Annotated in this window: 108 protein-coding genes, 1 other RNA gene and 1 pseudogene (2 of these 110 cut by a window edge); 32 read left to right on the top strand and 78 right to left on the bottom strand. The window is 55.6% G+C overall.

What is annotated here, in order from left to right; all coding sequences use genetic code 11:
- A protein-coding gene (locus QP109_RS00805; protein ID WP_285022682.1) for a zinc-dependent metalloprotease crosses the window boundary here: on the top strand, positions 1-747 show its 3' portion. Its footprint begins 795 nt before the window's first position; 747 of the gene's 1,542 nt are visible here — the last part of the coding sequence; its start codon lies off the left edge, out of view; the stop codon is at positions 745-747.
- A gap of 140 nt (positions 748-887) precedes the next feature.
- Positions 888-1,796, top strand: a complete 909-nt coding sequence (locus QP109_RS00800) for a hypothetical protein (RefSeq protein ID WP_285022681.1) — start codon at positions 888-890, stop codon at positions 1,794-1,796.
- Between the two features lie 15 nt (positions 1,797-1,811).
- On the opposite strand, the gene QP109_RS00795 is transcribed toward QP109_RS00800, so the two are convergent.
- Both QP109_RS00795 and nudC read right to left on the bottom strand, forming a co-directional pair.
- The gene (locus QP109_RS00795) at positions 1,812-3,848 is read right to left on the bottom strand and encodes an ATP-dependent DNA helicase UvrD2 (protein ID WP_285022680.1); all 2,037 of its coding nucleotides are present in this window, start codon (positions 3,846-3,848) and stop codon (positions 1,812-1,814) included.
- 40 nt (positions 3,849-3,888) lie between these two features.
- Positions 3,889-4,896: an NAD(+) diphosphatase gene (gene nudC, locus QP109_RS00790; RefSeq protein WP_285022679.1), complete on the bottom strand. Its 1,008-nt coding sequence runs from the start codon at positions 4,894-4,896 to the stop codon at positions 3,889-3,891.
- 55 nt (positions 4,897-4,951) lie between these two features.
- On the opposite strand from nudC, the gene rph reads away from it, so the two are divergent.
- Together rph and rdgB are read left to right on the top strand one after the other, a co-directional pair.
- The gene (gene rph, locus QP109_RS00785; protein ID WP_285022678.1) at positions 4,952-5,719 is read left to right on the top strand and encodes a ribonuclease PH; all 768 of its coding nucleotides are present in this window, start codon (positions 4,952-4,954) and stop codon (positions 5,717-5,719) included.
- The gene (gene rdgB / locus QP109_RS00780) at positions 5,719-6,342 is read left to right on the top strand and encodes an RdgB/HAM1 family non-canonical purine NTP pyrophosphatase (protein WP_285022677.1); all 624 of its coding nucleotides are present in this window, start codon (positions 5,719-5,721) and stop codon (positions 6,340-6,342) included. The genes rph and rdgB overlap by 1 nt, the downstream gene beginning before the upstream one ends.
- Before the next feature lie 141 nt (positions 6,343-6,483).
- On the opposite strand, the gene QP109_RS00775 is transcribed toward rdgB, so the two are convergent.
- Positions 6,484-6,612, bottom strand: a complete 129-nt coding sequence (locus QP109_RS00775; RefSeq protein ID WP_101627932.1) for a histidine kinase — start codon at positions 6,610-6,612, stop codon at positions 6,484-6,486.
- 140 nt (positions 6,613-6,752) lie between these two features.
- Here QP109_RS00775 and QP109_RS00770 point away from each other — a divergent pair, with 140 nt between their 5' ends.
- Complete coding sequence (locus QP109_RS00770; RefSeq protein ID WP_285022676.1) at positions 6,753-7,685, top strand: LysR family transcriptional regulator; 933 nt, start codon at positions 6,753-6,755, stop codon at positions 7,683-7,685.
- A gap of 18 nt (positions 7,686-7,703) precedes the next feature.
- Here the strand turns inward: QP109_RS00770 and QP109_RS00765 are convergent, their stop codons facing one another.
- From QP109_RS00765 to clpS, 4 genes are read right to left on the bottom strand one after another with little or no spacing between them, the layout of a single operon-like run.
- Positions 7,704-8,510, bottom strand: coding sequence for an MBL fold metallo-hydrolase (locus tag QP109_RS00765; RefSeq protein WP_285022674.1), 807 nt, complete (start codon positions 8,508-8,510; stop codon positions 7,704-7,706).
- Positions 8,507-9,343, bottom strand: coding sequence for a glutamate racemase (murI, locus tag QP109_RS00760; protein WP_285022672.1), 837 nt, complete (start codon positions 9,341-9,343; stop codon positions 8,507-8,509). Before murI ends, QP109_RS00765 begins: the two co-directional genes overlap by 4 nt.
- Before the next feature lie 9 nt (positions 9,344-9,352).
- The gene (locus tag QP109_RS00755; protein ID WP_195225884.1) at positions 9,353-9,928 is read right to left on the bottom strand and encodes a DUF2017 family protein; all 576 of its coding nucleotides are present in this window, start codon (positions 9,926-9,928) and stop codon (positions 9,353-9,355) included.
- Positions 9,925-10,212 carry an ATP-dependent Clp protease adapter ClpS gene (clpS, locus tag QP109_RS00750; protein ID WP_101627937.1) on the bottom strand — a complete coding sequence of 96 codons (288 nt, stop codon included), beginning with the start codon at positions 10,210-10,212 and terminating at the stop codon, positions 9,925-9,927. The genes QP109_RS00755 and clpS overlap by 4 nt, the downstream gene beginning before the upstream one ends.
- Before the next feature lie 81 nt (positions 10,213-10,293).
- Between clpS and QP109_RS00745 the strand changes: the two genes are divergently transcribed.
- Positions 10,294-11,634: a nicotinate phosphoribosyltransferase gene (locus tag QP109_RS00745; protein ID WP_285022669.1), complete on the top strand. Its 1,341-nt coding sequence runs from the start codon at positions 10,294-10,296 to the stop codon at positions 11,632-11,634.
- A 90-nt stretch (positions 11,635-11,724) separates the two neighbouring features.
- Here QP109_RS00745 and QP109_RS00740 read toward each other — a convergent pair whose 3' ends face one another.
- From QP109_RS00740 to QP109_RS00730, 3 genes are all read right to left on the bottom strand, one after another.
- Positions 11,725-13,476: a DEAD/DEAH box helicase gene (locus QP109_RS00740; protein ID WP_285022812.1), complete on the bottom strand. Its 1,752-nt coding sequence runs from the start codon at positions 13,474-13,476 to the stop codon at positions 11,725-11,727.
- A gap of 59 nt (positions 13,477-13,535) precedes the next feature.
- Positions 13,536-13,868, bottom strand: a complete 333-nt coding sequence (locus tag QP109_RS00735; RefSeq protein WP_101627939.1) for a DUF3039 domain-containing protein — start codon at positions 13,866-13,868, stop codon at positions 13,536-13,538.
- A 194-nt stretch (positions 13,869-14,062) separates the two neighbouring features.
- On the bottom strand, positions 14,063-14,344 hold the full coding sequence (locus QP109_RS00730; protein ID WP_101627940.1) for an HU family DNA-binding protein: 282 nt from the start codon (positions 14,342-14,344) through the stop codon (positions 14,063-14,065).
- 461 nt (positions 14,345-14,805) lie between these two features.
- Here QP109_RS00730 and QP109_RS00725 point away from each other — a divergent pair, with 461 nt between their 5' ends.
- The 4 genes from QP109_RS00725 to QP109_RS00710 all read left to right on the top strand — a co-directional run bounded on the left by QP109_RS00725 (position 14,806) and on the right by QP109_RS00710 (position 20,259).
- Entirely contained in the window at positions 14,806-16,770 is a 1,965-nt protein-coding gene (locus tag QP109_RS00725) for a solute carrier family 23 protein (RefSeq protein ID WP_285022666.1), read from the top strand.
- A gap of 590 nt (positions 16,771-17,360) precedes the next feature.
- On the top strand, positions 17,361-18,218 hold the full coding sequence (locus tag QP109_RS00720) for a PRD domain-containing protein (protein ID WP_285022665.1): 858 nt from the start codon (positions 17,361-17,363) through the stop codon (positions 18,216-18,218).
- The gene (gene nagE / locus QP109_RS00715) at positions 18,215-19,792 is read left to right on the top strand and encodes an N-acetylglucosamine-specific PTS transporter subunit IIBC (protein WP_101627943.1); all 1,578 of its coding nucleotides are present in this window, start codon (positions 18,215-18,217) and stop codon (positions 19,790-19,792) included. Before QP109_RS00720 ends, nagE begins: the two co-directional genes overlap by 4 nt.
- Positions 19,792-20,259 (top strand): PTS sugar transporter subunit IIA, encoded by a 468-nt coding sequence (locus QP109_RS00710; protein ID WP_101627944.1) that lies wholly within the window; start codon positions 19,792-19,794, stop codon positions 20,257-20,259. Before nagE ends, QP109_RS00710 begins: the two co-directional genes overlap by 1 nt.
- Before the next feature lie 269 nt (positions 20,260-20,528).
- On the opposite strand, the gene QP109_RS00705 is transcribed toward QP109_RS00710, so the two are convergent.
- A complete protein-coding gene (locus QP109_RS00705) occupies positions 20,529-21,509 on the bottom strand; it encodes a bile acid:sodium symporter family protein (RefSeq protein ID WP_243381175.1) in 981 nt (326 codons plus the stop codon).
- A gap of 209 nt (positions 21,510-21,718) precedes the next feature.
- On the opposite strand from QP109_RS00705, the gene QP109_RS00700 reads away from it, so the two are divergent.
- Together QP109_RS00700 and QP109_RS00695 are read left to right on the top strand one after the other, a co-directional pair.
- The gene (locus QP109_RS00700; protein WP_285022658.1) at positions 21,719-22,528 is read left to right on the top strand and encodes a YwiC-like family protein; all 810 of its coding nucleotides are present in this window, start codon (positions 21,719-21,721) and stop codon (positions 22,526-22,528) included.
- A gap of 110 nt (positions 22,529-22,638) precedes the next feature.
- Positions 22,639-23,385 (top strand): protein-ADP-ribose hydrolase, encoded by a 747-nt coding sequence (locus QP109_RS00695; RefSeq protein ID WP_285022656.1) that lies wholly within the window; start codon positions 22,639-22,641, stop codon positions 23,383-23,385.
- Between the two features lie 236 nt (positions 23,386-23,621).
- Here QP109_RS00695 and QP109_RS00690 read toward each other — a convergent pair whose 3' ends face one another.
- The 6 genes and pseudogenes from QP109_RS00690 to QP109_RS00665 all read right to left on the bottom strand — a co-directional run bounded on the left by QP109_RS00690 (position 23,622) and on the right by QP109_RS00665 (position 33,948).
- Positions 23,622-24,212, bottom strand: a complete 591-nt coding sequence (locus tag QP109_RS00690; RefSeq protein ID WP_285022653.1) for a sortase family protein — start codon at positions 24,210-24,212, stop codon at positions 23,622-23,624.
- 8 nt (positions 24,213-24,220) lie between these two features.
- The gene (locus QP109_RS00685) at positions 24,221-29,761 is read right to left on the bottom strand and encodes an LPXTG cell wall anchor domain-containing protein (protein ID WP_285022651.1); all 5,541 of its coding nucleotides are present in this window, start codon (positions 29,759-29,761) and stop codon (positions 24,221-24,223) included.
- A 50-nt stretch (positions 29,762-29,811) separates the two neighbouring features.
- Positions 29,812-30,786, bottom strand: coding sequence for a Cna B-type domain-containing protein (locus tag QP109_RS00680; protein WP_165778209.1), 975 nt, complete (start codon positions 30,784-30,786; stop codon positions 29,812-29,814).
- Positions 30,770-31,690 carry a class C sortase gene (locus tag QP109_RS00675; protein ID WP_285022648.1) on the bottom strand — a complete coding sequence of 307 codons (921 nt, stop codon included), beginning with the start codon at positions 31,688-31,690 and terminating at the stop codon, positions 30,770-30,772. The genes QP109_RS00680 and QP109_RS00675 overlap by 17 nt, the downstream gene beginning before the upstream one ends.
- A 25-nt stretch (positions 31,691-31,715) precedes the next feature.
- Positions 31,716-33,299, bottom strand: a pseudogene (locus tag QP109_RS00670) (isopeptide-forming domain-containing fimbrial protein); the annotation flags it as partial.
- A gap of 142 nt (positions 33,300-33,441) precedes the next feature.
- Positions 33,442-33,948, bottom strand: coding sequence for a S26 family signal peptidase (locus tag QP109_RS00665; RefSeq protein ID WP_350224200.1), 507 nt, complete (start codon positions 33,946-33,948; stop codon positions 33,442-33,444).
- Positions 33,949-35,316: 1,368 nt separating this feature from the next.
- Between QP109_RS00665 and QP109_RS00660 the strand changes: the two genes are divergently transcribed.
- From QP109_RS00660 to QP109_RS00630, 8 genes are all read left to right on the top strand, one after another.
- A complete protein-coding gene (locus QP109_RS00660) occupies positions 35,317-39,162 on the top strand; it encodes a Rib/alpha-like domain-containing protein (RefSeq protein ID WP_285022643.1) in 3,846 nt (1,281 codons plus the stop codon).
- Positions 39,163-39,409: 247 nt separating this feature from the next.
- Positions 39,410-39,586 carry an ADP-ribosyltransferase gene (locus tag QP109_RS09240; RefSeq protein WP_350224201.1) on the top strand — a complete coding sequence of 59 codons (177 nt, stop codon included), beginning with the start codon at positions 39,410-39,412 and terminating at the stop codon, positions 39,584-39,586.
- Complete coding sequence (locus QP109_RS00655) at positions 39,586-39,828, top strand: hypothetical protein (protein ID WP_285022642.1); 243 nt, start codon at positions 39,586-39,588, stop codon at positions 39,826-39,828. Before QP109_RS09240 ends, QP109_RS00655 begins: the two co-directional genes overlap by 1 nt.
- 151 nt (positions 39,829-39,979) lie before the next feature.
- Complete coding sequence (locus QP109_RS00650) at positions 39,980-40,261, top strand: hypothetical protein (RefSeq protein WP_285022641.1); 282 nt, start codon at positions 39,980-39,982, stop codon at positions 40,259-40,261.
- A 401-nt stretch (positions 40,262-40,662) separates the two neighbouring features.
- A complete protein-coding gene (locus QP109_RS00645) occupies positions 40,663-41,046 on the top strand; it encodes a hypothetical protein (RefSeq protein WP_285022639.1) in 384 nt (127 codons plus the stop codon).
- Between the two features lie 15 nt (positions 41,047-41,061).
- Positions 41,062-41,607, top strand: a complete 546-nt coding sequence (locus QP109_RS00640; protein ID WP_285022637.1) for a helix-turn-helix domain-containing protein — start codon at positions 41,062-41,064, stop codon at positions 41,605-41,607.
- Positions 41,608-41,903: 296 nt separating this feature from the next.
- A complete protein-coding gene (locus tag QP109_RS00635) occupies positions 41,904-42,068 on the top strand; it encodes a hypothetical protein (protein WP_285022636.1) in 165 nt (54 codons plus the stop codon).
- A complete protein-coding gene (locus tag QP109_RS00630) occupies positions 42,065-42,277 on the top strand; it encodes a helix-turn-helix transcriptional regulator (RefSeq protein WP_195225692.1) in 213 nt (70 codons plus the stop codon). The genes QP109_RS00635 and QP109_RS00630 overlap by 4 nt, the downstream gene beginning before the upstream one ends.
- A gap of 263 nt (positions 42,278-42,540) precedes the next feature.
- Here QP109_RS00630 and QP109_RS00625 read toward each other — a convergent pair whose 3' ends face one another.
- The 38 genes from QP109_RS00625 to QP109_RS00445 form a co-directional block, all read right to left on the bottom strand.
- Entirely contained in the window at positions 42,541-43,014 is a 474-nt protein-coding gene (locus QP109_RS00625) for a hypothetical protein (RefSeq protein ID WP_285022635.1), read from the bottom strand.
- Positions 43,011-43,367 (bottom strand): hypothetical protein, encoded by a 357-nt coding sequence (locus tag QP109_RS00620; RefSeq protein ID WP_285022634.1) that lies wholly within the window; start codon positions 43,365-43,367, stop codon positions 43,011-43,013. The genes QP109_RS00625 and QP109_RS00620 overlap by 4 nt, the downstream gene beginning before the upstream one ends.
- Before the next feature lie 13 nt (positions 43,368-43,380).
- On the bottom strand, positions 43,381-44,241 hold the full coding sequence (locus tag QP109_RS00615; protein ID WP_285022633.1) for a CHAP domain-containing protein: 861 nt from the start codon (positions 44,239-44,241) through the stop codon (positions 43,381-43,383).
- Positions 44,242-44,440: 199 nt separating this feature from the next.
- Positions 44,441-45,097, bottom strand: a complete 657-nt coding sequence (locus QP109_RS00610; RefSeq protein WP_285022632.1) for a hypothetical protein — start codon at positions 45,095-45,097, stop codon at positions 44,441-44,443.
- 16 nt (positions 45,098-45,113) lie between these two features.
- On the bottom strand, positions 45,114-45,599 hold the full coding sequence (locus QP109_RS00605; protein ID WP_285022631.1) for a carbohydrate-binding protein: 486 nt from the start codon (positions 45,597-45,599) through the stop codon (positions 45,114-45,116).
- 11 nt (positions 45,600-45,610) lie between these two features.
- On the bottom strand, positions 45,611-47,689 hold the full coding sequence (locus tag QP109_RS00600; RefSeq protein WP_285022629.1) for a hypothetical protein: 2,079 nt from the start codon (positions 47,687-47,689) through the stop codon (positions 45,611-45,613).
- Positions 47,683-48,669: a hypothetical protein gene (locus QP109_RS00595; protein ID WP_285022628.1), complete on the bottom strand. Its 987-nt coding sequence runs from the start codon at positions 48,667-48,669 to the stop codon at positions 47,683-47,685. Before QP109_RS00595 ends, QP109_RS00600 begins: the two co-directional genes overlap by 7 nt.
- 50 nt (positions 48,670-48,719) lie before the next feature.
- On the bottom strand, positions 48,720-49,403 hold the full coding sequence (locus QP109_RS00590) for a hypothetical protein (protein ID WP_285022627.1): 684 nt from the start codon (positions 49,401-49,403) through the stop codon (positions 48,720-48,722).
- Positions 49,404-49,424: 21 nt separating this feature from the next.
- The gene (locus tag QP109_RS00585) at positions 49,425-52,571 is read right to left on the bottom strand and encodes a tape measure protein (protein WP_285022626.1); all 3,147 of its coding nucleotides are present in this window, start codon (positions 52,569-52,571) and stop codon (positions 49,425-49,427) included.
- A 29-nt stretch (positions 52,572-52,600) separates the two neighbouring features.
- Positions 52,601-52,921, bottom strand: a complete 321-nt coding sequence (locus tag QP109_RS00580; RefSeq protein WP_285022625.1) for a hypothetical protein — start codon at positions 52,919-52,921, stop codon at positions 52,601-52,603.
- Positions 52,922-52,950: 29 nt separating this feature from the next.
- Positions 52,951-53,346 carry a hypothetical protein gene (locus QP109_RS00575; RefSeq protein ID WP_285022624.1) on the bottom strand — a complete coding sequence of 132 codons (396 nt, stop codon included), beginning with the start codon at positions 53,344-53,346 and terminating at the stop codon, positions 52,951-52,953.
- A 128-nt stretch (positions 53,347-53,474) separates the two neighbouring features.
- Positions 53,475-54,284 (bottom strand): Ig-like domain-containing protein, encoded by an 810-nt coding sequence (locus QP109_RS00570; protein WP_285022616.1) that lies wholly within the window; start codon positions 54,282-54,284, stop codon positions 53,475-53,477.
- Positions 54,285-54,388: 104 nt separating this feature from the next.
- Complete coding sequence (locus QP109_RS00565) at positions 54,389-54,808, bottom strand: hypothetical protein (RefSeq protein ID WP_285022615.1); 420 nt, start codon at positions 54,806-54,808, stop codon at positions 54,389-54,391.
- A complete protein-coding gene (locus tag QP109_RS00560; RefSeq protein WP_195225706.1) occupies positions 54,805-55,086 on the bottom strand; it encodes a response regulator in 282 nt (93 codons plus the stop codon). Before QP109_RS00560 ends, QP109_RS00565 begins: the two co-directional genes overlap by 4 nt.
- 1 nt (position 55,087) lies before the next feature.
- Positions 55,088-55,429 (bottom strand): hypothetical protein, encoded by a 342-nt coding sequence (locus QP109_RS00555; protein WP_195225707.1) that lies wholly within the window; start codon positions 55,427-55,429, stop codon positions 55,088-55,090.
- 1 nt (position 55,430) lies between these two features.
- Positions 55,431-55,799, bottom strand: a complete 369-nt coding sequence (locus tag QP109_RS00550; RefSeq protein ID WP_195225708.1) for a hypothetical protein — start codon at positions 55,797-55,799, stop codon at positions 55,431-55,433.
- Positions 55,800-55,826: 27 nt separating this feature from the next.
- Complete coding sequence (locus tag QP109_RS00545; RefSeq protein WP_195225709.1) at positions 55,827-56,084, bottom strand: hypothetical protein; 258 nt, start codon at positions 56,082-56,084, stop codon at positions 55,827-55,829.
- Between the two features lie 14 nt (positions 56,085-56,098).
- Positions 56,099-57,010, bottom strand: coding sequence for a phage major capsid protein (locus QP109_RS00540; RefSeq protein ID WP_195225710.1), 912 nt, complete (start codon positions 57,008-57,010; stop codon positions 56,099-56,101).
- Between the two features lie 13 nt (positions 57,011-57,023).
- Positions 57,024-57,374 carry a DUF2190 family protein gene (locus tag QP109_RS00535; RefSeq protein ID WP_195225711.1) on the bottom strand — a complete coding sequence of 117 codons (351 nt, stop codon included), beginning with the start codon at positions 57,372-57,374 and terminating at the stop codon, positions 57,024-57,026.
- A 3-nt stretch (positions 57,375-57,377) separates the two neighbouring features.
- Positions 57,378-58,535 carry a head maturation protease, ClpP-related gene (locus QP109_RS00530; RefSeq protein ID WP_285022614.1) on the bottom strand — a complete coding sequence of 386 codons (1,158 nt, stop codon included), beginning with the start codon at positions 58,533-58,535 and terminating at the stop codon, positions 57,378-57,380.
- Positions 58,532-59,800 (bottom strand): phage portal protein family protein, encoded by a 1,269-nt coding sequence (locus QP109_RS00525; RefSeq protein WP_285022612.1) that lies wholly within the window; start codon positions 59,798-59,800, stop codon positions 58,532-58,534. Before QP109_RS00525 ends, QP109_RS00530 begins: the two co-directional genes overlap by 4 nt.
- Before the next feature lie 28 nt (positions 59,801-59,828).
- Positions 59,829-61,478: a terminase large subunit domain-containing protein gene (locus QP109_RS00520; protein WP_285022610.1), complete on the bottom strand. Its 1,650-nt coding sequence runs from the start codon at positions 61,476-61,478 to the stop codon at positions 59,829-59,831.
- Positions 61,479-61,484: 6 nt separating this feature from the next.
- Positions 61,485-62,123, bottom strand: a complete 639-nt coding sequence (locus QP109_RS00515; RefSeq protein ID WP_285022608.1) for a P27 family phage terminase small subunit — start codon at positions 62,121-62,123, stop codon at positions 61,485-61,487.
- A gap of 53 nt (positions 62,124-62,176) precedes the next feature.
- Positions 62,177-63,235 (bottom strand): hypothetical protein, encoded by a 1,059-nt coding sequence (locus QP109_RS00510; RefSeq protein ID WP_195225716.1) that lies wholly within the window; start codon positions 63,233-63,235, stop codon positions 62,177-62,179.
- A 34-nt stretch (positions 63,236-63,269) separates the two neighbouring features.
- Positions 63,270-64,556: a DNA methyltransferase gene (locus tag QP109_RS00505; protein WP_285022606.1), complete on the bottom strand. Its 1,287-nt coding sequence runs from the start codon at positions 64,554-64,556 to the stop codon at positions 63,270-63,272.
- Positions 64,557-65,051: 495 nt separating this feature from the next.
- Positions 65,052-65,369 carry an HNH endonuclease gene (locus QP109_RS00500; protein WP_229037994.1) on the bottom strand — a complete coding sequence of 106 codons (318 nt, stop codon included), beginning with the start codon at positions 65,367-65,369 and terminating at the stop codon, positions 65,052-65,054.
- A gap of 76 nt (positions 65,370-65,445) precedes the next feature.
- A complete protein-coding gene (locus QP109_RS00495) occupies positions 65,446-66,204 on the bottom strand; it encodes a MerR family transcriptional regulator (protein WP_285022603.1) in 759 nt (252 codons plus the stop codon).
- A gap of 11 nt (positions 66,205-66,215) precedes the next feature.
- A complete protein-coding gene (locus tag QP109_RS00490; RefSeq protein WP_285022602.1) occupies positions 66,216-67,451 on the bottom strand; it encodes an HNH endonuclease in 1,236 nt (411 codons plus the stop codon).
- Between the two features lie 285 nt (positions 67,452-67,736).
- Entirely contained in the window at positions 67,737-68,249 is a 513-nt protein-coding gene (locus QP109_RS00485) for a hypothetical protein (protein WP_285022601.1), read from the bottom strand.
- Positions 68,222-68,638: a WhiB family transcriptional regulator gene (locus tag QP109_RS09235; RefSeq protein WP_350224310.1), complete on the bottom strand. Its 417-nt coding sequence runs from the start codon at positions 68,636-68,638 to the stop codon at positions 68,222-68,224. Before QP109_RS09235 ends, QP109_RS00485 begins: the two co-directional genes overlap by 28 nt.
- 283 nt (positions 68,639-68,921) lie before the next feature.
- Positions 68,922-69,194: a hypothetical protein gene (locus tag QP109_RS00480; RefSeq protein ID WP_285022600.1), complete on the bottom strand. Its 273-nt coding sequence runs from the start codon at positions 69,192-69,194 to the stop codon at positions 68,922-68,924.
- Positions 69,195-69,205: 11 nt separating this feature from the next.
- Positions 69,206-69,757, bottom strand: coding sequence for a DUF4406 domain-containing protein (locus QP109_RS00475; RefSeq protein ID WP_285022811.1), 552 nt, complete (start codon positions 69,755-69,757; stop codon positions 69,206-69,208).
- A 121-nt stretch (positions 69,758-69,878) separates the two neighbouring features.
- Positions 69,879-70,880, bottom strand: a complete 1,002-nt coding sequence (locus tag QP109_RS00470; protein WP_285022598.1) for a DUF7666 domain-containing protein — start codon at positions 70,878-70,880, stop codon at positions 69,879-69,881.
- 14 nt (positions 70,881-70,894) lie between these two features.
- On the bottom strand, positions 70,895-72,274 hold the full coding sequence (locus QP109_RS00465) for a DNA cytosine methyltransferase (RefSeq protein ID WP_285022597.1): 1,380 nt from the start codon (positions 72,272-72,274) through the stop codon (positions 70,895-70,897).
- Positions 72,271-72,612: a hypothetical protein gene (locus QP109_RS00460; RefSeq protein WP_270771608.1), complete on the bottom strand. Its 342-nt coding sequence runs from the start codon at positions 72,610-72,612 to the stop codon at positions 72,271-72,273. Before QP109_RS00460 ends, QP109_RS00465 begins: the two co-directional genes overlap by 4 nt.
- Positions 72,605-72,943: a hypothetical protein gene (locus QP109_RS00455; RefSeq protein WP_270771607.1), complete on the bottom strand. Its 339-nt coding sequence runs from the start codon at positions 72,941-72,943 to the stop codon at positions 72,605-72,607. The genes QP109_RS00460 and QP109_RS00455 overlap by 8 nt, the downstream gene beginning before the upstream one ends.
- A gap of 253 nt (positions 72,944-73,196) precedes the next feature.
- Positions 73,197-73,409 (bottom strand): helix-turn-helix domain-containing protein, encoded by a 213-nt coding sequence (locus QP109_RS00450; RefSeq protein ID WP_195225730.1) that lies wholly within the window; start codon positions 73,407-73,409, stop codon positions 73,197-73,199.
- Positions 73,409-73,675 carry a helix-turn-helix domain-containing protein gene (locus tag QP109_RS00445; RefSeq protein ID WP_284911863.1) on the bottom strand — a complete coding sequence of 89 codons (267 nt, stop codon included), beginning with the start codon at positions 73,673-73,675 and terminating at the stop codon, positions 73,409-73,411. Before QP109_RS00445 ends, QP109_RS00450 begins: the two co-directional genes overlap by 1 nt.
- A gap of 134 nt (positions 73,676-73,809) precedes the next feature.
- Here QP109_RS00445 and QP109_RS00440 point away from each other — a divergent pair, with 134 nt between their 5' ends.
- Together QP109_RS00440 and QP109_RS00435 are read left to right on the top strand one after the other, a co-directional pair.
- Positions 73,810-74,292 carry a hypothetical protein gene (locus tag QP109_RS00440; protein WP_285022594.1) on the top strand — a complete coding sequence of 161 codons (483 nt, stop codon included), beginning with the start codon at positions 73,810-73,812 and terminating at the stop codon, positions 74,290-74,292.
- Positions 74,293-74,326: 34 nt separating this feature from the next.
- A complete protein-coding gene (locus tag QP109_RS00435) occupies positions 74,327-74,728 on the top strand; it encodes an ImmA/IrrE family metallo-endopeptidase (protein WP_350224309.1) in 402 nt (133 codons plus the stop codon).
- Positions 74,729-74,756: 28 nt separating this feature from the next.
- On the opposite strand, the gene QP109_RS00430 is transcribed toward QP109_RS00435, so the two are convergent.
- The 10 genes from QP109_RS00430 to gdhA all read right to left on the bottom strand — a co-directional run bounded on the left by QP109_RS00430 (position 74,757) and on the right by gdhA (position 85,101).
- Entirely contained in the window at positions 74,757-75,512 is a 756-nt protein-coding gene (locus QP109_RS00430; RefSeq protein ID WP_285022591.1) for a hypothetical protein, read from the bottom strand.
- Positions 75,513-75,556: 44 nt separating this feature from the next.
- The gene (locus tag QP109_RS00425; protein WP_285022590.1) at positions 75,557-76,465 is read right to left on the bottom strand and encodes an exonuclease domain-containing protein; all 909 of its coding nucleotides are present in this window, start codon (positions 76,463-76,465) and stop codon (positions 75,557-75,559) included.
- 210 nt (positions 76,466-76,675) lie between these two features.
- On the bottom strand, positions 76,676-77,863 hold the full coding sequence (locus tag QP109_RS00420; protein ID WP_285022589.1) for a site-specific integrase: 1,188 nt from the start codon (positions 77,861-77,863) through the stop codon (positions 76,676-76,678).
- Between the two features lie 200 nt (positions 77,864-78,063).
- Positions 78,064-78,440, bottom strand: a transfer-messenger RNA (tmRNA) gene (gene ssrA, locus QP109_RS00415).
- Positions 78,441-78,641: 201 nt separating this feature from the next.
- Positions 78,642-79,172, bottom strand: a complete 531-nt coding sequence (gene smpB, locus QP109_RS00410; RefSeq protein WP_285022588.1) for an SsrA-binding protein SmpB — start codon at positions 79,170-79,172, stop codon at positions 78,642-78,644.
- A gap of 187 nt (positions 79,173-79,359) precedes the next feature.
- A complete protein-coding gene (locus QP109_RS00405) occupies positions 79,360-80,628 on the bottom strand; it encodes a peptidoglycan DD-metalloendopeptidase family protein (RefSeq protein ID WP_285022587.1) in 1,269 nt (422 codons plus the stop codon).
- A gap of 2 nt (positions 80,629-80,630) precedes the next feature.
- Positions 80,631-81,545, bottom strand: a complete 915-nt coding sequence (ftsX, locus tag QP109_RS00400) for a permease-like cell division protein FtsX (RefSeq protein ID WP_101627959.1) — start codon at positions 81,543-81,545, stop codon at positions 80,631-80,633.
- 2 nt (positions 81,546-81,547) lie between these two features.
- Positions 81,548-82,237, bottom strand: a complete 690-nt coding sequence (gene ftsE, locus QP109_RS00395) for a cell division ATP-binding protein FtsE (protein WP_195225739.1) — start codon at positions 82,235-82,237, stop codon at positions 81,548-81,550.
- A gap of 252 nt (positions 82,238-82,489) precedes the next feature.
- Positions 82,490-83,614 carry a peptide chain release factor 2 gene (prfB, locus tag QP109_RS00390; protein ID WP_285022586.1) on the bottom strand — a complete coding sequence of 375 codons (1,125 nt, stop codon included), beginning with the start codon at positions 83,612-83,614 and terminating at the stop codon, positions 82,490-82,492.
- Between the two features lie 125 nt (positions 83,615-83,739).
- The gene (gene gdhA, locus QP109_RS00385; RefSeq protein WP_285022585.1) at positions 83,740-85,101 is read right to left on the bottom strand and encodes an NADP-specific glutamate dehydrogenase; all 1,362 of its coding nucleotides are present in this window, start codon (positions 85,099-85,101) and stop codon (positions 83,740-83,742) included.
- A gap of 220 nt (positions 85,102-85,321) precedes the next feature.
- Here gdhA and QP109_RS09230 point away from each other — a divergent pair, with 220 nt between their 5' ends.
- Complete coding sequence (locus tag QP109_RS09230; RefSeq protein WP_350224203.1) at positions 85,322-86,908, top strand: phosphotransferase; 1,587 nt, start codon at positions 85,322-85,324, stop codon at positions 86,906-86,908.
- Positions 86,909-87,000: 92 nt separating this feature from the next.
- Here the strand turns inward: QP109_RS09230 and QP109_RS00375 are convergent, their stop codons facing one another.
- Entirely contained in the window at positions 87,001-90,468 is a 3,468-nt protein-coding gene (locus tag QP109_RS00375; protein ID WP_285022584.1) for an ATP-dependent helicase, read from the bottom strand.
- A 3-nt stretch (positions 90,469-90,471) separates the two neighbouring features.
- Positions 90,472-93,621, bottom strand: a complete 3,150-nt coding sequence (locus tag QP109_RS00370) for a PD-(D/E)XK nuclease family protein (protein WP_101627965.1) — start codon at positions 93,619-93,621, stop codon at positions 90,472-90,474.
- Between the two features lie 94 nt (positions 93,622-93,715).
- Here QP109_RS00370 and QP109_RS00365 point away from each other — a divergent pair, with 94 nt between their 5' ends.
- The gene (locus tag QP109_RS00365) at positions 93,716-93,937 is read left to right on the top strand and encodes a DUF3107 domain-containing protein (RefSeq protein WP_101627966.1); all 222 of its coding nucleotides are present in this window, start codon (positions 93,716-93,718) and stop codon (positions 93,935-93,937) included.
- Positions 93,938-94,017: 80 nt separating this feature from the next.
- On the opposite strand, the gene QP109_RS00360 is transcribed toward QP109_RS00365, so the two are convergent.
- Positions 94,018-94,647 carry a ferritin-like fold-containing protein gene (locus QP109_RS00360; protein WP_101627967.1) on the bottom strand — a complete coding sequence of 210 codons (630 nt, stop codon included), beginning with the start codon at positions 94,645-94,647 and terminating at the stop codon, positions 94,018-94,020.
- Between the two features lie 305 nt (positions 94,648-94,952).
- Here QP109_RS00360 and QP109_RS00355 point away from each other — a divergent pair, with 305 nt between their 5' ends.
- Positions 94,953-96,746 carry a DEAD/DEAH box helicase gene (locus QP109_RS00355; RefSeq protein ID WP_285022583.1) on the top strand — a complete coding sequence of 598 codons (1,794 nt, stop codon included), beginning with the start codon at positions 94,953-94,955 and terminating at the stop codon, positions 96,744-96,746.
- Between the two features lie 262 nt (positions 96,747-97,008).
- Here the strand turns inward: QP109_RS00355 and QP109_RS00350 are convergent, their stop codons facing one another.
- The 6 genes from QP109_RS00350 to QP109_RS00325 all read right to left on the bottom strand — a co-directional run bounded on the left by QP109_RS00350 (position 97,009) and on the right by QP109_RS00325 (position 103,526).
- Positions 97,009-97,821 (bottom strand): hypothetical protein, encoded by an 813-nt coding sequence (locus QP109_RS00350; RefSeq protein WP_101627969.1) that lies wholly within the window; start codon positions 97,819-97,821, stop codon positions 97,009-97,011.
- A complete protein-coding gene (locus QP109_RS00345) occupies positions 97,821-98,528 on the bottom strand; it encodes an ABC transporter ATP-binding protein (RefSeq protein ID WP_285022582.1) in 708 nt (235 codons plus the stop codon). Before QP109_RS00345 ends, QP109_RS00350 begins: the two co-directional genes overlap by 1 nt.
- Entirely contained in the window at positions 98,525-98,914 is a 390-nt protein-coding gene (locus tag QP109_RS00340; RefSeq protein WP_101627971.1) for a GntR family transcriptional regulator, read from the bottom strand. The genes QP109_RS00345 and QP109_RS00340 overlap by 4 nt, the downstream gene beginning before the upstream one ends.
- A 510-nt stretch (positions 98,915-99,424) precedes the next feature.
- The gene (locus tag QP109_RS00335; RefSeq protein WP_285022581.1) at positions 99,425-101,791 is read right to left on the bottom strand and encodes a glycogen/starch/alpha-glucan phosphorylase; all 2,367 of its coding nucleotides are present in this window, start codon (positions 101,789-101,791) and stop codon (positions 99,425-99,427) included.
- 257 nt (positions 101,792-102,048) lie between these two features.
- Positions 102,049-102,684 (bottom strand): MarC family protein, encoded by a 636-nt coding sequence (locus tag QP109_RS00330; RefSeq protein ID WP_285022580.1) that lies wholly within the window; start codon positions 102,682-102,684, stop codon positions 102,049-102,051.
- Positions 102,681-103,526: a PHP domain-containing protein gene (locus QP109_RS00325; RefSeq protein ID WP_285022579.1), complete on the bottom strand. Its 846-nt coding sequence runs from the start codon at positions 103,524-103,526 to the stop codon at positions 102,681-102,683. Before QP109_RS00325 ends, QP109_RS00330 begins: the two co-directional genes overlap by 4 nt.
- A gap of 47 nt (positions 103,527-103,573) precedes the next feature.
- Here QP109_RS00325 and QP109_RS00320 point away from each other — a divergent pair, with 47 nt between their 5' ends.
- Entirely contained in the window at positions 103,574-105,121 is a 1,548-nt protein-coding gene (locus tag QP109_RS00320) for an aminopeptidase P family protein (protein WP_502929259.1), read from the top strand.
- Between the two features lie 193 nt (positions 105,122-105,314).
- Positions 105,315-107,123: a hypothetical protein gene (locus QP109_RS00315; RefSeq protein WP_285022577.1), complete on the top strand. Its 1,809-nt coding sequence runs from the start codon at positions 105,315-105,317 to the stop codon at positions 107,121-107,123.
- Between the two features lie 88 nt (positions 107,124-107,211).
- Here the strand turns inward: QP109_RS00315 and QP109_RS00310 are convergent, their stop codons facing one another.
- Positions 107,212-107,991, bottom strand: coding sequence for a YflT domain-containing protein (locus tag QP109_RS00310; RefSeq protein WP_270771571.1), 780 nt, complete (start codon positions 107,989-107,991; stop codon positions 107,212-107,214).
- 95 nt (positions 107,992-108,086) lie between these two features.
- Between QP109_RS00310 and QP109_RS00305 the strand changes: the two genes are divergently transcribed.
- From QP109_RS00305 to QP109_RS00290, 4 genes are all read left to right on the top strand, one after another.
- Positions 108,087-109,376, top strand: a complete 1,290-nt coding sequence (locus QP109_RS00305; protein WP_101627978.1) for a magnesium transporter MgtE N-terminal domain-containing protein — start codon at positions 108,087-108,089, stop codon at positions 109,374-109,376.
- Positions 109,369-109,968: a DUF1003 domain-containing protein gene (locus QP109_RS00300; RefSeq protein ID WP_285022576.1), complete on the top strand. Its 600-nt coding sequence runs from the start codon at positions 109,369-109,371 to the stop codon at positions 109,966-109,968. The genes QP109_RS00305 and QP109_RS00300 overlap by 8 nt, the downstream gene beginning before the upstream one ends.
- A gap of 189 nt (positions 109,969-110,157) precedes the next feature.
- Entirely contained in the window at positions 110,158-111,288 is a 1,131-nt protein-coding gene (locus QP109_RS00295; RefSeq protein ID WP_285022575.1) for an Mrp/NBP35 family ATP-binding protein, read from the top strand.
- A 190-nt stretch (positions 111,289-111,478) separates the two neighbouring features.
- Complete coding sequence (locus QP109_RS00290) at positions 111,479-112,108, top strand: O-methyltransferase (RefSeq protein WP_270771568.1); 630 nt, start codon at positions 111,479-111,481, stop codon at positions 112,106-112,108.
- 65 nt (positions 112,109-112,173) lie between these two features.
- Here QP109_RS00290 and QP109_RS00285 read toward each other — a convergent pair whose 3' ends face one another.
- The 3 genes from QP109_RS00285 to dapE all read right to left on the bottom strand — a co-directional run bounded on the left by QP109_RS00285 (position 112,174) and on the right by dapE (position 114,343).
- Entirely contained in the window at positions 112,174-112,338 is a 165-nt protein-coding gene (locus tag QP109_RS00285; protein ID WP_006680905.1) for a DUF3117 domain-containing protein, read from the bottom strand.
- Between the two features lie 99 nt (positions 112,339-112,437).
- Positions 112,438-113,166 carry an LOG family protein gene (locus QP109_RS00280; RefSeq protein WP_285022574.1) on the bottom strand — a complete coding sequence of 243 codons (729 nt, stop codon included), beginning with the start codon at positions 113,164-113,166 and terminating at the stop codon, positions 112,438-112,440.
- A 46-nt stretch (positions 113,167-113,212) separates the two neighbouring features.
- Complete coding sequence (dapE, locus tag QP109_RS00275; protein WP_285022573.1) at positions 113,213-114,343, bottom strand: succinyl-diaminopimelate desuccinylase; 1,131 nt, start codon at positions 114,341-114,343, stop codon at positions 113,213-113,215.
- 274 nt (positions 114,344-114,617) lie between these two features.
- On the opposite strand from dapE, the gene QP109_RS00270 reads away from it, so the two are divergent.
- A protein-coding gene (locus QP109_RS00270) for a phosphohexomutase domain-containing protein (protein ID WP_285022572.1) crosses the window boundary here: on the top strand, positions 114,618-115,343 show its 5' portion. It continues 384 nt past the right edge of the window; only the first 726 of its 1,110 coding nucleotides appear in the window; its start codon is at positions 114,618-114,620; its stop codon lies off the right edge, out of view.

Raw genomic sequence — 115,343 nt, 5'->3', positions numbered from 1 at the left:
GTTCCGTGGCTTGAGGGCGATCTGATGCGAGCTGTCGAAAAATACGCGACTCATATCGAGATCGACATGGAAGCTCTTTCTGACGTTGCCCGCACGTTGGATCTAACGAATCAGCAGTCGATCGAGGAAGCCTTGTCGGGTGGCGTGTTTGCGATGAATATTTCGCCCGAGCAGAAGCGTAGTTTGGAGCGTCTTGAAACGATGCTTGCGCTGATCGAAGGCTGGGTTGAAGTTGTGACGGCTCAAGCGACTGCCCCGTATCTTCCTCACGCCGATCAGTTGCGCGAGATGATCCGTCGTCGTCGCGCTACCGGTGGCCCAGCCGAGCAGGTGCTGGGTCAGTTGATCGGGTTGCAGATGCGTCCGCGTCGCGGGCGAGGCGCTGCATCGATCTTCAGTCTTGTCGCAGCCGATGGTGGGAGGGAAGCTCGCGACAACCTCTGGTCGCATCCTGATATGGTGCCGACGCAGGCAGAGCTTGATTCTCCCGACACCTTCTTGACGATCCGCCAGGCGGCTCGTGAGCAGGACGCGGATATCGATGCTGCTCTCAATGCCCTGTTGGACGGCACGATGGGGTGGGCTGAAGGGCTTTCTCCGGAGAGTGATCCCGAGAGTGAAACGTTGGCGCGGGCAGGATTTGCTCCAGATGCTCCGGACAATCAGGCCGGGGATCAGTTCAATGATTCTGCTGACGGTTCTGAAGACAAGGATTCTGATCCTTCTTCGGGGGATACTCAGGCCTAACGATGAAGCTCATCGTCACCTCCGCGCCGATGCTTGTGGATAACTTTTTCGCGCGAGCACGCTCGTCCTGTGGATAAATGCTGGGCCGGGTTGAAGGCTGGCATACTCATCGCCATCGAGTTTTCACGAAGAGGTGTGCGATGAAGTTGAAGCCCGGCGTCACGGTGTTGAGGGTTGGGGATCATTCGGTCCAGGTTGGAACAGATCACGGTCACCAAATGGTGCTTCGTGGCCTGCATGATCGTCAGATCAATGCCTTGATCGCTTGCAGTCATCATTCTGTGTCTTTGGATGCCGATCAGGATGATCCTTTGCCGAGCACTTTGCCGATTCGTCTTCGAATGCGCCTGCAACACGCTGGGTTCTTAGAAGATGTCACTCTGCCCCAGCACCTCGCGTTGACGTTCACCGTCTTCGATGACGTATCTGTGCGAGTTTTGGATCTGGTGAAAAATGACTTCTATCTTGAGGTCATTCCCCTGCAACCACGTCGGGTTGATGACCGGCTTGCCAGGGTGATTGGTGAAGGCTTTCTAGGGTTGCCACTGAAGCGGTCACTATCACATCGCTATGACTTACTCCCCCGGTACGTGCCTCATTCTCATGGTCAAAGTGAGGCTTTAACGATTGTGTCCTCTCAGCGTTTCCCCGCGTTCGAAGACTCCTGGATGCTCGTGAAAGAAGATATCCCCCACCTTCTGGTCACTGAACTGGAAGACGGCTATGACGTCGGGCCTCTTGTCATCCCAGGACTCAGTGCGTGTGGAGCATGTTTACTCTCCCAAGAAAGCGCTAGGGATCCTGATTTTCTTGATCACCGTAAGACGGCGATGAGGACACCATTGGTTGCTCCCACACCTCTTGCCGCCCATGGCGCAGCCTGGTCGATTGCTAGGTTTATCCAGACTTTTATGGGGAATGATCACCTGATGACATCGGGTATTCACCATATTGATGCTCGCGGTGGCTTTTCGATACGACAAGCTGTACCTCAAGCGAATTGCGGGTGTAAGGAGAGCAGTCTAAGCGACCGTACTTCCGATCGATAGTACGAAGAGAACGTATTAAAGAAGATCGTCCTTAGTCACTTCAACTGTTTCGCCGTCCAGGATCGCTAAAACGGATGATCCGAACGCATCTGCTTTGATCTCGCCGATGCCGGAAATCTCAAGAAGCTCACGATGGTTCTTCGGGCGCTGTGTCGCAAGCTTACGGAGCGTGAGATCCGAAAAAACCGTATAGGGGGGCTTACCAGCGAGCTTTGCAACAGCACTTCGCCACGAGCGGAGGGCTTCGAAAAGATCGAGGGTCTCTTTCGACGCTGTTGCTTGGAACTCGCGTATCGCCTGCTTCGATGATGATGCGTGAGCGTGAGCGGGCTTCTTCGTCTTTGCCGAGGGGTTCTGCGGCCACACGCTGTTCAGCAGGCGACTACGTTTACGCTTCGAACGATCCCCGTCACGCCGGCTTCGCGCCCACGAGAGCTCAAGAATGTCCCTCGCACGAGTGATACCAACGTAGAGAAGGCGACGTTCTTCTTCGATTGCTTCGGGGGTCTTAGCGTAGGAAATAGGGAGCAGACCTTCGCTGAGCCCCGGCATAAAAACGGCTGACCATTCCAGCCCCTTCGCCGAGTGAAGAGTCATTACTTCCACGCCTTCTTTATTTGGCTCTTCTGCAGCCTTGCGCTTGTGCGTGAGCTCTTCAATGAACCCAGCAAGATCCGGAGCAGATGAATCAGTAGCCAATGCGATCAGCGTATTGAGGTTATTCCAGCGTTCAAGCGCATTTGCTCCATTGGGAGCTTGAGGCGTCCAGCCGATGGCTCCCAAGTGTTCTTCTATTTGGTCGCGCAGGGAGTCAGAGGCATCCTGGCCAGACTTCGACACCGCGATCAGATGGCTGACTGCACGGCGAACTGATTCTCGATCAAAGAATGGGGTCTCGTCTTGAAGAGCAATCGGAATCTGACGCGCTGAAAATACTTCTTCGTAGAGTTCGGATTGAGCGTTGATACGAAGGAGAACAGCGATATCGTGGGCAGGTGTTCCACGATGTATGAGCTCTTGAATCTTCGACGCGATGGCTTCAGCTTCTTCCCTATCCGACGAATAGCTTGCGAATTCAACATGCGCGCCCGAAGGTCGTTGAGAGCTGAGCGTGACAGCGCCACTGGTTTTCCCTGCCCCCAGCATAACCGAGTTAGCGACATCAACAATTTGAGGCGTCGACCGATAATCTCTGGTCAGTTCAAGGACGTGCGCCCCCTTGAATTTCTTTGGGAAATCGACAAGAAATGATGATTGAGCACCTGCAAATGAATAAATTGTCTGGGCAACATCGCCAACGACACACACGTCGTAACGATCACCGATCCATAGATCCAACAACGAGTGTTGCAAGCGTGACACATCTTGGAATTCATCAACCACGAAGTTCTGGTACTGGTTACGCACTTGCCTGGCGATGTCAGGGCGATCCTGCATGATGGCGGCCATCAAAATAAGGACGTCTTCAAAATCGATCGCACCACGTTCACGCTTAGCGTCCTCATACAGGCGAAGAATCGTTGCCATCTCATCAGCGCTTAAGCCATCTGGAACAGGGTGTCCGTCGCGCACTATTTCGCCGTAGCGCTCTGCGTCAACCATCGACACTTTCGCCCATTCAATTTCGGCGACAACGTCACGGAATTCAATATTTCCCTGCGCTATTCCAAGGCGGGACATCACGGGATAAACAAGCGATGACTTACTGGGGATGATCTCTGGAATCTGACCACCAATTGCTGTTGGCCAGAAGAATTTCAGCTGACTGAGTGCAGCCGAATGGAAGGTGCGAGCAGAAACTCCGGGAACGCCAAGCTGAGTAAGTCTTTGCCCCATTTCAAAAGCAGCGCGACGCGTGAACGTCACTGCAAGAACCGAATGTGGCGTGAACGCACCCGTTGCCACACCGTACGCAATGCGATAGGTGATCGCACGTGTTTTCCCTGTCCCTGCGCCGGCAAGAACAGCCAATGGCCCTTTCACTTGCAGGGCAACAGCGCGCTGATCCGGGTCAAGCGCGTCAAGAAGAGCATTCGGGTCTGGCACATTCATAGAACGATTGTCCCACTGACCATGGAGAAACCAATGTGCATCATGGGCGCCGAAGCGGGTCAAGCGAGCTTGGGCTCTCAGGCAAGTCGCTTCCATACCAGTCCACAAGCAGGGCATACGCAATGGATGTTGGGCCCGGTGCACTCACTTCACCGCTGTGAAGAGCATCGCGCAATTCACTCCGGCTAAAGAACCGCGCCCATTCGATCTCTTCCCCATCGGGAATCGGCACAATCGGTGTTCCAACAGCTACTCGCGCGGTGTACCCGATCATCTGCGAACGAGGGAACGGCCACGGTTGCGTCGCCTGATATTCAACGCTGGCCACATCCAGACCAACTTCTTCTTTAACTTCGCGAATAACTGCATGTTCAGGCGATTCTCCGGCCTCGACGAAGCCTGCAATCAGAGAACACATTGTGGTGCGCCACGCCGTATTGTGCGCAAGCAACACACGATCCTCATCATCGTGGATGCGCACGATGACTGCCGGGTCCTGTCGCGGATATTCCACGTGCCCACACCCGGAACACTCCGTCGCCCAGCCACTCAGAATCGAGCGAACAGGCTTCCCACAACGAGCGCAGAAACGGTAGGAGGCATGCCAAGTAGCAAGAGACACACCCGCCAGTGCAACCCCACAATCCGAAGCACCCAACATATGCCCGCCCCATCGCAGGTGAACCCACTGCACGCCCGGAAGCTCAGCGTCATTGTCAAGGCAGAGCACGATCTGCCCCACCCCATCATCAGTGGCACCGACGAAATAGGCGGGGGTGGCCTCGTCGATCAGAGAGAGGGCGACCGGGGTGGAAATCGGTGCCAACTTAATCTCTGCACAGGCATCGCGAACTGGAATAACGCCGATCGCACCGTTTGGCTTTACTGCAACTGCGCGGACGGACGACACCCCTGCGCGATCCTCTTGGCTCACCCCTGCATCCAAAGCCTTTACGCCGCGTTCAAGGAGCGCGCGTGGGCTGACATTCTCACGCACGGAAACCAGGGCGCGAGGAGTTAGCCGGACAAGGGGAAGGTGAAGTGTCATACCTCAACGCTAGCCCTCCTGGGGTCCGCTTCGCGAAGTGAACTAGGCTGGAGGCATGACTCATGATGCATCTCGCGCCGATGGGCGCTCATTCGACCAGCTCCGTCCCGTTTCCATGACCCGCGGTTGGGCGGGCGTCGGCGAAGGCTCCGTCCTTGTCGAGTTCGGAAATACTCGTGTCCTCTGCGTTGCCTCGCTGACAGAGGGTGTTCCGCGCTGGCGTAAAGGGAGCGGAGAAGGTTGGGTCACCGCCGAATACTCGATGTTGCCACGCGCAACCGCTGAACGCTCACAGCGCGAATCCATCAAGGGCAAGGTTGGTGGACGCACGCAAGAAATCTCACGCCTCATTGGTCGAAGCCTGCGCGCAATCATTGACGTGACAGCTCTAGGCGAAAACACGATCGTCCTCGACTGCGACGTTCTGCGCGCAGACGGTGGCACTCGCACCGCGTCCGTGACCGGCGCCTACGTTGCACTGGCTGAAGCGGTCCGCTGGGGCACCGAAAAGGGTCTCATCACACCAAAGGCTGGCATGTCCGTGCTGACCGACTCCGTGTCGGCAATCTCCGTTGGCATTATCGACGCCACCCCGATGCTCGACCTCCCCTACGTTGAAGACGTCCGTGCAGAAACTGACATGAACATCGTTCAGACCGGCAACGGTAACTTCATCGAGATTCAGGGCACTGCCGAGCACGCACCCTTCACCCGTGATGAACTGGGCGATCTGCTTGACCTGGCAGCGATCGGCAACGCGCAGCTGGCCGATCTGCAACGTCGTTGTTTGACCGCTGGCGAACTTGAGACGGTCACCCTCTGATGACGACCCCCAAATTGGTTTTCGCCACCGGCAACGCCCACAAAATTGCGGAGTTGGAAGCAATTCTGGCTCCCGCATACGCAGGGTACGAGGCCGGGATCATTGCCAAGATGAGTGACTTTGATGCGCCCGAACCGGTAGAAGACGGTGCATCTTTCGAAGAGAACTCTCTGATCAAAGCTCGTTCTTTGGTGAAGCTGACCGGGTTGCCGGCGATCGCGGACGATTCCGGTTTGTGCGTTGACATTCTGGGTGGAGCGCCCGGTATTTTCTCTGCTCGCTGGTGTGGCCACCATGGTGACGATGCGGCAAACCTGGATTTGCTCCTTGCTCAGTTGACCGATGTGCCAGATGCACTACGAGGCGCCGCATTCGTCTCTGCTGCTGTATTGGTTCTGCCTGACGGGCGCGAGTTCGTTCAGCGCGGAGAGGTCCGTGGCACTTTGCTTCGCGAGCGCCGTGGTACCGGCGGATTTGGCTACGACCCGATCTTCGTCGCCGACGGCTTTAACGTGACGACAGCGGAAATGACGCCCAAGCAGAAGAATGCGATCAGCCATCGAGGCATTGCATTCCGCGCCCTCACTCCCGCGGTTGTCGATGCGCTCCAACAGAGCCAGTGATATCAATTCGGGCATTAGCCCTTAATTCATCCTTGTTTCAGTAAGCAGGCATGACAGGAGAGGCGATGCCACCGGTGGCATCGCCTCTCCTGTCTATTGAGTTGTCACGCTAGAGAGAGCGCTGTTATCACCAAGCCGGTTTCAGCGGGCGACCAGATTGCCGTAAATCGGGCGATCCATGCAGAACTGCAGTTCATCACGCTGCTGTTTGCGATAGCGAGTGACATAGGAACGGAAGCAGTCGAGCTGACGACGGACCAATGACATCATGACGTTTCTCCATTCAACTCTGTGTCGCAAGCCTCACTGTTCACGACTTGATACATATAAGTATGTACGCCACTCACATACAGTTCAATTGAACTATTCTTTTTTGTAATTTAAGTTTTGCTTAAGAAGTAGGAGCTCCGATGCATATCGATCCAAAACGACTCCAAGTTCTTCTTGAGGTTCACCGCGAAGGCGGAATCGTCGCCGCGTCAGACTACCTCGGGGTCTCTGCATCAGCGGTGTCACAACAAATCAAAAAACTCGAGGAAGAAGTCGGTCTGGACCTCGTCGATCGCAACCCAGCCGGCGCTCTTCTTACCCCCGCCGGGCGCATTCTTGTCAACGGCGCCGAACGCATCGAAAACGACCTTAACGACATTGCCCGAGATCTTCGCCCCATCGCCGGGCACCTGACCGGTATCGTACGCATCGGTGCTTTTCACACGGTCATTCGTAACGTTCTCCTCCCCCTCACCTCCCAGCTGGAACAAGACCTTCCCGGCGTCGAAATCCACATCGATGAATCCGACGAAGGCCCCGGCATGACGAAGATGCGTTCAGGCGAGTTCGACCTGCTCATGCTGGAACGCGACACCGCCCCCGGCAACGCGCCACGTGGCTTCACCGATGTCCAATTCATCGACGAACCCTGGGTACTGGTCAGCCCCTCCAACGCCCCGCTAGTGGGATCCGAACGCGACCTTGCCGACGTCCAATGGCTCCGGGTCGCACCAGACACGATCGGCGCACTCCCCATGCAGCGTGTGGTAGCTGCAACATCGCACATCCACTGGGTGCCCTACTCGTACATCAACTACGAAGCCGCACACGCCCTTATTCGCGCCGGTAAAGGCTCAACGATCATGCCCTACATGGCTATCCGAGGAATCGTGCTGGGAGGTATGCGTGTCACAACTCTGCCAGCACTGGGCTTCAGGCGCATTTTGGCGCGTCACCGCAACGGAGAAGACTCACCGAACACTGCAACCGGCCAGGTCCTTGCTGCCCTATTCCAGTGGGTTGCAACCCACCACAATGACTGGCGTGGCAACATATACGAGACCACTCAGTAGCAGTCCCAGCGATGAGCGCTACTTGCCACCCACCACGAACGAAGAATCAAGACAGGCGAAATCAACGGGACCAGACCAGGTCTGACGCAGTTCAGCAAGCACCTGTTCAGTTTCTGTCCACGGCTGAATGTGCGTCGCAACCAGTCGACCAACATTGGCTCGCGTCGCAAAGCTACCTGCGCGCACCCCATCCATGTGGATTCCACGAACTGAATCTTCACAAGTGAAACCGACTTCGGTCAGAAGAAGATCCACGTTCATAGCTCCAGCATCGATACGAGGGCTTTCATCCGTATCGCCGGTGAAGAACATCGACACCGCGGTCGACGGATCTGACTGGCTCGGCCCCTCAATACGCGTTCCGAACGAGGGAATTGTGTGGATCCCCTTGAACGATGTCAGAGTCATCGGACCAATCTGATAGGACTGGCCATCTTCAACGGTTCGAATATCGAATTCATTCGCGTACAGCTCCTCTTCGACAACACCGTCGATCTGGCGGATACGTTCCAACAGACCTTCGGGACCGACAACCATCAACGGAGGCAAATCAGAGCCGGGGCCCCACTTGCGATACACCTGTAGCGAGATGATGTCAGCCATATGGTCAGCGTGGCAGTGCGAAAGGACCACCGCATCAATATCGCGGGGGCTAATCCGACGCCAGAGAGCACCGAAAGAACCGGGGCCCATCTCGAGAACCACGTTCCACACGCGATCCTCACCGGTGCTCGGATCAACGCCGTTCGCTTGAACCAAGTAGCACGAGGCCGGAGACTTCGGACCGGACATGGAACCGGTGCACCCGATCGTTGTCAGTATCATTGGGCACTGGCTCCTGACGCAATCGAGATTTCTTGCACGTTTCCAACTTCGGGGCCAAGGAAACGTCGGGCCAGACGTGGGAACGTATCGCCGGAGTCGGTTGTCATGAACCGGTGATGGGGGCCGTCCCCTTCCGCCCATGGTTCATGCAAGAGATCGCGGTCGGTCAGTTCGTTGTACGTCACGTTGGCAGTCGCTTCTGACGAGGTCACAAGGGACACTCCTTCGCCCATGACACGGCCGATAACGCCGGTCAACAACGGGTAGTGCGTGCATCCTAGGATAAGAGTGTCGACGCCATCGTCCTTGAGTGGCTGAAGATACTCGCGCGCGACAGCTTCCAGTTCAGCTCCGGTTGTCACACCACGCTCTACGAAAGGAACAAAATCAGGACACGCCTGCTGTGAAACATGGAGACCCGGAACGGCCGCAAGTGCGTTTCGATACGCTTCCGACTGGATGGTTGCCTGCGTACCAATCACGCCAATACGACGATTCCTCGTGGTCGCGACAGCCTGCCTGGCGGCCGGAGTGATGACCTCAATGACAGGGATATGCGCGTCAATCCAGTAGCGTTCGCGCGCATCTGAAAGGGCTGCAGCCGTTGCCGTATTACAGGCGATCACCAGCGCTTTCACACCGCGGGAAGCGAGTTCATCCAAGCATTCCAATGTGAAGCGACGCGCTTCTGCAATTGCACGAGGCCCATAGGGGGTGTGGGCAGTGTCACCGAGGTAGAGGATTTCCTCGTCCGGCAATTTATCGATGACAGCACGCGCGACGGTCAGGCCACCGAGGCCAGAATCAAAAATACCGATAGGCGCGTTATCCATGCTTTGACCCTAGTTGCTACCACCTTGGGAATTCAGGGCGAACACCAGTGAGTCTTGCCACCAGGTAAGGACCATGTAGATAGCGCTTGCCGACTGCTGACGGGTCCCATTCGGTTTTTCGCTTGCAATCTTCGCGATTTGCTCCACGTCATCATCGGAAGCGATTTGAAGTTCACCGGCAAGTCCGAGACGAACATCATTAAGCGCACCAAGCCAATCCCAGACCTCGTCAGCATCGAAACTGACTTCGTGAATACCGAGGGCTTCAGTGCGCTCAATATGCGCGCACACTTTACGTAGTCGAGCAGACTTTTCTGCCCGCAAAAAGTCTTCCGTCAGCGCACGCAAACCCGTTGCGTCCTGAGGGTCAGAGCTCATCGCTGGAAGTAAATAGTCCAGGGAGCGTTCTTCTGGAGCCTCGCGATGATTCTCCAACGAGGTTGCCGCAGCAACGAATGCTGGCATATCCCCTGGATCGTCAAGGACAACGAGAATCTCACGCATCAGCTGCGCAATCAATGTCGAATACGGGGGTTGTAATTCGGCGCTGAAAGCGCCGGCCTCGTATACAAAAGGACCGATCACGAGTCGAGTTCCAACGTCGCGCGCAAACCGTACCCGTGCATCGCCACAACATCGGCTTCCATGCGTTCGCGAAGTCCCGTAGATACGGTTGCTTTGCCGAGCAAGTGGACCTCACGCATCAGGGAATCAGCGCGATCGTGCGAATAGCCGAAATGACGGACAAACACATTGGTCACATACGACATCAGGTTAACCGGATCGTCCCACACGACAGTACGCCACTGCGCGAGCCCAGCTAAGGTGGGGGCAACGCGTTCAAGTGGCGTCGATGAAGTCGTTGGCATGTTTCAAGCCTAAGCAACGATTTCGTACCATGCTGCGGTTTCAACACGCGAACTTGTGGTATATCGCGCTAGGTTTGCCATATGCCCTCATCAATTTCAACGTCGCTGCTGACGGACATGTATGAACTGACCATGTTTGATGCTGCTTTGAAAGCCGGTACCGCATGGCGCACATCCACTTTCGAGGTTTTCGGGCGTCGTCTTCCCGCAACCCGACGCTTCGGTGTTGTCGCAGGTATTGGTCGCATTCTCGAAGCGCTCGAACGCTTCGAATTCGAGCCCGCTCAGATCGATTGGCTTCACGCCGAGAAGATCGTCTCCGATGACGCACTCGATTATCTGAAGAGTTTCCACTTCACCGGTTCGATTCGCGGCTATGCCGAAGGCGAATGCTATTTCCCAGGCTCCCCTCTGCTGACCGTCGAGGGAACCTTCGCCGAGTGCACGATGCTCGAGACGCTTCTTCTGTCGATCCTGAACCATGACTGTGCGATCGCATCGGCCGCGTCGCGTATGACGATCGCCGCCCACGGTCGCCCGTGCATGGATATGGGAGCTCGACGAGGCCACGAACGAGCCGCGGTTTCCGCAGCGCGCGCAGCAATCATCGGAGGATTTGCTGGAACCAGCGATCTGGAAGCGGCCAAGCGCTATGGAATCCGCGCGATTGGCACCGCAGCCCACTCTTTCACTCTCCTGCACGATTCGGAACGCGAAGCATTCGATGCTCAGATTGCACTGCTTGGCCCATCGACGACGCTGCTCGTTGACACCTACGACGTCGAACGGGGCGTCATCAACGCTGTTGAGGCTGCACGCGCTGCCGGCGGTGAACTAGGCGCCGTTCGTTTGGACTCTGGCGACCTTGTTGCCACCGCCTTCAAGGTTCGCGGTCAGCTTGATGCTCTTGGCGCAACGACCACAAAGATCACAGTCACCAACGATCTGGATGAGTACGCTATCGCTGCCCTGGGCGCCGCGCCTATCGACTCCTACGGGGTTGGAACGAAGCTGGTCACCGGTTCGGGCGTGCCCACGGCGGCTCTCGTGTACAAACTCGTGTCCCGCGAAGACGAGAACGGCAATCCGAAGCCTGTCGCGAAGAAGTCGGAATCCAAGTCAACGGTCGGTGGCAAGAAGTTCGCTGGTCGTGTCATTGACGAAGACGGATACGCAGCCGAAGAGGTCCTCGTTGTCACCGATTCTGAAGCCGATGCGAAGGCTGAACTTGCCAAGCTGGGCGCGCGCAAACTTCAAATTCCGCTGATCACTGACGGCACAATCGATTCTTCCCTCTGGGGAGACGACGCATTAGAGAAAGCGCAAGCAACGCACGTGCGCTCGCGTAACGAACTTCCCTATCAGGCCTGGCGCCTGTCCGAGGGCGAGGTCGCGATCCCGACACGCTATGTGAAGCTCTGAATCGCTGATAGACGCGACGGTGCTCCTGCACCTTGGGTGCAGGAGCACCGCGTTGTATCAGCTCGTCATTCACATTCAGCTGCGCTAGGCCTAGTGTTTTCCAACGAACCACTGACGAAGCAAAGCAATGCGCGCTTCAATCTGTTCCGTGGTTGCAAGGGCGATCTCTGGGCCGCCACAGCGTTGACGCAGTTGAGCGTGAACCATCGCGTGCGGTTCACCACTACGACGCGACCAGGACGAGACCAGATGTGAGAGTTCCTTACGCTTTGCAGCGCGGACACGGTGGTCTGAGACTCCAGCGTTCGCCTCACGCATCTTCGCCGCGCTCTTCGACTTCTTTTGAGCTGCAACCTGTTCAGCTTGACGCGCCCTCAAAAGAGTAGTCACTTGATCTGCATCAAGCAGGCCGGGAATCCCCAAGTATTCCTGTTCTTCGACTGAACCAACCTGAGCGCCTTGCCCCCAGGCAGCCCCGTCGAAGAGCACACCATCAAACTCTGCGTCTGCACCCAAGGCCTCGTACTGATTGAGCAAATCCGACGATGCTGACTCACTCGCATTTGCCTGGGCGACCATGGCGTCTTCGGGATTCCACATGGCGTCTTCGTCATCAGCTGACTTCGGGCGGTCAAGCGCGTGGTCGCGTTCAACTTCCATCTGTGAAGCAAGCTCCAGCAGTGGGACAACCGAAGGAACAAAGACTGTCGCTGTCTCACCGCGTTTGCGGGCACGGACAAAACGGCCAACGGCCTGGGCAAAGAACAGCGGGGTGGACGTGTTCGTCGCGTAGACGCCCACCGATAGACGAGGCACATCCACGCCTTCCGACACCATTCGGACGGCAACCATCCAACGGTCATCCGATTCGCGGAACGCATCAATGCGATCCGACGCGTCAGCATCATCGGACAGGACGATCGTTGCCTTCTTACCAGTGATCTCGTACAGATGACGCGCATAGGCGCGCGCCTGCGTCTGATTAGAGGCGATCACCAGGCCACCGGCATCAGGGATCTGACGACGAACTTCTTCAAGACGCAGATCGGCGGCACGAAGAACGGCAGGAATCCACTCACCCTTCGGATCAAGAGCCGTGCGCCAGGCCTGTTTCATCATGTCTTTCGTCAGAGGTTCACCCAGGCGAGCGCTCATTTCGTCGCCGGTCGAGGTACGCCATGACATCTGACCCGAATAGGACATAAACAGGACCGGGCGAACAACCATGTCTCGCAGAGCATTGCCGTAACCGTAGCTGTAGTCGGCTTGAGAGCGACGAATACCATCGGCATCTTCCACATAGCGAACAAACGGGATCGGCGATGTATCAGAGCGGAAGGGAGTGCCTGTCAGAGCAAGACGGCGCGTTGCATCGCCGAACGCTTGGCGCACACCGTCACCCCACGACAGCGAGTCACCAGCGTGGTGGATCTCGTCCAAGATGACGAGAGTCCGATAGTCGCGTGTACGCATTTCATGGACCGCAGGATTAGCGCCGACCTGCGCATACGTAACGGCAACACCATCAAAGTGCGAACCCGCACGGCCCTGAGCATTCGTAAACGACGGGTCAATATGAATACCGACTCGCGCAGCCGCATCGGCCCATTGGCCTTTCAAATGTTCAGTCGGGCAGACGACGGTGATCTTATCGACGATGCCCTGACCCATCAGCTCCACAGCAATACGGAGAGCAAAGGTCGTTTTACCCGCACCGGGAGTTGCAACCGCAAGGAAGTCACGCGGCGCCTCAGCCATGTATTGCTCAAGAGCAGCTGCCTGCCATGCGCGAAGTGACCCCGCTGTTCCTCTTCTGGCACGCGCAGGAAACGAGGGAGACAGCGAGCGAGCAGCGGCAGGTGAGAGGCGGGATGGATAGAGATGACGATCCTTGGAGGAGCTCACTTATCCGAGCCACCAAACCCGTCAGAGAACGGCCAGTTCCGTCCGTTCTTCCCCATCGAATCACGAAGTTCCTTGCATGTCGGACACACCGGGTAGCGCGAAGCATCACGCGTCGGAATCCAGACTTTGCCACATAAGGCAACGACAGGCTGTCCCGTCATCATTGATGAATCAGCTTTATCCCTACGCACGAAGTGCGCGAATCGATCACCATCGCCGGGAGCCTTTTCGCGTTCAACCTCAGTTCGTTCAAGCAAGCCGGTCGACGATTGAGTCGAGGGAGCAGAAGGCGACGAGGGCCCTTGGGGTTCATTGAGGGAGTTACGCATGCCTCCCATTGTAGAGGCGCCAGCGTGGTCTCTCTTGGTGAGAAACTGAACTGAGCGCGAACGAAAACCGCTTCATTTAGCGACAAAACAGGCGCTAGGGACAAAGGAAGAGGAAAGGCAGAGAAGTTTCACACAAGAGTGCGGGGCAGAAACCAATGGTTTCTGCCCCGCACTCGAAGAGTTTGATCAGATGATCACTTGGCAACAGCCTTCTTCAGGGTGGAGCCAGCGGAGAGCTTCACGCCGAAGCCAGCCGGGATCTGAATCTCTTCGCCCGTGCGCGGGTTGCGACCGGTGCGTGCTGCGCGCTCGACGCGCTCTGCGGAGAACAGGCCGGTGATCTTCACGGCTTCGCCCTTACCAAGGGACTCAACCAGGACGTCCTGGAAAGCGCCAAGAGCTGCATCTGCTTCGACCTTGGTCAGGTTTGCGCGCTCTGCGATCTGTGCAACGAGCTCGGTGCGATTGATGGGCATAAGAACCTCATTCCTATTTTTGCTATCAGCTGCCACGGCGACAGCCACTGGGGAAACACTACGAAAAAACTGAGCCATTTGTCAGTTCGTGACGGCATTTTTCGCAATTTATGGCTTATTTCTCGCATTTTGGATACCCATAAAGCATGAGTGACCACTTAAAAGACCATTTTTATTGACTTGGGTCACATTTCTTTGGTCACATTTGCCGACAGAACGAAGTACTCAAACGAGGTTCGAATAACTCAACAGGTCTTTCACAGCCATGAACAAAAGACCGTATTATCACGCACACACAACCACGTGTTCAGCGCACTAAGGGGATAGCTTACTCCCTTGTTTACCCTGCTCGAACACTCGTCCAAACCGAGTGCGAGATAGGCCACGCGATGCGGGGAACACGCGCGCGCGATAGGAAAATTGGCAGGGCCCAACAACCTCTTAGAGTTCCAGGAGAATCCATGGCTCTTAGACGAAATGAAACGGCTACCGAGACCGGCAAGACCGTTCATCCCGTTGACCAAGTCCCATCCTTTGGCAAGCTTTCAGTTCTTGGCATTCAGCACGTGTTGGCTTTCTACGCCGGCGCCGTCGTTGTTCCTCTTGTTATCGCCTCCGGCCTCGGCCTCGATAACGAAACCCTGATCCACCTGATCAACGCCGACCTGTTCACCTGCGGTATCGCCTCGATCATCCAGTCGGCCGGCCTCGGCCCGAAGATCGGGGTAAAGCTGCCCCTTATCCAGGGCGTCACCTTCACCGCAGTTTCGCCCCTTATCGCAATCGGTATCGCCGCCACTCCAGCCGGTGCCGATCCAAAGACCGGCCTTGCCACCATGTATGGCTCCATCATTGCGGCCGGCCTCGTCACTTTCTTCGTGGCACCTTTCTTCGCGAAACTCCTTCGCTTCTTCCCACCCGTCGTCACCGGCACACTTCTGACCGTCATGGGTATCACGCTCATCTCCGTCTCCGCTGGCGACATCGTGTCGTGGGGCACCTACGCGGCAGAGGGCCAGGATGCTGGCGCACTCACTCTGCGCGGCCTCGCCTACGCATTCGGCACCCTGGTAATCATCGTTGCCGTCCAACGCATCTTTAAAGGCTTTATGTCAACCATCTCGGTCCTCGTCGGCCTGGTTGTCATGACCGCTATCGCATTTGCGCTTGGCGACGCCAACTTCTCTGATATCGGCCAGTCGGCATGGCTTGGCGTGACCACCCCGTTCTTCTTCGGCATTCCGAAATTCAACATCGTCGCAATCATTTCAATGCTCATCGTCATGGCAGTAACCATGGTTGAAACCACCGGCGACGTTTTCGCAACCGGCGAGGTCGTCGGCAAGCGCATCACGCCGAAACAGGTTGCAAACGCTCTTCGCGCAGATGGTCTGTCCACCCTCCTCGGCGGCGTCTTCAACTCGTTCCCCTACACCTGCTTCGCCCAGAACGTCGGTCTGGTTCGACTAACCCGCGTGAAGTCCCGCTGGGTTGTCACCGCAGCCGGCATCATCATGATCATCCTCGGCATCCTGCCGAAGGCTGGCGCAGTGGTTGCCTCGATTCCCGGGCCGGTCATCGGTGGCGCATCGCTGGCCATGTTCGCAAACGTTGCCGTTGTCGGTATCCAGACCTTGTCCAAGGTCGACATGCGCGATAACCGCAATGCCGTCATCGTCTCGACCTCCATCGGTCTGGCCATGCTGGTCACCCTGAAACCCGATCTTGCATCCCTGATGCCGTCATGGTTGCAAATCATCTTCGGTTCCGGCGTGACCATCGGTGCACTGACAGCCTTCATCCTGAACCTGCTCTTCTTCCACGTTGGCAAGCAGGATGGCCCAGATGTTGCAATCATTGACGGTCGTCCCGTGGACCTCGATCAGGTCAACGCGATGGATCGCGAAACCTTCGTTGAAGCCTTCAAGGGCATGTACGACGGTGACGTCTGGCCCGTCGAACGCGCATGGGAGCAGCGTCCGTTCGCCGATGCAACCGAGCTCCGTAAGGCGTTCGAGGACGAGGTCCTCGGGGCATCTGCTGACGAACAGGAAGCTTTGATCAACGCCTACGTTGACATCGCCGACTTGGCCTCCAACCAGGATGGCAACGAGCAGGCCCACGCTGACACCGCAGCCCTCGCTCTTGGCGAATTCAACGATTCTGAGCTCAAGGAGCTACAGGCAGCATCGGCCGCCTACCGCGAGAAGTTCAATCGCCCACTGGTTGTCTGCGTGACCAATCTTGCCGATCGCGAACAGCTGATTGCTTCGGCATGGAAGCGCGTCGAATCATCGCAGGCACGTGAAGCACGCTTCGCACTCGGTGAGGTCATCGACATTGCCGACGAGCGATTCAACATTCTGGTTGCTGACGCGAACCCGATCCGCACTGCGTGGGGTCGCAAGTTCGACCAGGTCGATTGATCGATCCTGATTCGTTGAAACTTAGCTGAGGGGCTGGCATGTGCCAGCCCCTCAGCGCTTTTCCCCTCGCATTGTCAGCCTCTGCTTTCACTACCGCGCATAGCCTTGGCATCCGAGCAGATTGTCACCTCCTGCGCACTTTCTCCCACTCATGAGAAAACCGGAGTTTATCGTCCACGTCACTCGCCAAGAAAATACACTGAACGCCATGGAATCCATCGCGTCCCTCACGTCCGCATCATCGCAGGCGACCGTTTCTTTCTTCGGAGCTCAACTTTTGTCATGGACTCCCACCGCAGGCCACCCGGTAATCTGGCAGACCTCGTTCATTGAAGGAAATACGGTTTCTTTCGAGGGACCGACAGATCGCCTCTACCATTGCGACGCGAGGGTGACTCTTGATGATCCGGAGTGGCAACGCCATCACCGATCATGCACACGCGACCACATTGAGTTGGAACTTGAGCACATACTTCCACAGACGCTTAAACAGTTGTATCATCGGTACCACAGACCAGTTTTCCGGGTGTTACTTTCGCAGGCATTACCGGGTTTGCGGTTTATCGCAAATCGCTCAATGAGGAGCCCTTGTGGAAGATTCTGCCCTGCGCGTCATTCGCGTTTTGAGCAATAACGCTGTTGTTGCTCAAGGTGCTACACGCGAGCACGTTCTTGCGGGCCGAGGTATCGGATTCGGACACCGCGCAGGTGACCTCATTGACCCAAAAACGATTCAGAGCCAGTACGTCGAAATTGATTCACAGCACCTGAGCGTCCTCGATTGGCTGAACACCCTAGATAAAGATGCCGTCAGCATCATGAGCCAAGCTCTCGAAATAGCCAATAGCCTGCTCGGCAAACTCGATACCGCCTCGTACTCACTTCTGCTGGACCACATCGCCTTTGCAGTGCAACGCGTCAATCAGGGCCAAGATATCGCCAATCCCCTAATGACTCAGATCGTCCAGATGTATCGAGAAGAAGTCGAAGTCGCCAGACTGATCATCGCCTTCTTGAATCAGCAGCTCTCGCTAGCGATCCCGGATTCTGAAGCTGGCTTCATTGCTCTTCACTTGAATGCAGCGCGAAGGGGTGAAGCGGTAAAACGACCACTTCAACGCGCAAACCGCCTAGCATCAATCGTTGAAGTAATAACAGCCCAATTCTCCCATTCTGATGAATGGCTGAACACGGTCATTACACAGGATGTGCATCAGCTTGCGGACAGGTTAAAGACCCGCACTCCGCGCCACAACGATGCAACACACATGATTCGCCAACAGTTCACCTCAGAGTTTGAGTCTGCCAGGCAAATCATTTCCCTCATTCTTGAGCAAGACGATATCGGTAGCGAATACAGCGGCGAAGCAGCCTACTTCGCTCTTCAGATACACGGCTGGAATCAGGAGCTCAAGATCAACACAACCAAGAAAGGAGACCTGCAATGATGCAGAGTCTGCAAAAACTCGGCAAAGCGCTGATGGGTGCAGTTGCCGTGATGCCGGTCGCCGCCATCCTGATGGGTATCGGCTACTGGATTGACCCCGATGGGTGGGGTGCAAACAACATTGTCGCTGCAGTCCTGATCAAGGCTGGTGGCGCAGTTCTGGACAACCTCGGCTGGCTGTTCGCAATCGCCATTGCATTCGGCCTAGCAAAGGACTCGAATGGTGCTGCCGCACTGTCCGGCTTCATTGGCTACGGCACGATCAAGCTGATCCTCTCTGAAGGCACTGTTGCCGTATTCAAGGGTGTCGATCTTGAGAAGCTGGAAGGCGATGCCGCTGTCCAGTGGGCTTCACAAGGCTGGGGCGCCATCAACGACAAGAACGTCTTAATCGGTATCTTGGTCGGTATTCTTGCCGCTTGGGTATACAACCGCTTCCACACAACGAAGCTGCCAGACTTCCTCGCATTCTTCTCGGGTCGCCGTCTGGTCCCGATCCTCACTTCGCTCTTCGCGATCGTTCTTGCTGCGATTCTCTACTTCCTCTGGCCGCTGGTTTACCACGCACTGTTCAGCTTCGGTCAGTCGATCGAATCGATGGGTGCTCTTGGCGCCGGCCTCTACGGCTTCGCTAACCGCCTGCTGATCCCGACCGGCCTGCACCACGCTCTGAACTCGATCTTCTGGTTCGACGTTATCGGCATTAACGACATTGGTGACTTCCTCGGTGGTTCCAAGACCCTCGAAGCTGCCGCAGCTGCAACCGACGCAGCATCCTGCCCCGGCACCTGGGCAAACGGCGTCTGCAATGTCATCGGCGAAGTTGGTCGCTACCAGGGTGGCTTCTTCCCGATCATGATGTTCGGTCTTCCGGGCGCAGCCCTTGCAATGTGGATGCGCGCTGACACCAAGCGCAAGAAGACAATCGGCTCGCTCATGATGGCCGGTGCTCTTGCTTCGTTCTTCACCGGCGTCACCGAACCCCTCGAGTTCGCCTTCATGTTCGTTGCTCCGCTGCTCTACTTGGTGCACGCAGTCCTCACCGGCATCTCGGTTGCTATCGCTGCAGCGTTCCACTGGACCGCAGGCTTCGGCTTCTCCGCGGGCTTCGTCGATATGCTCCTGTCTGCTCGCAACCCTGTTGCGAACCAGTGGTGGATGCTCCTTGTTCTCGGCGTTGTCTTCTTCGTCCTCTACTTCGTGATCTTCTACTTCCTCATCGGCTTGCTGAACCTGAAGACCCCGGGTCGTGGCGACGATGAAGAAGAGGGCCCGTCCGCAATCACCTCCGACTCTGAGTTCTCTGCCATTGCAGAAAAGATCATTGCCGGTCTCGGTGGCGCAGCGAACATTGAGTCCGTCGACTACTGCGCAACCCGCCTGCGCACGGTCGTCAAGGACAACGTCCCCGTCAAGGAGAAGGACATCAAGGCTACCGGCGTTGCAGGCGTGATTCGTCCGTCGCAGAAGTCGGTTCAGGTCATTGTTGGCCCGCAGGTTCAGTTCGTCTATGACGAAGTTGCGCGCCAGCTTGAGCAGTCCTCCGTCTCCCTCAAGGGCGAACAGGAAGTCTGATGATGTTTGGACTGGGAAAGAAGAAGGTTAAGCTTCAGGCACCGTTTTCTGGCGAGGTAGTTGCAATCACCGCAGTTCCAGATCAGGTGTTCTCAAGCAAGATGCTCGGCGATGGGTTCGCCGTCATCCCCGGAGACGACGTTGATGCAGTTGATGTTCTTTCACCGTGCTCGGGCACAATCGTCACTGTCTTCAAGACTCTCCACGCCTTCACCCTGGTCTCTGACGAAGGTCTTGAGGTCCTTGTCCATGTTGGTCTCGACACCGTGGAGTTGAAGGGTGAACCTTTCGAGGCTCTGTGCGTTGACGGCGATCATGTGGATTCTGGGCAGCCGGTTATCCGGATGAACGTTGCAGCGGTGCGTCAAGCGCAGCGCAATCCGATCACGATCGTTGTGTGCGCGAAGAAGAAGCAGGTTGAGAGTGTTTCTCTTACCTCTTCTGGCGCCACTGCCGTTCTCAAGTGACCTGAGGCAGTTGTTGGGTTTGGGGCTTGTAACGAGGTCCTGAAAACAACACAATCACTACGCACCTGAAAGTTTCTGCCTCGGGGGCTTTCACACACGAATGGGCCCATGGTCTGGTTTTACACCGGATCGTGGGCCCATTTGTTATGCGCGCAAGGCGACGAAGTTGAAGCGAAAAAGGCAAATTGAAGTGAAGAGAAGGCAGAGTTCTGCGGTCGCCTCGTCCCCCAATCGCGAAACAGAAGGGGCGACGCTGGCGGAACTTCGGCTTACTTATCCAGTGGGCAACGCTGGAAGAACGCTGCCAGTGCAGAGCCGGACACGTTGTGCCAGACGGAGAAGATTGCACCGGGGACGGCAGCTTCGGGGGTGAAGTATTGAGCGCCGAGGCCCGCTGCTAGACCGGAGTTCTGCATGCCAACTTCGATGGCGGTGGTGCGGGCCGCACTCTCACCGACGCCACTGATTCGGGCAAAACCGTAGCCGAGGCCCAAGCCGAGCGCATTGTGCACGATGACAACGGCAAGAACCAACAGGCCACCGGACAGGATGCGCTCAGACGAGGCACCAACCAACCCGAGAACCGCATAGGAAATGCCGAGGACACTCATCCAGGGCAGGGCGGGAAGAACCGTAGCAACGAAGCGTGGCATCAGGCGACGAACGATCAGGCCAAGAACCACGGGAATGAAGACGATCATCATGATCGACTTTGCCATCGCGGGCGCGTCGACGGGCATGTACTGGCCGGCCAAATACTTGGTCAAGATCGGCGTGACCAGCGGAGAAAGCAACGTGGAAACGGAGGTCATCGCGACCGACAGGGCGACGTCGCCCTTCGCAAGATAGGCGACGACGTTCGATGCGGTTCCACCGGGCGCACAACCGACAAGGATGACGCCAACTGCGAGCGCCGGATCGAGGTGGAATGCCCAGGTAACGAAGAGTGCGGACAGAGGCATGACGATGAACTGGAGCAGGACACCCAGGATGATGGGCCAGGGGCGACGGGCAACAACCGCAAAGTCGGGAAGTGTCAGTGTCAAGCCCATGCCGAACATGATGACCATCAGCGCGTAGTTCACGCCGGAAAGCAGTGGCGCAGCAGCGTCGGGGAAGATCAGTCCACCAACAAGTGCGCCAAGGATAATCAGCGGGAATACGGTCACTGCGACCTTCGCGGATCGGTCTTCTCGTGCGCTGGGGGCGGGCGCTTGAGGCGCGGGAGCTGTCATCGTTGGGGTGCTCATGGCTCTATTGTGCCCAGCTTTGACGAAAAATGCCCGTTCTCGTCTGCTTTAGTAAGCGAAGTCTCCTGGTCGACGAGGCCGGGCTGGCATTATTGACTCCTTTCCGGGAAGGGGTTCCGGGCACCGGTTTGATGTATCTCTTGACGACGCTTTGTCATCTCCATTGCTGGACGTTTTTGCTTAGAGTTTGTGTCATGGAACCTCAGAACATGACACCGAAGAGTGGCGTTAAACGCTCGCTCGGCGCGAGGGGATGGGTTCCCGGTCAGAAGGGGGCGTGGGGCATTGCTCTGCTCCCACTTCTCTTGGGGTGCTGGCTGGCCGGCTGGCATCCGCTTTTTGCTTTGCTTATCCCCGCATGGTTGAGCGCATTCGCATTCTTCCAAGTGTTTGAAAAGTGGATGAAGGCACCGGTTTCTCGTCGTTCTTCCCTTCAACCTGCGTTTATCACGTGGACTGGGTTGACTGCTCTGCTAGGAATTCCGCTTCTGATTGTGGCGCCTCGACTGCTGGCGTGGGCTCCGTTCTTTGCTCCGCTGGTTGTGGTGACCTTGAGGGAGGTGTCGCGAGGGCATGATCGTGCGATTGCAACCAGGTTCTCGTCGGTTCTGGCGTCAACGTTGATGACACCTGTTGCCACCAGTCTGTCGCTTGATGTGTATCCAACGAACACTGAGCTTGGTTTTGCTTGGGTTTCCTTTGGCGTGCTCAGCGCCTATTTCATCGCCTGCGTTCCGTATGTGCGTTCACTGATTCGCGGACGCAAAAACCCGCGCCCGTGGATTATTGCCGGCGGGGTTCTTCATCTGCTTGCGCTGGTCGGAGTCTGCTTTGCAGTATGGACGAATCTGCTCGGCTGGACTTCCATCGTCGTGTGGGTTGCTCTGCTGGCCCGATCCTTGATTGTTCCGCTCTGGCAGGCACGACGCGCAAAGCCAATTCCTGTGACCGTTCTTGGGCGCAGTGAGATTGTGTGGTCACTGCTTGTGATTGCCAGCTTGACCATCCCACTCGTCTAGTGCGATTTGTCTACCCAAAGCAACACTGAGGAACCACATATCATTGTGACCTCGTCAATTGAACAACTGGAAGCGCGCCCAACCCGCTTCATTCCTGCAAGGCTTGGACTATGACGACTGATGCACGAATTACCGCTTTGATCGAGGGCCTGCTCGAAGGACATCCGGAGAGGCGTGTCGCCCCGGCGCGCTTTGGCGGCGAGCGGAACTATTTGCGGGCGCTCATGAACATTCAGGCCCCTGGGTCTTTACCCGCCGAGTGGTTCGAGGTGCAGGATCAGCTTTTGCGCGAAAAGAACGAGGCACGGGCAATCACTCCCCCGCTTGATCAGCGTATTTCAATCTGGCAGGGAGACATCACCCGACTCCGCGTCGACGGAATCGTGAACGCGGCGAATTCTGCATTACTCGGCTGTTTTGAACCGTTGCACTATTGCATTGATAACGCGATTCATTCGGCGGCCGGACTGCAACTTCGCAACGAGTGCGCCGAAATCATGCAGGGCACTCACGAGCCAACGGGGCACGCGCGCGTGACGTCGGCGTGGAATCTGCCGTCGAAGTATGTCATTCACACGGTTGGACCGATCGTAAACGGCACTCTACAGCCCGAGCATGAGGAGTTACTGGCACAGTCGTATCGGTCGGTATTGATGGCAGCCCTGGAACACGACATGCACTCACTAGCGTTGTGCTGCGTGTCGACGGGCGTTTTCGGTTTTCCCCCTCAGCGCGCGGCCAAGATCGCAGTGGCAGAAGTTCGCGCATTCTGTGCCTCGACCCCTGCGCCCGAGCACATTATTTTCAGCGTTTTCTCCGACGCCGATCGGGAGATTTACGAGGAGCTTCTTCGATGATGTCCACTTTGGAACAGACAGCTGTGACGCTGAACCCGATAGGGACCAGTACACTTCGAGCAGTTTGCCAAGTGCGTAGCAATTACCTGCGCTGACGTTCCAACAGCATCCGCCAAATAGTAGTAGGCCGTCCACAATCCGGGAGTAATTCGCTCAAGAATCTGATGAACGAGAGCAACACAATCTGTCCTATATCCCACTCATCTCTTAACAGTTGCATCTAAATACGCACGGAGTTATTCGCTGACCACCGCCGTAGCGCGGATGATTTCAAACTGCACGCCAGACAGTGAGGGAGTGTACAGCGTGAGGTCCCAATCATCCCCACTACTGAGCTTTGATGCATCTGCAGCAGGAATGGACTCTGCGGTGAGCACCCGATAACTGTACTGTTCGCCTGTAACTGCGGTAAACCTGATTTGGGCGCCGTCTTGTAGGGATGTAAGACCGCTAAAGCCCGGCAAATAGCTTGATACCCCTATTATTAGGGTTCCATTGTTTGCAGCGCCGGCATACACCCCCGGAAATCTGGCCGTTTTATCCATCGCGCTGAGCACCGGGAAGTCGCGGCCAAAATCGGGAATGGTCAGCACACCAACTACGTCTTGCCCGCGCACATTCAACCCAGGCATGGCTGGGGCAGTATCTTTGTTAACCACTGCGGGTTTAGGGTCGGGCATGATTTTTAGAGTTTGCCCCGCCAGAGCGCGCGAGTTGCTCGCGCCTGGTGACGCGAGCAACCACACGAGTGCCCCTACGGCCATTCCAACGATCAGCAGGCCAAGAGCCGTCAAGACTCTACCTCTTTTCTGGCTCTTCGGATTCATGCTAATCGTTACGAGCGCCTACGTAGCGAGAGCCCAGCTAGCGCCGCAACCATGGTCAGCCCGCCGAGCAAATACACTAGGTATACGCCAATTCCACCAGTTTTTGGTAGTTCAACCGCGGCTGGTCCCTTGACCTTTACGCCCACCTTCAGAGGAATAGATGACAGGTTCAGGTCACTACCTGGCGCCAGATAGTTGTAGCCGAACGTTGACCATGCTATTTGGTCAGCCTCGACTTCAGTAGGCTTCATGACATTCGCGTCAAAAGACAGTGCCAAAGTCGATTCCCCACCGAATGAGAAATCTGAATCCTGAGCCGTTTCGTTTAGCACTAAACGGATCGATCTCGAATTCTCAGTGGGTGTAGTGCTCCAGTTCGCGGTTGGCTCGCCTGCCCAATCCGCAGCAGTAAACGCTTCCGGTTTTTGCTTATCGGAGTACTCAATTCGGTAAGCGCCTTTCGGCAGCACCTTGCGTGTGCCGTCCTTGCTCACTACCTCAACTTTCAAGTTCAGATTGTCAGCAAAGCGAACCGCGAAGTCAGAGTTTCTAGACGGAGCCGAAAGGAACGTGTAGTTATCGCCCACATTCGGCAAGTTAGAAATCATCGTGATCCGCTTAACCGGGTCAGACTTGTTGTTCTTCACTTCCATCGAGTAGCGGAAAGTGGAGGACGCGTCTTTCAGCGTGATGTAATTCGGCGACGACGTCGACGTCGCGACATTCGCAGGATCCGAGACCTCTTCCACTCTTTCGATAGAAGACGTAAACGCATCACTGCCAATCGGAATCGTGGCTTCAGCCTTGATGGTCTTCAGCCCCTTGGCAGTGTGGTTGCTTCCAGTGGTGCCGCTCCAGTTAGCATTGTAGAAATCGTCAGCGAGTTTCAAATCAATCTCGGTGTTCTCGCCTCTTCTAACCTGCTTCGGATCATAATCTTGCCGCTCCAACAAAGTGAAGAAAGCAGTATTGAAAGCAGCTGGATAGTCGCCCGATTGCTTTGGATTCTTCGTAGAGAATTCCATGGTTAGCGCTTCACCCGATTTTATGGGCATGCCGTCTACGGCATATCCCAAGGATCCGATTATCGGAGAATCCTTGTCGGCACGCAAGTCAAACCTGATGCGACCATCGGAAGTAGACGTCAGCGACAAGTGGAAGATTGCTTGCCGGCCTCCTCGCGACATTATCGCCACCGGATCACCGTTAACTACGAGTTTCTTCGGTCCCACGCTCCAAGCCAGATTCGCAGCCCTAATTTCGACGGCAGTAGGCTTTCCATTTTGCACAGTCCAATCACCGAATGTGAAAAGCGCCTTGCTACTTCCGTCGGTGAAGCGCGTACCGCCCACCGAAAGCTTGACTTCGCCTGTAGGTAGATAGTTCGGATCCCAAAGGTCTGAAACTACGTAGCCCTCGATGGTCTCCTTGGCATCGTTGTAGGCAGAGATATTCCAATGCAAGGTATCTGCGTAAGCCGCATGGGTGGGATCCGCCGTTCGTTCTCCGCCCGTGGATGTCTTGGCCACAATGGATTTTTCGATACCCGGAACTGGCTTGTCCCGCGTCAAACTGACGTTGGAAGCCAGCCACTGTTCGGTGCCCGGCTTAGGTGAAAAGCCCTTATTAGAAGCCTGCTCGTTATCCCAAATGAAACGCTTACCGTCATTTAGAACCTGCTTGCCCTGCTCAACGGACTTAATGGAGGTCTCCGGATTAACGTTCACACCCTGCCCAGTCACATCGTCATAAGGCATTGCAACATTATTGACGGCAAAATCATCCGGGGCATTCGGTCCAACCAGCGCGATGTAGGAGAAAGCGAGCATCTCATTCGGATTCAAATAGAACTGCTGCCTCTCCTCGTCGTATGCGAGGTTACCCTTCGTACCATCATCGCCATTAGAGACCTTGAAAGTGATCTTCGAAGGGTTCGTAGCATCTGCTAACGCAGTAATAGTAGCGTTCTTCGGCTCCGCGCCTTCAACGGCGATGGGAACATCAGAAGCCTTGGCTTGCCAAGTGCGGAAATTATCTACATTTGCAAGCCAAGCAGAACCACCCGAGTTACGGAAACCGTCGCCTTGAGTAAACTTATGGGTGGTAGGGAAGAAGGCGCGATAAGTAACGCCCTTGGGTAGCATGTCCTGAATATCATTCAGATACAGACGCGAACCGCCGTCATTAAATAACGACACATAGTACAACGCGTAAGGACCGTTGAACGACTGTTTTCCTGCGGGATCGGTTGACGAGCGAGAATACGTTGTGCGCGCAGCGTTATCGGAGTTTGGCTCCAGCATAATTCGAGGCCCATAACCGCCGCCGCCATTGGCATAATTGTAGGAGCCGGAGCCAAGGTCAAAATTACCCGTACCTAGCACGCCCTTTTGTAGCGCGGCGTTAGCAGGCTTTCCGTCCTCGCCAGCTTTGGTGACAAAATGGCTGACGCCATCGTTCATAGTCTTTACATGCCAATTGTTGTACAAAGTGTCTTTCAAATACTTAGAGACATAGGCTTCGCCGTCATCAGCATCGGGGAATTTCAAAGTGATATAGGCGTAAACCTCGCCTTTCACGCTCAGTTTGAAATCTTGATCCCAGACTATGTACTGCTGCGTGTCATCCCCGTCATTAGCACCATTAGGAGGAGTCTGAGAGACGCTCCAGTTCTGTCCGCCCGTCACCGCAGTACCGGCGGGGAACTCCACGCTAATGTCTTCCTTAGTCCACGGCTTACCTGGCAGCGACTTAGGTAGCGCATCGTAAACGTCAGCGTTGGTGAATTCGATCGCAGTGTCCCGAGAGTTCGCAACCGAGACGCGGTACGTAATAGATTCTCCTGGGCGTACCGGACTTTGTTTAACTAGCTCGTCCTCACCGGGCGTATCGCCCCGCTTCGTAACAATGTTCTTGGTCACGTACTGACGTGAAATCGGGTGAGAGGTCTTTGCGCTCGGCGGTTTACTGTTACCTGCCGTGTTAATCACGTAGTGCTGTTTGCCATCAGACGGGTCTAGCTCATCAACTAGCGTCGAATAGTGAGCGGTAACAACCGCGCCTGGAGTGTACTTCGCGGGGTCTACGTACCATTGAATCCGAGTTTTATCTGCCTTAACCTCAACGTGGTCCGCAATGAAATCGTGCACTACATCCGTCTTGTGTGGAGGGGTTTCCACTAGTTCGAAAGTGACGTTTTTGTATGTGCCGGGCTTATCGAGCACGTAGTAGTCGACCTTTTTTATCGTTTTGGTTGTCAGCCCAAGACCACTCAAGCCTGGGTTCTTCTCGACTTTAGCGAGCAACTTGTGCGGTCCCGACAACTCGTCGATGAGCGGCATGATGAAGCCATCTGGGGAACCGCTGGCTAGTTGCACGCGAATCGAATAGTCGATCTTCTGACCGGAGTTGACTTCCTCATTATCTGCCGGGTCAGAGAGTTTGCCGATCTTTGCCTCCGGCATCGCTTTGAACGTGGAATTACTTGGCGTGTCCCCAAAATATGCCGTGTTCTTTACTTCTTCACCCGAATCGTTTTCGATTGGGTCGCCGAAAATATAAGTGTCTTTCACCGTGGCGTTAAACGAGAGCTTCAGCTCATTACCACCGTAAATCTTGCCGTCAGGCACCGTCCACGAAAGGGAGTACCCGGTGTTTTTCCTGATCGCAAAAGCACCCAGCTTTGCCTCAATTTCGGCAACCGAAAGTGTTTCTTCCGCGCCGTCTCCCACCTTGAACGTGATGGAATTGCCGGCACGCTTTATCTGAACGGTGGTCGGGTCTGCGGTACACGCCGGGTTGTATGACGGTGAAAGATCTGCCGTTCCCCCGGAGGCCACCTTAACGTTGAGCTTTTCGGCGCAGGGCACAATATTTGAAATGGTGATCGTCAAGCCAGAAGATTCTGGTTTTTCCAGCACCTGCCGAACTTGCGCCGGTGTCATGTAAAGGGTGGTGGGTAAATCGTCCTTCACTGTCGCCAGATCCAACGGGCCCGAACCAACGTTCTTAGCGCTGAGAGTAAAGGGAACGGCCTGTCCGCGCAGGTAAATTTCCGTTTTCCCATCACCCGCAGTCTTTACAAACTCACCCTTACCCGGCTCTACCTTGACCGGCGTCGTTACTTTTGCATTGGTTGTATTCGGATCAGAATGCTTGTAATGAGCCGTCATTCCAACGGCGTTGCTAACGTCGACCGATCCACCTTCAGGAAGTTTCTTGGCAACAAGAAAATCGTCAGCAAAACGCAGGTACAGGCTTTCGGTTGCGGTGTCCTTATTTCGGTACCAAAACAGTGTTAGCGTGCGTCCATCGTCACTGAGCTTTCCAGTCACGTGCCTATATTCAGGTTGAGGGACAGCCCAGCCAACATCCACCTTATCTAGCCCAAAACCGTGAATACCAAAAACAGGGGTTTTCTTGCCATTAATTTCGGGAGCGAAAACAAGGTCGTTAACGTAGCCGTCTCGGGTCCAGCCTTCTAACTCGCTATAAGACATAAGCCCGCCGTAATTATTGCTGTTCAGCCCGTCTCTGATCCCCTTAATATAGGCAGGATTAATCTCAAAGCCTTCGGGCACGGTGAATGTCTCTTCTACCCGGATCTTCTCAAACGGATCTTGACCTACCCCACCGGTAGGCAAAGTCGGTGAATCCTGAGCCTTTTCAAGGTAGAGCTCGTACCTCAAATTGCGTAGTTCGTACACGCCCTTGGCGGCGTTATAGCCAATCGCCGGCTCCGCCGCTTTCGGCCACACTCGCGAAACGATACCCGAAGTATGCTGTTTCTTAACAGCCTGATACTCCTTCCGTATCGTGTCCCACTTCGCTACGTGGACACCACAACCAGGAGCAACCACCGTCTTGCCTGCATCCTCAGCCTGCTGCGTTGTGAGTTGCGCTCCCCAGATGCGGGCCGTTCCGCCCGGCGATGCCGGGGAGTCGTACTTCGTCTCCAGATCTACAGAGAACGCTTCGCCAATCTTCGAACCGGCGACCTCAATGTAATAGGTGTTCTCCACGCCTTCCGCTTTGCGGAAATAATAAGGGTTCAGCTTTTTTTCGATGTTCTGGTAATACGGTTCATCACGTACTTCCAGTTTCGAGCCATTTACCAGGGCGTAACCGTCCGCACTCGAAAATTCGAGGTAAATGCGGTGTTGCACGTTTTCTGCGGCAGCAGTGTTCGAAATACCAATGTGCTGCTTGAACGTCTCACCCGTATAACGCTGCGCAACATTATCAACCACTTTGGGGTCTTTTTGCGTTGAAGACTGTGCAACTTCAACCTGCAAGTCACCAACCACCTGCGGGGTAACAATAGTCTCATTCTGATCCGCCGGGCACTGTCCAGAAGACTCGGCAACTGGGCTTGGTTCCCCTACCGCCTGCTGCGCGGCAGCGGTGTCCTCGCTAATGGAAAGCTCTGCAGGCTCCTCAGGTTGAGTATCGGCTTCAACCGTCTGGGGCTCTGCCTCAGACGTAGCAGGATCAGCGTAACCGGTAGCGGGCATAACAAACATGACGCCCAGGAGCGCAATGACGCTCACCAATGCGACAAGAATGCGTGTTTTGGCGACTTCAACCCCTCTAAACATGGCTACGCCCTCTCATTTCTTCCGCGCACACGCCCTGCGCCTATAAGCACCAAACCAGTTAAGAACAACACGATGGCTACACCGCCAACTTTCCCGTCCATACCCGTTTTTGACAGCGGACCCTCCGGCTCCGGATTTTCAGGTTCGGGAGCAACGTTCGTCAATGTGAAAACGTTATTATCCACGGCAGTTCTGACCTCGTAAGACCCGCTCAACTTCTCGGCTACCGACCAGCGGCGGTCCCCCGTCTCGTCCTGCCACTCGAAAGTCCAATCATTTTGCGCACTCAGAGTTACACGCTTAAAGAGCTTTCCATCAGCCAAAACGTCCACCTGGATCGAAGTTGGCCTGCGGTCCTTCACCGGCTCATCCTGCCAAAGCTTAACCAAACGGTACTTCGTTGGTTCTACCTTCTGCGGCTCCAACTTTGGCGCGACCACCACGTCGTAATCGAGCTCGCCGTCACTACCCTTTTGCGGGAGCGCAAAAATAGCTGGAGACGCCACGTACCTATACGCCCCCTGTTTCACAGTAGATGCAGTCATCAAATAAACGCCTACCTGCAAATCCTGCATACGGACCTGCCCCGCAGAATCGGAAGTAGCCTGCGCCGTTGGAACCACACCGTCCCTTTCCAGCAAAGACTGCAACGTGAGCGTGGCACTCGCCGCTAAATCAGGGTCACTCGGCTCGGTGGCATCAGTCAACGACTTCCAACCAATCGCCGTGGCGTAAGAATCATCTAACACGAAAGGCAAACCCGGGCGCATCTCAGCGATCCGGTACAAACGGACCTCCACACCAGGCAACGGCTGGTTATCCACCGCGTGGAACAGGGCCGACACCGAACCCAGACGGTCTGCCTCGACATTGTCAAAATCTATAACATCAGGCCTTGAATCAGCATGAGCCGGAACCAACGAAAATGCCAGCGCAATCGACAACCAAAGCGCTAATAAGCTACTTTTCGTCCGCATGGCTACTATCCTTCCCCATGTGCCTAGGCGCATAAACACTTCGCGTCCGGCGCAACACCACAACAAGCCCCACCACAAAAATAGGAACAGCTACAAAAGCTGCCACCAACACCGGGTCTACCCGCACCGCATCCGCCGCGATAGACCCTACAGCCGACAATTCGGTTCGCTCACCAGTAACCAACAGCCGATGAGTATTAATCCCATACGGCGTGCAGGTAACTAGCGTCACCAAATCTCGATCAGCCTCGAGCTGCAGAGCACCAACTTCCGTTGGCAACACCTCAACAATGTCGCTCACGCGATACGCCAGCTCTCGGTTACCCGTTCGGATCACAAAAATGTCACCCGGCTTCAGCTTGTCTAGATCCGTAAAGAGTTTGCTTGAAGGCAAACCCCGGTGGCCTGTCAGTACCGAACGGGTTCCAACTCCACCAATCGGTAGAGACGTACCCGGGATATGTCCGACACCTGCCTGCAACACCGCCTCGTCAGTGGTGTGGTAAATCGGCAGATTAACTCCCAACGAAGGAATCTGGATTGTTCCCATCACCGACGTGCCCGTGAAGTTCAGCATCCGCAGATACTGATCCATCTGCGAAACAGGTAGCCTACCCGGCTCATAGACAAGCGCATCATTATAGGCTTCCGCCTCATCCAAAAGACGCTCCACCTGGGTGGTGTCCAGTTTTGACACGGCTTTCTCATAACTCACCACCGCCGCCTTTTGCCTCTGATGGTTATAAAAGTTAGCCAGCGGCGGGTAGAGGAAAACCGATAAGCCAAAAATGAATAAAGCGATGAGCGCTATGTCTGAAAAACTGCGACGCCCCTTTTTTACGCGCGACGTTCCCGCCGGCGGCATAGCTTGCCGGCGGGAACGAACACGCGTAGAAGGGGTCAATCTCATCGACCGTTATGGCTGATATCTACGCTTTCTTGCGATTACGTAGAACGAAACCACCTGCAGCAGCAACCATCGCGGTTACGCCAACGATCGTGAAGATCGTGGTACCAATGCCACCCGTCTCCGGAAGCGTGGAACCCTTCGAGTTCTTAATCTGGAGCGTGGAGAAGGTGCCATCTGCTGGAGTGGTATCGGCGACCTGACCAAGCTTCAGCACGTTGACAGCAGGATCTTTCCCTTCCTCAGTCTTAATCGTGGCAGCCAGCTTGATGGACGTGTACTTGGCATCGCCGGAAGGAAGGTTGTAGCCGGCCGGAGCCTTGGTCTCTTCCAAGTAGTACTGCACGTCAGCGTCAAGACCCTCGACGGAGAACTTGCCACCTGCTGGCACAGCGAAGGTGGTGCCACCAGCTACATCAGCAGCCCAACCGATGATCTTACCATTCGAAATGATGGCAACCTTGGACTTGTCAGCGTTCAGCAAACGGAACTCAGCGCCCTGAAGCTTAGTCTCAGGCTTATCTGCATCTACCTTCTCAGAATCAACCTTGTAGGTGAAGACAAAAACTTCTTTGTCTGGCGTATTACCCTTAGGCTCGCCCTGGTCATCGGATGCCTTCTTCGAGTACTCAACGTGTACCTTGTTAGGCTGCGGCTTGCCAGCTTCCGACTTCTCGTTCAGCTTCGCAGTGTAGCGAACGGTGATCTTCGAATTAGCATCTACGCCCGGAACATCCTTCAGGTTGTCAAACGCAACACGGATGCGCGTTCCGTCCTTGTATTTACCGGCATCGGCGATCGTTTCCTGAGTGACCGTGTACTTGGCGGCGTCCACCTTAGTGGTGCCCACATAAACCTCTACCGAATCAGCATTGAAGGTGAATCCCTTCGAAAGCTCATCAACAAAAGCGTACTTGTAGGTCTTGTAATCCGCGATATTCTGCGAAACCGTACCGTCGAGAAGGAACGGGACATTCGCGCCAATCTCATAGTTAGCCGTCACATCATAAGCAGTCTCACCGTCATTGACCTTGCTGGTGTCAATGCCAGTGGTTTCCTGAACCTTCTTACCCGAGGTAGGAACCGAAGACTTCGATGCAACCTCAACCGGGCCGACAACCTGCAAGATCGGAGTGGTCAGAGCCGAGGCATTGGTGTCCGTATCCACCACTACGTAGTAACCGGCGGCAACTTTGCCGGTTTTGTAGGTGTAGGGAGCCTCATTGCCAGTTTTGGTGAAATCGGCTTTAGTGGCGCTCAGATTCTTCGAGACCAGCTTTGCAAATGCAAGAGCCTTCGCACTATCTGCACTTTCCAAAGCCTTTGCGACATCAGCAGCTGAAGATTGTGCGGTAACGCCAGTAAGAAGATTCTCTTGAACCAAAGCATTCAGGAGAGCGTCGGAATTAACACCGGTGCCCCACTCAATGTTTGACAGCACCTTGTTGCCGTCAACCTCAGCTAGCTCACCCTTGAAGACCTGGTACGCACCGTAAGTGTGATCGCCTTCCTGGCTGGTCACAGTGATTGTGGGATCATCCGCAGCTTTCGCCACGCCCGGGAACGATACCGCTAACAAAAGGGCAAGTACCGTAGCAAACGCAACCGCGACCGCACGTACCCCCCCCCTGCATGGAGTTTTGTCGAGACATAAGACTTCCTTCTAGAGTTCGAAAGACGTGCAGTTCGCACCCTCGTAGACTACCACTTTGTTTGTAAGCATGGGCCGCCTGTCCAAGCGCAGTGGCTTAAACTCCTCCCCAACTCCGCACAGGCCACACTTGCAATATCACGCGACCAACAAAATCCTCGCCCACTACCTGGTGCAATGCGGAAGTATCACCCTGGCCGATCACAACCAGCACACCTCCCTCAGGCACCGTTGACGGAAAAGAAACCTCTGAGCGAGCTAAATCTTCAGGCGTTAACGCAGCTGGGGACTCGACTCCATTTACTGCCAGATGACCGTTGTCGAGCACATCTACCTCATCGCCGGAAATGGCGATAGCCGAGCGAACCAGTATGCGGTTTCCGTGGAAGAATGCGACCGTGTCACCCCGAGTAAAATCCACGTGATGCGCGGCAACCAACACGTCGTCCTTTTCAAACCCGTTTCCCGTGCCGCGGACCTGTAGAACAGTGACAAAAAACGTTGACAAAATAATTGCCAACGCGCTCAGCACCAGCGCCACCTCCGCAACCCGGAGGCACACCCGGGTGACCCGAGCTAGAGAATCCCATGTTCTATCTGGCATCACACCGCCTTAGAACTAACCAGCAACACAACTAATACAACTGCCCGCCCGCATTCTAATATGGACAGTCGGATCCCTGCGCCGTTTGTCCCCGGATACACGAGAGCCCCTGCTCTCGCAGAGATGTCCTTGTTACTTAGACGTTCATTTTGATACAAGGCTCTATCTAGGTGGGTGTAGCGGGCACACTTTGGGCGCATTTGGGTGCAAAGGTTCGGGTATAGGTGCAGGCGCAAGAGCGTGGGTGCAAAAGTCGCGAGGGTGGGTACGTCACTTGCGAAGACGTGGTTACCTACTATCTGGCGCTAACGCCTCATTTCTCACTACTTCTGCTCCAGAAGTTCGCGGATACACCTCGTTTGTTGATTATATTCGATCCCCTTCTTTGACTATGACGAGTCAAATCGCTCTGGAGGCTCTTATGAAGCACCCCGATACGACGCTTGTTCTCCTTGACGGAGATGAGGAGGTGGGATCCAGATATCCCTCGGCGTTCTTCTTCAAGAACCCGATATAGCATTCCTGAACCACATTTGGCTCGGCGTTGCGCCACTGGCAACCCGCAGTGTTATTCAGGTTGTAGTTGACGGACTCAAAGGAAACCACGTTAGTGGTTTTATTAGTTAGCTTCACTCGGTATTCCACGGTTTGTCCGGCCTTCGTGGGATCACCTAATACGAGTCTTGGCGTTCTCATTATCGTGGGTGGCCACCAAAGAATCTGTAGCGTGCGCTGAAATAGGGGTAACCAGGGTTCCGCTCACCGCCAGGACGAAGGTAAACAAAACTGGAAAAATATTCTCATCAATGGGCGCTTCTTTGCGCTCATAGCAAGGAACACGGCTAGAAGAAACACACTGTACGAAGCGTATTAGTTTTTCTTTTCATATATCAGCTCGCAGTTGTTACCTGCAAAGCGTACGCCTTAGAGTAAGGGTGTAAGAGTAGATTCCCAACTCCACAACTGTTTTGTTGTGTGTTCTTTAAGCAGGCAGGTTACATGTTGAATTATCAGCGGAAGAGGGCGCCCGGCGCGCTTCTTGGTGTTCTTTCATTACTATTCGCAACGTTTGTTGGAATTCCACTAACGGAAACCACGGCTCAGGCCGCACCGGCTACCCCGTCCCTTGGAATGCAACAGCCAAGCAACAAACCGATATGTAGCACGAACAGGTCACCAAAGTGGAATGTTACGGGCAGTGATTACGATAATGCCGGTGTTTCTACGATTAAGGCATTTTCTGACAAAGCTCGCTTGTACTGGCAGTACCCTTTGCGGCGTGAATTCGGAGCCGATTCGGGGCCACTGCACTTTGACGTCTTTGTAAACTACCTGGTTCCTACAACGGGCGAATGGAAGCGCGTGCCAATGGACAGCATGTACTTCAACACCCCCGAAGAGGCCATTGATAAAACAAAAGTGGGTTGGCCTGCCACAATGAAGATGGAGCTGGTACGCAAGGATGGCAGCTGCCAGATTCCGGAAGATCTTGCCTATAAAACTTTCACCGTTCCCGGCGGGAAGTTACTAGATAGGGACGAAGTTGGCTACTTCCACACGATCAGCCATGGCGAAGGTGAAGACGATTCTGCAAAGACGGCAGGTACCTCGGTTTTTGATCGTCCTGGTGACCAGATAAAGCTTGAAATGCACACCCGTGGACAATCGGTACCTTTCGGTGATGGCAAGAACGAATACGTGGTGTGGTCGAAGGGAACGTGCGCTGAAGTTGCAGCAGAAGGCACTACTTGTAAAGACATTACTCACGAGGGCGTTACTTATGCCGAAGTACAGGTAACCAAGGAAAACAACTTTGTTAACGAGCTAGTCAAATATATAGACGGCGTGGCGCGCATCGACTACTACGGTTCCAGGCCAGGAGACGGGTATTCCTACTCGCGTACAGTGCGTAACAGTTCAGCCACGAGCACCAAGTTTGTATCCCCATTATCCCAAATAGAACCTCACTTCTTGCCTCAATTCTACGGAAACGTGGAGCCGCCCAAACCAGTAGCAACGGACAACCCTGGGGTGGATTCCGATACTTTGCAAATCCCATCCGACAAATGGGGTTTGAAGTACTACTTGGTTGACTCAGCTGGAAAGCTGGTTCAGAAGGATCCAAAGTCTTACACGGCAAGTTCCTTGGCTCCGTACGTAAACGGAGAATCAAAGGTGACGATCAAGGCCTTCCACGTTACCTGCAACGTGAAGACGATGAAGACTTATGACTTTGATCCGAATAGGCAGCTGCAAAGAGATGACTACACGATAGACGGGAGCATCTGTGGATCGCGCGAATGGAGCTTCACTTTCTACGGTTCCAAGAAGGTAATGATTCCTGCTCCCACATACGATGACACGGCATTAACTTTCACCGTTCCCGAAGTTGAGGGAATAACGTGGCACTTTGAAGGCAAGGAGATCGCACCGGGTACCCCCATCTCCTACCCGCAGGATTCCCAGGGACGTGTTATCAAGAGTGGAACTATTAGCGTTTTAGCAAAGCCTTTCCAGCCTGAAGGACAGAATCTGAAGCTGGAACATGAGGCAGAAAGTCCTGGCAAGGGAACGGCTACTACCGGATTCACGTTTGAACACGAATACGACGTGCGTGAAGAAGTAAAGCCCACCGCACCGCAGGTTGCAGCGAATGACAAGTGTGGTGAGCCTGCATCTGTAACACTGCCACAGGCTCCGGATATCAGTGCCGGCATCTTCGATTACAACGTGGAATACCGCAACAAGAATAACGAGGTAGTTGCCGAGGGCAAAGGCACTAAAGCTGTTGTTACCGCGCAGCTTAAAGACCTGGATAACTACCGGCTTGCTCACGGCGCGGTCTTTAGGTGGGAACTCGATATTGCAGGAAAAACCTGTGATATGACTCCAACTGTTCCTGGAACTACCAAGCCCACAGCGGCACCTGTAGCTCCTACAGTTTCACCTGCTGCTACTTGTGCGGTAAAGGGTTCGGTTAATATACCGGATTCCAAGGTGTTTGATTACACGCAGAGTTTTGTAGACGACCAGGGTGGCGTTGTTGCTGAAGCTGATGCCAACAAGGTTAAAGTTGTTGCCAAGCTGAAGGACGCGCTTAAGGATTCCTACCAGCTTAAACCTCAGGCCACTACGGAATGGACGCTGGATATTAGTGGTTCGGCATGTGGTTTCACCCCCTTGTATGAAGATTCCAAGGTGGCACAGGGTGATACGGCTAAGGCCACAGCAAATTACGGTTCCAATACGGAACCGGCTGGCACCACCTACACGTTGGAACCTGGAACCCCTGACTGGGTGACCATCAACAATAGAACCGGCGAGCTCAGCTACACCCCAACTCTTGATACTGCGGTTGATAGTTACACCGTGAAGGTGAACGTTACCTATCCGAACGGAGGCGGAACCAAGCAGGTTAATGCAAAGGTTGCGGTTACCCCGGCTGCGGATGCTGATGGTGATGGAGTTCCGGATCTAACAGACAAGTGTCCTGGCACTGCAGCTGATGCGCAGGTTGATGACAAGGGTTGTGCGGTAGCCCCAACGGTTACCGCTCCGGAAATCACCGGAACTATCCACCAGGCAATAACTCCCGCCGAGGTTACACTAACTAATCCAGGTAAGGCTACGATCACAGGCTGTACAGCAACCGGGCTGCCCGCAGGTTTGCAGGCTAGCTTCATCGGCGGCAAGTGCATGATTGAGGGCACCCCCACCGAGCAGGCCACCGGCCAGAACTATGTGGTGGAAGTTCAGTACACCACGGAAACTGAGGGTACTCCTAACACTGGCCCGGCAAGTGCGCAAAGCACAGCTACCGTGCGTTCTGATTCTGATGGTGATGGTTATCCAGATCCTGCTGATCCGGATAACCCGGTTACAGGCGAGGACTTCTGCCCGGACACCCCGGCAGGCCTTACCGTTAACGACTCCGGATGTGCACTCATCGAAATAAACAATGGATCCTATGCAGACACGAACGCAAAAGTAGGGGTACCAGCCTCTACTCCAGCGCCGCTGTTTGACGACCCCCGCACACCGGATACCGAAACCAACCCCGCTCCACAAGGCACCACCTTCGCAACAGCAGTAGGCGCACCCGACGGAGCACAAATTGATCCGAACACCGGCATCATCACCTACACGCCAACCCTGGCCGAAGCAAACACTACGGTACGGGTACCAGTACAAATCACCTACCCCAACAATGGAGGTCAGGAAACCGTATTAGCACTCATCCACGTTGGCAACACCCAAGCCGGAACGACCACACCCAAATGGAACGATGGTTCAACCAAACCAGGTACACCGCTGGATATCCCGAATACCGGGGATATCATCCCGACGGGCTCTACCGTAACGGTTGGAGGATGCACCACTGGGTGGACTTGCACAATAGACGGTGACAAGTTGCAGGTAACCCCACCGGCTGATGCCACACCGGGTTCGCTTGGATCTGTTGATCTGCTGATTAACTATCCGGATGGTTCAACAGGTAAGGGACGCACAAACGTTTCTGTTATTCCGAACGATGCTCAGAGCCTGCAACCTAATTACGTTCCGCAAAACGGAGAACCGGGCAAGGAAGTAACCATTCCAGTTCCTGGATTCGATTCAAACAACACCCCTGAGGTGGAAACCAACCCCGCGCCGCAGGGTGCAACCTTTGGGCTGACCCCCGGAGCTGACAATCCGAGTGGCGCCGTTGTTAACCCAGATGGTTCTATAACGCTCACGGTTCCGGGAGCTGCCGCGGACGGCGATCTCATTACAGTTCCCGTGCGGGTCACCTACGAGGATGGTTCGCATGACGATGTAATAGCTCAGGTGCTAGTGCGCGTGTGCCCGACCTGTGGCGGTGGTGACAATCCTGGTGGTCAGCCTGGTGGGGACAACCCGGGTGGTCAGCCTGGTGGGGACAACCCGGGTGGTACCAACCCAGGTGGCGACAACCCGGGTGGTACCAACCCAGGCGGCGACAACCCTGGCGATAATCCAGGTAGTAACCAGCCGGGTACGGGCGGAACGGGTACCCCTGATTCCACCCCGAGTGACCCGAATGGTTCTACTACTCCGGGGGTAAAGAAGGTTGCCTCCGCAGAACACTCTAAGCTGGCACGTACAGGTTCGAGCGTTCTACCTATCGCAGGCGTTAGCGTTGCCGCTCTTGCAATCGGTGTTCTGCTCAAGCGAAAGGAACGCAAGCTGAGCTAACCGAAAACACGGCTAGGCTAAAGGGCGGTGGGCAGTAAGGTTTTTACTGCCCACCGCCCTTTAGCTTTTCACTTGTAATCACGCGGATTAATAGACAAAACCTGTTGCTTATGATCGGGTTTTGGGCATAACAAACCCCAGCACAAATGAACTGGTTCGTGAAAGCTGGATGTGAATTGGACTCCCGCCAGGTACGTGTCCTCGCAAGCCGCATCTGATTTCATTGTGAAGATCGCGCAGGCTATTCCTGACGCGACTACTGCTCCCGAAAGGAACTAACGCCGCCGCTATCAGCAAGTTCTCCGCTATTCCCAGCGAAGACGAAATCCTGATCATACGCGGTGGTAAACTACGGTTAAGAAGGATTGATATCGAGGAACGCGGTCCAGTTGCTTTTGTTGAATACATTGGAGGTGAACAGTAGTGCCGAAATATAAAACCCCTCTTCAGGACCCCTACACATTCCAATGGAATAACCCACGTTTGATGACTCCGGAAGAATGCCGGGAATCTGAGCGCGTCACAGGGATGCCTTCTCCAGTGACCGGTCCCGAGCGTGACTGGGTGATCGCTCAAGCGATCCGTGCTTATCGTGAGGGAAAGCCTCGTGACACTACTGAGCTCACTCTTGAGTATCGCCGTTTGAAAGCTGAAGGTAAGCTCTAAGCGCTTTTTGTTTCAAGTTTTTGCCCCGCACTGGTGATGGTGCGGGGTTTTGTTATGCCCTCGGTGGCGCTCCGTGAACCGCCCGGAGACTCTTTTTGGCGGGAGCAATACAGGCTGACGAGCCATAAACGGGAAAGAAAGGGGACAGACCATGTCTGATTCAACCATGCCCCACGAGGGCAACACCGATGTTTCGGGAGAAAACACAGACGGGTTCAAGCCGGTCACCAGTCAGGAAGACCTCGACCGGATCATTGAAAACCGCCTGGTGAGAGAACGCAAGAAGTTCGCTGACCCTGTATCTCACAGTCATTTTAAGAAATGCGAGAAACCCCGCCATTTCAACGAAAAGCCCCGGAACTTCAACAGTTCCGGGGCTACACAGTGGAGATGGGGGGAATCGAACCTATACGAGGCAATACCAATGAATTAAGACGTTGCCGAAACCGCCCGTCCACAAGCAGGGCACCACAAGCCGTCACACCTCGTCGCGTTTCATCGCGTTTCATCGCTCCAATCTCGAAGCGCACACTATCGACAGCACGACTACGTTCGACAACCGTCAATCAATACTATCCGCCATCACTTCCAATAAAAGGCTGTTTTGAGCCCGTAGCCTCATACAAACGATGAACGTCGGCGGAAGTTGCCCTAGTGAAAAACTGCCACTTTTCCGCAGAATAATGCGCAAAACACGTTGCCAGAACGTAGTTTTTATAGTACACTTTAAGCATAAGGGAAACAGAGAAGCTGATTCCCATCCCAATACAAAAGGGGACGATACAAATGTCAGGTGTCATCAAAGCAAACCAGCGCGGATATGACGGTTTTTCCATGAGCGACCGGGCAGTTACCGCCTACAAAAACGGTGAACGCCCGATCTCCAAGTGGACATCGAAAGACGCAAAAGCCTTCAATGCCCTACTCGCCAGCCTCGACATCAACATCACGGTGAGTCTTAAGGAGTTTAAAGTCCTCCTGAATCGCTTCGGGTACACGTCGTGGCATCACACTTCAAAATACGCGAACCGCACGGACTTCTTCAGCCCCGCAGCAATGCTCTTCTCCTATGAGTTTTTCAGCACCGACGAAGACGCAAACCCCATCTACCCCGATATTTGCGACATTGACGTTGCAGCACTTCCCGCCGAAGAAATTGAATGCGCACGAACTAGCGCGAACGCTTGGGTCACTCTCGGCTACATCAACAAAAACTGAAAGGACACCCCCACAATGGAAATCGGAATGGAACTACGTGCCCGTCGTCGCGCGCTCGGGCTTAGCCCTAAAGACCTTTCACTCCTCCTCGCGGTAGGAGAAGGGGTCGTTGCAGACTGGGAATCGAATCACCGCCAACCACGAGACCCCGACCGTCTACGAGGCGACCTCAACGACATTCGCGACCTGCACGACCAACTCGTTAGTGAAATCGTCGATCAGCTCGAAGAAACCGAAATAACCAACAAAAGCTTGATCGAGACGTATTGGACGAACGATGCCTACTGGGAAATCGACACATACGCGCGCGAACACAAAATCCCTGCAAGCCTTCACAACACTGCGGCCGCTCACGCTCAACAGATCATCGAAGCTAAATACTCCACCACGGTCTCCATTGAAAGAGCGCTCACACGAAAAGAAATCCTTGCGCGACTCGCCGACATTCTCGACGAGCAGAACGAACTCGATCTTGACGACCCGGAAGAATCCTTTACGTTTGACACGCTCGACTTCGAACGAATCAGCCTAGAACATACGCTGAAAGAACGAAGAGCCTGAACCCCGAAACGATCGCGCGGCTTCGGCGGTCAACAGAATGGTGGAAAAGCTGGATAAGTAAGTGGATTACACTTGCTAACGCTTTGCTAATGTAGTATTATGGAGGTGTGGGAAGGAGGTGAAGGAAATGGATTTCGTAGGAATTGCGGCAATCCTCTTCGGGATCGCTGAAATCATCAGGGCAAGCGCCAAGGTGATCACAGCGTCGAGGAGCAAACGCAAATGAGACCGATGGCCCGGAGATGGCAGTAACAACTCCGGGCCACCGGCCCCTACGAAAAATTCCACCACACAACATGAACAACATCAAGGACATCCTGATCTCGCTCGCTCTCGCATGCATCATCGTCTGGCTTGCCGTCGAAGGCTATACGGTCTACGCAGCAATCGCAGGCACGTTGCTTGTCGTCGCATGGGTCATCTACCTGATTGCATTCATCATTGGAAGGAACAAGAAATGACAGACCAGACACCCGTCTACCTGTCTCGCTCTGACCTTGCCCGCCGTATTGGTGTACAAGTAGGCACTCTAGGGCGCTACACGCTTCCAGAGCCCGACGTGTACATCGGACTCGAAGGCAGACGCACAATGGGCTGGAAAGTAGAAACAATCGACGAGTGGAACGCTAACCGCCCAGGGCGTGGCAACTGGTCAAAGCCCACCATTTGACGGCAGATACACAAAAACCGCCCTCACTTTCCCATGTGGATTGTGAGGGCGGTTTTCTGCGTATCTACCACCAAAAAGTGTTGGCTTTGTTTCTTCAGATGTTTCATTCACGTGTAAAAGTTTCCTTTAGAGTCAAGGAGGAAACTTTTACACATGAATGCAACACATGCAAACAGGCTACCCTTGCGGGGGTGGCCGCGAAAACATCAGGTATGAATCACAAGGACGCTCCGCGGCCACCGCACACCATGCTAGCAGGCGCATCAGGGTTTACGGGACGATTCTAGGCACTCTAGGCGCGTTTCTAGGCGTTCGTGTGTTTTCTCTGCTGACGCGGTGAGGGCGCGAATGTCGAGCCGTAGGCCGTCGATTTGGTCTTCTGCTCGTTGGTCTCTTCGTTCACGACTGCGAGCATCTTCCACGCGGGCTTTCTCAATACCGTCAACTTTCCGCATGAGAGTTTTCATGCCCGCGCGCACTTCGTCCAAATCGTCCCGCAAATGGGTGCCATGACTGTTAGTTACCCCTTCGCGTGCGCCCCGTGCTTCAGTTTCCGCCTTGGACGCACTCTCAGAGATGTCAGCCATCTGGGTTTGTAAGCTGACGACTTTCCTGTTCACCCATGCGACGAGCCAGCGGATAAAAGCCCCGAGCAGAGTAATGAAAGCAACAACAAGGGCGGCAATCCCGGCGACTACTTCCTTACTTGTGAGGACTTCAAAAATAGGCTCATTCACTCACTCACCTTCTCCGCGTGCTTACCCTTGGGCATTCCGCCGGGCGTGAGCATGCCCACCCATTCCAGCAACGATTCTCCACCGATCTTCACGTGTGAGAGGATCTGGTAGACCGCCCAGAAGATACCGAGCAAGGCAGTAAGCTGAGTGGCTAAATATTCAACTGTTGCGGGGTATTCTGAGGTCGCCCAAATGCCGACCGACAAAACGGTGGCCGCGACGCTGACGAGAACAATACGGCGTTTGTGAGTCCACCACGGCTTATCTAACGCGGCCTGCACCAAAGGCCAGACAATGCCCACGACCACGGTGGTGACGAACGGGTCAACTGCAAGAGTTCTCAGGGTTTCCATTTATTCAGTCCTTTCACGGTTTGACTCCGAGGGCTTTCGATCCAGCCCACGAGTGATTGAGAGCGATTTGCATAGCCTTCACGGTTTCGGCGTCCCACGTCTTCGTCACGGGAACCCGGTGGCCTGCGGGGATACCGGAAGCGTTCCACCACGCCTGGAAAGCGCCAATCGTGATCGGCCCGTCGAAACCGTCTACGGGGATACGATCCACGCCTGTCGCGGCTTTAAGCCTGTAGGCGTCGAGCGCCCACGATAGGAAGTATTGGAGTGCCCTGACTGCGGTCGGCTCCCACGGGGCGCTCGTTGGAACAGCAAAGACTTGCCGGAAACGCTTGGCGGTGTGCGCTCCCCATATGCCGTCTTCTTCTAACTCCCACGACGAAGCAGAACCCGTGTATTCGGGGCGGATAACCGCGATCACGGAACCAAGATTGCGGGTACGCCGGTAGACGCCGCCACCGTTTGACTGCGACCCAGACGCACCGGACGAGGTGTTTCCTTCGATGGTTTGATAGTAGGACCCGTAATTGCGCTCCACGAACCCGACGTGGTCTGCGACCCCGTCTCCGTCCCAGTCAAAGCACACCAGATCACCGGCCTGCGCGTTGGCTTTAGCGACGAGCCTGCCGAGGTTGCGGGCAGCTGTAATCCCACTGGGCACATACGCGAAATCCCCGCCCGGCGGGGTCATACCCACCTGTCGCAAAACCCAGGTCACGAACATCGCACAATACGGGACACCGCTAGTGCCGAAGTAGGCGCCGTGGCGGGTCGCGTAGTCGCGCCCGTATTTGGTTCCCGCCTGTGGGTCAGTCCACCGCGAATATCCGAGCTCACCACGCGCAACATTGAGCGCTTGTTCAACGGTTGCCATCACTCCGCCTCCTGTTCGTCAACGTTTTCAATGACCGGGTGCGGGTCAGGCTCCCCGTCACCGAACTCCGGCATGCGACTCATTAAGGCCTGTTCTTCTTCACTGCCCATGGTTTCTCCTCACTTGAGTTTTTGGGTATAAGAAAACCCCACGCCAACCGGGCGCAGGGCAAGAAAAAAAAGGGGGTGCGTCTCTTTGTTTAGACAACAGTCGATGGCGAGAGTTGAACCGTGAGCTGAGTCCAGGAATCCGACGACAAGTCAATCGACAGCGCCGTGGCCGCATATACGTACAGGCCGACCGTGCGCTGTTCTCCAGCGCGGATAGTCCCATAGCCGACCACGAAACCGTTCGCGTCGCCTGAATCATGGAACCGGCTCTTAAACGACGTGCTCTTCGCCGTGTTGTCCGGGTACAGTTCAAGGTCTGCTTCGCCTGACCGGACGCGCGCCCAGCAGTTCCCGAATGCGATAAAAGAGCGCGCGTAGGGTTTGACCGGGATCTGGAGTTCGGATACTTTCACCCAACCGCCGCCACCGACTGAGGTTCTCGACTGTAGTCCGCTAACGGCTCCGGCGGTGAGTGTCTGGTTTTCGTTCATCACCGACAACACCCACGCGCCGCCTGTTTTTGCCCCGTCCGAACGGTACAAGATACCGCCAATATCGAAATACGCGGGTCTGCTTGTGGTGGGTGCGTGCCCGGTTGTTTGAGCCCGATCCAGCATCGCCCGCGCTGACGCGACGGATTCTGCCTTCGCGATTGTCCCCACGCTATCGGCGAACGCTGGCCACGCTTCCAAAAGCGGGTCACCAGCCGTCGGGATCGTCGCACCGTTCCAATGTTGACTGCTCACCTATTCGGCTCCCTTCTTACTTTCTTGCCCACAACGCGGGCACATTAGAGGGCTCCCACCCTGCTTGTGACGTGTGCGCCTGAATACACTTAAAAACCGTGTTTTCAAAGGTGGCTTCATCGCCGGTCTTGTATTCCACGCCAGCCCGCCACGCGGGCGCAGTTTTTTCCTCGCCCGTAAGGTCGTCGCGCGCCCACCCTTGCGGGTACTGGTCGGGGCCAGCCGTAAACGGACTCAACCACGTCCCCGAGACGTTCTTCCACACTTTCCCGTCAATCAAAACGCGACCAGACGGGCCGACCACGTCGGTATGTTTCAGGTCTTCTAGTACGCGGGGTGGTTCTTCCTTCACCGCTTCGGCGTAGGCTTCGGCGGCGAGCTTCGCCTGTTGTTCAGCGTCGCGCTTCTGGTGTCTTATCCTGAACGCTTCCATAAACAGGTCAAACAACCCATTCAATTCATCGTCGGACAATTCACTGAAATCAATTTCTTCCAGTTTCATAAACGCCCCTCTCATGCGCTTGCCACGTATTGGACACTAATGAACGATGTTCCGGTTGGGCACCATGTTCCGGTGTTCTGCCAAAAAGCCGGGGCAAAACTTTCGCCCTTCGTTAATTTCATCAACCCGACAGCAGTAGGGCGGATATTCACGTTGGCTTGGAAACTGCGCGTATCCGACGGGTCAGCATCCCAATTGACGCGGTCTAAAGATTTTCTTCTCATGCCCGTCGATACCGCCCACCCGTCTTTAGTGGACGTATAACTCCAATCGGTCACCGCCGTGATCTGATACCAGCCGGTCAACGGCGCGATGAGCCATCCGGCTGATTCTGCGAAACCGTTGAGCAAGACTTTTTCTTTACATAGGCTAAGGCTCATCATTTTTTCGCCGCCTTCGGAGAGCGTCGAATATGGGAGAGTGTTACCAGCCCACCTGCAGTATGCGACCGGCGGGGCCACTAAAGTTCGCCACGACTGCGAACCAATCACCGAACCATGCTTTGTTCGCACCGTCAACTCATCGGGCGAAAGCGCGGCAACCGAAGCGCCGCCAGTCATCTCAATAAACGGCTTACCGGACCCGTCACGATATAAACGGATTTTTTTATCATTGACGCGCCCGAAAGTGAACGACACCGACCGCAGGCGAATAGGACGAGCAACACCACCGCTCTTGACTTCAGTACCGAACTGGACGCGCGTAATCCGAATATCCGGAGGCAACTCTGTAGACGAATTACCGCCAATAAACGAAGCCATCCCTCCGACGCCCTTAGAGTCAACGTAATCGAGGATCAAGTAGGCACCAGGATCTTTAGAAACATGGGCAACGATATTCGAGCGCCCAAACATGTTCAACGTATTCTCAGGAAAAACCTTAGACGCAGAATAGTACGCCTCATACACTGGGCGTTCTAGATTAAATTCCAACAGCAAGCCTTCACTGGTAGGCCTCAATTGAACGAACTTGTCGCTCAATTTCCAACCAGCAACGCTATTAAGCGGAACCTGAAAGGTTTCCTGCGAAATAATCTCCTCGACCGTAATATCCGAACCAACGATCTTCTTACCGATAAGGGTTTCAGCGATCATACTTCCGGGGATAACCGCATTCTGCGCGACCAGCTTGTCAATGACGGCCTCGTCGAACACGGCGAGCTTGCTCCACATCTCCTTACTCGCATACACCGCCTCGGCGGTCACCGCGTCCTTACCGATAGCGTCCGCGCCGATTTTCACCTGTTGCCAAGATGCGCCAGTCCACGTGAAGCGGCGAACGATCAGCCCGCCCGAAACAACATCCCACAACGCGCCAACAGGCTTACCCTGCCCCTCTGACCCCAGCGGATTGTGATCTGCCGACGTGTATCGCCCGTCAGCAGAAGCAGCCTTTGACAACGCTTTAGAGGCCGTAGTTTGGGCTGACGACGCCAACGATTGTGCCTGAGAGGCTTTCGCGTCCACGCCGTCCGCCGATTCTTGCGCGTTTTGCGCAACCGATAAAGCATTCAACGCCTTCTGCTTGGCTTCATCAGCCTCAGCCTGCACATTCCCCATCGACGACTCCACGACGGTTGCCTTTGATAGCGCGTTTGATGCGTCAGACTGGGCTGCTCCTATGCGCGCGTCAAACCCATCAACGCTCGCCTTCGCCTCTTCAGCCTTATCAAACGCCTCCTGGGCGCGTGCCCGCACGCCGTCCGCCCGCGATTGAGCCTCTTTCGCTTCACTCATAGCCTCCAACAAGCGAGTGCCAGCCACGCCCGTTGCCACCGGGGTCGCACCATCGGGAATCACGTTCGGGGACACAACCTGGGTGATCCTGCCCGACCCGTCCAACAAAACAACCACCGTCGCACCAACAGCAGTCACCAGACCATCAGATGGCCCCGTTTGCTCTACGCCTTCGCCTTCGCGAGCCGAAGCGGGAATACGAACCCGCACCGCCTGCGACTCCGGGTAAATCTCTAACACCGTGCCCGTGTTCCAGCCGCCCGACTCGTTGCCGGTCGTGGCGGTCGCGTTCTGCGAGGCGACAGCCTGCCCCTTCTTCGGGGCAACGTCCAACCACAGACTCTTTTTCACCATTGCAACTCCTCAACATCAACACGCATACGAGAATCAACCTCACTTAAGGGGATCGATAACGCGGTCACTCGTCCGACCGTCACATCAGAGTCGCCCGTGTGAACGCTAATCACATCGCCCGTCTCCAGACGCGGGTCGCATATGATCTCGAACGACCTCGTGCGCACCGGGTTTAGCGCTTCACCCATATAGGTTTTCGCGGCCTTACCCAAAGCCTCCCTAGACGTTGCAGCGCTAAACTCCCGGTGGTCGGTCACCCACCCATAGTTTTCAGGCTCAAACGGATACACCGCGTTTACAGCGGTCGCCGATAGTTTCGCATCCCCGTCGCCCGTGCCCGTCACGATCCAACGGTTCGCGCGTCGCGGCGTGGACTCACGACTAAACCCGACCAGCAGGTCATCGCCCGCATACGCGGCAACAGGTTTGCGGCCGTCGCGCTTTGCCCGCACGTGCAAACAGCCGTCAGCCTTTACCGCGTATTCCAAGCCCTTGGCCGTGCACAAGTCACGGATCGCTTCAGTGCGACTCGTACCCCACTGCGACAACGGCGAGACGGGAGCGTCAAACGTTCCCGCGTCCAACACAACCGGCAAAGCCCCGGCGAGCCTTTGCAGTTCGGTAGAAACGCGCGCGCCACTGGCCGGAGACGACCCCCACGCGAACGGGTCCTCCTCCAAGGTCTGCATCAGATCAAGGGCGGTCACCGAAACCGCGTCCCCGTCCTCATCCCACGACGTGATCAGCCAGAACCCTAAATCGGTTTCCCAGCGGACGCCCGAAGAGTCCTCGATAATACTGAAAACTTGCAGGCGTTGCCCGTAATTATTCAACGGCGAAACAGCAGACTCAGGCAAAAACTCCAAAGGTGCCTTCAACGTCAAACGACCCGGAACAACCCGACTCGACTGCACCTCCACCTTCACATCCCACACCGGAATATCAACAGCAAGAACCTCACGCCCACGAACCGAATTCACACGCACACCCACACCCGCAAAATGCAAGTTAACAACATCAGGTCCACTTCTCATGCTGGCATACCCGCAATCTGGCTGAGAAGCTCAAGATATGTCGTTTCCTGCCACCCCGCCCCAAGATGCGCCCAGTCCTCCCACCTCAGAATGGGAATAGCACCCGAAGCTGAGAGCAGACTCTCAGTCCATGACACGTCAAAAACGACACGGCCAAGACGTCCACGCGACCTCGATACCGAATTCACGATCACGCATCTCAAAGGAACGTTCTCAGTCTTAACCGCCGGACCAATAAACACCGGACCAACAGACTCCAGAACCCCCACAACCTCCAATGCAGCCTTTTCATTCAACGCAAGAATTCTCGACTTGCCAGAAATCGGCTTCTTACGCAAGGACCACCGCGCGTACCCTACCTCGGAAATCGCGACATCAGACTTCCAATCCGTCTCATCCGAGTTATCGACCAGCAACGCCCCCGAAGCACTAAGCCCGTTCGAATTCATCACAACCGCACCACGCTTATCCGAAGCATTCGGGCGAACCAATTCCACACGCTGACCGCCCACCAGATAAACCGTCACCTCGCCCGGAACCGCGAGCGCGTCCGAGACGATAGTGGGGTTGGTGGAGGTGGCGCGGTGGAGGATTCGCCCGTTTTCGGTTTCGATGTCGATATCACTTGTCGAGTAAAACGATGGCAAGCCGGTGTGGGTGGCGATCCATGTTTTCAACATGTGGTTTTAGTCCTTTTCTGCTCAGATTCCGTTAAGTGCCCTGACTTGTTCTTCTTCGAGGAATGCTTTGAATTCGCGTTCTCCGACTTTGAGGATCATCGTCTCCGGGTATCGACCGACGGCGAGCGTGTTGTTGGTGTTCCCGAATGTGGTGGGTTGGGCGTTCGTTTTGCCGATTTCGCGCGTGAATTTGTTTAGTTGGCGTTTGATTGGTTCTTGTTCGGCTTCTAGTGACCTTCGGAAGCCTCCCATGATGCGACGGCCTGCATCGACGAGTAGGACATCGTCTACTTCTTTGGGGCCTTTCCAATCAGCGATGGAGCTGGTTAATCCCAACAGGGTGTCTTTTACTCCACCGATGGCGCTAGTCAGGCCATTAATCAAACCGCTAATAATTCTGCTTCCCGCATCGAGGAGCCAGCTGCCCGCGTTGGAGAAGATGCCGATAATCATGTTCGGGATACTTTCGAAGGCAATACGTAAAGCGCCTGAGATAAGCCCCTTTATGCCGTCAACAAAGCCGTTGAACATTTGCTTGACGCCCGACCATGCCATGCTCCAGTTGCCCGTGAATACTCCGACGACGAAGTTAATCAGGCCTTGGATCATTGTCATAAGTCCCGTGATCGCGGGCATGAGCGAGCTAATGATCGCTGAAGCGAAAGCAATGACTGGAGTCAAAATTGCGGTGAATAGAGACAGCAGTGGTGGCAGTATCACGCTTATCAACTGTAAAAGCGGTGTAATCAACTGCAACGCGCCTTGAACGAGTTGCACGATTGCGCCGACAATCTGCAAGAGAACCGGGGCCAACGCCTGCGCTAATGCCATGATTGGTGGCATGATCGCCTGAACAATCTGCACCAGAACAGGCATTGAATCGGCGATCACTTGACCGATTTGCGTAATCAATGGAATCAGCAACGGCAACAGTTCGCCGATGAATCCGCCAACACCACTGATCAGCTGCTCGAGAATCGGAGTCAACGCAACAAGCGCCTGCCCAATCGAATCGCCGATCACACCCATAGCTTCACCGACTGTTGTCAGAAGCACGGAGAACACCGGTGCCAACGAACTTGCGACCTCGCTCAGCGACCCCAGAACCCCGTCCAGCAAACCGCCCAATGCGGATTGCAAACCGGGGCTTGCTGAAATCAACCCAGCGAACGCGCCAACCAGTAGTCCGACAGGCCCACTCAAGCCGCCGAAGACTCCGCTCAAGTATGAGAGCTTTGCCAACAGTGGGCCTAATGCGCCAAGAACCCCGCCGATCACAGGAGCCAAAGCGCTCAGTCTCCCCGTAAACCCTCCAAGGTCACCGGAAGAAAATGCGCTAATAACTCCCGCGATTTTCGAACCCACCGAATCAATAATCGATTTAATGCTCTCAAAGACCGCGTGAATCTTATCTGCGCCGATCGCTTGAATGATCTTCGCGTTATTGCGCTTAATCGCAGTCCCAACATTCGTCAGAGCTGTGCCGATACCGTCGGTCGCGTCCTTCGCCTGGTCAGCAAACGACGCATACCCCTCAAGACCTTCAGAATTCAGCTTCAAGATCGCATTATTGAAATCATCAAACGACACCGCACCCGACTGCATCGCATCATAAAGCGCCTGAGAATTCGCAGTCGGCCCCAACAATGCTTTAGCGATCTGGTTCAGCTGTCCTGGCATAACTTCCTGCAAAGTTCGCCATGACATCAGGTCAACCGACCCCTTGCCCAACATCTGCGTGTATTGGGTCATCGCACGCGACGCTTCAGCCCCGCCCTTGCCACCGGCAAGGAGCGCGTTAGTTAATGCCAACGACAGCTCGGTCGCCTCACCCAAACTATCCGTGAGAGGAGCTATGCGTTGCGTCGTACTTGCAATATCATCCAACGTTATCGGCAGACCTTGAATACCCTCATCCAGACGCTTCAACGACGCAGACGCTTCATCGGAGGTGTATCCGAGATTCACCATGACCTTCGGGAAATTGTTCAGCGTATCGACGCGAGAAATCGCTCCCCCCACATTCGCGGCAATAGCGGCAGACGCGGCGACCAACGCACCCTTAACAAGCCCCGCCGCTGCTTTTCCGGCCTGCGCGATCGTGTCCCGCATCTTCCCAGCCATTGAGGTCACAGCCCCAACAACGCCCCGCATACCCGTAGACGCAGCATCGCGGAGCAAACCCATGCCCGACGTCATGCCCGACGCCATTCTTGGACCCAGATCACGAACAAATGGAGCAAAAGGTCCCAGCTTGTTCATAAACTCCACGCCCAGCCCGCGAGCGCCGATCGCGGCTGATGCGGCCAAAGAAAGGAATTTCGAACGGATCGGCGTAAGCACATTCGACAGCTTCCCAAATGCTGTTGACGAGACGTTCGCAACTGATGCGCCCAAAGATAGGAACTTTGATTGGATCGGCGTAACCACATCCGACAGCTTCCCAAACGCTGTTGACGAGATGATCGCGTTCTTCGCGCTTCCTCGCATTTGGGTCACAAACGATTTCATCGAATCCACTGCAGGAATAATCGAAGTAGTCGTCAATCGTCCGATCACGCGTGCAAGGCTGGTCGTTTCGACCGTCGCGTCATGCCCTTCTTTCTTGCCCTCGGCAAAGCTCTTCTTCACCTGGTGAAGGCGAGCAACAAGACCAGCCGACGCTTCAGACGTATTCGTCAGCGCTTCCACAACGGACTTCGCGTCTTTCATGCGTTTGCTGGCCTCATTCACCGCTTCAACCGCGAGCGCTTCACGTCTGCGAGCGGCTGCCAACCGTTCTGAGGCGGCAATGGCGCGCGCCGAATCAGCTGGCGCTTTTGCGAGGACTTCGTTCAAACGCGCTTCAGCAATGCGAACGCGACCTGCTTCGTCCTGTTGCTTCAAACGGGCCTTTGATAGTGCGCGAACTGAATCCACGTATTCGCTCTTCAGTTTTTTAAAACCCGCGCTGTTTGCTAGACCTGCTGTTTCAGCGGAAAACGCTTTCTTGCTTTCTCGTCCTAGGAGGCGACCAATCGCAGCACCAGCCCCGCTTGATGCGAAGGCTTTTTTGAAGCCCTTCGCCCCGTCTTCGCCCGTCGTTTTCATTTCACGGGATACCTTTGATTTAAACCCCGTCATCACGGGGAAAATCGAAATATGCCCTCTACCAACTTCGGACGACATCAGGACTCACCTTCTCCTTTATTCAGATTTCATTCGCTCGCAAACACAATCGACTCATTCAGACTTTCGAGCGCTTCAGCGACCTCCGCGTCGGTCACCACTTCAATCGGCTTCACGGCTTTTTCCCTGTCAAAGGGGAGCACCTGAGAATCAGGGCCCACGAGCGTTTGCAAGGTGTAGATTTCGGGCCACGAAGCCGGGTAGTCAAATCCCGCACATTCGGCTCCCAACGCGGTCGATTGATCGCGAAGACACGCGATCACAAGGGCGTGGATTTCACGCCACGGCAAATCCGGCTGACCGGCCTGAAACCACGAGACCCCGAATTCTTTACGTAGCGACGCAGGCAAAGAAACGGGGTGCTCACGGTATAGGGCGATCAGCTCAAAGATTCCCCCATCGTTAAACGGGTAATCTTTTCGAACATCGAGAAATACTTTTGCGCGTAATCGATAGCCGAGAAAATGTCTGCTTGATTCAGATATTCCAAATCCTCATCCTTGCCGAGCAGCTCCATTAGATGCTTAATCTGCTCAACATCAGATTGATCCTCGAACCCCGTCACCGCTTCAAGCAGATTCACGCTCAACACCAACGGAGTTTTAATAATGCGACCATCTTTAAACCGGCCAACAAAGAACCGATTCTCTGAAATCACATACTGAATCGAATTCTCGCCCGCCAAGACCGCGAGAGCAGCGTTTTCAGCTTCGTCCGTCCACCCTTCAAAGTCGTATTCTTCAACCGCGAGAGTGTTCTTAGTTTTTGAGGTCATACTTCGTATCCTTCACTATTCGAGTAGATGAAAAGGCTCTGGCAGGGCAACCCTGCGAGATGTTGAACAGGTGGCCTACGTGGCCGTGCGTTGGTTCCCCTGCCAGAGCAGTCTTCAAAGGCAGGCGATCAGCTCTGCACCGTCACCTTGCAGGTCGCCTTCTGCTTTCCGACGGAGGCGGTGATCGTCACCGGCCCACCAGCCTTCACGCCGGTCACCGTGCCGTTCTCAACCTTCGCGGTCAGCGGGTCAGATGATGTCCAGACAACTGTTTGCCCGTTCGAGGGGGTCACGGTCGCATGCAGGACAATTGTCTTCGATACCGCGACCGACGCTGTCTGCTGGTCCAGCTGAACCGTGATGCCACCGGGAACGCCCAGCCACTTCTTGTAGGGAGCGTTATTGAACAGAGCGTCGGGCACCCATTCGAAGGTCACCTTCTTCGCCTTAACGCTTCCACGTTCTTCTTGGTCCACTTCGACGGACTGGATTCGGGCTACGCCATTGCGACGAAGTTCAAACCCGTTCTTGTAGCGCGTTGCGATGAAGAGAAGGAACTTCGCGTCAGGCAGAGAAGAATCAACATAAATGACGCCGTTCTCGTCCGCTTCCTTACCATCGATGAGGCGATTGACGTTGACGTTGTCTTCAGCCAGACCAATGGAAACGGTCTGAGTTGACGCGCCCGCGAGTTTTTCTCCCTCTTGGAAGAACGAAGTCGCATCCTCGTCATCCCGGCCTTCTTCAACGCCACCGTCTTCCTTATACAAACCAAGACGCAGGTACCCGGCAGGCAAAGCCAACGAGGGCCCGCCCAAGTCAGTATCTTTAATGACATTCTCAGCTGTGACAGCCAAACAAAACGCTGCGATACCGGTAACGGGGACGCCGACTGAGTTCAGATCAAAATTCGTTGTCGAATCGTACAAGCCACTCATCTCAAGAGGCTCCTTTCATGCGAAAGCCCTCCAGCGCGCGACAACTGCGCTAGAGGGCTTGAAAACTATTCAGAAATAATTGAACGGATATAGGAAACGGCACCCTAAAAAGTGCCTACGACATCCCACGAGATCGTCATATACCTCCTCGAAACGTCCAGTTCATCATCGACCGCTTCAGGGAACATACACCCCCCATCGTCGATGCTGACAACCGGCGAATTTGGAGCAAAAATCACCTCGCGATCCGACAAAAGCGCAAAAACATCGTTCGCGAGCGCGCGCGCCAGCGAATCATCCTGACGCGAACCCGCCAAAACGGAAACGCCAAGCTGGCAATCGAAAGTCACCGGCGTAACCTTCCCACCCGCATCTACACGAATCACAACCAGTGGACGAGACAGAGGGAACGCCGCGTCATCGGGCTGACGAACATCCACCTCCGCATCACGACCAAGACCAACCAACTCAGAACGTAAGTAGCTTGTTGCCCAGGTCTCCACATCAGGCGGCTTGAGCATCATGATTGCCTCGCTTTGCGCAGCGACCGCGCCAAATGACCAGTTCGCGCTTCAACACGCAACGTATGCCGCGCATGACCTTCAACCTGATACACCCGACGATACTTCGCTTCTTTCGTACCAAGCTCGAGCTTGCCCTGATATTCGCCCGTCCTAAACGGCGCCTCTTTATACGCAATTTCAAAAGCCCGTTCAGCCGTCTTCTTCGTCAGCCCCTCCACTCCAGCACTACGGAGAATTTCATCGAAATACTTCTGATTAAAATTCACCCACTTCCCCATATCAGCCCACCACCTCAGCTAAACGAATTTCCCGATACGGCCTCCAGCCGGTAAACGGATTCATCGGAGCAGGCGGAAAACCCAAGACCTTCCACAAACGCTCCCCCGAACGAATCCGATCACCCCGCCGAATATCCACGCTCAAATCCGAGACAAACAAGGTCGCAGAAACCTGCACCTGCTCACGCCCGACCGACGAGGACTCCACCGAAGACTGCGAATCCAAAAACCCGAAAAACTCCACCGGCTCACCAAAATCAGCCGACTTCACCATCCGATCAGGATTCGTCGCAGATGGCACAAGAACCTGACGCAAACGCTCGAAACGCTCCGAAAACTCCACATCACACCCCTTCCGAGAACACCCGACGAAGCACACGGGAATGCTTCGGGAAATCACCCACAGGATGCCCCACAGCCATATCAGCACCCACGCCCGCCAAGACCGCGAGCGCTTGGCGATCATCATCCGAAAAACACGACGACTCGCTCCCATAGGAAACCCGTGCTGTGCCTACCGATTGCGAGACAATACCGCGAGCGCCTCGAGCCGTTGCTTCTTTGACGACCCCTTTCAGGATCGCGATTGCGTCTTCTAATGCTTCGCCGTCGATTTCGTCCAGACGTGGGGCGATAACGTTGCGAGCATAGGCGAGAACGCGCTTTGCAAGATCGATGTCTCCCACGCTGATCTGTTCTGCGTTGATCGTCATCGCCCCACCTCCCTCACGATTCGGTGGCTACTTGGTTTTACCCGCGCGGCCACGACCAGTAGGCTTGACCGGCTCCGATTTGGCTTCGGGTTCGGGTTCAGCCTGTTTTTCTTCCGATTCCGGTTTGGGTGTGATCGGTTCATCGTCGATGAGGGCAACGATCTTCACCTTCACAAGGTTCTTCAGCGAATCCTCGTCCACTTCGTCAGTGTTGATGAACGCGCCCGCATAGCAGTATTGCTCACTGCCGTCTTTCATCTTCACAATGGCCAAAGGGCCACTCACGCGTGCGACACCCATCAGAGGCCGGTTCCAGTAATCTTCACACCCGCCTGCGGTTCCATAACGACCGGAACGGTAATACGACGGGCCTGAATGTCGTACTTATCCGAATCCTTACGGATCACACGCACCTCGATATTCGAGCCGGTTGCAGAAGAATAGTCCGGTGAAATCCCCTTCTGATCAGCCATGCCACCAAGGTTTTCACGGTCAACGAAAAGCGGATCGCTGCCCTTGTACCACGGGGTAGTTGCCCAGGTGTAGCCAAGGACATCGACCGGCATCCCGGTCTTGACAGGGTTGTCGTTTTCGCGCGAGAGAAGACCGGCGTTCAAAAGCATTCCCATGACCTTCGCGTGCTGGGCCGCGTTCAAGACGATCGTCTGTAGGTCAATGCCCGTGCCAAGCTCAGCGCGAGCAGCAGCAACACGACCGAGAACCTCAACGATCGCCCCGCCACTTGTCCACGCTTCCGACTTCTCGGTGCTCGTTACCTTCGAGGTGATCGCAGACATCGAAACAGCATCAACATCGGCGATAATCGTGTTCGACAGGCGAAGCACGCGCTTGTTGAGAGCGCCCGCGCCTTCCTGCGCGATCAGCTCATCCGTCAAAGAGGTCGCGCGACCCCACTTGACGGTCTTCGCTGCCTGAATCTCGCCCGCAGTCATCACCGTCATCGGATATTCAGCGCCCGGAGCGATTGCCTCAGCAGAATCAGAAGCGAAGATTTGCTCGCCCGTCTCGTAGAAAATTCCACCGCCGGTCGCCGTATAACGACCAGACAGAAGGAAATCAGAGATGAAACGCATCTGCGTCAGATCAGCCAGACGCTTCGCGATCAGTTCCGGATGCGACAAGAGAAGGTGAACCTGCTCAGCAGTGAGTGCCCCTTCTTGAACGGTGTTCGGGTAAATAAAATTAGGCATCAGCGTTCTCCTTTCAGATCAGAACTTCGACGATTTCACCGGTCTTAGCCACGGCATTGAGCGCAAGACCCAAAGCATTCGTGCCCGAGGCTTGCACCTGCCCCTCAGCGGCGGCGTACACCTTCGCACCAGCAGTCACAGCACCCGCAGCTTTCACACGCTGGACGCCACCTGCATAGACGGTCACCATCTGACCAACCCCGGCATCAAAACCGGCAACGCCCACGACCTTCGCAGAATCTGCTCCAGCAGGACCAACAGCATTAGCCTCAACGATTTCGACTAGCTGACCGCCCTCGACAGCACTCTTGACGGCAAAGGTCATCGCCTGACCTTGCGGGAACTTCGGCAGGTATTCAGACATTGCTCACGCCTCCTTTTCAGCGCGGGGACCCCACGCGGCTTCATACGCTTTATCGGCTGCAGACTTTGGTTCGCTCTCTTCACCGATACCTACTTCACCGACCGGAACCGTATTCGGAACCAGCGACTCAATCAGAGCAAGAGTCGATTCTTCATCAGAATCGAGCAGGGCACGCATACGCTCCTTCGACGCCGGCGTGATACGACCCTCAGCAACAGCCTTCGCGACGATTTCGTCACGACGCTTCGCCTCCATAATCGCGAAAGCTTCACGACCCTTCGCAGCATCGGCCCGCATCTGGTCGAGAACACCGGCCTCAACCAAACGCATCCCTTCTGGGATAACAGGCTTCGACGAAGCCTGCTCACCTGCCAGACGCTCATCAAGCGCGGCAAGAATCTCAGCGTCATCGACCACGGAATCGGCGATCCCGAGCCGCTGACGGATACCATCGGACAATTCACTCATCAGATGTTCCTCCTCAATGGAAATTGATGTTCCCTCTGGCTCGGACGCCAGAAGTCCTTTCTTCGGAGCAGGCGCATCAGCCCGCCCCTTGTACTTAAAAGCAGACAAATCAAACGCCTGCGCTGACGCGGCCGCCGCAACAGCGTCCACCCACTCGTCAGCCAACCCTGCGATAACAGCTTCTTCAGCCGAAAACCACGTTTCAGCGCGCATCACCTCACGCCAGCCTTCAACAGTTCCACCCGCACGATTCGCATACGCAGTCGCATACGAATCAGCCAACTTGTTTAGCGCCTCGACCGTTTTCTCCAAGTCTCCCGCGTTGCCCTCAGCGAACGTCCACGGGTCATGGATCATCAGTTCAGCGCTCGAATTCATCACCACACGATTCGCGCCCATCACAATCACAGACGCAGCAGACGCCGCCAACGCGTCAACCGTTGCGGTCACAAACGCCTTATGGCGACGAAGAGCATTCATAATCGCCAAACCCTCCCACGCATCACCGCCGGGAGAATTCACGAACACACGCAACTCATCAACATCCAAAGCATTGATCTCACGCGCAAACGCCTTCGCGCTCACACCATCATCCCAACGGGACGAAGAAATCGCGTCGTAAATGTAAACATCAGCAACGCTCAACCCACCCTCAACCTTCGGGCGGTCAATATGAGCAAGAAACGAATTCACCCCACACCTCCTTCCTCACCCGCACAACCGCGAGCGCTTTCCTTATCCACCAGTGGGAGCCCGTATAAGCCACGGACGTGTGTTTCGAGCATGTCATCAGCGACGAGGACACCAGCTTCAACCAAGGCGCGGATCGCTTCGGCGGTGACGGGGTGTTCTTTGCCGATCTCATCGACGCCCAAAACGGGAGCTGGTTCTGTTTTTCCCCAATTCAGATCGACGAGGTCTTCAACGACGTGCTGGTTAGCGATGTCTTGAATCTGGCCTGCAACCGCGTTCAGGGATTGTGCGAAGAAATCCGCGAACGTTGACCCCAATGCCCACGATCCGGTTTCGGTTCCGAGGTTGAGGAAGTGAGCGAGAACCGAGCGAGCGATTTGCTCATCGTGATAGCGGATTGGCCCTTCTGTATCGGGAATGGACCCCGATACGCCCTTTAAGTCCAAAGAGGCTGAATGAGGGATTGCAGCGCCTGCATCAGAGCCTGCCCTAAACGAGGTGGCTACGAGCAAACCAGATTCTTGTTCCTTTGCGTTCCATTGACGCAATTCTTCAAGTTGAGCATTCTTCGGAGGCTCAGCCCCCGTATACACGGGAACACCTAACCCGTTGCGCTCGACGGTCAATGACTGGGCGCGCAAAAGCCGATCCTTTAGAAGCCAGTTCTTATACGCTGCTCGAAGTAGCGACGTGCCTACCCAGTTCGACCCTTCGCGCTCGTTGACATACACGACCAAGCGATTAATCGGGATACGCGCCGAACGATCACCCGCCTGTTGCTCGATCGACAACAATCCACCGTCGCGAGCAACATTCAACTTCGAGATCGTTCGAGGTGGCCGATAAGCCAGCTTCGACAAATGAGCCAACCCATCATCGCGAACCTCATACACCTGCTCGAAAAACGCGTGTCCAAACACAAGTTCAAGCAACGCGAGTCGAACATGTTCCGCCCACGAAAAACGCCCCCGCGAGCGCAGAGGGCGTGAGATTGACTGACCACGGACGGGAATCCCCAAGTCGCGAGAAACGAACTCAACGACTTCGGGACGCGCCGCCCCCGGTTCGATATGCCAATTCGCTGAGCGGATTGGGAGCATGACGGCGCGAAGTACAGAAGCGATCTGCGCTTCTTCTCTGCGCATTTTGTCGTAGACCTCAATCGAGTGAGGCCATTGGAGTTCAGGATTCGACTCAGCCACATCGGCTTCAATATCTCCCCAGCCCCATAGGCCGTTTGTTTGGAATCCGATTTCACGGGTCACACGCACTCCCCCCATTTCATAGGCTTATTTAGAAGTGAACAGTTGCAAGATTGACCAAACCCGAAGCGTTAACTGTGTCGGGGTCGAGTTTGACCACGGCAGGCGAAGGCGGGTCGCCGATCGGTTCGACTGGGTCGGTCGTTTCCAACCCGTATAAAGCGAGTGTGACAGCGATTGCTGGAGCTACATCTGTCAGCGACTTTCTGCGAGACCAAGCTTCATTTTCGGCATACATCGCGGTCAACCCGCCCTCGAAGGCAAGACGCAAGGCAGGCTGATCAACCATCACAATGTCCTTGTCGCGCACACGGTCTTTAAACCTGCCCGTCGCAGAACCAATCAACCCACCATCAACGCGGTGCACCATGAAACCCAGGTCTTCAAATTGAGGCGCAAACTCCATCGCCGGGCACCCCTTGGTTTGCAAAGCGATCTCATTCATTCCAGACTTAGCAACCAAGTCCTTCATATAATCGACCACCCAGAGCATTCCCGCTTTCTGCTCCCAGAGCTGAACGAACGGCTTGCCTTCCGTTGTCATCACGGCGGCCGCAATATATGTGACCGCACGACTAATCGACGTGTCGATACCCCATACGGTGCGAGCCCCCGGCTCAATCATCTTGCGAACATCGAGCGAATCAACGATCACCTGCTCATAAAGCAAGGGAGAAAGATACGGCTCTGTTTTTGCTTCGACCCACTGGCACAAGACCTCAGTTCGATACCCGGCCTCATTCGTTTCCGACGCATGAGCCTCAGAAATACATTGCGCGACCGTGATCTCACCAAACCCAATCGACGGGTTTGCCTGCAAGATCGCCTCGACATCGTCCATCGCGCACCCATCGGGTGCAGACCACTCAAACAGGCCGAGCGACATATCATGCGTCGGGTCGTTCGCATACGCTTCTAGTTCAACCAACCCCGCGCCCACGTAGGTGTCCCAGTCTTCGACCATTTTCTTTATATGATCCCGCCGGGCTTTCAACACCACCGACTTCGCGTCCCCCGCGTTCGAAATACCCCACAACTGGTGCGACCAAAACGACCGAGACGTATGGGTAACTGCATTCCAGGCCGTCCAATTCGTCTGCTCGCGAATCTCGTCCATAATCACGCGCGCAGCAGGCTTACCACGCGCCGACTTCAACGCCTTAATCTCATAATGGGCAAGATTCCCGCCAGTGATTCGCACGTTGTCATTCGCCGTGTTGATCTTTTTGCACGACGCGGCCAACATCGGGATAACCAGCTTCTCTTCTTCGATCGACTCCGGCTCATAATTCGACCACGCACGAACCGAAGACCAGACCTCGCGAGCAATATCCAAATTCTGCGCCGTCCCAATAATCTTGAACGTCACAGGAGGAACCCTCGCCGCGAACCGGCGCGAATCCACGTACAGCCACCACGCGGCCAACACCGACGCGAGCAGACTCTTCCCGTTTTGGCGAGCGACCAACACGATCACCTGACGGAACCTGTATGCACCGTCCTCTAAAATTTCCAGCGCATGAATTAATAACCATTGTTGCCACGGATACAGCTCGATCTTTAAGACCTCGCGAGCAAAATCAATGACCTCGAAACCGCGCGACGTTTCAGCCGTGAGTTTACGCAACGGCTTCGTCCAAATACGCGGTTGAGTTTTCCCCTTATACACAACATCCGGCACGCACGATCACGCTCCTTTGCTGCTAATCCACCCATCGATCGAAGAGACAGACGCATTCGAAGATTCTTCCCCATCTTCGACAACATCCGGGACCGCAGAAACCTTCGGAGTAATCCCCAACTTTTCCAACCCAGCCATATACGACTGCAACGGGCCGAACGCGGTCTTTTGCAAAGCATCAACGCCTGCGAGTTGAGCATTGTCGATAATCAGCGCATACGTCATCACCGAAGCGATCACGGCCTGATACTCATCGATCTTGTTCAGCCCAGCGGCTTGAACCGAAGCCAAGGTCTTACCCGTCAAATACCCATAGCGGCGACGATCAACCGGCGGAGCAAACCGAGGTGCCAACCGTTCGATTACGCGCTCTGCTTTCGCTCCAATCGCGAGAGCCGGATGATCAATCGGGAATCCCTTTGTGTCAGCGACAATCATGCCCTCAGCCTCGACGCGCGCGTGAGCTTCGCGCGACAACGCCAACGCTTCGCAAAACTCTTCAAGCAACGGGCCAACGATCCGGTCAGCATGCCCCCCATGCTGAGCAACGATCTCGTCCCAGGCTTTCTTTGCCCCATCAGATAAGCGCTCAGGGGCAGGAGGCAGGACCACCTCCGTTTTCACTCTGCGTTTCTTCTTCGCCACGCGACCCACACTCCTCTTTTTTCAAGTGAAGGCCGCGCGGCTCAAAAACAGGTTCAGTCGCCCCAGCGGCCAGTCTTAATACCATTGCCGAAAGCAAAGCCAAGATTCGGCTTCACCGACGCCATTCCCTCCAAAGTTGGCAGCGTCCGATCACACGTATCCCCAGCTGGAAGCTCGTCAAAGACCGTATTTGTGAACTCGACGAAAACCTGCGCACGATCAGCATCATCGGTCATTTCGAATTGCTCGCAACGCGGGTTCAAATTCAGATTCATCGACGACGTGATCACAACATTCCACTCATCATTTGTGATCAGAGCGAACTTCGCGTGCGTCCGAGTTGCACGAACGCAATCCCTGCCAAAAATCTCACCCACGTCCCCGACGCTCGCCTGCCCACGTTTGCCAGCCGAATCCATGATGAACCTGATCGACTTCAAACGCCCCGAATCACGGAAACGCTCGGCCGCTTCAACATCGTAAAAGCCAGCAGACCAGGTGCACACAACAACATCAGCCGGGCCAGTAATCTCCAACGCCGCGTCGATTAAATCCAAAAGCGAGAACTGGCCATACGTCAGCCCACACACGTCCATGCCATGATCGAAGCCCTTGATCGTATCGCGGGCGTTGGCAACTTTACTCAAACGCGCTCGAACTTTTCGGGTCGGACGAATATGCGAGGTATGCTGTAACACATCGACTCCTCTGTAGTCGGTCACGCCCTCGGATGTTCGCGCATCGCGAGGGTCTTCATTACCCTCATATTCTACCATATTTCCGCGTGTTTCTGCGGTTTTTAAGCGTTTTTGAGTTGCCCGTTCCAGCTCTGAAACCAATCCCACGCGTCGCGCCGATAGCTTCATCAGCCGGTCAACTGACTGCGTATCGCCTTTCATTGCTTTTGGCCACAGTGCCCGATGCAGGCGATCTACTCGGTCGATCTCGGACAGCAGTAGCTCTTGATTCAGCTCCGCTTCGACAGTCAAATCCAGCGACTGCGCATACATCTCGCGCGCAGCAGCAACATCAGGCAAACGCAACGTTTCCGCGATAGCAGGAAAATCCAACCCAGCCCTGCGAAGCTCGACAACCTTCGATGCAACACTCACTGCGCTAACCTTCCAACATTCACCGCGTCAGACGCTACCCCCCCGATTCAACAGAGCAAAAATCAACCGTCTCGCCCGTCGAATCCAACACCGGCATAATCCCCGTATGCGCCTGCCACCGACGACAAATGGCGTCAGCATACTTTTCATCCAGTTCGACCAAAACAGCCCGCGAGCGCAGGTGATGCGCTGCGATCAGTGTTGAGCCTGAACCGCCAAAGAGGTCGAGGACAAGCCCGCCCTTTGGGAGGGAATTCTTTAGCATCGCAGTAATGAGTTCAACTGGTTTCATGGTCGGATGATCTGGGTTGCGAGGTGGCTTCGGAATTTCGAAGACCGTGGTCTGCGAGTTGTCGCCGAACCAGTGAGAGCCCCCGCGCCCGAGCCTTCCTGCCCCTCCGGGAGTGAACCCGTAGCATATGCCTTCATGGCGCAGGACTTCGCCCGCTTCGGGGATTTCACCTGCAAAGATCGGCTCGTGGCGGTACTGGTAATCCGACCGCCCCAAGACCAATGTGTTCTTCACCCAGACGAGGTGCTGACGAACAAGAATCCCAGCCTTGCTCATCATCGAATGGAACAGCACGTTCTCTTTTTCACTATAGGCGACATAGACCGCAGCGCCAGGCTTCGTGGCAGCGACAACCGTCTTGAAGGCACCATCGAGCAGTGCAGGCAAATCTTCCGAAGAATCATTCATGATCGCTCCGGCAACACCTTCATAATTCACCCCGTAGGGCGGATCAGTCCACACGCAATCGGCGCGCTCCTCACCCATCACTTCGAGCAGACGCTCCAAATCAGTCGAGTCACCCACCAGTAGGAGCGAAGACCCCAGGTGCCAGACATCACCCTGCTTTGAGATAATCTGCTTTTCGTCAATTTCGGGCGCTTCATCAACATCCGTTAACGCAACCGGCTCATCTAAACCCAGCAGGTCAGCCACATAATCAGCGTCATATCCCGTGCCCGAATAATCCTCGAGCCCAGCCAGAAGCAATTTCAACGCTTCATCGTCATAATCCGCCAAATCGTTCAGTCGGTTGTCAACCAGCACAATACGAGAAGCGGTCTCGTCATCAACATCCACCCACGAGACAGCAATTCGCGACCAGCCCAACGATTTGGCGGCTTGCCACGTATGGTTTCCGGCCAGAATCTCACCCGTCCGCTTATTAGCAACGATCGGACGATACTGACCATTCACACGAAGCGACTCCGCAATAGCCTCCACATCACCACGACGAGGATTCGACTCGAACGGGCGAACAGAATCAATATCAACCGCGAGCGCTTCAAGCGTCTCGGGAATTTTCACCATCAGATAAGCTCCATTTCTGCCTTAAACGGATAACTGAAGATTCAGCACTTGCGCTTCGCCGTTTAGCGACCTCGCGTTCCAATTGCCGAAGAGAACCCGGCCACCGCGACTGATATTTCAAAGCAACGCAATCCATCTGCGGATACAGCGCGAGCAGTTCATCAACTCGATACCCAAACCGGTCATACAAGGTCGGTCTCGAATACGAAAGACGCGCACCATCATCCAGAGCGCGATACACGCTCGACCGCGAGCACCCGATATGCAGAGCAATTTCACCAGGACTCATGCCCGCTTTAAAAAGGCCCCTAATCCTGACACGATCATGCATTTTGTCCCATTTTCACGACGAAAACGCAGGTCAAACACACAATGGGGGGTCAAAAATAGCGGGGGGAGAGGACAGGGGCCCCCGGGGTGGGGTGCCATTGGTGGAAAATTTGATATTTTTTCCGGCCCCCCCACCCCGCACCAGTTCCGTGCGACCACTACCTATCACCACCACGCGGCAACCCGATCACCCGTATCACCAAGCGGTGTGCGATCTCCACGCTCACGATTGCACCTGCGATGTGAATGCCGAAAGTTCGACCACTCCTCTTGCAAAGAAGGATCCTTCGATACCGGCACCACATGATCGAGTTCGTGCGAATCGTCGGTCGTCCCCTGCCCGACACTGTAATCGATGCGACCGGCACACAACCAGCACAACGACTCCTTGCGACGAGCAGGGTCTGCGTCGAGAGCCCTACCCTCTTCGAAGAACTCCTGTCGCAACCTGTTCATTCGACGAGTATTCTGACGAACACTCATAGCGCCCTCGACCCACTGACAACCACTGATAGCACAGTAGGGCGTTGCACGCCGACTTGTATAGCGCAAAAAGCTCTCATCGCTTCTTCCCCATCAACGCAACCATGTCACGCGCCCGATACAACAAGCGCCCGCCCGCTACCCGCTCCGGCTTCAACTGACCACGGCTCACCCACGAGCGAACCGTCCCCTTGGGGATACTGCGACGCATCACCATCTCAGCCAGCTCGCGAGCCTTCGACCGAGACAGCAAACGATTCAACGCATCATCAATCATCAATCGGCGCAGCGCATCAAAATCGAACTCATACCCACACTCGCAGGAATCAGCCGCCCCTTCGACCTGACGAATCTCTTCACCGCATTCCGGGCACCACCCCGCAAAACGATACGACTTGCGCTCATTCAACAAATGCCATTCGAGGCGCGCGACCGTGTTCTTTACCGCGATCACCATTTCCGGCGCACTCGACCAGCCTCGAATCTGATCCCGATACGCGATAAACGTCTGACGGATCAAAACCGGATCGTTCGAGCGAACCCAATACTTCTCACCCATCACGAAAACGGTCAGCGCTTGAGCCCACTTCTGCAATACAGTCATCAACTGCCAAACCTCGACCATCAACGACAAATTGAACGGCTCCTTCGACGAAGCAACACCACCCCCCGCACTCAAACCGTCTTTCGACCCAGCCGACGCGCGATACTGCAAATCAGCAACCACATCCGGCAAATCCGACAATGCCGTCACCAATTGATTCACTGCTGACCGCGATACGAACTCCGTATCAGCCAGCAGCTCCCCCGTAACAGGACACCTACGCAGCTCCACACCACCCTCCCTCATTTGCGTTTCCGCTTCTTCTTCCGACCACGCCTGCCAGCCCTAGGAACAGACCCGGCCTCCCGGCCAGACCCAGCCCCAGCCTGACCAGTCCCTACCCTGACCTGACCAGACCCGACCAGACCCGACCCGTGTATATCGATATCCGGAGGCCCCGATATCGAAGTCAATATCGAAGTCGAACCGATATCGATATCGAAGTCACCCCGGTTGTTCGACAACCATTCGGGAGCGGTGGCAGAAAAATACTCTGCTCGCTCACCCACGACAGAAGCACCCTTGACGCATTCAGCGTCCGGACGCGTTACCCACAACCTAGCCTTCGACGAAGAAGGGGCGGTGGCACGCGTCCGTGCTCGCTCACCCTGATTATGGGGAACCCGCGTTGGCAGGCTCACTTCACCCGTTGAAGGCTGGCTATTGTGGGGGGCGGTGGCAGAAGAACCTTCTGCTCGCTCACTGTCATGGGGAGCCCGCTTTGGCGGGTTCACCTTGGCTTGTCCAGCACAGGCGCTCGGGGTCAATGCTCGCGTGTCATTGCCTGAAGCGCTTCGCCGGACGTTGCCTTGCTCGTCGATATAACCCCGTTCGAGCAACTGCTTGAACGTCCATTTCGAATACACTGGCCGGTCTGGTACTGGCAAGAGCTCGTGTGCATGATCCCAATCGCCGGTCGTGTCGTCGCCGCGTGCTCCGTTACAGCGCACGCAGGAGACGATCATCGTTTCGACAGTCCCAGGTTCGCCGGGTTTGAGATGATCAAGCGTCCCCTTGCGTGGGCTCATCTTGCCCGTCCAATACACGCTCTGACCACACCACCGGCAATTATCACCATCGCGGACCAATACACCGAACTTCAGATTCGGATTCGCGTTGTCATTACGACGTGTTCTCGCCCATTCGACATCCTTCCTCATTTGGAGATTAAAGAAATTCCCATCAGGGTCTTGCATGAGACGCAGCATCGGCTGACCGTCTTTGGTGAAAGTTTCCAGTAGGCCAACCGCAACGCTCATCTCAATGAGCTCATTCGCGCGGATCAAGCTCCCGCCCTTGGTCAAGGCGGCGCCATAAGATACGACGTAGTCGGTCAGGTGAGCGCCTGAATGCAAGTACAGGCGAAGGATGAAGCCGAGGACTTCATTAAAAGTCCGTTCATCAATATCGGCCAGACTCATCACGGCCAGCATTTTCGGATGCTCATCCGAATTATCGCTTGCTTTCATCCATGCCACGGCGTCACCTCCTTAATCGTCATGTTTAAGCGCTTGAGCATCAGAACCCGCGATACCCACAAGCCCCAAACTGCGAGACTTCTTCAGGAGTCACAGGCCACGTGTGCCCCGACTCTTTGCAATAGTGATAGAGCCTACGTCCCTTTTCGCACACGTGCTCTGCACGGCGGTCACACGTCACCATCTCGCTAATGGGACGAGAAAACGGTCTGCCGTTAATCCACGGAATATGCACCCACGTTGTCGCCGCTTTGCATTTTCCTGGGTAGAAAATATGTCCGCCGATCATTTCGCCCCCGCAACAACCACCGGATATACGAGTACCCAAAAATCAAACATCTTCGAACACAACGACGGTTTACTCACTTCAGAGGATGCGCGAATATCTGGCCCTAAGACGAAATCCAAGGAATCGTCCTTAAACACCCCAGCGTCAACGAACCCGTCGATAATCGGTTTCGTCATCGCATGGTAATTATTCGGATCGCGCCTACGCCGATCCGGGAACTTCACCACGACCAACACTGAGGCTTTATCGAACCACGGACGCCCCGACGCTATCGCCGTCATTCGAGCAGTATTACGAACATACGCCACCTTCGGGCCACGCACCTTATAGTGTTGCCGGTCATTCATCGATAGCGTTTGATCAGCGGTGAAGCTCATCTTCGGTGATACCCATGCTGGATTTACAGGCACCATCGCGCCCTCGAAATCCGCGACAGCCCGCCCATGCAAACGCGCGAGAGACTCAGCGTCTTCCAACATGGTCACCTGCTCTTCTTTTTCGTTACACACCGCGTACACAACCTTTTGCAACGTTCAATTACAGTCCCCGGAAATTCAGTTGCCTTTGTCCCTTTCGGGCGAAAAGGCCGCTCGCACCCACGGCACACACCCAAACCCAAAGCAGTCAAGCCCCGGTGCCCAACCTTGATCGCACGACGCTGAGCTTGAGTTAAACCACCGCAAATGCCGTGAACGTGATACACCGAAGCCAGCTGTCGATCCGACTCGATCGTGTATTCACGACACCGATCCACCACAGGACATCCCCTGCAAATTTCAAGCGCGGCCTCTTCAACATCAAACCCCCGCTCAGATGGGAAAAACACTTCAGGATCAACAGACGCGCTTCGGCACGCAGCGTTTTCAATCCACAGCCGATCATTCACGAGCACATTCATCACCATCACCCAAAACCTCTAGATTCAGCGACCGGCAAGCATGTGGAACGCAGACCGTGGCCGAGGCGGCCGACGACAGCCCGTCCCATGAGACTGTTCGCCGACCACCCCAGTTGTCTCAGCGCACCAATCAAAGCGCTGAGACCCCTCCGATTCCTGCGCTAGAGACGGTGCAGGAGAAAAACCGTCTAAAGAATCGGAAGAACATAAACGGGAACCGCTCTCACGTTCCCACTTAGCCTGTAGGCCTTTTACAGAATGAGTTGCCATTTTTCCTTCTTCGTCAGATCACATCAGCAGGATCGACGTGTTTGATTTGAACCCCGCAATTAGGGCATCGTTCAACCGAAGAAACTGACGGGGCTTGCGTTCGTTTTTCCGACAAAGGCATAACATTCGCCTCAATGCTGATCTGCCTGTTCTGCGTATCCATGCGAGTCCTAGGAATCGATACGGCCTGCAGACCTTCTTCGATGATCGTCTCGAAGAAAACCGCCTGAGCTTCAAGCTGAACGTGACAGAAATTCACGCCCTCATCGAGATAAGGGAACGTCATCCGATACGCCTTCATCGCGCCTCCTCCAAACGACGCCCGAAAGCATGGCCCACAAAAGTCAAGGCAAGCCCACCGAAAATCAGGGGCAGACAAATATTCCACGCCCAGCCGACCGGATTATCAGGCGCCTTCATCGCAAGCGCTCCAAACATCGCCACCAGCGCACCAACAGCCTGACTAACCTCGCACACCGTCTTCACTTTCGACCTTGGAACACTGAACCGATCACAAACACCGGAAAACACATCAGACTCTTCCGGCGTATCAAAAACGAAATCCGGCAAAGGGCGGACATTCATATTCAGACTTTGGGCAAGACCAACCTCGATGCGCGCCCCGTTGGAACGCTCCCAGTCCGGCAAAAGTGCGACGGCATCAGCTTCGAGGAGCATTCGAAGGTCTGCTCGCATATGGTCCAAATACGGGGCTGTTTCGTTAACCCCGTTGCGTACAGGGTTGAGGGGACGATAACCCCCACGCCGCAGGAGGCGCTCGGCGGCGTTAAACGCAGAACGGTTCATATCAACATGACCAGACATCGGGCCCGAAATATAAATCTTCATCACGCCGCACCCCCTAAGTTTTCGTATTCGAACAATTGCTGGTTTTCAGCCATGAACCGGATCGCGAACGCGAAAAACAAGGCGACGACAGCGAAAAGCATCGCAGTACTCTCTCTCCAGCTCACCGTGTTTCACCCCCAACCGGGGAACCGTCGACCGTAACCTCGCGGAGCACCCGTAAACGTGGAGCCTTCGCCTTCGAACTGTCAATAGGGCGCAGGTCTTCTACGGGGCAACACACCTCGACGAACCGAGACGCTTCCTCGTAATGGCCTTTCGCCAGCCATGGAGTCGGCGACGCATGCAACCCATTTGCGCACCTGTTGTTGTCCACCCAGTTCACGGTGTCGTCAACGATGTGCCCGACCGGGTAATTGGTCAGGCGGCGGTAGTTGCGTCCAGCGTTTAGATCAGCGTCGAGGGCTTTATAAAGGTGAGCTTGCCCGTCTTCATCAACCTCAACGAGGTGCATTGCACACCACGTTTCAGGGTCATTGGCATCAATGAGGGTCATGTCGATAATGACCCCGCCTTCGTGCGCGACGGTCTTGGAGTGGACATAAACAGCGACGAATATCCCGGCCTCAACGGTCGAATCTTCCCATGCATCGACAGTCGCACGATCCCATGCCCTGACAGACGCGCGACCCCATGCGCTGACCGTCGCGTAGCCACATGCGTTGACCGTCGCATTGTCAAATGCGTCGATAGTCGCCTGCTCCAATGCGTTGACTGTCGCGTTGTCTCTTACCGTGACTATCGAGTTGCCAAATGCCTCAACTGTCACAGTGTCAAATGCCTTGACCCTCACATCGTCAAATGCCTTGACCCTCACATCGCCAAATGCCTTGACCCTCACATCACCAAATGCCTTGACAGTCGCATGATTCCATGCGTTGACAGACGCGCGACCCCATGCGTTGACCGTCGCATTCTCCACTGCCTTGACCGACGCATCGCCCGATACTTCGACCGTCGCCTCGCTCGATACATAGACATCCTTACCATGCGAATCCCTGATCTCCAGCCACACACCCTTAGGCGAACAAATGACGATCTCATACCACTCATACTCATACTTCGGATTCGCCAGAGCCTCGTCCAACTCCTCTTGCGTGCTCACATACACTTTGGTCATCACGCGACACCCCCTAAGTTTTCGTATTCGAACAATTGCTGGTTTTCAGCCATAATCCGGATCGCGGTCGCCGCCTGTTGCGGAACGACCCCGTTGCCCAAGGCTTTAAGTTGGAGCTGACGCGATATACCGATTTCTGGACTCGTCACATGCCCCGGCGGTAGCCCCATCATCCACTCGACAAACGCGGGATTGAGCAAAGCCCTGCCGGTATTGCCGATCACGGTCGGATCAGGCGCAGACATGCCGAATGCTTGTTCTTGGACGCGGATCGCGTCTTTGAATTCGCCGAACTTCTCATACTCGACCAAGTCATAAAACGACTTCCCTCCCACGTTGAACCGCTCGCTTTTGCGCCCGTCAAGTTGTGAAGACGTCGGAGTTGGAAGAAGATGGGGGAGCAAAGTATTTAACGGCACTGAATTACGGCGAAGCTGGGAAGCACACGGCGCATCAGCATCTTGCGTCGTCGGAGTTGGTAGAAGATGCTCACATTGATCGTCAAGCCCGATCGCATGATTGCCCTGCTTCTGCTTTTCGGGGTGACGTGACCCGCGGCTCCCAAGATTCGCCGCCGGGGTGGCGAACATTTTCCGTTCTTCCACCCGACCACCGGTTTCCAATAAGCCGTTTTCGACCAGTATCCGAAGATCGCTGACCGTAGTACGCCCCGGACGCTTGCACATATGGTTCTCGGGCGTATTCCACGAAAAGGTCGCCGTCGGAGTAGGAAGAAAATTCTCCCCTTCCGCTTCTCCCACAACCGCCGGATGACAGGCGTGGTTCAACGCCCGATCAAGCCACCACCGATCCCCCTGCGGGAAACCGACTACGAACACGCGGGCGCGCCTGTGGCAGGCGCCGACGTCTGAAGCTCGAAGGCTTGCCCATTGTGCGTCATACCCGATTGAGGCCAAGTCTCCGAGAACACGTCCGAGAGCTCTGAGAACAGGTCTGTCTGCCCGGTTTCCCAGACGTCCCTCTCTTTGTTCCATGAGGCTAAAAGCGTTTGCACTGAGCGCTCCTAAAACGTTTTCCCACACAACCAAGTGAGGGCGGATAGTTCGTACCGCGTTAAACATTGACTCCCACAACCCCGACCGGGTTCCCGGCTTCATGCCCGCACGAACTCCAGCGACGCTGAGGTCTTGGCACGGAGACCCGCCAGCGATCACATCGACCGGCTCAACTTGAGCCCAATCGACCTGCGTAACATCCCCAAGGTTTTCAACATTGGGATGATGATGCTTCAAAATTGCTTTCGGTCCCGGCTCAATATCGCTCACCCACGCGAGCTCACCCGAACCCAAAGCCATCTGAACACCCAGATCGAGCCCCCCATACCCGGAGAACAGGCTCCCAATCGTGTACGCGCTCATGCGACTGGCCCGGCGTAATTCAGATGATTGATAACCTCGCTACCCTTGCAGTCGAAGCCAAAGACGATGCTCCCATCAGCAGGCCCCACATCAGCTTGCAATGTCGATTCAGGAGCGATTTCGCCGAAGAACTCGATATGCCAACCGATATCGAGCAATACGTTCAACAATGCCGTAACGCTGCCAGGGATGTGTTTCCATATTTTCAGGTCTTCGAAATGAACCTCGACCTGACGAATGAACGCACACCGATTATCCGAATCTACACACACTTTCAAACCAGCGAGGAGCGCGGCCTCTTCAAGTGTTTTCATTGACTGCTCGACCGATTCACTCACGACCAGTCACCTTCTTAAAGATTTCAACCGCGTCGCTCTCGTCAAAAAGGAAGATGAAAAATAGCCCCTTCATCCCAGACAAGGGAACACGGAAAAATATCTTTAACTCATCGTCAATTTCCAGACGCGCACCAACACCGACCATCGCGTCGAGGGCCTTAACCTTCTGGTCATCCGACTCAAAATCCATCAGACAACACGAAAAGTCTTCCCAATGCGTAATATCAATCTCTAAGGGAACAGCTTCAACATCGAGAGCGATATTCGCGAACCGCTCAACCACATTCACGACCTCGCGGAACCGCGAGGCAGACGGCTTCACCTTTTCCATCACTCAACCCCCGATAGTTCTTTAGCGATTCGCTGAAACAACCGACCAGAAACGCGCACATTGACTCCCGGCAACGTCTGCGGTTGCAGTTTTCGCCCCCGATACACATACGGAGCGCAAATCATAGAAATGCGCCTGCGCACCCAACCGTGACGACTGCTACGATGGTTCATGAGAACTTGTCCTTCCAAATGTTCGAGTTCTTCGCCCTTTGCGGCTCCACTCGCAAAGGGCATCTTTGTATCCGGCGTATTCATGCGTTCCTCCAATGCGGAATCCTTTTACCCATACCTTCAAGGTCGGAAACCTTGATCTTGATCGATCTGCCGCCGATCCTCTTCGCAGGCAAATAACCCCGACGAATCCAACCGGCGACCGTATGACGCTCGACCCCACATAGCTCTGCCGCTCGCTTCTGATTCACGAACAGAACCCCGTCAACGAGTTCTTCTCCGACCCCATTCATCACGCGGCCCCTTTGGAATCCGCGAGCGCTTGACTGAATGCGTATGGGTTCGGGCGTGCGATGTCGCCGAAGTTTTGTCCGAGGCCGGCAATGACAGCTCCTGCGAGGAATTTGATTGATGGGGCTTCTTTGCCGTTTTTTACAGCGCTGAAGTATTGCTTTGTTACTCCGATTGCTGCTGCGACGGCCGCGTCCGTCATGCCTGTGTCCTCAACGCGTTGTTTGAATTCTTCGGTGAGGAGTGCGGCTGGAATTGTCTTTTTCATTTTCATCTCCTTTCAATGCGTATCGCACTATTTTCTAATGCGCCTTGCTTTAAGAGTAGCGAGTTTTCATCCTTTGTCAAGCGCGCTGCATCAAATAGTAAAGCGTGTCGCATTATTTGCGATATGATAGGTGCATGAACATCATCGAATGGTTTACAGAAGTCACTGAAGGTCGATCGATTACTCGAATCGCAAAAGATTCGGGGCTGTTTCAGTCGACAGTTTCGCGTCAACTCAATAGCAAGTCATTAACTCCTGAGACCGTTGTGGCTATTGCTCGCGCTTATAAGCAAGACGTTATTGATGCACTCATCATTCTTGGATTAATCAATGATGATGACATTCGGTTTCGCCACGCTAAAAGCTCTCTTGAAGAAGCCACAGACGCAGAGATCGCGCTCGAAGTATGGAAAAGGATGGGAGATGTTGACGCGATACCTGCTGGTTCTAATGATTTCCAGTTGCTCAATTTGCCACTTCAAGTACCGGGATACGGCGAAGATGCTGGAGACTTAACCGACAGCGAGAAGAGTCTTCCCTACGCGGCTTTAGACACGGGCATTTCCCCCGAAGCGGAAACAGCAGAACTCGAAGCCCGCAAGACCCGCAGGGACTAAACCTCGTTCACGTAACTTTTCCGGTTCACACAGCATTAGGACGATCCAGCCAAACGATAAACGTGAAGCAGCGTTGCTCTCGATCGCTCACATGTACGGCGTTACAGTCCACTTCGCTGATCTACCCGGAACTCTACGCGGAAAATACGAAGCGACGAATAACCGCATTTACCTAAGCAGGAACCTAAGCAACGCACAGCGCATTAGCACGCTCGCCCATGAACTCGTCCACGCTCAACGCAACGACGACGGCCCACAGTCCCCGAAGGTCGAAGCACACGTTAACGAATTGGCCGCGCGACTTATCATCACAGCTCAGGCGTTCGCCGAAGCAGAAACCGCGAACGGATCGAACCCCCTTGACCTCGCGAACGCCCTTGATGTCACTCCCGGCATCATCACTTCATGGCAGGATCACGAAGCGCGCTGCAATTGACCGCTCGTTAGCGACTTCTAATAATGCGCTACCTCGTTTGTTGAACATACGTTCTGCGCATTCCTTCAAATTCAGGCAGTAGCACCTCAACCTCCAACTTGTTCGGCCCCGGTACAACGCGACCAATACAGACCGCCGGACGAGGCCGCACATGCTTCGCGTGGCGCTTTGTCTGAAGCAGACTTAACCAGCCCACAAACACACCATTGAGCTTGAACTGGATCGTCGTTTTCCCCCGGTGCTTCCCCTTTGGGATTGGACCCATTTCCGCTTCAAGCCAGAAAAACCCGCACCCCACGCTTTGAAGAAAACTCTGACAATCCTGCTCGCCAAGCAAATCGACTTTATGACATGCGACCAGCTCACGCCCAACAGGCTTTGCGTTCAGTGGAACATACAATCGCCGATCTAAAACAAGCGGCCCTTGCTTAGGATCACCCATCTGCGAATCAGCATTAAAGAATCGAGCAAACTGATTCCCAGACGCGTTAACCCCCTCAACGAAAGGAGGCTCCCAATAGCGAGAATTAAACGCCGTAATCAAATCAACCGAAGACTCTCCATTTACAGGCTCCCAGCGCATCTGCCGAGCAATCTCAGCCCGAACCTCCGAAGACACCACATGCGTCTTGCTTGGAACAGTCTGTGGCTCCCACACAGGCTTATCCCTGCCCCTACGACGAGGCACCTTCGCCTCAACAACCTCGCTCGGATCTACAAACAACGACGGCAAAGACTCCTCAACCTTGGGAGCAGACGAAAACAAGCTACGAAAAAACCTCACAGCTACCCTCCTTTTTCACTCCAACAAACAACACCCGCGAGCGCTTAGTCGTGTTCGATGAGGCGTTGGAAAAAGTCTTCTTCGCTCATTACTTCGATTGGTGATCCTGCTTCTTTGAAGCGGGTGGCTTTTTGTAGTTTCTTCGAGGCGGATGCACCTTCGGCCCAGAGGCGGGGGTCTGGTATTCCGACGACGAGGATTGTTGTTCGTTTGGTTAGGCGTTCATCTGGGGTGCCACCGCAGGCTTCAACGAGGGCTTGAGCGGCTTTGCGTTGGGCGTGTTTTAAGGTTCCGGTGAAAACTACGCACTCGTTTTCGAGGGCGGTCGGGTTTGCCCCGTATAGTCGGATGAGTTCTTCTGTTTGGACTTGTTCGGAGCGTGAGCCTACGAGCGAGCCGGGTCGGTCTCGGTGGGAGATGGGGCAGAGTTCCTCGATTTGTTCGAATGTGTAGTCTTGGCACATTCGGGCGAAGATTCGTCCGCAGGCTTCAGCGTCTGCGGTTGCCTGATGATGTTTGAAGGATTCGCCCGGAAAGTAGAAGCGGTAGACGTTGTCGAGTTTCTTCCGCTTTGGTTTGTCCTCTGGGAGGATTGCGCGGGCTAGGCGGTAGGTGCAGAGTCTACGGTTCGGTAGAGGTTCGTGGTCGTAGATTTCTGCGAGTCCGCGAAGCACTCCGGCGTCGAAAGGCATGTAGTGAGCGACGATGGGGAGATCGCCGATGAATGTGCGAATCTCATCAAGAATTTCCGACCACTGTGGCGCGTCGGCAACATCGTCCTCTGTTAGCCCATGAATCCACGTGTTGACTGGGCTGAAATAGTCCACCTCGGGGTGAGGGCGAATCAGAGAATGGAACCGATCGCTAACCTGACCGGCCTCATCATATTTCACCAATCCGATCGAGCACGCAGAACACCTCTGCTCGTTCGCCGTTTCGAAATCAATTGCCACGAAAGGACGCATAGCGCGTGCACCACTTTCATCATCGAAAAACTAGAACCACATCGATGATAACTAGACCAAAACCACCGGCGAGAGCAAATGAAACAAACACCCGCGAGCGCCCTTGGCGGAATTAGCTGCTGGGTGTATTTTCGGCTACTTTTTACGTTGTTTCGTTGATGCGAGCTTCTTCAACGACGCGGGCCGTGTCTTCGCGGTTCAGCTTTCAGCAAGAAACGCTTCGCCCATCTTTTCCGCATTGGCTTTATCCCGCTCGATTGTCGCGTGCTGGTAGCGTTGAGCAATTTCTATAGAGCGGTGCCGACCGCGCGCGAGAATTTCAGCCGGGGTCGCGCCCTGCTGGGCATACAACGTTAAGCCCGTATGACGCAGATCATGGAACCGAAACGATTCCAGACCGTCAACGTTTTCGCGCGCTTTCCGCCACGCTTTATCAAAGTTCGTCTGGCTTCGCGGGATACTCGAAGATTGAGGAGAGGGAAAAACCGGCGATTCAGGACTTTGCCCGCAATACGTTTTGACATGATCGCGCATTTGTTTAGCTACGAACGACGGGACAGCAACATCCCCTGCAGACCCAGCCTTCGGCGGAGCATACTGCGGTGGCTTCATCTTCGAATTCCACTGGCGACGAATCCGCAACACCATATCCCCTGAATCCAATCCATCAATATCGCCGACCTGCAGTCCCAGCACTTCACCCAAGCGGAGTGCGCACATCGCGGCCAACAGCGGGGCGAGAGCCAACGCGGGAGGCATCTGCTCACAGACCGCCTGCACCTGCTCAGGCGTTGCCACCTTCGATGCATCAATCGAGGTTGAGACTTTCATCTTCGGAACATTGAACTGAAGCGCCGGGACGACCACCCCCGTAGAACCCGAACGCGCGGCCGCCAAATATAAAGCGCGTAAAGTCTGCCCAACGCTCGCACGAAGCCCATCAGATGCCAGCGAGTCCAGCAACGCATCAACCTGCTCTTGACGAAGAACAGACAACGCGACACCTCCAATCGACGGATACACATGAGCTCGCAACCGAGACTCATACGTCCGGATCGTCGATTCAGCCGCACCTGAGGCTTCAAGGTCTTTCAGCCACCGCTTCGCCCACGCCTCGACCGTCACCGACTGCGCCAACTCCGCCTCACCGCGAGCGCGCGCGTCCAACATTTTCCGCTTCCGCTCAGCCCTCAACACTGAGGGAGAAACGAACACGCCCCTGGCGATTTCACCTAACGCGATCACGCGCGCCGCTTCGGCATCCGCGAGCGCCTCAAAAGTCCCAATCGAAACCCGCCTACCCTCGACGGTTAGACGAACTCGGTAGGTTCCCTCAACGGTCACACTGATTCCGGGCGACATACGCACAGCAGATTTCTTCGACATTGCTACTTGACCCCTTCCAATTTTCAAGCAGACTCGGCGGGTTCTTGATTTCCACATCTCCACCCGGAAATCCGTCCCGTCCCCGTCCCGAAATACCTACCCTAAACTACCATTAACTACCCTTATGTACCATAAGCATTGCAAGGGAAACGGCGGAATATAAAGGAAAACCCCGGAACTTCAACGGTTCCGGGGCTACACAGTGGAGATGGGGGGAATCGAACCCCCGTCCGACGGCCGGCCCCGAGGTCTTCTCCGGGCGCATCCTGCTATTGATTTCTCAGCTTGTGACGTCATGCAGGCCTGCTGTCAGCGAAGCTCAGTCGATGAAGTGTCGGAGCACGCCCACCGACATGGCGCGCACCCAGTGGCCCCCTGAATGACGCCAGACACCAGGCTGAGGGCACCACCTGGGCTGACGGACTAAAGGTTCACGCGGCGATATCAGGCGGCGAGAACGTAGTCGGTGCGGTTCTGTTCGGCACCTATTGGTTTGCACGCAGCGTTAACGAGTTGAGCGCACATTCTCGGCCCGCTTCCCCTCGATCGACGACCGCCGTCGAAACCGATCATCCCCTATTGAGTTCTTCACTCACCGGCAAACAGACTGCCGGGTTGGCTCTTCAACGAAGTTCTAAGACTCATCGAAGAACCGTTTCCAACCGTCCGGCTGGACGTTTAAGAATAACCCCGCTTACGCGAAGTTTCAACACCTAGCGCAATGCCAGCAAATGCAAGGTTTCAGTAGAAAGCGCAACACGCGCGAAGCGGGCACCCACTACTTGTAGTTCGGTCGCTTCGTGTAGGCGCGCATTGCACGTTCAGCTTCACGCTTATCCTGTGCCTCGCGCAACGACTGGCGTTTGTCCCATTCCTGCTTGCCTTTGGCCAGCGCGATCTCAACCTTGGCACGGCCGCCGATGAAGTAGAGCTCCAGCGGGACGACCGTGTAGCCCTTGGCCCGCACCTTCTGGCCGATCCGCTCGATTTCTGAGGCGTGCAGTAGCAGCTTGCGCTTCCGCGTTGGCGTGTGATTGTTCCACGAGCCCTGCGCGTACATCGGAATGTTCGCGCCGTACAGCCATGCTTCGCCGTCTTTGACCTCGACCCACGAGTCGATCAACGACGCGCGCCCCATCCGCAGAGCTTTCACTTCGGTACCCGACAGGACAAGACCAGCTTCCCACGTGTCTTCGATCAGATAGTCGTGGCGCGCCTTCTTGTTCCGCGCGATCGTCTTCTTCGCGTCCGATGCAGCTTTGCGCTTCTCGCCTTCGGTCAGCTTCGGCTTCTTCCAGTCTTTCGGCATCGTGCACCTCCTTTCTTTGATTGACGAGGCCACGCCCCGCCACTCAAGGCGTTAATTCTAACGCGTCCGCGAGCAAGGGTCTTGCTCAAGCCTCGTAAAATGCCAGTATCAATGAAAGGCGGGGACAAGCTGAGCCTGTCCCCGCCTTCCGACTCAGCCAATCATCAAATCAGCGAGCCACATTGGCTTACAAGTACCCCATCGGGTCAACGTTCACGCCGTTCTGCAGAACACCGAAGTGCAGGTGGCAACCGGTGGCATAGCCGGTCATACCGACCTCACCGAGCACTGTTCCGGCACTCACCGACTGTCCGGGCGAAACATAGATGCGCTGCATGTGCAGGTATTCGGTGATCACGGAGTTACCGCCGAGCATTCCGTGGTTCACGTCCACGTAGTTGCCGGCAGAGATACTGCTTGAAACATCCAGAACAACGCCGGATGTCATCGCGTAGATAGGCTCACCACACTGCGCACCGAAGTCAACGCCCGAGTGGAACTTCTGGTAGCCGAGCACGGGGTGCATACGCCAGCCGAAGGGCGACGTAATAATCATCGAACTGTCTTGAACCGGGTTGTGGAAACCGTTCGCATTCGCCGACGAGTAGATCGTGTTTGCAGCCCTGTTAGCCGCATCGATCTCTTGGATCTTCGCGGTCTGAGCATCATAGTCAGCCTGCGCTTGAGCCAGCTGTTGGTTCACTTCGGACTTCTTAGCGTCCCATTCCGCTTGCTTCACTTGGGCGTCAGCTTTGGCTTTCTCTAGGGCGTCGACACTCGCTTGGGCTTCAGCTTCTGCCGCTGCAGCGTCATCAAGAGCCTTCTGAGCTTGAGCTTCAAGTGCTGCCACGCGGTCAGAGATTGCTTGCTGGCGACTTGCTTGGCTACGTTGGGTCGCTTTCATTTCCATCGCAACGTTGAGCGCTTGGGCTTGAGAACGCGCCATGGCGTCAGCTGCCGATGCTCGATCGTCAATTGACTCGGTTCCATTCTTCGTCAGGGCAAGCAGGACTGCAGAACTAGTGCCGTCCTGGTACATGGAGCGAGCCAAGTTACCGATCGCCTTATTGGCTTCCTCTTGGCGTGACGAGGAAGCGTGGATCTCTTCGTCGATCTCAGCTTTCTTCGCTTGAGCGACCTGAAGCTGTCCCATTGCGACTTCGTGTTCACGATTCGCAGCATCGCGCTTCGCCTGAGTGGCATCCAGCGCTTTCTGAGCAGCAGGAATCTGCGCGTTTGCTGCTTCAAGGTCGTAGAAGAGCTGCGAGAGTGTCGCATCAATACCGTCAATCTCAGTCTTAAGATTAGAGACCTGCTGAGCCGCGGCATCCCGTTGGCTAACAGCGTCATCTCGCTCATCAGCATTCGCGGGAATGAAGCTGTACATGCACAGCGCACCAATCGATGCGCTCCAGGCAACTGCAACAGGAACGTGAAGACGAATCGACTTCTTCATAATCAGACCTTCGTGTATTTAGCCAAGGAAACTGCGGACGCGATCAGCGCCAACGCAACCGCTGCGAGGATAAGGATCGGCGTCATAATCCACACGTGGGTGGCGCCGATAAAGCTGGTCCAGCTGAATGACGGAGCCAACCAGCCTTGGACAAGGAAGTGAACGCCAGCGAACAGTGTTCCCACTGCCAGGATTGCGCCGGCAATTGCAGCAAGCGCACCTTCGATCATGAAAGGCGCTTGAATGAACAGGTTCGAGGCGCCGACGTAACGCATAATTTGTGTTTCCGTCTCGCGACTCATTGCCGACAGGCGGATCGTGGTCGAAATCAGCAGGATGGCGGCAATAATCATGACGCCACCCAGACCGAGGGCCATCAGGCGTGCAGCGTCAATGACGTTGAACAGTGGCTCGATGATTTCGCGCTGGTCTTTCACCTGGGAAACACCGGCAGCACCGGAGAATTCTTCCTTGATGATCGAATACTGCTCGGGGTCAACGAGCTTCACGCGGAAGGAAACGGGCATCATGTCTACCGTTGTCCATTCGCTGATCGTGGAATCACCGTAGAGCTTCAAGTAGTTTTCGTACGCTTCTTCCTTGGATTCTTCGAATACGTTCTTCACGTACTGCGACATTTCCGTGGAATTGAGCTTGTCACGAACGGCGCTGATCTGAGCCTCGGTCGCTTCCGTTGCGTTACAGGACGGCGTTGCATCGTCGGTAGCGCACATGTAGATCGAGACCTCAATCTTGTCGTACCACTGCGATTTCATCTGCATGACCTGCATCTGCGATAGGCCAGCAACACCGACGAATAGTAGGGAAACGTAGGTGACGATGATGACGGCGACGGACATTGCACGGTTGCGTGCCAGCCCCTTACCGACTTCAGAGAGAATAAAACGAAGCTTCATGGTTAGTTCACCGCCCCGTAGACGCCACGCGACTGGTCTCGGATGACGTGACCGCCATGTAGTTCGATGACGCGCTTGCGCATCTGGTTCACGATGTCGGCGTCGTGGGTTGCCATGACAACCGTAGTTCCCTGGCGGTTAATGCGGTCCAAAAGACGCATGATGCCAAGCGAGGTATCGGGGTCGAGGTTACCGGTGGGCTCATCCGCCAGTAGCAGTTCGGGGCGGTTCACCATTGCGCGTGCGATTGCGACGCGTTGTTCTTCACCACCGGAGAGTTCGTGGGGCAGGCGGTTTTCCTTACCTGCCAGATCGACCAACGCCAGCGCTTCTGGGACGGCGGTCTTAATGGCGTGCTTCGGCTTGCCGATCACCTGCATTGCGAGCGCGACGTTTTCATACACGGTCTTTGATGGGAGCAGGCGGAAGTCCTGGAAGACGGTTCCGACTTGACGGCGAAGTCCGGGCACCGCCCAGTTACGGAGCTTGGAGACCTCTTTGCCAAGGACCCACACGTGACCGGAGGTTGCTTTAATTTCGCGCATCACAAGCTGAAGGAAGGTGGATTTGCCCGAGCCGGACTTACCGACGAGGAATACGAATTCTCCTCGTTCAACTTCCAAAGACACATGGTCGAGCGCCGGCTTCGCACCTGCGGTGTACACCATGGTTACGTCATCAAATCGAATCATTAGGCCGTCCAATTGAAGGTTATGGTCTCAATCAGACTAGGCAAGGTTTTCTAACGCGGGCTGAAGCGACACGCGCCGGATTCAGTTCCGTCCTCACTACCTGTTAAAAAGGTGACGAGGGCGATACTTTCAGCGTTTTCTAGCCAACTGCTTCGCCGTGGCGCGAGCTTACGCTTCAGTGCAGTATGCCAACCGTGATCGACGAGGCCGACCAGCGTTCGCTTCTTTTCCCTGAACCGGGGTCGGATTAGGTCAGGCCTCTGCCTGTTCGTTCGCTTGGTTCTTGCGCCAGCGGATGCCCGCGTTAATGAAGCCGTCAATGTCACCATCGAAAACGTTCTGCGGGCTACCGGATTCAAACTGGGTACGAAGGTCTTTCACCATCGTGTAGGGCTGGAGAACGTAGGAACGCATCTGGTCACCCCACGATGCCTTCACATCACCGGCGAGTTCCTTCTTCTTCGCCTGTTCTTCTTCATGGCGAAGGACAAGAAGTCGGGATTGGAGGACTCGAAGAGCGGCCGCTCGGTTCTGAATCTGCGACTTTTCGTCCTGCATCGACACGACAATGCCGGTTGGAATGTGCGTCATACGAACAGCGGAGTCGGTCGTGTTCACGGACTGACCACCGGGGCCAGACGAGCGGAAAACGTCGATCTTCAGTTCGTTTTCCGGAATTTCGATATGGTCGGTGGATTCGATCAGCGGGATAACTTCGACTGCCGCGAAGGAAGTCTGGCGACGTCCCTGATTGTCGAAGGGGCTGATACGGACCAGACGGTGAGTGCCTGCTTCAACCGAGAGGGTGCCGTAGGCGTAGGGAGCCTGGACTTCGAAGGTTGCCGACTTTAAGCCAGCTTCTTCGGCGTAAGACGTATCCATCACCTTGGTCGGGTAACCGTGGCGTTCTGCCCAACGCAGGTACATACGAAGCAGGATTTCTGCGAAGTCAGCGGCATCAACACCACCTGCGCCGGAGCGGATCGTGATGACAGCATTGCGCTCGTCGTACTCGCCATCAAGCAGGGTACGAATTTCAAGGTCGGAGATATCAGCCTTCAACGTGGCAAGATCCCCGTCGGCTTCTTCCAGGATCTCTGCGGATTCTTCAGGATCTTCGCCCGCCATTTCAACCATGGCTTCAAGATCATCAATGCGATCCACCATCTTGGTCACGCGATCGAGTTCGCTTTGACGATGACTGAGGGCCGAGGTCACTTCCTGGGCGTGCGACGGGTCATCCCACAGATCAGGGGCCGTTGCCTGCTTCTCGAGGTCTTCGATTTGGCTACGGAGCTTATCAAGTTGGACGACCGCGAGGACGTTCTCCATAGTCGTACGCAGGTTCTGGATCTCTTCTGAAAATTCTGTAGCCACGCCACTACCCTAGTCGATTCAGAGCATCTGGTAGATACACCACTGCCCAGTAGCGGTATGAGGTTCAACCTACACACCGCCACCGGGCAGCGTTTGAAGCGTTCAGATGCTCAGAATCTGGCTGATCAGATCAGACCAAAATCAACCATCGAGTCAGCAACCTTCAGGAAGCCCGCAAGGTTTGCGCCAGCAACATAGTCTCCGGCCACACCGTATTCTTCGGCAGTTGCAACCGAGTTCGCGTGGATGTTCACCATGATCTGGTGAAGCTTCGCGTCGGTCTCCTCGAACGCCCACTGCGTACGACCCGAGTTCTGCTGCATTTCCAGAGCGGAGGTGGCAACACCACCGGCGTTCGAGGCTTTGCCGGGAGCGTAGGCAACACCCGCGGACTGCAGGGCTTCAATCGCTTCCGGGGTGGTCGGCATATTTGCACCCTCGGCGACCAGCTGAACGCCGTTCTTAATCAGGGTGTTCGCGGCCTCAACGGGGAGTTCGTTCTGAGTTGCACACGGCAGAGCAACGTCACACGGCAGATCCCAGATGGAGGCGCCCGAAACAAATCGCGCTGAAGAACGCTCGCTGGCGTAGTCGGAAACGCGGCCTCGTCGAACTTCCTTGATGTCCTTCAAAAGTGCAACATCGATGCCAGCCTCATCCACCACATAGCCGGAGGAGTCCGAGACGGCGATGACGGTCGCGCCCAGCTGCTGAGCCTTTTCAGTCGCGTAGATGGCGACGTTACCGGAACCGGAAACGACGACCTTCTTGCCGTCGAACGAGGTGCCCTTCGACTTCAGCATTTCCTCGGCAAAGTAGACCAAGCCGTAGCCGGTTGCTTCGGTACGCGCGAAGGAACCGCCCCAGTTCAGGCCCTTGCCCGTCAGGACACCCGCATCGTAACGGTTGGTGATGCGTTTGTACTGGCCGAAGAGGTAGCCGATCTCGCGGCCACCGACACCGATGTCACCTGCGGGAACGTCGGTGTCGGGACCGATGTGGCGGTAGAGCTCAGTCATGAAGGACTGGCAGAAACGCATGACCTCAGCATCGGACTTGCCCTTCGGGTCGAAGTCGGAGCCACCCTTGCCACCACCAATCGGCAGGCCGGTCAGGGAGTTCTTGAAGATCTGTTCGAAGCCAAGGAACTTAATGATCGACAGGTTGACGGACGGGTGGAAGCGCAGACCACCCTTGTACGGGCCGATCGCGGAGTTGAACTCAACGCGGTAGCCACGGTTCACCTGGATCTTGCCGTTGTCGTCCATCCAGGGGACACGGAACATGATCTGGCGTTCCGGTTCGACAATGCGTTTGAAGATCTCAAGGTCAGCGTATTCAGGCTTGCGTTCGGCAAGCGGAGCAATCGTCAGCAGGACCTCGTAAACGGCCTGGTGGAATTCGGGCTGACCCGGGTCGCGGGCAACAACGGCCTCGTAAACAGGTCGAAGAGTGTCGGACAAACGATTCATATCAAGTGTGCTCATGCCCTAATTATGGGCACGCATTACACATACTTGACCATCCCTTTCCACATATTGGCCCTTTCAAGAAAGATCACATACTTTGAACCTCTTCCCGAACCGGTCACTCACTACGGCATTCAGCCAAATCATCAGCAAGGTCGGCCTCGTCGGCCAAGAAAACCTGACGAAGCGCAAGCCGTACCATCGCTTCAGGCACACACCCATGTACCGTTGAAGTGTGATGCGCCCGAAAACTCCGCTTGAACTTGCTGCCCTAGCGACCGCCGCCGTCCCCGGTCTTTCCGTTGCGGGTCTGCGCGAACCGCAATTTGCCGACGAGGTCCTTTCCGTCACCGGCATCATCGATTCAGCCGGCAATAAATGGACGGTCACCTGCCCGCACTCCAGCGTCGGCGGACTCGATTTAGACGCTCAGTCAGGCGTCCTCAGCCGGCTGGCGAAAGCAAAAGACGCGAAGAAAATCCCCTTCGACGTCCCGCGAATCCACGGCACAACCCTGACCCCTGAAGGTGATCGTGTCATCGTCCACCAAGATCTTGGCGGGCACCCGATGAGCGACGACGACTTCGACAATCCGGACCTTCTTCCCGCATCGCTCGGTAAAGCCCTGGCAGCACTTCACAACCTTCCTCCGGTCATTTACACCGGCATTAACCTACCCGCATACTCCGTCGCTGAATGTCGCGAACGCCATCTGGCGATGCTTGACGAGGTAGCGTCTCAGGTCCTGATTCCCGCGAACCTCTGGAACCGTTGGGAAGCAGCCCTTGAGGATCTGTCATTGTGGCGCTTCCCCGCAGCCCCGATCCACGGCGATATTCAAGGCAATTCCGTCATCGTCGAAGCTGGCATTGTTCGCGCGATGACCGGCTTCACTTCTGCGCACGTCGGCGATCCCGCTCAGGACATCGCGTGGGTTCTTGCGTCTGCATCGGATGCTTTCTTGGAGCGTTTCCGCGCCGCATATTCTCAGGAACGAACGGTTGCTGACCTGCAGTTATTTACTCGTGCGCAACTGTTGTCTGAGCTTGCTATTGTGCGCTGGCTGGTTCACGGCTTGCACGCAGAAGATCGAAGCATCATTTCTGACGCGCGCCACATGCTCAGTGAGCTTTCAACAGATCTGGGGGATGCGCAAATCGTTGAACGCCCGCATGCGCACGTCGCTCAGACGCCGGATTCTCAGGCTTCTGCTTCTGACACTACCGCGCCTTCCACGCCGTCGTCTGCATCTTCTGCTTCCGCGCCGTCCTCTTCCGGCTCCCCTGCCTCCGCTTCTGCTTCTTCTTCGCGCCGAGCAACAGCTTCCGCCACGTCGTCCTTTACTGGCGCGGAGCTTACGAACCAGAAGACTGAGGTCATTGATTTCAACGTCGTAGCAGGCCGCATCGGCGCCGATCGTTCAGATTCCGGCGATTATGTGGACTCGGACGACTACGCAGAGCCGGATCGTTGTGCCAACGATGACTCTTATTCTGAAGTCGATGCTGATTTTGATCGGGACGTGCCTGAAGAAAAGGCGAGTCTTGCAACACGATTTGGTTTGCCAGCATCACTTTTCACCAGGTTTGGGCGTCATGGACGTCACGGGCACGACGTTGAAACGTTGCTTGCGGACTACGACGATGCCAATAAGCGCGTGGATGATGAGCGCGCAGATGATGACGATCCGCAACAGTCCGGTTCTCAGGCAGAATCCGGTTCGGCTTCCACGTCTTCGGCTCCCTCGGCTTCGCCCGTCTTACGCGCTTCTACCGATGTGAACGAGGCTCCGACTGAGCGCCTGCACTTCTTGAATCAGGAGTAATGGCCAGAGCCTGAAGCACATTCCGGCGAAGCATATTTGGTGCGTTTGTTCGCGCCCACGCGGTGTCCGTGTGGACACGAACTGTATTGCCCCTAGGCCCGCTTCAAGGTCCTTTTCACTTCGTCTTCTAGGCTTTCTTCGAGGCCTGCACCGCCTAGTTTCACCAGATCATCAAGGGAAACAGTTGTGTTGGTGTCCACGAAGGCAAGCATCGGAGTGATTGATTCTTCCGCGAGCCCGGTGAGTTGCGACCAGGCCAGCCGGTAGAGGCGGAGCTGAGTCGCGTAGTAACGCAGTGTTTCCTTCTTCGTGTTCTTGTGTGGAGCCCGCCCCGTCTTCCAGTCGACGATGATTGTTTTACCGTGTTGGTCTTCGAAGACAGCGTCGATCCTGCCATTGACTGAAATATCAGCGACTTTGACGCTGAATGCTTCTTCGATGGCGACCGGCGTGCCCGTTTGGACGATGGGAAGCTCGACGAAGTTGTCCTGCATGTGTCGCAATCGGGCGCGTTCGTGATCATCAAGGGTCTCGATCCCGGCAACGGGCTCATCGCGTTCTTCTGCGCTGGCAAGATGCAGTTGTCGTTCAACCCACGCGTGGAAAATCGTTCCAAGCGTTGCACTGTCGCTGGGTTGAGCGGGCATGGGTCTGCGCATATCCAGAGCAAACGCATCAATGTCTTCGAGCATCTTTGAAACCGAGGTTGCCGGAATATGGTCCTGGCGGATCACCATGGTTTCTTTACTTGATGCAAGACGATGTTCCTCGATGAGCGCTGTCACGTCTTTAACGCGCTGGGATTCGCCTAAGGCGTCGAGCAGTTCGAAGACGTCGGCGTCCGTTTTCAGCTCTGCTTGAGCTTGTCGCACGCGCTGAGCACCCTTGGCGACTGCTTGACGTGATGGGCCAATTTCGAAGGGGAAGTGGATGGTTTCTTCCTCGCTGCCTTGCGCAAGCGACTCCGGTGTTGGAGCTTCGACAATGACGTCGTTTAAACCGTCAATTCGTTTTTGAAGTTCCTGCAACTCGTTGCCGTCTTTGACATCCACGTTTCCGTTTGCCCACACGACTTGCCCTGTCGCCAGGATCTGTTCGAAGTCTTCGATCATCGCGTGCCGTGATGCCATGAGGTAGCGGGAAGGGTTTCGTAGAGTTTTGCTCTCATCCAGCCACGAGCCGATGAGGAGTTGCGTGTGGCGCGCTCGTGTCATTGCCACGTATGCCAGACGACGTTCTTCCCTTTCTAAGTGTGCGCCAAGTTCTGGCCCATAGGCGGTCTTTAACCACTTTGAGAATCCTGCGGATGGGGTGCGTCCGTTAGAAACATCAATGTTGAAAGGTGGGAGGTCGCCATAGTCGCCTCGCAACGGATGCGGGAGCTCTTCGGGAGCCATGACCCAGCCGGTTTGGGCTGGAGGCTCATCCCGCCAATACACGCTCTTGCTACGGTGTGAGGGGAAAATCGTGTCGGACATTCCGAAGACAATGACGCTATCCCATTCCAGACCTTTGGATCCGTGCACTGTCAGGATCTGCACTGCGGACGGGTCTGGTTGAACGTCAACGCCTTTGAGCCCTGCCGGATCACTTTCTGCAACGTTCAGCCATTCGACTAGACCGGCAAGAGTGGGGTTATCAACGCTTGATTCGTATCCTGCGATCTGGTCGATAAAGGCATCGAGCGATTCTCTAGCACCTGAACCCAGCGGGTCAGCGATCGCATCATCTAAGATCCCCATGATCTGGCTTGCTCGTTCTGCGAGTTCAACCAGCCCATGCCCACGCAACGAGCGTAGTTTTCGCAGGCGCTCTCCGAGGCGAAGAACGCGACGATATCCAAGTTCAGAGAACGATGGAGCATCAAGCCCCTCTGCCTGTGCATCCGATTCTTGAGGAGCATCGTTGGCACTCTCTGCAACGGAGCCAGATTGTGACGATCCCGCTTGACGATTCGCATACGTCCAGCCCACTTCCGGAGGAGAATCAACGGCTGACAGAAGCACGCCCTCATACGGAGTTCCTCTACTCTTACGGTTCAGACGGTGTGCCCACTCCCCCAGCAAACGCAGGTCGGACGCTCCGATATCTTCACGAACAAGGAGCCTCAACAGGGCAGGAGATGCATCTACTGAGTTCGTAATCTCAAGGGCTGCACGCAGGTCAGCAACAACCGGTTGTTCCAGCAGTCCGCCGAGCCCGAGAACTTGGGTGGGAATGCCATGCTCGCGAAGTGCGCGATCAATGGGAAGGAAGTGGCTCTTCTTGCGACAGAGAATGCCGATCTCCCACCCATGCGGATGGGTATCACGAAGGCGTTGCACGTAGTCAACAACGTGCGCGATCTGGGCATCGCGATCAGCTTCGTAGGCAATTTCAACATCGCCTTCAGTTGCCACTGTAGATTCGACGAGGACCGGAGACGTTGCAGCATGCGAGTGCGAGCGAAGCGGTTTTGCCACTTCGTTGGCGCATACAAGGATCTGACGATCATTACGCCACGCGGTTGACAGTGTCAGAGTCTGTTCCGGCTTGGGTTCTTCAGAACAGAAACGTTCCATGAATGATTCTAGCGAGGATGCCGAAGCACCTCTCCAGCCGTAGATTGCTTGGTTCGGGTCGCCGACGGCAGTCACCGCCTGGTCTTTGAAGAGCGTTGACAGGAGTTCCATCTGGATGACAGAGGTGTCCTGGAATTCATCAAGCAGAACAAGCCCATATTCTTTACGAATCTGTTGAACAACATCGGGCACGGTCTTCACGATTCGAGTGGCCAAGGTCAGCTGGTCCGAGAAGTCCATGACTCCGAGTTCACGCTTACGGCGTTGGAACTGGGCAATGGGATCAAGTAGGGCGATACGAAGCTGGTTACGCGCCTGCACCGTACGTGCCTCGTCGTTAGAATCGCCGACTTCGGTGAGTTCCGCTCCGAATTGTCCCAGCTGTTCGCGAGCTTGTTCGATGCTGAGTCCATGCTCCCCCAACTGTCCGTTGAGGCTCAACGCCGCCTTGACCGCAGACGAAATCGTGATGTTCTCATCGAGGCGTTTCGGCCAATTCGTCATAATGTCTGTCATCAGCTGAACCGAGCCAGCTTGGCTGAGCATTATGACGTCAGGATTCAAGCCGATCCTTAAACCGTGTTCGCTGACAATCTGACCCGCGAAGGCGTTGTAGGTCATTGATGTCGGTTCTTCGTGCGGGTCGATCATCTTTGTTTTCGCAGAAGAATCATCATCGTTGCTGGCCTTTTCCTGTTCGGAAACTCCGATGCCGATGCTGAGTTTCTTCAATCGTGAACGGAGACGATCTTTCAGTTCACCTGCGGCTTTCTTTGTGAAAGTCAGGCCCAGAACACGCGACGCTGTGATGTTCGGTTCGTTGGCAACCGCCCAGAGAACGCGCATTGCCATCGTTTCCGTTTTTCCCGAACCCGCGCCAGCGACGACCAGCAGCGGGTGCAGAGGTGATTCGATGACTTTAATTTGCTCTGGGGTCGGATGGATTTTGGGGTTAATCAGTCGCTGGATCTCTTCAGCGCTATAGGCAAGCTGTGTCACTGTTCAGTCCACCGTCCTTCGACCGCTGTCTTGTGCAGGACATGAGCGCGCAAACACGCACCGTGAGCACTTCGTATTATCTGGTTTCGCCTGCAAGCGAATGCCACGCGCGATTTCTCCTGCGCTTTGAATAACGGCATGCCAGGCGTATTTTTCGTCTTCGTCAAGAACGCTTTGCGTGCGCTCTTGCAGTTTCTTTGCCAGAAAGACCAGCTTGGCACCGTTTACTTCACTGGCCTGACGGTCAAGCCCTAGGTCTGCACCGTTTGCGATCATCTGACCGAGAGCAATCTGATAGATCGCCAGCTGAGCGTGGTCTTTTGCTTCTTGTTTGCTCGCAACTTTTCCTGTTTTAAAGTCAACAATTTGAACGCGACCATCGGGGTCAACCTCAAGGCGATCCAGGCGTCCACGGATCGTGACGCCATCCATGTCGACTTCGATCGAGCGTTCAGTAGCAATCTCAATGTCGTGCGGACATTGCGCGAGGTATTCAGCAAGATGTTCAACCTTGTCGAGGGCGGAATCTTTAAACTCAATTCCGCCCCAGGTCTGCATATCGATATCGATTCTTTCTAGCTCATGGAGCAGGTGGGATTGGAGTTCTTCTGCGCTCCCGCGAGGGAAGACTTCAGCAAGCCCATGGACGATTTGCCCAACTGATTGGGCATTCGTGGCACGAGGCTGTGCACCGATAGACGAGAAGAACCAGCGAAGAGGACAATCCATCATCGCTTCGATACGCGACGGAGAAAGAACAACGCGTTGAGAGGCAATGCGTTGCTCGGAAGTCAGCGGACCTTCACCAGTCCATTCATCGGGATCCGCTGAGGAAATGCCTTCTCGAGCCAAAAGAGCAAGAAGAGATGCTGCCGTCCATTCGTCTTCGCTTTCATCGGGCGCAGATGCGGCGCGACGGAGTTCAGCGATCTGACCTTCGAGGTTCAAAGGAGCAGGTGCCGGAGTCGGAACTGCTATGTCACCGCCCTCTTGGCCTTCAGGATTCACAAGAATCGCGTAAAAGCTTGAAGGCGCATAGTCTTCAGCGACGACAACACCAAGATGCAGATATGTTGAGCATCGAGAAACTGCGGCTGCCAGCAAACGACGTTCGTCATCAAGGACTGCTCTGCGCGCCACCTGAGGTTCATCGAGAAGAACACGCCCATTCGCACCGTCACCTGTCCTACCTAAAGCAACATCCGCCAGCAGGTCACCGCGCATCGCGCGTGTGCGCAGGCGCGTATTTGGCCACACACCGTCTTGCAACCCCATCAGGACGACTACGCTCCAATGGCGACCCATCGCTTGTGCTGGAGTAATCACGCGGACACCCTCAGGCCGCAGCGCAACGCGAGTGATCGTATCGACGGGAACAGTTTGATCGAGCAGTTCTTTTGCGAAATCGCGGGCGTTCCCATCAGGGTTACGCTGCTCCCAGACGTCTGCCACGCGCATCAGGGAGAGAACAGCGTCCAGCTGGTCGTCGTACCACGATGAGTCCTGATCATTGGCTAGAGCGCGCGCTTTCCAGTCGTCACCAACATTTGCCGCATCCCACAGCTCCCATAGAAGTTGGCGTGGACGCTGTTTGTGATCCGTCGGAATACTCCACATCTGCGCCGCGCGTTGCAATTCCGGCGGGACAAAACCAATGTCCTCGTTCGTTAAAAGGTCCGGCTGGTTCATCAACGTGGAAGCCGTAACCAGCGGAGCATCCTGGACGCTTGCACCCATCCATGCGCTGACCCGTTGAAGAACCGAATAGAGTTTCATCCCATCGCACTGGATGAGTGGCGAATGGATAAGAGCCTGCGCACATTCATCACCACGGGCCTGCGGGTGAGAATTCATCAGCTCAAGAAGAATGCGAGTTGTTGCAATACTCCGGAAATCGAAGGCAGTAGAGTGCGAGGCAACTGGGATTCCACCGCGACGTAAATAGCGACGAGTTTCTTCAGCGAGGGCCTCTGATCTGACGATGACGACCTGATCGTCCCAAGCAATCTTGTCGTGCAAGAAGTGGGCACGCAGGGCGTGCGACACGTGTGCGCCAAGTTGCGCGTATGAGCCACCAACGTGGGTGATTACCTTGCCGTCGAGCTTCTGAGCCTGCGGAGCAACCCCACATTGACGCCGAGGATTGTCGTCCGAATGCGCAATGCCCTGGGCGATCACCTTGTAGCGTTCACGCAACACGGGCGCAGTTGTGTACACGTCACCCAGCTCATGAGAATTCAGATGGAGCTTCTTTTCAAGGCGACCGTCCAAATGGGGCTCACCACCACGGTACGTAGCGACGGCAACATCTGAGTCAGCAAAAGCAACAATACGAGTACCCAGCTGATGCAGTTGGGCGAGCAGAGTGATCGTGGATGCCGTACAGTCCTGCAGGTCGTCAATGATAACGAGGTCAGGAAGTGGCCGTTCGCCCGTGATCCCCAGAGAAGCAGCTTTGTCCTGCCACTGTCCAAGAACATCTGCTGCCAGGGCTTGGATACGGGAAATGTCAACCGCCAGTGTGCCCTGATACTCAAGAGCGAATTGAGGTTGTTCAAGGTAGCGTCGGAGCAGTTCACCGGCTGCAACCCATTGGGGTTTATCAAAGTCATGACCGGCGCGGCTGAGCGCGATACCGTCCATTCCGGCCTCACCCGCGCGCGAAAACAGGTCCCTGAGTTCATCGCGGAAAGCAGACATTCCGCGCATTTCCTGCGAGATTGAGTCCGGCCATTCAATGTCGGTTGATTCCAGTAGATCTTGGATCAGCTGATCTTGCATTGCGCCGGTGACAAGCTCAATGCCACCCAGGGGTTCTTGACGTTCAACGCGCCACTGATTCACAATCCGATATGCGAAAGCTGACAGGGTACGAACAGGTCGAAGAGTTCGAGGAGCAAAATACTGAGCCCGAGGGGTCATGATCTGCGCGCGGACGCGGTCAGGAACAATGATGACTGCATCTTCGCCTTTTTCAATTGCACGGCGGAAGATTTCTAGCGCACATGTCGAGCGCCCCGACCCCGGCGCGCCACGAACGATAAGAGAATCCCTTTCCGCTGAATCGCACGCCTGTTTCTGAGCCGGGTTCAGCGGCGGAATATCAGCCCATCCATGCGGGCGCGTAGCAATCTGTACGTTTATTTCGCTCATAGGGTAATCATCTCAGGAGGCATGTAGAAACCAATGTGCATAGCATTAAAGTCAGGTTCGAAAAACAGATTACTCATTGAGTGAAGGAGTGGGTATGAATATCATCGTCGGCGTTCGCGAAAGTACTCGTGAACTGCATCTTGAGTTGGATCTGACCGCTGATGAGCTGACCGCAAAGGTCGCTCAAGCGCTCACAGGCGACTCTTTTCTGGATCTGACGGACGCCGAGGGCGCTCGTTATCTTGTGCCCGGACGCGCGCTGACTTTCGTGCAGATTGCTGATGAGCCCAAGCGTCGCGTTGGCTTCATGATCTGAAGCCCGGTCTTCATACACTGAACGCTCTTCCGCAGCTCGCAGAAGAGCGTTCAGGTTTGTCAGGCTGAAAGTTGACGCTGTTAGGCCTTCAGATGAATCTGCTCCATACGTTCACCGTGACGCTTGGTGACGAATGCGACGATCGCATCAACAGTGTCGGGGTCCTGGCCAAGGGCAGGGTGCGTAAACAGTGTTGCGCGCACAAGACCGAGTGCTTCACCTGCGACGCGTCGCGCCCACAAGGACAGGCGGGCGCCGAGTTGCTCGTCTGCGGAGATCAGCGGAGCGATATTGTCGCGGACCCATGCTCCCTGCGCGACATCCCAGTTTCCGGCTTCTTCGATGAAGAGTTCGTGACGGCTGGCGATTTCGCCGAGCAGGTCAGAGATGATTCCCATGGTCACGTAGGTTTTCACTGAGCGCTCGAACCATGTTGTCGGACGTGTGCGAGCATCCAGATCGTCGTAGAGACCGTTGTACTGCCCGGCTGCTGCAGGCAGGTCGATGTCACGGTTCGCGCACCAGGCTTCAAGCTGGGTGAAGAGCTCAAAAGCCTGTGCGGACATGCGCGCATGCTCGATATGGGCTTCGATGGTCGGCGCTTGATCGCCGTCCTTTGACAGTCGCGTCATTGCGGCGAGTGCCGTGAACGCGAGCAGACCGATTACTTCAATATCTGCGGCTTCAACCGCACCGTTTTCAGTAGCCATGTTCCAAGCCTAGCCTCGTCTGCACTCCCCCGATATCTCAATCGCGAAGACGAATGTCCACGCGACCTGCGCACTTTCCCCACCCCGTGCGCATGCTGAACGTGCGCACCCGGGCGGTCGGGGTGGCCTCGTGAATGCAGTGTGACCATAACCTTGGGATGAAAACTGATGCGCCAGCGTACAATGGGAGTGACCACAGCTGACCGGTCGCTTTGAATACCATGTTTTTGCGCGCGCTTTGCGCCTCGATAATGCGCGATCGGCTGCTATCCCCACCCCGGCGTGTCCGGGAGAGAAGGCAGATCGTGACTTCCACGAATACCCAGGGCACCAATGTGCCCGTTGAAAATATTGACGAGGCCACCGCAACCGCTCAGCAAGCTGATGCGCAGGCCACAAGCGAACCAAAAACCGTTGAATACTCTGCAGGCGTTGTCCGCCTAGGCAATATTGTTCCGGTCTGCGTTGAACCCGAAGCAACGCCGGACGTTGTGGACACGGGCGACGAGGATCTTGAGCACAAGTCCTTCGCTGATTTTGGCGTAACCGACCCGATCGTTGACGCGCTGGAAGACAAGGGAATCACGCACCCGTTCCCGATTCAGGCGCTGACGCTTCCTCCGGCTCTTGACCGCCACGACATTATTGGTCAGGCGAAGACGGGTACGGGCAAGACGCTCGGTTTCGGTATTCCGGTTCTGGAAGACGTTATTGCTCCTGATGAAGACGGCTATGACGAGTTGCTGAACCCGAACATGCCTCAGGCTCTGATCATCCTGCCGACGCGCGAACTGACGAAGCAGGTTGCTAACGATCTACGCGATGCTGCGAAGTACCTGTCGACGCGCATTGTTGAAATCTACGGCGGCGTCGCATTCGAACCGCAGATCGAGGCGCTGGAAAAGGGCGCGGACATTGTCGTGGGCACACCCGGCCGTTTGATCGACTTGCTGCGTAAGGGTGTTCTGCATCTGAACGGCGCGGAAACGGTCGTTTTGGACGAGGCCGATGAGATGCTCGATCTGGGCTTCCTGCCCGACGTTGAGACTCTCCTGTCACGTACTCCCGCGAACCGCCACACGATGCTGTTCTCGGCGACCATGCCCGGCCCGGTTGTGGCTTTGGCTCGTAAGTTCATGGAACAGCCGACGCACATTCGCGCTCAGGATCCTGAGGATCAGAACCAGACCGTGAACTCGGTGAAGCAGGTGATTTACCGTGTTCACGCGATGGATAAGGTCGAGGTTGTCGCGCGAATCCTTCAGTCTGAGGGCCGTGGCCGTTCGATCATTTTCTGCCGCACGAAGCGCACTACTGCTCGCCTTGGCGAGGACTTGACGGAGCGCGGTTTCGCAGTTGGTTCGTTGCACGGCGATTTGGGTCAGGGTGCGCGTGAGCAGGCTTTGCGCGCTTTCCGTAATGGCAAGGTGGACGTGCTGGTTGCCACCGACGTTGCTGCACGAGGCATCGACGTTGACGACGTCACCCACGTCATTAACTACCAGTGCCCCGAAGACGAAAAGATTTATATCCACCGTATTGGCCGTACCGGTCGCGCGGGACATTCGGGCGTCGCGGTCACGTTCGTGGACTGGGATGATACGCCGCGTTGGTCACTGATTTCGAAGGCGCTGGGCTTGGGTGTTCCGGAACCGCTGGAGACCTACCACACCTCTGGCCACCTGTTCACCGACCTTGATATTGCGCCGGAAACCACGGGTCGCCTGCCACGCGCACAGCGTAAGCTTGCGGGCTTGAATGCCGAGGTCCTAGAGGACTTGGGTGGTTCTTCATCGCGTGGCAATCACGGTTCACGAGGCCGCTCTGGCCGTTCGGGTGCTCGCTCCGGTTTGGGGCGCGGAGGTAGCAAGGGTGGATCCGGTTCGAAGGGTCGCTCGCACTCACCGGAACGTAATCGCCGTTCAAAGGACGGGGATCGCGAGTTCCATGCGGGCCAGCAGGGTCGTTCTGACCGTGGAACGAAGGGGCGCGGTCGTGGCAACCACACGCAGGCTCCGCGCACTGAGGGCTCAGCGCCAAAGGCTCGGCGTCAGCGTGTGCGTCGTCGTAAGGACAAGGGTGGCAGCGCCGCCAAGTAGGGCATTCATTCTTGCCTCTCATCTTTCTTGAGCATTGGGTTGTGTAAAACGCTCTCATTGGGAAGCTCGCACGCGAAAGAATATCAAGAGTTCTGGTAACTGATTCCCCAAAATAATAATTTCAGTTAAGAAAACAACTTTAGAGCTGGAAGCACAATTCAACGCAATACACCTTGGGGGGTAGGTCGCATTTGCGCCCTACCCCCAAGGTCCGTGCGGAACCTCGTCGATTGTGACGAAGCCCGACAGTCGGAAGCTGGAACTAACGCACCGACGTGTGGCGCTCGATCGAACGCACACTCCACCATGCGACACCGATTGCCAGCAGGACCACCCCTACGGGCGCACCAATGCCGACAAACTGCGGATCCGTATCAGTCAACAGCGCATTCACTAGGTCCGTGACCCAAAAGCCGAAACGTAATTCGCCCGTGTTGATATCCATCTTCAGTGGGAAGAACGCCATCGCAGCAAAGGTCACCACCTGATTCGCCAGATAGAGGATCACGAAACCCACTACCGCAGCTCCAAAGCCATGCTTCTGCCAACGCTCGCGAGCACTCAAGCTCATTACACCAGCGACCTCAAGAACAATCGTCACCAACTGCACCACAACAGCCACCACCGCGAAGCAGACAATCCAGCTCGGAAAATCCCAAATGACAGCGGTGCGATGCCAGAACTCCTGCACGCTCAGCCCCGCCTTGTGAGCCTTCAGTAGAGCCAGCACACCCCAGTTCACCAGGGTCAGCACGATCGCCACTAACGCATACACCAAGGCAACCAGCACTTTCGACCAGAAAAGATCCCGGCCACGAACCGGCAGCAAATGCGTAAAGTATGCCATCTGACCGTGCATACTCTTCCAATACGCCTGAGCCAGAACCAATAGAACAGCAAGTGGCATCATCGGAGCCACAAGCAGAGCAAAGCTACTAGAAAAGCCTGAAAACACGGGGAAATCAACAGCGACCGCCACGAAGGCAACAAGGCACATGACCTGCAGGATGCCTAACGTTTGCACAACCGCCTTCGCGTTCTCACGCAATTCATACCCAAACAACGTACCAAACATCAGCGGTACTCCTTCTTGAAAATACCCTCCAGCGACAGGCCATAGTCGGCTCGCAGATCGTCCACATTCGCGTGAACAAGCACAGTACCCGCCCGCATCATGATGACGTCATCCAGAATCTGCTCCACGTCAGCAATCAAATGAGTGGAAATCAGCATCGCCGAATCCGGGTTAAAGTCGCGCAGAATCCCCTGCATGATCGTGTCACGCACCGCTGGATCCACGCCCGACAGAGGCTCGTCCAACAGGTACAGCTCAGCACTGCGTGCCATCAACAGAGCAATCTGTAGTTTCTCCCCCATGCCCTTCGACATGGACTTCAGCTGCTGATCCATTTGCAATCCGAAGTAGTCGATTCCTTCACGCGCCTTCTCAGCCGAGAAATCCGAATAGAAACGCGAATACACGTCAATCGCCTTATTCGCATCCCACATCGGATCCAAGAAATCCGAAGCGGGAAGGAATGCGACTTGTGCCTTCGTGGTGGCTCCTGGCTTCTCACCTTCGATCCGGACAGTTCCGTCCCAATCGGAAAGAACGCCCGCGATGATCTTCAGTAGCGTCGTCTTACCACAACCGTTTTCGCCGACCAGGCCGGTGATTGTGCCCGGCTTGAGCTCAAAATTCACACCTTGCAGGGCAGTCGCGCCACCCGTATAGGTTTTCGTCAGGTTTTCCACCTGAACAACTGCATGTGTTGATGTCATTGCGCATCACCTTCGCGTGTTGTGCGTTCGATGTCGGTCCACTGCTCAGCAAGCAACTCCTGCGCCCGATCGAGGCTCAGCCCGAGTTGCGTGACAGTAGTGATGTGATCGCGAGTTGCATCGAGGGCGAGCTCTGCCCTGGTCGCATTGATCACTTGTTGGTCCGCGGTGACGAAACGCCCCTGCGCGCGTTCAGCTTCGGTCAGTCCCTGACGATCCAATTCACCAAGGGCACGCTGGATCGTGTTCGGATTAACTCCCGCTTGTAGTGCCAGTTCGCGGACACTAGGAATCTTCGAGGACGGCGGCCAAGCTCCAGACACGATATTGATCCGGAACGTTTCAACTAGCTGGACCCAAATTGGTCGAGAATCGTCGATAGTCACGCCCCTCCCTCCTGTATCGCTGTATTAATACAGTAATACTATGACACTCCGAGAGGTACTGTGTCAAGCGCTTAATACAGGCGCGAGGGGTGAGGGTGGGTGCTCTACTCCTTCGATTACACGAGGCAACGAAATCCGCCCGACGCCAGGAGTCATGCACGCGACCGACAACCTCACACGAGGCAACGAAACCGGGAACCAGCACAGACAGCGCGAAAATATCGCCTCACACGAAAAACCGACGGCGTGAGCTTCGCAGGCGACCAACAACGTCATACGAGGCGAGGAAATCCGCCTCGACAGCAGGAGCTTCACACGACACAACCTGCCCCCCAAACACCCCACGCAGAGGCACACACGCCAGCAGGCGTCCTGTCTCCCACTCAAACCCGACCGCGCACACAGAAAACTGCGGGGACAAGGCCTTTCGGACCTGCCCCCACAGTCAGAGCCAGCAGAGCGCCGGCGCAAAGCCAGCGAGAAGCTAGCAGAAACTAGCGCGTCGCCAGATCAGTCGATCGGCGTTGCGTCAAGCTTCCAGACCCCGTTCGCGTAGTCGGTGATCGTACGGTCAGACGAGAAGCGACCGGACTGAGCGATGTTGACCCACGCCTTACGCGCCCAACCGCGCGCATCGCGGTAGTCGGTGGCCATACGATCCTTCGCGTCACGGTAGGCCGCGAAGTCGCCGAGGACGTAATAGACGTCGGCGGGCTCGTAGCCGGCTTCGAGAAGCGACCAGCGCAGATCGTGGAACCAACCGGAACCGCAATCATCCAAGGTGCCGTCTGTCAGAGCGTCGAGGACTCGCTTGAGGCCGGGGACGTTCTCGTAGTGCCAGCGCGGATCGTAGTTCTGACGCAACTCGGGAAGTTCGTCTTCGGTGGCGCCGAAGATGTAGGCGTTCTCGTCACCGACGGCGTCGAGAATCTCAACGTTTGCACCATCGAGAGTGCCGAGGGTCAGGGCGCCGTTCATCATGAACTTCATGTTCGATGTGCCCGACGCTTCCTTACCCGCAGTGGAGATCTGCTCGGAGATGTCGGCTGCCGGGATGATGTGCTCAGCAGGAGACACGTTGTAGTTGTGGATGAAGACGACCTTGATGCGACCGTTGATGTCTTCGTCGTTGTTGACCAGGTCAGCGATCGTGTTGATCAGCTTGATAACGCCCTTTGCGCGGATGTAGCCGGGGGCTGCTTTTGCGCCGAAGACAAAGACGCGCTTCGGGACGTCCAGCGTCGGATCATCCTTGATGCGGAAGTACAGGTCAAGGATGTACAGAGCATTCAACAGCTGGCGCTTGTATTCGTGCAGGCGCTTGATCTGAACATCGAAGATGGCGTCGGGATCGATGTCAACGCCTTCGCGTTCCTTGACCCACGCCGCGAAGTCAACCTTGTTGGCGTGTTTGATCGAGGTGAGTTCGTCCAGAACATCCTCGGAAGCGGAGTCAACGTAGCGGGACAGGACGGAGAGGTCCACGACCCATTCATCAGAGCCGGTGACGCGATCGAGAAGAGATGCGAGACGAGGGTTGCACTGCTTCAGCCAACGACGTGGGGTGACACCGTTCGTCTTGTTGTTGAAGCGCTCGGGCCAGATGTCGTGCCATTCCTTGAGGGTTTCGCGCTTGATGATCTCGGTATGCAGGGCTGCAACACCGTTGATCGAGTAGGCCGCGTAGCAGGCGATCCATGCCATGCGGACCGTGTTGCCGGAAACCGGTGCCATGTAGTCGATGGTCGACTGTTCCAAGCCACGTTCTGCCATCTCGAGGCGGAAGCGACGGTCGATTTCGCGGACGATTTCGGCGATGCGCGGGAACAGACGGTCGAAGATCGTCATTTCCCAAGTTTCGAGGGCTTCGGCCAGAACAGTGTGGTTCGTGTACGCGAAGGTCTTGGCGACGATTGCCCAGGCTTCTTCCCAGCCGAGTTCGTGCTCGTCCATGAGCAGGCGCATGAGTTCCGGAATGGCCAGAACCGGGTGGGTGTCGTTCAGCTGGATCGCGTTGTACTTCGCGAAGTCTGTCAGATCCTTGCCGTGGTGTTCGACGTAGTTATCGACGATGGCCTGCAGGGATGCGGAGCAGAAGAAGTACTGTTGGCGAACGCGCAGGACCTTGCCTTCGAACGTGGTGTCGTTCGGGTAGAGGACGCGCGAGATGTCGTTGGTGCGTTCACGGTCGACGATAGCGTCGGTGAAGCGCTGCGAGTTGAAGGCATCGTAGTCGAATTCCTCGACAGGCTCTGCGCGCCAGAGGCGCAGAGTGTTGACATTCTTTGTGCCGTAGCCGGTGATCGGCATGTCGTAGGGCACTGCTCGGACGGTCAGGTCAGCGTAAGAAACGATGCGCTGGGCTTCTTCACGACGAATGACGAAGGGATAGCCCTCTTCCATCCAGGGGTCCGGGTGTTCGGTCTGGAAGCCGTTGTCGAACAACTGCTTGAACAGGCCGTAGCGGTAGAGGATGCCGTAGCCGGCGACCGGCAGATCGAGCGTAGCGCAGGAATCGAGGAAGCAGGCCGCCAAACGGCCGAGGCCACCGTTACCGAGGGCCGCGTCCGGTTCTTCTTCGAGAACGACAGAGAGATCGTCGCCGTGTTCGGCGAGTGCGGCACGCGCTTCGTCAACAAGGCCCAGGTTGGACAGGTTGTTCAGCAGAGCGCGTCCCATGAGGAACTCTGCGGAGAAGTAATGCTCTTGACGACCCTTGGCGTAGGTTTCGGTCGTTGCGTCCCACGAGTCGGCAATCTGATCAACAACTGCGGCTGACAGGCCCTGCCAGAGCTCCATCTTGGTGGCTTTTGCGATCGGACGGCCAGAGACCGCGCGGACCTGCGTTGCCAGGGTCTGGCTGAGGTTCTGAGTCATAGGTACTCCCAGTGTTCAATGTTGTCGTGGCTCGTTTGCCGCTTTGGCAAAGACACCCTAGCTACGAGATTACCGACTATTTCTGGGCAATTGCGCCAAAAGTGATCGTTTGAAAGGTGAGCCACAGTGGGAGTTTTCACCCCACGGGAACTAGTGTAGCGCGTTTTACGGAAACGTTTCCGTTATCGATGATAATTAACCGAGTTTCACCCGGACAGATCCAAAAAGGACAAACCCCTTATTCAAGGAAAAAGACCTTAAATTGCCGCTTCAGCAATGAAGTCGAAGATGCCACCCATGACCAGCTGGGTCGCAATAGCGGCCAAGAGAAGGCCCATGATCTTCGTCAGGAGCATGATGCCACCGGTGCCAAGCAAACGCGACAGGATCAGCGAGAAGTACATGGCGAACCACATAATCAGATGAGCGACAACGACCGCCGACACGACGGCGATCCACCCCGCAAGAGAGGCATGAGCCTGCGCGACGGACACCATGACGGCAACAATCGCGCCGGGGCCTGCCAGAAGAGGCGTGCCCAGCGGAACCAGGGCGACGTTGACGTTCGGGTCGCCAGTATCGGGCTCATCGTTGTCTTTGCCCATCAGCAGTTCCATTGCGACAAGAAACAGCAAGACACCGCCGGAGAGCTTCAGTGCCTCCATCGATATTTGTAGGAGACGAAGAATCTGCTGGCCAAGAACGGCGAACGCCAAGATGATGCAGAAGGAAATAATCGTTGCCTGACTGGCGGCTTTCTTTTGCTCCTTCGGCTTCAGGCGACCGGTTAAACCGAGGAATACGGGGATCGCGCCGAAGGGATCGAGGATGACGATCAGGGTCGTAAACGTCGTCGCAAAAAGTGTGACATCAAAAAACGACGATGCGTTCACGGGCGAATTACCTCCATTGTTCCTGCGTCTTCAACCTGAGAAATTACTTCAGGGTCCGTTAGATTCTCACCCAAATGGTTCGGCTTTCCCAAACCGTGGTAGTCAGATGAGCCGAAGATCGCAAGCCCCAGATCGTCGGCCAATCGTTGGACAGCCTCACGGTCCTCAGCCTGATGGTCGCGGTGATCGCGTTCGATTCCGAAGAGCCCGGCATCCTTCATGTCGTAGATGATTTCTTCGGGGAGCAAACGCTGGCGCGCACGCGCTTTCGGGTGCGCCAGAACAGGCACCCCCCCAGCCTTCAAAACAAGCTCTGTCGCTTCGACAGGATCCGGCGCCCAGTGGTGAACGAAGTAAGGAGCAGACGGATGCAGGATCTTTTCAAAAGCCTGCGACCTGTTTTCAAAAACGCCGGCTGCGACCAGAGCGTCCGCGATGTGAGGGCGGCCGATTGGTCCACCATCGGGAGCAAATTCGAGGACCGTATCCCACGTAATCGGGTAGTCTTCCGCGAGATTTTCAACCATTCGCTGGGCGCGAGTTTCGCGAGAATTTCGGGCTTTCTCGAAGCAATCAAGCAGTCCGGTGTTCGTGGGGTCTGGCAGATATGCCAGCAGGTGCACCGTGATTCCCGAGGCCGCGCATGACATTTCAACGCCTCGGATTAACGCGACGCGCGATTCTTTGACGCTCGCCTCAGCTTCATCCCACCCGGCAAACGTGTCATGGTCGGTCAATCCGATCATGTCAAGACCAGCATCGCGAGCCTTGAAAAGCAGTTCAGTTGGCGTATCGGTGCCATCTGAATACGCGGTGTGAGTGTGGGAATCAATTCGGAGCATAAAACTGAGAGTATCGACCTTCGCCCGAAAGTGCCATCATGGAGACTATGAACGACACGACGAATACTCAGTCAACGCAGGAAAACAAAGCGGAAGAAGCGCCCGCATCGATGGCTCAGCGAGGAGAAGGACGAAGCCGTCGCCCCTCGTCGGATGCGTTCCGCGCGTTCATGGGCTCCGGTTGGGGGCCTCGTATCCAGACGGAAATGAAGCGCAGTGGAGCAGCCGACTATCTGCCCGAGCGCGCCGAAGCAGCCGGCAAGCCTTTCAAGGGCGAGCGCTTGGTGATTCCCGCGGGCACATACAAGGTGCGCAATAACGACTGCAATTACCGCTTCCGCGCATACTCCGCTTTCGCGCACCTTTCAGGCCTCGGTGGCGAGCGCGAACCCGATTCTGTCCTGGTTCTTGAACCGCATGAAGACGGCTCACACGAGCCGGTTCTGTACTTCCGCCCGCGCGCTTCGCGTTCTTCCCAGGAGTTCTACTCCGACGCAACCTACGGCGAGTTCTGGGTGGGCGCCCGCCCCTCTTTGGAAGAGGTCAGCGCCGAGACCGGACTCCGCTGCGAGCACATCGATACGCTCCGCGACGCTCTGTCGAAGGACGCCGGGCTGATCAACTTGCGCATCGTGCGCGGTGTGGATGCGAACGTTGAAGCAATGGTGAACGAGGTTCGTACTCAGGCTGGATTGAAGGCCGGAGACGACGCCCGCGAAGCAGACGAGAAATTTGAAGAGCGCCTGTCGGAAATCCGCTTGCGCAAGGACCCGTTCGAAATCGCTGAGCTTCAGCGCGCGGTCGATGTCACCTATCAGGGCTTCACCGATATCTTGAAGGCTCTTCCCCGCGCCGTCGGTCACCATCGTGGCGAGCGCGTCATTGAGGGCGCTTTTGGTGCGGTTGCTCGCGAAGAGGGCAATGGCCTTGGCTACGACACGATCGCAGCATCGGGCAACCACGCGAACACCCTGCACTGGATCGACAACGATGGTCCGGTGAACGAGGGCGATCTGGTTCTGGTTGACGCTGGCGTTGAGGTCGATTCCCTCTACACTGCCGACATCACCCGCACACTGCCGGTCAACGGAAAGTTCACCGAGGTCCAGGCACGTGTCTACCAGGCTGTTTTGGATGCGTGCGAGGCCGCGCTTGCCAGAGCAAACGAACCTGGCACCCGCTTCAAGGACGTTCACGACGCAGCAATGCAGGTCATTGCCACTCGTCTGCGCGAGTGGGGTCTACTTCCGGTCACCGTTGAAGAATCCCTGTCCGCTGAAGGTCAGCAACACCGTCGTTGGATGCCTCACGGCACCAGCCACCACTTGGGTCTAGACGTTCACGACTGCGCTCAGGCGCGTCGCGAGATGTACCAGGAGGCACTGCTCGAACCGGGCATGACCTTCACCATCGAACCCGGCCTGTACTTCCGTGCCGACGACGAACTGATTCCGGAAGAATTCCGTGGCATCGGCGTGCGCATCGAAGATGACGTGATCGTGAACGAAGACGGTTCAGTCACGCGAATCTCCGAGAATATCCCGCGCACCATTGAAGACGTCGAGGCGTGGATCGCGGCGGCGCAGCAAAGCTGAGCCGCATCAGTTTCGACTAACCGTTTTCAACTCACGCTGGTGGGGAGCAGGCAGTACCTGTTCCCCACCAGCCTTTTCATATCAGCGCCATATCAACGCATTCTTCCGGCGTGAACAGGAAAGATACTATTGCGCAACAAGGTCCTTATGTTAAGTTAGGTGCGCCTTACCTATCACATAAAAGGAGAACCTGATGAAGCATTCGTCTCGAAGAATGCAAAAACGACGCATTTCTCTTCGCACGATTGTTACGACGTTGTGTGTTTCCTTCCTCTGTAGCGTGGCAGGAATCAGTTCCGCCATCGCTGACGGCGGCCAGCACAATTTCGAGTGGATTAAGACCCACGGTGAAAAGACCGTAGTCGAATTGGACGAGGGCAAAGTTGATGTCTACGTTGCTACGCTTTCTGTTGACCCGTTGAACAAGTCGAAGCAAGTAATTCTGTACGGGAAGCTACAGATGCCACTGACCTTCCAAGATTTTGATCTTGAGGACTTTGACAACAAGACATACCTGAATTCAGACAGCAACAAGGTCAAATACAACGAGTATGTGTCCATCAATCTGCTCGTGTCTCCGGAAGACCCTCAGCCCAATAAGTACGACAAAACGATCTTCCAGCTTGATCAGTTAATCCCCGTCAAAGGCGACAAAGTGAAGCTTGTCTTGAAAGATAAGAGCTTCGACATCCCGGTGCCCGCAAAAACCGCTGAAATCGACACCAGCTACCTTGAAGGAGCAATTGCAGAGCACTGGAACGAATACCAGGCGGCATTGAACGCCGGCATCAAGCTCGACCCCGTAACGGCTGATGCATACCTGCGCATCAACGACGAAGCACGCGCTTTCGTGGAGAACGCCAAGAAGGCAGAGAATCCGCCGTCGATCGAAGAGATCGAGGCAATGCGCACAAAGCTCAACGAAACCTACGCCGAACTTCTCCCACTTCCCTACGAACGCGACGGACTGAATTCCTTAATCGCTGAAGCACAGAAAAAGATTGAGCAGAACGGCGCCAACGGCACTCGCTACACCAAAGATTCCTTCGACGCACTGAACTCTGCTCTGGCTAAAGCAGAACAGCTTGTCAGCTTGAAAGATCTGACCACCATTAAGGTTCCTGCCGACGGTTCACCGCTTGTCACGCACCGCGCATTCGACGAGAGTGAAAAGGCATTGCGAGCCGCGATCGATGGTCTTCAAACCGAACCGTTCACCCAAGTGAATCTTGATGCTTTGAAGGCTCTCTACGACCAGGCAGTGGCAAAGACTCCGAAGAACGGATACACGTTCAACAAGGACGGGATTGAGGCTCTTCACGCAGCTATCGAAGCAACCGCAGCTGAAATTTTCACGGCTCCGCAGTACATGGACGAGCAGAAGGTGCAACAGTTGACTGACGCCCTGCAATCCGCACTCAAGGGGCTGAATGAGGTCAAGCTCGATCCGAAGCGCGCCTTTAAGGTCAAGGTCATGTACGCGCACCCCACCGAAGGTGGTGTCTCGCCTCTTCTCAAGGAATACTTCACCGATGAAGCACAGAACCCGATCACGGAAACACTTCCCGCGGTTGACGGTCAGTACGTGAGTATTCCGCTATCTGATCCGCTGGTGAAGGACTTCCCCGGTTATCTACCGACGAATTTCCTTTACGGCTCTGACGACGGTTCCTTGCAGCTCGCAAAGGTCCTGCGCGATTCTTCTGGGAAGCAACGCGTCGTGTTCACTGCGACTGCAGCAAACCTTGATACCGGCACAACCCTTGTTGTCTTCTACGAAAAGAGCGAGAAGCCTGACACGGGCACCACCGTGGTAGAACCATCCGGAGCAGCTAACGCTCAGCAGGCAAACGCTACGTCCACTCAAGCATCCAAGAGCGGAAAGCTCGCACGTACCGGCGCAGACACGTACACCGCCTTGGTGGCAACCCTTGCGACCTTCCTTGCAGGAGCATCGCTGATGGGAATGAACTCTTTCGCTTCACGTAAACAGCGCAACTGAGTCAGTATTTCGACTGATCGATAGTTTCGACTAATCGGATCAGACGCACTGGTGGGGAGCAGGCATTGCCTGCTCCCCACCTTGCTGCTCAGTCGTCTGCCCGATGGCGTCCATACACTGGCTTGGAATCGTCTGCGTCGTTAGAATCAGCCTTTTCTCCTGCGGGCTGGCCAGCGTGGACTCCACCGCGAGTAGGCTCCGATCCTTCGGAAGAAAGAGAGTCTGAGGAAGCAGGATCGGCCTCGTTCCCCGAAGAGGAAGATGCAAAAGACGCAGAGCCATCACTCAAGCGGACACCGAAACGAGGCTTTTCGTCCGGGCGCGACCCGTATTCGGTCGGGCCGGTGGATTCTGGGCAAACTCGACGTGGCTTCGGACGCATCTGGTTACCCGGCGTCTTCTGCAACATCTGGAACGCGCGATCGATATCCGCTGACGCAAGTAGCGCGTATCGCGACGCCACAGTCTGTGACTGGGACGTGAAATCCCTGCGCCCACTCGTCATCGCATACAGCAGACCCGACATGATGATGCCCGCGAGCGCACCACCCAGAATGCCAATGCCAACCCACACGAACGCCGATCCGTTCGGTGCCGCGAAGGACAGCATCAAGCCCATGAAGGCACCCCACAGGGCGCCACTGGAGGCGCCTGACAGGGCCGCGCGTCCCATCGTCATCCGACCGGTTACGCGCTCAACAAGGTGCAAGTCGGTGCCGACGATCGTAATCGACTTGACGTCGAATTCCTGGTCGGACAGGTAGTCGACCGCTCCCTGAGCTTCCGCGTAGGTCTGGTATGAGGCCACCTCGGTCCCTGTCGGCATTACCGGCATGCCAAAGTTCAGGTCATTCGGGCGTTGCGCCATGGGTTTTATTCCTCACAAACTGGACAGTTTTCATTACGTGCTATCCACTATCATCCCACCCAAGGGCATAGGCTGTCCCTGTGAACAGCGCACCTATGGAACTCAGAACAGCCGGGCGACGCGTATACATTGGCAAGCTCGCAGGTACTTCCGTCTTTGACCCCATCGGGGATCAGGTTGGAAAGATCCACGATGTCGTCGTGATTTTCCGCTATGGATCAGCCGCGAACGTCATCGGATTCGTCGTCGAGGTCGGTCCGCGTAAGCGTGTTTTCTTGCCAATGACACGCGTGACGTCCATTGAGTCCGGGTCGATTATTACGACGGGTCTGCTCAATATGCGTTCGTTCACCCTGCGTCCTATGGAGACGCTGGTGCTTGGTCAGCTGTTCGACCGAGTTGTTGCGTTGAACGATGGTTCGGGCGATGTGAAGATCCTTGATGTTGCGATGGAGCGACGTCGCCCGAAGGATTGGGTGATTTCAAAGCTTCACGTGCAGCGCCAGCGCACGACGGCACTGGGGTTCATTCGTTCCGGCGAGACGCTGAACGTCTCGGTTTCTGAGGTGACCGGCCTGCGTAGTCGCGACGTGGAACAGTCCGCGGCGACTCTTATTCAGCAGACCGAGGATATGCGTGCTGCCGACCTAGCGGACTTCCTGCATGATCTGCCTGCCGAACGCCAGATGGCTGTCGCGAAGGAACTGCCTGACGCGCGTCTAGCCGACGTCCTCGAAGAGCTCGGCGACGACGACCGAGTTGCCATTCTGTCCGGCCTTGAAGCAGCCCGAGCTGCAGACGTTCTGGACGTCATGCAGCCTGACGACGCAGCAGACCTCGTTTCCGAACTTCCCGAAGCCCAGGCTCAGCACCTGCTGAACCTGATGGAGCCAGAGGAAGCTAAGGACGTTCGCCGACTGCTCACCTACGCCGAGTCGACGGCAGGTTCGCTGATGACGACCGAGCCGATTGTGCTGGGCCCGGATGCGACTGTGGCGCAGATGCTTGCTTCTGTGCGCCGTGAAGATATTCCCGCGTCCCTTGCGACCGTCGCGTTCATTACTCGCCCGCCGGAAGAGACTCCGACCGGCCCGTACTTGGGTATGGTCCACATTCAGCGCGCCCTGCGCGAGCCCCCGCAGACTCTGCTGGGCACAATCCTCGACTCTGATATTGAGGCCGTTTCCCCGCAGGCTCACGTCGCAACTGTCACACGACTGTTGGCAACGTACAATCTGACAGTCCTTCCCGTCGTAGATGAAGACGCGCACCTTCTGGGCGCAGTCTCCGTTGACGACGTGTTAGACGAACTGCTACCAGAAGACTGGCGCGATTACGATGACGAGGTCACTGACCGCATGATGGCAAGGAGCATTGATGGCTGAACGTCTAGATACTCCCCGCGAAGCTGGCTTCCGCTTCTTCAAGCGTCGCAAGTCATCGAGTGATAGTTTCGGCAAGTTCGCCGAAGCGACCGCCCGTTTCATGGGCTCGCCGAAGTTCATCTTGTACATGACGATCTTCGTGGTCACGTGGATCATGGCGAATGTCGTGCTGTACCAGGTGTCGCAGAAGTATGCGTGGGATCCCTATCCATTCATCCTGCTCAATCTTGCTTTCTCAACCCAGGCGTCGTATTCCGCTCCTCTGATTCTTCTTGCGCAGAACCGTCAAGATGACCGCGACCGTGTCCAGGCCCAGCAGGATCGTCAGCGCGCCGAGCGCAATCTGGCTGACACCGAGTATCTGACCCGCGAAATTGCGAGCCTGCGCCTGTCCGTCCAGGAAGTTGCCACCCGTGACTTCGTGCGTTCCGAGCTACGCGATCTGGTCGAATCCTTGCGTGAGGACATTCGCGAAGAATTGCACGCCGAACTGCTTGCCTCCCAGAAATCCGCTTCGAGCATTGATGAGTCCGCCGAAGAATGCACCTCGCCGGATTCCGCGCACGTTTCAGGGAACGAGGCCGCCCGCTGAGATAAGCGTGGCCTTGTGCATTGGGCGGAATTCGAATAACTCACCGCCCGCGTTACTCATATCCGCACGCCACGGACTTCTGACTTTGGGGGGCGGGAAAATGGCGGTTGCCTACGCTTTGACACTCACTTTCGTGCACCGGCCGGCTTAGGAAACGACCCCACGCGCACGCCAACGTAGGATAAGAGCATGTCTGTCTCAATCGATCAGGTGATGGCCGCGCTCGAAACGGTCATCGATCCCGAAATTCACCGTCCCATCGTCGACCTCAACATGACCAGCGCCGAGCAGGTCACCATTGACGGCTCCACCGTCACCGTCGAGGTTCTTCTGACCACCGCCGGTTGCCCGCTGCGCACCACGATCAACGCTGACATCATCACAGCTGTTGGCACAGTTGAGGGCGTTGAGAACGTCAAGGTTGACATGGGGGTCATGTCCGACGAACAGAAGAAAGCTCTGCGCGAGAAGCTAAACGGTGGTCGCCCCGAGCGCGAAATCCCGTTTGCTCAGCCCAATTCGCTGACCCGTGTTATCGCTGTTACTTCCGGTAAGGGTGGCGTCGGCAAATCCTCCATGACCGCGAACCTTGCTGCCGCGATGACGCAGGCAGGCCTGAAGGTCGGCGTCATGGATGCCGATATCTACGGCTTCTCGATTCCGCGTATGCTGGGCGTCGACCACGACCCGCAGGTCATCGACGGCATGATTATTCCGCCCGTCGGCGCTTCCGGTATCAAGGTCATGTCCATCGGTATGTTCGTTCCCGACGGCCAGCCCGTCATCTGGCGCGGTCCCATGTTGCACCGCGCACTCCAGCAGTTCTTGGCTGATGTCTTCTGGGGGGACCTGGATGTTCTGCTCATTGACATGCCTCCGGGCACCGGCGACGTTGCCATCTCAATCGCGCAGCTACTGCCGAATTCCGAGGTCCTGGTCGTCACGACCCCGCAGGTTGCTGCCGCCGAGGTCGCAGAACGTGCAGGTTCCATCGCATCGCAGACCCAGCAGAAGGTCATCGGTGTTGTCGAAAACATGTCCTACTTGCCTCAGCCCGACGGCTCTCAGTTGGAGCTCTTCGGTTCCGGCGGTGGCGCATCGGTTTCCGCTCGCCTGACGGCTCAGCTCGGTTACGAGGTTCCGCTGTTGGCGCAGGTCCCACTGGACATCGCGTTGCGTGAAGGCGGAGATGCCGGACGCCCCGTTTCCCTTGATGGTGGTCCGGCTGCAAGTGAACTCCTCGCGCTGGCAACAGCACTGGGCAAGACGGAACGAGGCCTGGCGGGTCGCCCGCTTGGGGTCTCCCCCATCAAGAACTGAACGATTGCCCTGCGTGGGCAATCACTTCGACATCGTTGCTCAACGTCGATCCCTTGGGCATCCAAGGCCCCGGCGGGTCCCTTAATAAGTAACTTTGTCCCTACTAGGCGCCCTCACGCGAAGCGTGAGGGCGTTAGGCTATGCCTAGACATCACTTTCAACTGATTCTTTTATATGGAAAGGCCCTTCGATGGCAGATAAGGCTCAATCTTGGGTGTACGCCGAAGATTACATCGCCGAAAACGAGATTCTTCTTGAAGCCCGCGACGCAGCAAACGAACTCGGTGCTAACCCCGTGTCGCCCGGCACCGGCGCGGCCCTGCGTATGCTCGCAGCCCTGACCGGCGCACGCGCGGTCCTTGAGGTCGGAACCGGCGCTGGCGTGTCCAGCCTGTGGCTCCTCGACGGAATGAGCCCTGATGGTGTCCTCACCACCATCGACTCCGAAGTCGAGTTCCACAAGCAGGCCCGAGCCATGTTCAACCGCACCGGAATCGGCTCCGAACGTATCCGCACCATTTCTGGTCGTGCGCTCGACGTTCTGCCCCGCATGACCGACGGAGGCTACGACCTGGTTGTTCTGGATGCGGACATCTCCCAAACCCCCGAATACTTGGATCACGCCGTGCGCATCCTGCGCCCCGGTGGCACCGTCGCGCTCGTACACGCCATGTGGAACGATCAAGTGTGTGATCCGGCTCGTCGCGACGCTGAAACCGTGATGTGTCGCGAACTGATCCGCTTCCTGCGCGAATCCCCAGACTTCGTGCCCTGTCTGTTGCCCGTCGGTGACGGACTGGCGGTTGCGGTGAAGCGCTGAGCGACAAACAAAACGGGCGTGACCAGCATTTATGCTGGTCACGCCCGCGCTGTATAAAAATCTGCTCAAACCGCCTGAGCGAGCGCTTCCGCAAGAGCCGAAGCTTCATCCGGGGTCAGTTCGATGACGAGACGGCCACCACCTTCGCTAGGGATTCGCATGATGATTCCGCGCCCCTCTTTGGTGGCTTCCAACGGTCCGTCGCCGGTCCTTGGCTTCATGGCTGCCATGTGCCGCTCCTTGTTCCTACTGTCCGCGAACGCGGTCGCGTTACGGTAACGCCCCTATTTTACCTGTAATCACCACAAGTTCGCGAGGAAAGAGACTCATCATCCTCCGCAGGCGATACGAACTACTTCGGCAGGATCGTCAACAATCTTCACAAGATCAATATCTTCGGGGGAAATGGTTCCCTCTCCAATCATCTTTTCGCGGATCCAGGCGATCAGCCCTGACCAGTATTCGGTACCGACCAGGACAATCGGGAAGGAACCAACCTTGCGAGTCTGGACTAGGGTCATTGCTTCGAATAATTCGTCCATGGTGCCAAAACCGCCAGGCATGACGATGAAGCCCTGCGAATACTTCACGAACATCGTCTTACGCGCAAAGAAGTAGCGGAAGTTAATACCCACTGTGATCCATGGATTGAGCGCCTGCTCGTGTGGCAGTTCAATGCCAAGACCAATAGACGTTCCACCGGCATCCCACGCGCCTTTATTCGCTGCCTCCATCGCACCCGGACCCCCACCGGTGATGACACCTATTCCGCGCTCGGCAAGCATGCGCCCGATTTCGTAGGCGGCCGTCCAGTAGGGGTCGTTCTCCGGAGTGCGAGCCGAACCGAAGACCGAGATCGCGGGCCCAACTTCAGAGAGGGCACCGAAGCCTTCAACGAACTCAGCTTGGATTCGCAATACTCTCCAGGGGTCTGCGTGAAGCCAATCCGAGGTCTCCTGCGCCTGCAAGAGCCTCGCGTCCGATGTTTCTTTCGGGATTGCTTTACCGCGCAGGACAACCGGGCCACGCTGGTATGAGTGACGTACAGTTTCGCTCATATTTTCTCCTTGAAATAGTGGCGGTAGGTGGCCACGTCCTTCGATTCTAGTTTCGTTCTTCGCTGATCGACGAGGCCGCCCCAATATAATCAATCAGTATCTTCGCGTAGTGGCGGAGCTGGGAGACCGGAACTGCTTCATCTTGAGTATGAGCTTGAAGCGGATCACCCGGACCACAATTGATCGCGGGGATCCCAAGAGCAGAAAAGCGAGCAACATCGGTCCACCCAACCTTCGCGCTCACGCTGAGGTCTTCGCCTTCTGGTGCCATGACTCGACGTGCTGTTTCGATGAATTCCTGCGCTAAAACAGAGTCCGCACCGGGGCGAGCACCTTCTGATTCGTCGTCAATTTCAAAGAGTGCATCGACCCCATCAAAGTAGGACTCGATGTGAGCGATCGCGTCCGCCGGCGACTTCGATGGAGCAAAACGATAATTCACGGTCAAACGCACCGAATCGGGAATGACGTTGTTTGCGATACCACCGTCAATTCGGGTGACGGACAGGGATTCTCTAAAGTCCAACCCGTCAACATTCACCACCGGATTGCCGAACATGGCGATCTTTTCGATGATTGGCGCTACCTTGTGGATGGCATTATCGCCTCGCCACGCCCTAGCCGAGTGCGCAGCAACACCCGAGACCGTCGCAATCACACGAACCGTTCCATTGCAACCACCCTCAATCTGAGCATTCGTGGGTTCACCGAGGATCGCGAACTGACCATCAATCCAATCGGGATGATTGCGATAGACGCGCCCCAGCCCATTCAAGGGAGCCGCAACTTCCTCATGATCGTAGAAAACCCATGTCACATCATGTTTCGGTTCATTCAGCTTCAGCGCAGCATACAGGGCTCCGGCCACACCGCCGAGCATGTCAACAGCCCCCCGGCCTCGAACCCTCTCAACCCCATCTGTTTCTTCGCGGACGTGTGGCACATTCCCGGAAATCGGCACCGTGTCAATGTGTCCGGCGATAATCACTCGCTGAGAACGCCCCAGGTTCGTCCGCGCCACAATCGCATCTCCATCACGCAGGACTTCCAGATGCGAGGCGCCGCGTAACGCCTCTTCAATCGCATCCGCGATCGCCTTTTCGTCGCCGCTGACCGACGGAATATCGATGAGGTCGCAGGTCAGGTCCACCACGTCATCTGTTCGCAAATGCGTCACGGTTGTCGCCTCTCAGTGCCTCTCAACGTGTTCTTCACCACCGACATCGCACATTTCACAACGGCGAAGACGGCACCTGCTTTGAGGATACGTGGTTGTCCCCACTTCAGCCTCACATGCCCACACATTCGTTGTTTTCTTAGAACGGTTAACGCCGACCTCCCGCCCCTTCTTTCCCGACGCGATGAAACCCCTAGAGGTTTCATTGTGTGGCGTCGACCAATTCTTAACAAAAAATATCCCTATGACCTGCGCAGATATTAGCCTTAAACCCATGAACGACATCGAGGTATTTGCACGTAGTGCTTGGGGGATTGCCGCATACCTGGAACAGAAAATCGGCGAACGTTTCCGCGTGGTCGTCGGCTACGACCACGCGCCCCAAAGCGAAGATGGCGCAGAAACGCAGAACCTGACCGACGTTGCCCGCATCATTGAGGCAGCCGGCGGGCACGCACTGATGATTCCTCGCGCGCTTCCTTCCCCCATTGGAGCCTTCAGCCTACGAATGTTGCTCTCTGACGCGGCGATCATTTTGCGCCCAGCTTCTTCCCCGCGCACGGACGGTATTCCGCGCGTGGAGTTTGCACTCGGTGGACGCGCAACCTCACGCGAAGCTGAAGGCGTCTTGGTCACTGCTGAAGAACGCACCGCAATCGATACGTTCACCGCATCTGCCCCTGCTATGCCCGACATTCCACGCGCCGAATCCGGTTGGGAATTCATCGGCCAAGGCATGGTGGACGCGTACGTGGATCGAGTCGTTCTAGGTAAGCCCGCGACTGAGAAGCAATCGAAGATTGTGTACGCACCCGAATACGCAACTACTCGATTGCTGACAACCACGATCTGCGAACGCATCGGTTTTCGTGATGTTGACGTTATTGGTGCGCCGAACGCTGGCGTCGACGACGTTGCCGCTCAACGAGTTCTTGACCATGCGTCCCAGAATGGCGCTGACCTGGTTGTTATTACTTTTGATAATGGCCGTCGCCTGCGC

This window comes from Pauljensenia sp. UMB9872, assembly GCF_030212665.1.
Lineage (GTDB): Bacteria > Actinomycetota > Actinomycetes > Actinomycetales > Actinomycetaceae > Pauljensenia > Pauljensenia turicensis_B.
This window is presented reverse-complemented; position numbering and strand designations above follow the sequence as displayed.

Excerpts from the sequence above, each read along its gene's own strand:
- QP109_RS00440 (WP_285022594.1), top strand. The coding sequence starts at position 73,810 with ATGAACATCATCGAATGGTTTACAGAAGTCACTGAAGGTCGATCGATT.
- QP109_RS00710 (WP_101627944.1), top strand. The coding sequence starts at position 19,792 with ATGATGTTTGGACTGGGAAAGAAGAAGGTTAAGCTTCAGGCACCGTTT.
- QP109_RS00305 (WP_101627978.1), top strand. The coding sequence starts at position 108,087 with ATGGAACTCAGAACAGCCGGGCGACGCGTATACATTGGCAAGCTCGCA.
- QP109_RS00680 (WP_165778209.1), bottom strand. The coding sequence starts at position 30,786 with ATGCGGACGAAAAGTAGCTTATTAGCGCTTTGGTTGTCGATTGCGCTG.
- QP109_RS00640 (WP_285022637.1), top strand. The coding sequence starts at position 41,062 with ATGGAAATCGGAATGGAACTACGTGCCCGTCGTCGCGCGCTCGGGCTT.
- QP109_RS00365 (WP_101627966.1), top strand. The coding sequence starts at position 93,716 with ATGAATATCATCGTCGGCGTTCGCGAAAGTACTCGTGAACTGCATCTT.
- QP109_RS00745 (WP_285022669.1), top strand. The coding sequence starts at position 10,294 with ATGCCCTCATCAATTTCAACGTCGCTGCTGACGGACATGTATGAACTG.
- QP109_RS00695 (WP_285022656.1), top strand. The coding sequence starts at position 22,639 with ATGACGACTGATGCACGAATTACCGCTTTGATCGAGGGCCTGCTCGAA.
- QP109_RS00690 (WP_285022653.1), bottom strand. The coding sequence starts at position 24,212 with ATGAATCCGAAGAGCCAGAAAAGAGGTAGAGTCTTGACGGCTCTTGGC.
- QP109_RS00660 (WP_285022643.1), top strand. The coding sequence starts at position 35,317 with ATGGACAGCATGTACTTCAACACCCCCGAAGAGGCCATTGATAAAACA.
- QP109_RS00725 (WP_285022666.1), top strand. The coding sequence starts at position 14,806 with ATGGCTCTTAGACGAAATGAAACGGCTACCGAGACCGGCAAGACCGTT.
- QP109_RS00455 (WP_270771607.1), bottom strand. The coding sequence starts at position 72,943 with ATGGAAAAGGTGAAGCCGTCTGCCTCGCGGTTCCGCGAGGTCGTGAAT.
- QP109_RS00620 (WP_285022634.1), bottom strand. The coding sequence starts at position 43,367 with ATGGAAACCCTGAGAACTCTTGCAGTTGACCCGTTCGTCACCACCGTG.
- QP109_RS00315 (WP_285022577.1), top strand. The coding sequence starts at position 105,315 with ATGAAGCATTCGTCTCGAAGAATGCAAAAACGACGCATTTCTCTTCGC.
- QP109_RS00735 (WP_101627939.1), bottom strand. The coding sequence starts at position 13,868 with ATGCGTAACTCCCTCAATGAACCCCAAGGGCCCTCGTCGCCTTCTGCT.
- QP109_RS00650 (WP_285022641.1), top strand. The coding sequence starts at position 39,980 with ATGTCTGATTCAACCATGCCCCACGAGGGCAACACCGATGTTTCGGGA.
- QP109_RS00800 (WP_285022681.1), top strand. The coding sequence starts at position 888 with ATGAAGTTGAAGCCCGGCGTCACGGTGTTGAGGGTTGGGGATCATTCG.
- QP109_RS00600 (WP_285022629.1), bottom strand. The coding sequence starts at position 47,689 with ATGGTGAAAAAGAGTCTGTGGTTGGACGTTGCCCCGAAGAAGGGGCAG.
- QP109_RS00535 (WP_195225711.1), bottom strand. The coding sequence starts at position 57,374 with ATGTCTGAATACCTGCCGAAGTTCCCGCAAGGTCAGGCGATGACCTTT.
- smpB (WP_285022588.1), bottom strand. The coding sequence starts at position 79,172 with ATGCCGAAAGACTGGAAGAAGCCGAAGCTGACCGAAGGCGAGAAGCGC.
- QP109_RS00540 (WP_195225710.1), bottom strand. The coding sequence starts at position 57,010 with ATGCCTAATTTTATTTACCCGAACACCGTTCAAGAAGGGGCACTCACT.
- QP109_RS00480 (WP_285022600.1), bottom strand. The coding sequence starts at position 69,194 with ATGACGTTCCCTTATCTCGATGAGGGCGTGAATTTCTGTCACGTTCAG.
- QP109_RS00465 (WP_285022597.1), bottom strand. The coding sequence starts at position 72,274 with ATGAGCGCGTACACGATTGGGAGCCTGTTCTCCGGGTATGGGGGGCTC.
- QP109_RS00585 (WP_285022626.1), bottom strand. The coding sequence starts at position 52,571 with ATGTCGTCCGAAGTTGGTAGAGGGCATATTTCGATTTTCCCCGTGATG.
- QP109_RS00635 (WP_285022636.1), top strand. The coding sequence starts at position 41,904 with ATGAACAACATCAAGGACATCCTGATCTCGCTCGCTCTCGCATGCATC.
- QP109_RS00550 (WP_195225708.1), bottom strand. The coding sequence starts at position 55,799 with ATGACGATCAACGCAGAACAGATCAGCGTGGGAGACATCGATCTTGCA.
- QP109_RS00280 (WP_285022574.1), bottom strand. The coding sequence starts at position 113,166 with ATGAGCGAAACTGTACGTCACTCATACCAGCGTGGCCCGGTTGTCCTG.
- QP109_RS00770 (WP_285022676.1), top strand. The coding sequence starts at position 6,753 with ATGCATATCGATCCAAAACGACTCCAAGTTCTTCTTGAGGTTCACCGC.
- murI (WP_285022672.1), bottom strand. The coding sequence starts at position 9,343 with ATGGATAACGCGCCTATCGGTATTTTTGATTCTGGCCTCGGTGGCCTG.
- nudC (WP_285022679.1), bottom strand. The coding sequence starts at position 4,896 with ATGACACTTCACCTTCCCCTTGTCCGGCTAACTCCTCGCGCCCTGGTT.
- QP109_RS00505 (WP_285022606.1), bottom strand. The coding sequence starts at position 64,556 with ATGGTGAAAATTCCCGAGACGCTTGAAGCGCTCGCGGTTGATATTGAT.
- QP109_RS00335 (WP_285022581.1), bottom strand. The coding sequence starts at position 101,791 with ATGACTCAGAACCTCAGCCAGACCCTGGCAACGCAGGTCCGCGCGGTC.
- QP109_RS00475 (WP_285022811.1), bottom strand. The coding sequence starts at position 69,757 with ATGAAGATTTATATTTCGGGCCCGATGTCTGGTCATGTTGATATGAAC.
- QP109_RS00605 (WP_285022631.1), bottom strand. The coding sequence starts at position 45,599 with ATGAAACTGGAAGAAATTGATTTCAGTGAATTGTCCGACGATGAATTG.
- QP109_RS00370 (WP_101627965.1), bottom strand. The coding sequence starts at position 93,621 with ATGAGCGAAATAAACGTACAGATTGCTACGCGCCCGCATGGATGGGCT.
- QP109_RS00700 (WP_285022658.1), top strand. The coding sequence starts at position 21,719 with ATGACACCGAAGAGTGGCGTTAAACGCTCGCTCGGCGCGAGGGGATGG.
- rdgB (WP_285022677.1), top strand. The coding sequence starts at position 5,719 with ATGACGACCCCCAAATTGGTTTTCGCCACCGGCAACGCCCACAAAATT.
- QP109_RS00295 (WP_285022575.1), top strand. The coding sequence starts at position 110,158 with ATGTCTGTCTCAATCGATCAGGTGATGGCCGCGCTCGAAACGGTCATC.
- QP109_RS00730 (WP_101627940.1), bottom strand. The coding sequence starts at position 14,344 with ATGCCCATCAATCGCACCGAGCTCGTTGCACAGATCGCAGAGCGCGCA.
- QP109_RS00500 (WP_229037994.1), bottom strand. The coding sequence starts at position 65,369 with ATGAGTGTTCGTCAGAATACTCGTCGAATGAACAGGTTGCGACAGGAG.
- ftsE (WP_195225739.1), bottom strand. The coding sequence starts at position 82,237 with ATGATTCGATTTGATGACGTAACCATGGTGTACACCGCAGGTGCGAAG.
- QP109_RS00325 (WP_285022579.1), bottom strand. The coding sequence starts at position 103,526 with ATGCTCCGAATTGATTCCCACACTCACACCGCGTATTCAGATGGCACC.
- ftsX (WP_101627959.1), bottom strand. The coding sequence starts at position 81,545 with ATGAAGCTTCGTTTTATTCTCTCTGAAGTCGGTAAGGGGCTGGCACGC.
- QP109_RS00560 (WP_195225706.1), bottom strand. The coding sequence starts at position 55,086 with ATGGGGAAGTGGGTGAATTTTAATCAGAAGTATTTCGATGAAATTCTC.
- QP109_RS00570 (WP_285022616.1), bottom strand. The coding sequence starts at position 54,284 with ATGAGTGGCTTGTACGATTCGACAACGAATTTTGATCTGAACTCAGTC.
- QP109_RS00665 (WP_350224200.1), bottom strand. The coding sequence starts at position 33,948 with ATGCCAGATAGAACATGGGATTCTCTAGCTCGGGTCACCCGGGTGTGC.
- QP109_RS00310 (WP_270771571.1), bottom strand. The coding sequence starts at position 107,991 with ATGGCGCAACGCCCGAATGACCTGAACTTTGGCATGCCGGTAATGCCG.
- QP109_RS00590 (WP_285022627.1), bottom strand. The coding sequence starts at position 49,403 with ATGTTGAAAACATGGATCGCCACCCACACCGGCTTGCCATCGTTTTAC.
- QP109_RS00450 (WP_195225730.1), bottom strand. The coding sequence starts at position 73,409 with ATGAATGGGGTCGGAGAAGAACTCGTTGACGGGGTTCTGTTCGTGAAT.
- QP109_RS00345 (WP_285022582.1), bottom strand. The coding sequence starts at position 98,528 with ATGACATCAACACATGCAGTTGTTCAGGTGGAAAACCTGACGAAAACC.
- QP109_RS00285 (WP_006680905.1), bottom strand. The coding sequence starts at position 112,338 with ATGGCAGCCATGAAGCCAAGGACCGGCGACGGACCGTTGGAAGCCACC.
- QP109_RS00565 (WP_285022615.1), bottom strand. The coding sequence starts at position 54,808 with ATGATGCTCAAGCCGCCTGATGTGGAGACCTGGGCAACAAGCTACTTA.
- QP109_RS00420 (WP_285022589.1), bottom strand. The coding sequence starts at position 77,863 with ATGTCGAAGAAATCTGCTGTGCGTATGTCGCCCGGAATCAGTGTGACC.
- QP109_RS00615 (WP_285022633.1), bottom strand. The coding sequence starts at position 44,241 with ATGGCAACCGTTGAACAAGCGCTCAATGTTGCGCGTGGTGAGCTCGGA.
- QP109_RS00795 (WP_285022680.1), bottom strand. The coding sequence starts at position 3,848 with ATGAATGTGCCAGACCCGAATGCTCTTCTTGACGCGCTTGACCCGGAT.
- QP109_RS00645 (WP_285022639.1), top strand. The coding sequence starts at position 40,663 with ATGAGCGACCGGGCAGTTACCGCCTACAAAAACGGTGAACGCCCGATC.
- QP109_RS00775 (WP_101627932.1), bottom strand. The coding sequence starts at position 6,612 with ATGATGTCATTGGTCCGTCGTCAGCTCGACTGCTTCCGTTCCTATGTC.
- QP109_RS00765 (WP_285022674.1), bottom strand. The coding sequence starts at position 8,510 with ATGATACTGACAACGATCGGGTGCACCGGTTCCATGTCCGGTCCGAAG.
- clpS (WP_101627937.1), bottom strand. The coding sequence starts at position 10,212 with ATGCCAACGACTTCATCGACGCCACTTGAACGCGTTGCCCCCACCTTA.
- gdhA (WP_285022585.1), bottom strand. The coding sequence starts at position 85,101 with ATGAGCACACTTGATATGAATCGTTTGTCCGACACTCTTCGACCTGTT.
- QP109_RS00360 (WP_101627967.1), bottom strand. The coding sequence starts at position 94,647 with ATGGCTACTGAAAACGGTGCGGTTGAAGCCGCAGATATTGAAGTAATC.
- QP109_RS00350 (WP_101627969.1), bottom strand. The coding sequence starts at position 97,821 with ATGTTTGGTACGTTGTTTGGGTATGAATTGCGTGAGAACGCGAAGGCG.
- QP109_RS00290 (WP_270771568.1), top strand. The coding sequence starts at position 111,479 with ATGGCAGATAAGGCTCAATCTTGGGTGTACGCCGAAGATTACATCGCC.
- QP109_RS00705 (WP_243381175.1), bottom strand. The coding sequence starts at position 21,509 with ATGAGCACCCCAACGATGACAGCTCCCGCGCCTCAAGCGCCCGCCCCC.
- QP109_RS00320 (WP_502929259.1), top strand. The coding sequence starts at position 103,574 with ATGAACGACACGACGAATACTCAGTCAACGCAGGAAAACAAAGCGGAA.
- QP109_RS00575 (WP_285022624.1), bottom strand. The coding sequence starts at position 53,346 with ATGACCTCAAAAACTAAGAACACTCTCGCGGTTGAAGAATACGACTTT.
- QP109_RS00630 (WP_195225692.1), top strand. The coding sequence starts at position 42,065 with ATGACAGACCAGACACCCGTCTACCTGTCTCGCTCTGACCTTGCCCGC.
- QP109_RS09230 (WP_350224203.1), top strand. The coding sequence starts at position 85,322 with ATGCGCCCGAAAACTCCGCTTGAACTTGCTGCCCTAGCGACCGCCGCC.
- QP109_RS00445 (WP_284911863.1), bottom strand. The coding sequence starts at position 73,675 with ATGAAAAAGACAATTCCAGCCGCACTCCTCACCGAAGAATTCAAACAA.
- nagE (WP_101627943.1), top strand. The coding sequence starts at position 18,215 with ATGATGCAGAGTCTGCAAAAACTCGGCAAAGCGCTGATGGGTGCAGTT.
- rph (WP_285022678.1), top strand. The coding sequence starts at position 4,952 with ATGACTCATGATGCATCTCGCGCCGATGGGCGCTCATTCGACCAGCTC.
- QP109_RS00405 (WP_285022587.1), bottom strand. The coding sequence starts at position 80,628 with ATGAAGAAGTCGATTCGTCTTCACGTTCCTGTTGCAGTTGCCTGGAGC.
- QP109_RS09235 (WP_350224310.1), bottom strand. The coding sequence starts at position 68,638 with ATGAATGTGCTCGTGAATGATCGGCTGTGGATTGAAAACGCTGCGTGC.
- QP109_RS00300 (WP_285022576.1), top strand. The coding sequence starts at position 109,369 with ATGGCTGAACGTCTAGATACTCCCCGCGAAGCTGGCTTCCGCTTCTTC.